The 115343-nt window shown below is 28.5% G+C and carries 108 protein-coding genes, 4 tRNA genes, 2 rRNA genes and 1 pseudogene (2 of these 115 running past the window's edge); 65 read left to right on the plus strand and 50 right to left on the minus strand.

Annotated features, from left to right (window positions below; all coding sequences use genetic code 4):
* The 3 genes in view from ACR82Z_RS04070 to ACR82Z_RS04080 are tightly spaced (at most 20 nt apart) and all read left to right on the plus strand, a layout consistent with a single transcriptional unit that may run on beyond the window.
* Positions 1 to 365 carry the 3' end of a hypothetical protein gene (locus ACR82Z_RS04070; protein WP_435129141.1) on the plus strand. It extends 388 nt beyond the left edge of the window, so the window shows 365 of its 753 coding nt (coding positions 389-753); its start codon lies beyond the left edge, outside the window; the stop codon is at positions 363 to 365.
* Positions 365 to 589, plus strand: a complete 225-nt coding sequence (locus ACR82Z_RS04075) for a hypothetical protein (protein WP_435129143.1) — start codon at positions 365 to 367, stop codon at positions 587 to 589. The genes ACR82Z_RS04070 and ACR82Z_RS04075 overlap by 1 nt, the downstream gene beginning before the upstream one ends.
* Positions 590 to 609: 20 nt before the next feature.
* Positions 610 to 930 (plus strand): hypothetical protein, encoded by a 321-nt coding sequence (locus ACR82Z_RS04080; protein WP_435129146.1) that lies wholly within the window; start codon positions 610 to 612, stop codon positions 928 to 930.
* A gap of 21 nt (positions 931 to 951) precedes the next feature.
* On the opposite strand, the gene ACR82Z_RS04085 is transcribed toward ACR82Z_RS04080, so the two are convergent.
* Positions 952 to 1377 carry a hypothetical protein gene (locus tag ACR82Z_RS04085; RefSeq protein ID WP_435129148.1) on the minus strand — a complete coding sequence of 142 codons (426 nt, stop codon included), beginning with the start codon at positions 1375 to 1377 and terminating at the stop codon, positions 952 to 954.
* A 99-nt stretch (positions 1378 to 1476) separates the two neighbouring features.
* Here ACR82Z_RS04085 and ACR82Z_RS04090 point away from each other — a divergent pair, with 99 nt between their 5' ends.
* Positions 1477 to 1893, plus strand: coding sequence for a Dps family protein (locus ACR82Z_RS04090; protein WP_435129151.1), 417 nt, complete (start codon positions 1477 to 1479; stop codon positions 1891 to 1893).
* Between the two features lie 37 nt (positions 1894 to 1930).
* Here ACR82Z_RS04090 and gap read toward each other — a convergent pair whose 3' ends face one another.
* From gap to plsY, 11 genes are all read right to left on the minus strand, one after another.
* Positions 1931 to 2926 carry a type I glyceraldehyde-3-phosphate dehydrogenase gene (gap, locus tag ACR82Z_RS04095; protein WP_435129154.1) on the minus strand — a complete coding sequence of 332 codons (996 nt, stop codon included), beginning with the start codon at positions 2924 to 2926 and terminating at the stop codon, positions 1931 to 1933.
* Between the two features lie 213 nt (positions 2927 to 3139).
* Positions 3140 to 4129: a hypothetical protein gene (locus ACR82Z_RS04100; protein WP_435129156.1), complete on the minus strand. Its 990-nt coding sequence runs from the start codon at positions 4127 to 4129 to the stop codon at positions 3140 to 3142.
* 946 nt (positions 4130 to 5075) lie between these two features.
* Positions 5076 to 5432: a hypothetical protein gene (locus ACR82Z_RS04105; RefSeq protein ID WP_435129158.1), complete on the minus strand. Its 357-nt coding sequence runs from the start codon at positions 5430 to 5432 to the stop codon at positions 5076 to 5078.
* A gap of 208 nt (positions 5433 to 5640) precedes the next feature.
* Complete coding sequence (locus ACR82Z_RS04110; protein ID WP_435129161.1) at positions 5641 to 6819, minus strand: IS256 family transposase; 1179 nt, start codon at positions 6817 to 6819, stop codon at positions 5641 to 5643.
* 251 nt (positions 6820 to 7070) lie between these two features.
* Positions 7071 to 9518, minus strand: coding sequence for a DEAD/DEAH box helicase family protein (locus ACR82Z_RS04115; protein ID WP_435129163.1), 2448 nt, complete (start codon positions 9516 to 9518; stop codon positions 7071 to 7073).
* Positions 9519 to 9612: 94 nt separating this feature from the next.
* Positions 9613 to 9741 (minus strand): hypothetical protein, encoded by a 129-nt coding sequence (locus ACR82Z_RS04120; protein ID WP_435129165.1) that lies wholly within the window; start codon positions 9739 to 9741, stop codon positions 9613 to 9615.
* Between the two features lie 26 nt (positions 9742 to 9767).
* Positions 9768 to 11402, minus strand: coding sequence for a DNA methyltransferase (locus ACR82Z_RS04125; RefSeq protein ID WP_435129167.1), 1635 nt, complete (start codon positions 11400 to 11402; stop codon positions 9768 to 9770).
* A gap of 55 nt (positions 11403 to 11457) precedes the next feature.
* Positions 11458 to 11928 carry a hypothetical protein gene (locus ACR82Z_RS04130; protein WP_435129169.1) on the minus strand — a complete coding sequence of 157 codons (471 nt, stop codon included), beginning with the start codon at positions 11926 to 11928 and terminating at the stop codon, positions 11458 to 11460.
* A 100-nt stretch (positions 11929 to 12028) separates the two neighbouring features.
* A complete protein-coding gene (locus ACR82Z_RS04135; RefSeq protein WP_435129172.1) occupies positions 12029 to 12628 on the minus strand; it encodes a hypothetical protein in 600 nt (199 codons plus the stop codon).
* Between the two features lie 186 nt (positions 12629 to 12814).
* The gene (locus ACR82Z_RS04140) at positions 12815 to 14002 is read right to left on the minus strand and encodes a phosphoglycerate kinase (RefSeq protein WP_435129175.1); all 1188 of its coding nucleotides are present in this window, start codon (positions 14000 to 14002) and stop codon (positions 12815 to 12817) included.
* Positions 14003 to 14091: 89 nt separating this feature from the next.
* Entirely contained in the window at positions 14092 to 14835 is a 744-nt protein-coding gene (gene plsY, locus ACR82Z_RS04145; protein ID WP_435129178.1) for a glycerol-3-phosphate 1-O-acyltransferase PlsY, read from the minus strand.
* A gap of 62 nt (positions 14836 to 14897) precedes the next feature.
* On the opposite strand from plsY, the gene def reads away from it, so the two are divergent.
* Genes def through ACR82Z_RS04170 form a run of 5 tightly spaced genes read left to right on the plus strand, consistent with a single transcriptional unit; the run spans position 14898 to position 18902 of the window.
* Positions 14898 to 15461: a peptide deformylase gene (def, locus tag ACR82Z_RS04150; protein WP_435129181.1), complete on the plus strand. Its 564-nt coding sequence runs from the start codon at positions 14898 to 14900 to the stop codon at positions 15459 to 15461.
* An 8-nt stretch (positions 15462 to 15469) separates the two neighbouring features.
* Positions 15470 to 16669 (plus strand): hypothetical protein, encoded by a 1200-nt coding sequence (locus ACR82Z_RS04155; protein WP_435129184.1) that lies wholly within the window; start codon positions 15470 to 15472, stop codon positions 16667 to 16669.
* Between the two features lie 2 nt (positions 16670 to 16671).
* The gene (locus tag ACR82Z_RS04160; RefSeq protein WP_435129186.1) at positions 16672 to 17583 is read left to right on the plus strand and encodes an MSC_0882 family membrane protein; all 912 of its coding nucleotides are present in this window, start codon (positions 16672 to 16674) and stop codon (positions 17581 to 17583) included.
* Positions 17583 to 18170, plus strand: coding sequence for a DJ-1/PfpI family protein (locus ACR82Z_RS04165; RefSeq protein WP_435129189.1), 588 nt, complete (start codon positions 17583 to 17585; stop codon positions 18168 to 18170). The genes ACR82Z_RS04160 and ACR82Z_RS04165 overlap by 1 nt, the downstream gene beginning before the upstream one ends.
* 24 nt (positions 18171 to 18194) lie before the next feature.
* Positions 18195 to 18902, plus strand: a complete 708-nt coding sequence (locus ACR82Z_RS04170) for a PQ-loop domain-containing transporter (RefSeq protein ID WP_435129192.1) — start codon at positions 18195 to 18197, stop codon at positions 18900 to 18902.
* 21 nt (positions 18903 to 18923) lie between these two features.
* On the opposite strand, the gene ACR82Z_RS04175 is transcribed toward ACR82Z_RS04170, so the two are convergent.
* Entirely contained in the window at positions 18924 to 19772 is an 849-nt protein-coding gene (locus ACR82Z_RS04175; RefSeq protein ID WP_435129195.1) for an HAD-IIB family hydrolase, read from the minus strand.
* Positions 19756 to 21033, minus strand: a complete 1278-nt coding sequence (gene serS, locus ACR82Z_RS04180; protein ID WP_435129198.1) for a serine--tRNA ligase — start codon at positions 21031 to 21033, stop codon at positions 19756 to 19758. Before serS ends, ACR82Z_RS04175 begins: the two co-directional genes overlap by 17 nt.
* A 174-nt stretch (positions 21034 to 21207) precedes the next feature.
* On the opposite strand from serS, the gene rpmH reads away from it, so the two are divergent.
* The 3 genes from rpmH to yidC are packed head-to-tail and all read left to right on the plus strand — an operon-like array spanning position 21208 to position 23859.
* The gene (rpmH, locus tag ACR82Z_RS04185) at positions 21208 to 21354 is read left to right on the plus strand and encodes a 50S ribosomal protein L34 (protein ID WP_004794083.1); all 147 of its coding nucleotides are present in this window, start codon (positions 21208 to 21210) and stop codon (positions 21352 to 21354) included.
* A gap of 8 nt (positions 21355 to 21362) precedes the next feature.
* Positions 21363 to 21704: a ribonuclease P protein component gene (gene rnpA, locus ACR82Z_RS04190; protein ID WP_435129202.1), complete on the plus strand. Its 342-nt coding sequence runs from the start codon at positions 21363 to 21365 to the stop codon at positions 21702 to 21704.
* A complete protein-coding gene (gene yidC, locus ACR82Z_RS04195; protein ID WP_435129204.1) occupies positions 21682 to 23859 on the plus strand; it encodes a membrane protein insertase YidC in 2178 nt (725 codons plus the stop codon). The genes rnpA and yidC overlap by 23 nt, the downstream gene beginning before the upstream one ends.
* A gap of 1270 nt (positions 23860 to 25129) precedes the next feature.
* Here the strand turns inward: yidC and ACR82Z_RS04200 are convergent.
* From ACR82Z_RS04200 to ACR82Z_RS04220, 5 genes are all read right to left on the minus strand, one after another.
* A complete protein-coding gene (locus tag ACR82Z_RS04200) occupies positions 25130 to 26125 on the minus strand; it encodes an NAD(P)H-dependent glycerol-3-phosphate dehydrogenase (RefSeq protein ID WP_435129207.1) in 996 nt (331 codons plus the stop codon).
* Positions 26126 to 26727: 602 nt separating this feature from the next.
* Positions 26728 to 27222 (minus strand): hypothetical protein, encoded by a 495-nt coding sequence (locus ACR82Z_RS04205; RefSeq protein ID WP_435129210.1) that lies wholly within the window; start codon positions 27220 to 27222, stop codon positions 26728 to 26730.
* A complete protein-coding gene (locus ACR82Z_RS04210; RefSeq protein WP_435129213.1) occupies positions 27158 to 27439 on the minus strand; it encodes a hypothetical protein in 282 nt (93 codons plus the stop codon). Before ACR82Z_RS04210 ends, ACR82Z_RS04205 begins: the two co-directional genes overlap by 65 nt.
* A 526-nt stretch (positions 27440 to 27965) precedes the next feature.
* Positions 27966 to 28088, minus strand: coding sequence for a hypothetical protein (locus ACR82Z_RS04215; RefSeq protein ID WP_435129216.1), 123 nt, complete (start codon positions 28086 to 28088; stop codon positions 27966 to 27968).
* Positions 28089 to 28171: 83 nt separating this feature from the next.
* A tRNA-Trp gene (locus tag ACR82Z_RS04220) sits at positions 28172 to 28246 on the minus strand.
* Positions 28247 to 28372: 126 nt separating this feature from the next.
* Between ACR82Z_RS04220 and ACR82Z_RS04225 the strand changes: the two genes are divergently transcribed.
* Entirely contained in the window at positions 28373 to 29569 is a 1197-nt protein-coding gene (locus tag ACR82Z_RS04225; RefSeq protein ID WP_435129219.1) for an MspI family type II restriction endonuclease, read from the plus strand.
* Between the two features lies 1 nt (position 29570).
* Here the strand turns inward: ACR82Z_RS04225 and dcm are convergent, their stop codons facing one another.
* The 14 genes and pseudogenes from dcm to gmk all read right to left on the minus strand — a co-directional run bounded on the left by dcm (position 29571) and on the right by gmk (position 38658).
* Complete coding sequence (gene dcm / locus ACR82Z_RS04230) at positions 29571 to 30500, minus strand: DNA (cytosine-5-)-methyltransferase (protein WP_435129222.1); 930 nt, start codon at positions 30498 to 30500, stop codon at positions 29571 to 29573.
* A gap of 295 nt (positions 30501 to 30795) precedes the next feature.
* The gene (locus ACR82Z_RS04235) at positions 30796 to 30930 is read right to left on the minus strand and encodes a hypothetical protein (RefSeq protein ID WP_435129225.1); all 135 of its coding nucleotides are present in this window, start codon (positions 30928 to 30930) and stop codon (positions 30796 to 30798) included.
* Positions 30893 to 31060 carry a transposase gene (locus ACR82Z_RS04240; protein WP_435130644.1) on the minus strand — a complete coding sequence of 56 codons (168 nt, stop codon included), beginning with the start codon at positions 31058 to 31060 and terminating at the stop codon, positions 30893 to 30895. Before ACR82Z_RS04240 ends, ACR82Z_RS04235 begins: the two co-directional genes overlap by 38 nt.
* Before the next feature lie 109 nt (positions 31061 to 31169).
* Positions 31170 to 31433: pseudogene (locus ACR82Z_RS04245) on the minus strand (transposase); the annotation flags it as partial.
* Positions 31415 to 31780 carry a transposase gene (locus tag ACR82Z_RS04250; protein ID WP_435129228.1) on the minus strand — a complete coding sequence of 122 codons (366 nt, stop codon included), beginning with the start codon at positions 31778 to 31780 and terminating at the stop codon, positions 31415 to 31417. The gene ACR82Z_RS04250 and the pseudogene ACR82Z_RS04245, both read right to left, overlap by 19 nt.
* Positions 31713 to 31976, minus strand: a complete 264-nt coding sequence (locus ACR82Z_RS04255) for a transposase (protein WP_435128564.1) — start codon at positions 31974 to 31976, stop codon at positions 31713 to 31715. The genes ACR82Z_RS04250 and ACR82Z_RS04255 overlap by 68 nt, the downstream gene beginning before the upstream one ends.
* A 114-nt stretch (positions 31977 to 32090) precedes the next feature.
* Entirely contained in the window at positions 32091 to 34163 is a 2073-nt protein-coding gene (locus tag ACR82Z_RS04260) for a heavy metal translocating P-type ATPase (RefSeq protein WP_435129231.1), read from the minus strand.
* Complete coding sequence (locus ACR82Z_RS04265; protein WP_435129234.1) at positions 34147 to 34350, minus strand: cation transporter; 204 nt, start codon at positions 34348 to 34350, stop codon at positions 34147 to 34149. Before ACR82Z_RS04265 ends, ACR82Z_RS04260 begins: the two co-directional genes overlap by 17 nt.
* Positions 34351 to 34561: 211 nt before the next feature.
* On the minus strand, positions 34562 to 34792 hold the full coding sequence (locus ACR82Z_RS04270; protein WP_435129237.1) for a phosphopantetheine-binding protein: 231 nt from the start codon (positions 34790 to 34792) through the stop codon (positions 34562 to 34564).
* 17 nt (positions 34793 to 34809) lie between these two features.
* On the minus strand, positions 34810 to 35466 hold the full coding sequence (locus tag ACR82Z_RS04275) for a ribulose-phosphate 3-epimerase (protein WP_435129240.1): 657 nt from the start codon (positions 35464 to 35466) through the stop codon (positions 34810 to 34812).
* On the minus strand, positions 35466 to 36314 hold the full coding sequence (gene rsgA / locus ACR82Z_RS04280; RefSeq protein WP_435129242.1) for a ribosome small subunit-dependent GTPase A: 849 nt from the start codon (positions 36312 to 36314) through the stop codon (positions 35466 to 35468). The genes ACR82Z_RS04275 and rsgA overlap by 1 nt, the downstream gene beginning before the upstream one ends.
* A 2-nt stretch (positions 36315 to 36316) precedes the next feature.
* Complete coding sequence (locus ACR82Z_RS04285) at positions 36317 to 37318, minus strand: serine/threonine protein kinase (protein ID WP_435129245.1); 1002 nt, start codon at positions 37316 to 37318, stop codon at positions 36317 to 36319.
* Positions 37308 to 38063, minus strand: coding sequence for a PP2C family protein-serine/threonine phosphatase (locus ACR82Z_RS04290; RefSeq protein ID WP_435129248.1), 756 nt, complete (start codon positions 38061 to 38063; stop codon positions 37308 to 37310). Before ACR82Z_RS04290 ends, ACR82Z_RS04285 begins: the two co-directional genes overlap by 11 nt.
* Entirely contained in the window at positions 38056 to 38658 is a 603-nt protein-coding gene (gmk, locus tag ACR82Z_RS04295; protein WP_435129251.1) for a guanylate kinase, read from the minus strand. Before gmk ends, ACR82Z_RS04290 begins: the two co-directional genes overlap by 8 nt.
* A 139-nt stretch (positions 38659 to 38797) precedes the next feature.
* Here gmk and truB point away from each other — a divergent pair, with 139 nt between their 5' ends.
* The 5 genes from truB to rpmB all read left to right on the plus strand — a co-directional run bounded on the left by truB (position 38798) and on the right by rpmB (position 41864).
* Entirely contained in the window at positions 38798 to 39643 is an 846-nt protein-coding gene (gene truB / locus ACR82Z_RS04300) for a tRNA pseudouridine(55) synthase TruB (RefSeq protein WP_435129254.1), read from the plus strand.
* Entirely contained in the window at positions 39631 to 40446 is an 816-nt protein-coding gene (locus ACR82Z_RS04305; RefSeq protein ID WP_435129257.1) for a YcsE-related riboflavin metabolism phosphatase, read from the plus strand. The genes truB and ACR82Z_RS04305 overlap by 13 nt, the downstream gene beginning before the upstream one ends.
* Positions 40446 to 41285: an FAD synthase gene (locus ACR82Z_RS04310; protein WP_435129260.1), complete on the plus strand. Its 840-nt coding sequence runs from the start codon at positions 40446 to 40448 to the stop codon at positions 41283 to 41285. Before ACR82Z_RS04305 ends, ACR82Z_RS04310 begins: the two co-directional genes overlap by 1 nt.
* A 102-nt stretch (positions 41286 to 41387) precedes the next feature.
* Positions 41388 to 41654 (plus strand): 30S ribosomal protein S15, encoded by a 267-nt coding sequence (rpsO, locus tag ACR82Z_RS04315; RefSeq protein WP_435129263.1) that lies wholly within the window; start codon positions 41388 to 41390, stop codon positions 41652 to 41654.
* An 18-nt stretch (positions 41655 to 41672) separates the two neighbouring features.
* A complete protein-coding gene (gene rpmB / locus ACR82Z_RS04320; protein ID WP_435129266.1) occupies positions 41673 to 41864 on the plus strand; it encodes a 50S ribosomal protein L28 in 192 nt (63 codons plus the stop codon).
* 38 nt (positions 41865 to 41902) lie between these two features.
* Here the strand turns inward: rpmB and ACR82Z_RS04325 are convergent, their stop codons facing one another.
* Complete coding sequence (locus tag ACR82Z_RS04325; RefSeq protein WP_435129269.1) at positions 41903 to 43648, minus strand: hypothetical protein; 1746 nt, start codon at positions 43646 to 43648, stop codon at positions 41903 to 41905.
* Positions 43649 to 43697: 49 nt separating this feature from the next.
* Here ACR82Z_RS04325 and ACR82Z_RS04330 point away from each other — a divergent pair, with 49 nt between their 5' ends.
* The 10 genes from ACR82Z_RS04330 to scpB all read left to right on the plus strand — a co-directional run bounded on the left by ACR82Z_RS04330 (position 43698) and on the right by scpB (position 55483).
* Positions 43698 to 44384, plus strand: a complete 687-nt coding sequence (locus ACR82Z_RS04330) for a hypothetical protein (protein WP_435129272.1) — start codon at positions 43698 to 43700, stop codon at positions 44382 to 44384.
* A gap of 153 nt (positions 44385 to 44537) precedes the next feature.
* Positions 44538 to 46043: ribosomal RNA gene (locus ACR82Z_RS04335) — 16S ribosomal RNA — on the plus strand.
* Positions 46044 to 46312: 269 nt separating this feature from the next.
* A 23S ribosomal RNA gene (locus ACR82Z_RS04340) occupies positions 46313 to 49218 on the plus strand.
* Together the 16S and 23S rRNA genes form the textbook arrangement of a ribosomal RNA operon.
* Positions 49219 to 49412: 194 nt before the next feature.
* Positions 49413 to 51362 (plus strand): S8 family serine peptidase, encoded by a 1950-nt coding sequence (locus ACR82Z_RS04345; RefSeq protein ID WP_435129274.1) that lies wholly within the window; start codon positions 49413 to 49415, stop codon positions 51360 to 51362.
* A gap of 191 nt (positions 51363 to 51553) precedes the next feature.
* Positions 51554 to 52162, plus strand: coding sequence for a hypothetical protein (locus ACR82Z_RS04350; protein WP_435129277.1), 609 nt, complete (start codon positions 51554 to 51556; stop codon positions 52160 to 52162).
* A complete protein-coding gene (locus tag ACR82Z_RS04355) occupies positions 52163 to 52948 on the plus strand; it encodes a hypothetical protein (protein ID WP_435129280.1) in 786 nt (261 codons plus the stop codon).
* A 127-nt stretch (positions 52949 to 53075) separates the two neighbouring features.
* On the plus strand, positions 53076 to 53393 hold the full coding sequence (locus tag ACR82Z_RS04360; RefSeq protein WP_435129283.1) for a 4'-phosphopantetheinyl transferase superfamily protein: 318 nt from the start codon (positions 53076 to 53078) through the stop codon (positions 53391 to 53393).
* On the plus strand, positions 53394 to 54167 hold the full coding sequence (locus ACR82Z_RS04365; RefSeq protein ID WP_435129286.1) for a lysophospholipid acyltransferase family protein: 774 nt from the start codon (positions 53394 to 53396) through the stop codon (positions 54165 to 54167). It begins immediately after the preceding gene.
* A complete protein-coding gene (locus ACR82Z_RS04370; RefSeq protein WP_435129289.1) occupies positions 54151 to 54918 on the plus strand; it encodes a segregation/condensation protein A in 768 nt (255 codons plus the stop codon). Before ACR82Z_RS04365 ends, ACR82Z_RS04370 begins: the two co-directional genes overlap by 17 nt.
* Entirely contained in the window at positions 54908 to 55483 is a 576-nt protein-coding gene (scpB, locus tag ACR82Z_RS04375; protein WP_435129292.1) for an SMC-Scp complex subunit ScpB, read from the plus strand. Before ACR82Z_RS04370 ends, scpB begins: the two co-directional genes overlap by 11 nt.
* 54 nt (positions 55484 to 55537) lie before the next feature.
* On the opposite strand, the gene ACR82Z_RS04380 is transcribed toward scpB, so the two are convergent.
* On the minus strand, positions 55538 to 56578 hold the full coding sequence (locus ACR82Z_RS04380) for an IS3 family transposase (protein ID WP_435129295.1): 1041 nt from the start codon (positions 56576 to 56578) through the stop codon (positions 55538 to 55540).
* A gap of 61 nt (positions 56579 to 56639) precedes the next feature.
* Between ACR82Z_RS04380 and ACR82Z_RS04385 the strand changes: the two genes are divergently transcribed.
* Positions 56640 to 61298, plus strand: coding sequence for a DUF4011 domain-containing protein (locus ACR82Z_RS04385; RefSeq protein ID WP_435129298.1), 4659 nt, complete (start codon positions 56640 to 56642; stop codon positions 61296 to 61298).
* Between the two features lie 588 nt (positions 61299 to 61886).
* Positions 61887 to 62717, plus strand: a complete 831-nt coding sequence (locus ACR82Z_RS04390; protein ID WP_435129301.1) for a hypothetical protein — start codon at positions 61887 to 61889, stop codon at positions 62715 to 62717.
* A gap of 70 nt (positions 62718 to 62787) precedes the next feature.
* Here ACR82Z_RS04390 and ACR82Z_RS04395 read toward each other — a convergent pair.
* Both ACR82Z_RS04395 and ACR82Z_RS04400 read right to left on the minus strand, forming a co-directional pair.
* Positions 62788 to 62863, minus strand: a tRNA-Lys gene (locus tag ACR82Z_RS04395).
* Between the two features lie 7 nt (positions 62864 to 62870).
* Positions 62871 to 62956: transfer RNA gene (locus ACR82Z_RS04400), tRNA-Leu, on the minus strand.
* A gap of 186 nt (positions 62957 to 63142) precedes the next feature.
* Between ACR82Z_RS04400 and ACR82Z_RS04405 the strand changes: the two genes are divergently transcribed.
* The 4 genes from ACR82Z_RS04405 (at position 63143) to ACR82Z_RS04420 (ending at position 71932) form a co-directional block, all read left to right on the plus strand.
* Complete coding sequence (locus tag ACR82Z_RS04405) at positions 63143 to 64069, plus strand: ROK family protein (RefSeq protein ID WP_435129304.1); 927 nt, start codon at positions 63143 to 63145, stop codon at positions 64067 to 64069.
* Positions 64070 to 64126: 57 nt separating this feature from the next.
* Positions 64127 to 65695: an endonuclease gene (locus tag ACR82Z_RS04410; protein ID WP_435129307.1), complete on the plus strand. Its 1569-nt coding sequence runs from the start codon at positions 64127 to 64129 to the stop codon at positions 65693 to 65695.
* A gap of 9 nt (positions 65696 to 65704) precedes the next feature.
* Positions 65705 to 66781: an endonuclease gene (locus tag ACR82Z_RS04415; protein ID WP_435129310.1), complete on the plus strand. Its 1077-nt coding sequence runs from the start codon at positions 65705 to 65707 to the stop codon at positions 66779 to 66781.
* A gap of 204 nt (positions 66782 to 66985) precedes the next feature.
* A complete protein-coding gene (locus tag ACR82Z_RS04420) occupies positions 66986 to 71932 on the plus strand; it encodes a hypothetical protein (protein WP_435129313.1) in 4947 nt (1648 codons plus the stop codon).
* 32 nt (positions 71933 to 71964) lie between these two features.
* On the opposite strand, the gene ACR82Z_RS04425 is transcribed toward ACR82Z_RS04420, so the two are convergent.
* On the minus strand, positions 71965 to 72651 hold the full coding sequence (locus ACR82Z_RS04425) for a pseudouridine synthase (protein ID WP_435129316.1): 687 nt from the start codon (positions 72649 to 72651) through the stop codon (positions 71965 to 71967).
* Between the two features lie 95 nt (positions 72652 to 72746).
* Here ACR82Z_RS04425 and ACR82Z_RS04430 point away from each other — a divergent pair, with 95 nt between their 5' ends.
* Genes ACR82Z_RS04430 through atpC form a run of 9 tightly spaced genes read left to right on the plus strand, consistent with a single transcriptional unit; the run spans position 72747 to position 79697 of the window.
* Positions 72747 to 73178, plus strand: a complete 432-nt coding sequence (locus ACR82Z_RS04430) for a hypothetical protein (RefSeq protein WP_435129318.1) — start codon at positions 72747 to 72749, stop codon at positions 73176 to 73178.
* Positions 73165 to 73938 carry a F0F1 ATP synthase subunit A gene (locus ACR82Z_RS04435; protein WP_435129321.1) on the plus strand — a complete coding sequence of 258 codons (774 nt, stop codon included), beginning with the start codon at positions 73165 to 73167 and terminating at the stop codon, positions 73936 to 73938. Before ACR82Z_RS04430 ends, ACR82Z_RS04435 begins: the two co-directional genes overlap by 14 nt.
* A gap of 12 nt (positions 73939 to 73950) precedes the next feature.
* On the plus strand, positions 73951 to 74325 hold the full coding sequence (gene atpE / locus ACR82Z_RS04440; RefSeq protein WP_435129324.1) for an ATP synthase F0 subunit C: 375 nt from the start codon (positions 73951 to 73953) through the stop codon (positions 74323 to 74325).
* Between the two features lie 3 nt (positions 74326 to 74328).
* Positions 74329 to 74904, plus strand: coding sequence for a F0F1 ATP synthase subunit B (atpF, locus tag ACR82Z_RS04445; RefSeq protein ID WP_435129327.1), 576 nt, complete (start codon positions 74329 to 74331; stop codon positions 74902 to 74904).
* Positions 74904 to 75452: an ATP synthase F1 subunit delta gene (gene atpH, locus ACR82Z_RS04450; protein ID WP_435129330.1), complete on the plus strand. Its 549-nt coding sequence runs from the start codon at positions 74904 to 74906 to the stop codon at positions 75450 to 75452. Before atpF ends, atpH begins: the two co-directional genes overlap by 1 nt.
* Entirely contained in the window at positions 75453 to 77027 is a 1575-nt protein-coding gene (gene atpA, locus ACR82Z_RS04455) for a F0F1 ATP synthase subunit alpha (RefSeq protein WP_435129333.1), read from the plus strand.
* Entirely contained in the window at positions 77027 to 77878 is an 852-nt protein-coding gene (gene atpG / locus ACR82Z_RS04460) for an ATP synthase F1 subunit gamma (protein WP_435129336.1), read from the plus strand. Before atpA ends, atpG begins: the two co-directional genes overlap by 1 nt.
* 12 nt (positions 77879 to 77890) lie before the next feature.
* Entirely contained in the window at positions 77891 to 79291 is a 1401-nt protein-coding gene (atpD, locus tag ACR82Z_RS04465; RefSeq protein ID WP_435129339.1) for a F0F1 ATP synthase subunit beta, read from the plus strand.
* Entirely contained in the window at positions 79284 to 79697 is a 414-nt protein-coding gene (gene atpC / locus ACR82Z_RS04470) for an ATP synthase F1 subunit epsilon (protein WP_435129342.1), read from the plus strand. The genes atpD and atpC overlap by 8 nt, the downstream gene beginning before the upstream one ends.
* A gap of 79 nt (positions 79698 to 79776) precedes the next feature.
* Here the strand turns inward: atpC and ACR82Z_RS04475 are convergent.
* Positions 79777 to 79852, minus strand: a tRNA-Lys gene (locus tag ACR82Z_RS04475).
* A gap of 126 nt (positions 79853 to 79978) precedes the next feature.
* Here ACR82Z_RS04475 and ACR82Z_RS04480 point away from each other — a divergent pair.
* From ACR82Z_RS04480 to ACR82Z_RS04490, 3 genes are all read left to right on the plus strand, one after another.
* Positions 79979 to 80428, plus strand: a complete 450-nt coding sequence (locus ACR82Z_RS04480; protein WP_435129345.1) for a hypothetical protein — start codon at positions 79979 to 79981, stop codon at positions 80426 to 80428.
* 22 nt (positions 80429 to 80450) lie between these two features.
* Positions 80451 to 81677 (plus strand): hypothetical protein, encoded by a 1227-nt coding sequence (locus ACR82Z_RS04485; RefSeq protein WP_435129348.1) that lies wholly within the window; start codon positions 80451 to 80453, stop codon positions 81675 to 81677.
* Positions 81678 to 81775: 98 nt separating this feature from the next.
* Entirely contained in the window at positions 81776 to 84208 is a 2433-nt protein-coding gene (locus tag ACR82Z_RS04490) for a glucose PTS transporter subunit IIA (RefSeq protein WP_435129351.1), read from the plus strand.
* Between the two features lie 33 nt (positions 84209 to 84241).
* Here ACR82Z_RS04490 and ACR82Z_RS04495 read toward each other — a convergent pair whose 3' ends face one another.
* From ACR82Z_RS04495 to ACR82Z_RS04505, 3 genes are read right to left on the minus strand one after another with little or no spacing between them, the layout of a single operon-like run.
* Positions 84242 to 84739 carry a dihydrofolate reductase gene (locus ACR82Z_RS04495; RefSeq protein ID WP_435129354.1) on the minus strand — a complete coding sequence of 166 codons (498 nt, stop codon included), beginning with the start codon at positions 84737 to 84739 and terminating at the stop codon, positions 84242 to 84244.
* On the minus strand, positions 84732 to 85580 hold the full coding sequence (locus ACR82Z_RS04500) for an MAGa7180 family putative nuclease (protein WP_435129357.1): 849 nt from the start codon (positions 85578 to 85580) through the stop codon (positions 84732 to 84734). Before ACR82Z_RS04500 ends, ACR82Z_RS04495 begins: the two co-directional genes overlap by 8 nt.
* On the minus strand, positions 85581 to 86222 hold the full coding sequence (locus ACR82Z_RS04505; RefSeq protein WP_435129359.1) for a hypothetical protein: 642 nt from the start codon (positions 86220 to 86222) through the stop codon (positions 85581 to 85583).
* Between the two features lie 445 nt (positions 86223 to 86667).
* On the opposite strand from ACR82Z_RS04505, the gene argS reads away from it, so the two are divergent.
* The 3 genes from argS (at position 86668) to fba (ending at position 89538) form a co-directional block, all read left to right on the plus strand.
* Complete coding sequence (argS, locus tag ACR82Z_RS04510) at positions 86668 to 88323, plus strand: arginine--tRNA ligase (protein WP_435129362.1); 1656 nt, start codon at positions 86668 to 86670, stop codon at positions 88321 to 88323.
* An 82-nt stretch (positions 88324 to 88405) separates the two neighbouring features.
* On the plus strand, positions 88406 to 88663 hold the full coding sequence (gene rpoE, locus ACR82Z_RS04515) for a DNA-directed RNA polymerase subunit delta (RefSeq protein WP_435129364.1): 258 nt from the start codon (positions 88406 to 88408) through the stop codon (positions 88661 to 88663).
* Positions 88664 to 88671: 8 nt separating this feature from the next.
* Complete coding sequence (fba, locus tag ACR82Z_RS04520; RefSeq protein ID WP_435129366.1) at positions 88672 to 89538, plus strand: class II fructose-1,6-bisphosphate aldolase; 867 nt, start codon at positions 88672 to 88674, stop codon at positions 89536 to 89538.
* Between the two features lie 53 nt (positions 89539 to 89591).
* On the opposite strand, the gene topA is transcribed toward fba, so the two are convergent.
* A complete protein-coding gene (gene topA, locus ACR82Z_RS04525; RefSeq protein WP_435129369.1) occupies positions 89592 to 91430 on the minus strand; it encodes a type I DNA topoisomerase in 1839 nt (612 codons plus the stop codon).
* A gap of 359 nt (positions 91431 to 91789) precedes the next feature.
* Between topA and rpsF the strand changes: the two genes are divergently transcribed.
* From rpsF to ACR82Z_RS04565, 8 genes are all read left to right on the plus strand, one after another.
* Positions 91790 to 92206, plus strand: coding sequence for a 30S ribosomal protein S6 (gene rpsF, locus ACR82Z_RS04530; RefSeq protein WP_435129372.1), 417 nt, complete (start codon positions 91790 to 91792; stop codon positions 92204 to 92206).
* Between the two features lie 9 nt (positions 92207 to 92215).
* Complete coding sequence (locus ACR82Z_RS04535; RefSeq protein ID WP_435129375.1) at positions 92216 to 92773, plus strand: single-stranded DNA-binding protein; 558 nt, start codon at positions 92216 to 92218, stop codon at positions 92771 to 92773.
* 17 nt (positions 92774 to 92790) lie between these two features.
* Positions 92791 to 93051, plus strand: a complete 261-nt coding sequence (rpsR, locus tag ACR82Z_RS04540; protein WP_435129378.1) for a 30S ribosomal protein S18 — start codon at positions 92791 to 92793, stop codon at positions 93049 to 93051.
* A gap of 88 nt (positions 93052 to 93139) precedes the next feature.
* Entirely contained in the window at positions 93140 to 94426 is a 1287-nt protein-coding gene (locus ACR82Z_RS04545) for an HAD family acid phosphatase (RefSeq protein WP_435129381.1), read from the plus strand.
* A gap of 220 nt (positions 94427 to 94646) precedes the next feature.
* Positions 94647 to 95150: a 50S ribosomal protein L10 gene (gene rplJ, locus ACR82Z_RS04550; protein WP_435129389.1), complete on the plus strand. Its 504-nt coding sequence runs from the start codon at positions 94647 to 94649 to the stop codon at positions 95148 to 95150.
* A 35-nt stretch (positions 95151 to 95185) separates the two neighbouring features.
* On the plus strand, positions 95186 to 95557 hold the full coding sequence (gene rplL, locus ACR82Z_RS04555; protein ID WP_435129392.1) for a 50S ribosomal protein L7/L12: 372 nt from the start codon (positions 95186 to 95188) through the stop codon (positions 95555 to 95557).
* 125 nt (positions 95558 to 95682) lie between these two features.
* On the plus strand, positions 95683 to 95880 hold the full coding sequence (locus ACR82Z_RS04560; RefSeq protein ID WP_435129395.1) for a hypothetical protein: 198 nt from the start codon (positions 95683 to 95685) through the stop codon (positions 95878 to 95880).
* Positions 95881 to 96085: 205 nt separating this feature from the next.
* Entirely contained in the window at positions 96086 to 97153 is a 1068-nt protein-coding gene (locus ACR82Z_RS04565) for a DNA-methyltransferase (RefSeq protein WP_435129398.1), read from the plus strand.
* On the opposite strand, the gene ACR82Z_RS04570 is transcribed toward ACR82Z_RS04565, so the two are convergent.
* Positions 97150 to 97857 carry a hypothetical protein gene (locus ACR82Z_RS04570; RefSeq protein ID WP_435129401.1) on the minus strand — a complete coding sequence of 236 codons (708 nt, stop codon included), beginning with the start codon at positions 97855 to 97857 and terminating at the stop codon, positions 97150 to 97152. The genes ACR82Z_RS04565 and ACR82Z_RS04570 overlap by 4 nt on opposite strands.
* A 178-nt stretch (positions 97858 to 98035) precedes the next feature.
* Here ACR82Z_RS04570 and ACR82Z_RS04575 point away from each other — a divergent pair, with 178 nt between their 5' ends.
* The 8 genes from ACR82Z_RS04575 (at position 98036) to ACR82Z_RS04610 (ending at position 106971) form a co-directional block, all read left to right on the plus strand.
* Positions 98036 to 99034, plus strand: a complete 999-nt coding sequence (locus ACR82Z_RS04575; protein WP_435129404.1) for an IS256 family transposase — start codon at positions 98036 to 98038, stop codon at positions 99032 to 99034.
* Positions 98949 to 99212 carry a transposase gene (locus ACR82Z_RS04580; RefSeq protein ID WP_435130646.1) on the plus strand — a complete coding sequence of 88 codons (264 nt, stop codon included), beginning with the start codon at positions 98949 to 98951 and terminating at the stop codon, positions 99210 to 99212. The genes ACR82Z_RS04575 and ACR82Z_RS04580 overlap by 86 nt, the downstream gene beginning before the upstream one ends.
* Positions 99213 to 99507: 295 nt before the next feature.
* Entirely contained in the window at positions 99508 to 100941 is a 1434-nt protein-coding gene (gene pyk, locus ACR82Z_RS04585) for a pyruvate kinase (protein WP_435129407.1), read from the plus strand.
* Positions 100942 to 101106: 165 nt separating this feature from the next.
* The gene (locus ACR82Z_RS04590; protein WP_435129410.1) at positions 101107 to 102534 is read left to right on the plus strand and encodes an Eco57I restriction-modification methylase domain-containing protein; all 1428 of its coding nucleotides are present in this window, start codon (positions 101107 to 101109) and stop codon (positions 102532 to 102534) included.
* The gene (locus ACR82Z_RS04595) at positions 102527 to 103267 is read left to right on the plus strand and encodes a hypothetical protein (protein ID WP_435129413.1); all 741 of its coding nucleotides are present in this window, start codon (positions 102527 to 102529) and stop codon (positions 103265 to 103267) included. Before ACR82Z_RS04590 ends, ACR82Z_RS04595 begins: the two co-directional genes overlap by 8 nt.
* Positions 103268 to 103623: 356 nt before the next feature.
* Positions 103624 to 104628: an IS3 family transposase gene (locus ACR82Z_RS04600; RefSeq protein ID WP_435129416.1), complete on the plus strand. Its 1005-nt coding sequence runs from the start codon at positions 103624 to 103626 to the stop codon at positions 104626 to 104628.
* Positions 104629 to 104915: 287 nt separating this feature from the next.
* On the plus strand, positions 104916 to 105869 hold the full coding sequence (locus ACR82Z_RS04605) for an adenine-specific methyltransferase EcoRI family protein (protein WP_435130647.1): 954 nt from the start codon (positions 104916 to 104918) through the stop codon (positions 105867 to 105869).
* Positions 105850 to 106971 carry an HNH endonuclease family protein gene (locus tag ACR82Z_RS04610; protein ID WP_435129418.1) on the plus strand — a complete coding sequence of 374 codons (1122 nt, stop codon included), beginning with the start codon at positions 105850 to 105852 and terminating at the stop codon, positions 106969 to 106971. Before ACR82Z_RS04605 ends, ACR82Z_RS04610 begins: the two co-directional genes overlap by 20 nt.
* 11 nt (positions 106972 to 106982) lie before the next feature.
* Here ACR82Z_RS04610 and ACR82Z_RS04615 read toward each other — a convergent pair whose 3' ends face one another.
* The 6 genes from ACR82Z_RS04615 to ACR82Z_RS04640 form a co-directional block, all read right to left on the minus strand.
* Complete coding sequence (locus ACR82Z_RS04615; RefSeq protein WP_435129421.1) at positions 106983 to 108569, minus strand: APC family permease; 1587 nt, start codon at positions 108567 to 108569, stop codon at positions 106983 to 106985.
* Positions 108559 to 109350 carry a Nif3-like dinuclear metal center hexameric protein gene (locus tag ACR82Z_RS04620; RefSeq protein ID WP_435129424.1) on the minus strand — a complete coding sequence of 264 codons (792 nt, stop codon included), beginning with the start codon at positions 109348 to 109350 and terminating at the stop codon, positions 108559 to 108561. The genes ACR82Z_RS04615 and ACR82Z_RS04620 overlap by 11 nt, the downstream gene beginning before the upstream one ends.
* Positions 109350 to 110768: an RNA polymerase sigma factor gene (locus tag ACR82Z_RS04625; protein ID WP_435129426.1), complete on the minus strand. Its 1419-nt coding sequence runs from the start codon at positions 110766 to 110768 to the stop codon at positions 109350 to 109352. The genes ACR82Z_RS04620 and ACR82Z_RS04625 overlap by 1 nt, the downstream gene beginning before the upstream one ends.
* Position 110769: 1 nt before the next feature.
* The gene (gene dnaG / locus ACR82Z_RS04630) at positions 110770 to 112689 is read right to left on the minus strand and encodes a DNA primase (RefSeq protein WP_435129429.1); all 1920 of its coding nucleotides are present in this window, start codon (positions 112687 to 112689) and stop codon (positions 110770 to 110772) included.
* A gap of 11 nt (positions 112690 to 112700) precedes the next feature.
* Complete coding sequence (locus ACR82Z_RS04635) at positions 112701 to 114068, minus strand: glycine--tRNA ligase (RefSeq protein ID WP_435129432.1); 1368 nt, start codon at positions 114066 to 114068, stop codon at positions 112701 to 112703.
* A gap of 100 nt (positions 114069 to 114168) precedes the next feature.
* Positions 114169 to 115343, minus strand: the 3' portion of a protein-coding gene (locus tag ACR82Z_RS04640) for an MAG3090 family protein (protein WP_435129435.1). It continues 349 nt past the right edge of the window; 1175 of the gene's 1524 nt are visible here — the last part of the coding sequence; the start codon falls outside the window, past its right edge; its stop codon occupies positions 114169 to 114171.

Here is a 115343-nt window from a genome sequence, read left to right on the forward strand (position 1 = left end):
ATTGGTATTCATTAGGTAAAAAGAACCCTTTTAGTAAGTATTTAGATATATATATAGTATCTACTGCTAAAAATCGCGAATGTGGTAAGCGCTGGATTTTTGAAGAGAAAGCTGATTTTTATCTTGCATCGACATTTTTTAAGAGAAATTCAGTTGTATATGACTTTAATGATGTTAAATATGGTAGTGGGGTAGCAATTAAGATAAAAACATCTGATGCAAAAATAGCAGATAATCTTAAAAACATTTTAATCAATGCAGACTGAAATAAATATAGTTCGCTTGCTACAAATTCATGTAGACATATTGGTAAAAGCCATATTTATGATTTACTGTTAGATAATGGCTTTGAAATGGAGTTTTAATGGATATAAATAATTTATTACTAAAAATTATTGAAGATAAATATCATCGATTAGGTTTGGATAAAAAGAATACAGAAAATATTTTTTGAAAGATTATTGAGTTCGAAGGAAATGCAATTGGTAGCATTGGTGAAGAGTTTGTTAAACAAATTCTTAAAAAACTTAATATAGATTTTGATGCATCAAAAAATGAAAAAGCATTCATAATGAATATGATATTGTAATTGAAAAACCAAGAAAAATCTTGCTGGAAATTAAATCGGCAAGATTAGGTAGTAAAAATCAGACCTTTCAATTCAGTGTATTAAATCCGAATTATAATTATGATTATTTAATATGCATCGGGTTTTCTTTAACCAATGCTTATTATCGTATTATCCCAAAGACTAGTTTTAAATACATCCATCAAAAAGAACAACGTGATCACTGAATAAATATCGATGGTAAATTAAAAAAATTAGTAGAAATGAATCCTGATAATAAGGTTAATTACAAATTAACCTTATCTATTTCAAAGATGAAAGATATTTCGAATTTTAGTAATGAACTTGTATCAATTTTATAAAAACATCTAGAAACTAGATGTTTAATTTTCATTGTCTAAAATGATATCTTCTGCTTTCTGCATCATTTCTTTTAAAAGATTTAAAACATCCTTGTACGAACTAGCATCACCTACTTTAAAACTCTTAGTATAATCAAATGAACCTGAATTTATTTCAGTATTAATTACAGGAAGCAATTTATAGGTATTTATCATCAATTTGTTTACTTTTTGTAATAACTGAGAATCCTGATTTAAAATAATTTTATCAACAGCTTTTTCAATTTCAAACTGAGTTTTTGTTTTTACTGATTTATTTTTAACTTCTTGTCATTGATTGATATAAAGTTTTGTAAATGAAGTAGCTAGAGTTTGCTTATTTTCGCTGCTGCAAGATGCAACAATTGCTACAGGAGTAATTGATGCAACCAGTCCACTAGTAACAAAAAAATTTGCTTTAAATTTCACTTTTTTTCCTTTTTTAAATTATACCATCTTCTATGGTATGTTGTAATAGTAAAGATTTGTATATCATATGAATATGGTAAAATAAATCAAGGAGGAAATATGAATGAAATACAAAAATTAAAAGAAATGCAAGCAAGCTTACAAGTGTTTTATCAAAAAATTAATAACATCCACTGAAACATTAAAGGATTAGAATTCTTTGAAATTCATGCACAAAGTGATAAATTAAAAGATGATGTTTTAAATTTTGTAGATGAGATTGCTGAAAAAGTTGTTATGAAAGGTGAAGTCGCTTTAGGAAGTTATACAGAAGTGCTAGAAGCTTCTAAAATCACTGAATTAACTTCACAAATCTTTGATTATAAACAAGTTCTTAAAGTGCTTGTGAATGATTTAAAAATACTTTTACAACTTGCTGAAAGTTTTGAATGAAGTGCTAGAGTTCAACCTATTTTTGATGAAGTGCTATTATCATTAGATAAATGATTATGACAATTTGATGCGATGTCAAAATAGTATAAAAAATCCGGGGAACCGGATTTTATTATGCTTATTATAAGTTAGCAAAGTAAATAACTGTTCTAACAAGTTGTGATACATATGACATTTCATTGTCATATCATGAGAAGAGTTTATATAAGTTACCTTCTGGCGATTCTTTGATTGAAGTTAATTTTGAATCAAATACTGATCCATGTGTTTCTTTAATAATATCAGAAGAAACAATTTCATCGGTTTCATATCTGAAACTTTCTGATTCTGCTGCTTTCATTGCTGCATTAATTTCTTCAACTGTAGGTTGTTTTTCTAATAAAACAGTTAAGTCTACTAATGAACCTGTAATTAATGGTACACGAATTGCTGAACCGTCTAATTTCCCTGCTGCTTCTTTAACTACTAAACCAATTGCTTTTGCTGCTCCTGTTGAAGTAGGAACCATATTTGCTGCTGCTGCACGAGCTCTACGTAAGTCTCTATGTGGAGCATCTTGAAGTCTTTGATCTCCTGTGTATGCATGGATAGTTGTCATAAATCCAGATTTAATACCAAAGTTATCGACTAAAACTTTAACCATAGGTGCTAATGAGTTTGTTGTACATGATGCTGCAGAGATAAGTGTATCATCACTTGTTAATTCATTGTGGTTTACATTAAATACAATAGTTTTAACATCTTTTTCTGATGGTGCAGAAACAACAACTTTTTTAGCACCTGCTTTTAAGTGTTTTGAAGCACCATCTCTTTTAGTAAAGAATCCAGTTGATTCAATAACTACATCAATTCCAAGTTCACCTCATGGAAGGTTTTCTGGATCTTTTTCTGCGAATACTTTAATTTCTTTCCCATCGATAACGATAGCACCATCTTTAGCTACTACTTCAACACCTAATTTACCAAATGCTGTATCGTATTTTAATAAGTGTGCTAGGGTTTTTGAATCTGTAAGATCGTTAACTGCAACAACTTCTAAGTTTGAATTTTGTTCTAATAATCTACGGAAAAATAATCTACCAATTCTTCCGAATCCGTTAATTGCTACTTTTTTCATATTTTACCTTTCTGTTAATTAAAATGTATATCTTGCATATTATAAACTTTTTTTAAAATAAAAAATATAAATATATAGATATGATGGATTGATGAGGATGGTGGGAAATAGTTGTTATTGTTGCCATTTTATTATATTTAGATAATTTAGATAACTTGTTAAATTTTCTTACAAATATTTTTATAGAAGTGAATTGAATTTCAAAGATTTAGATTACGATTTTGTCTTATATTCTTTATTTAAATAATTTTGTGTGTATGAAAGTAAAATAATTACGACAACAAGTAATATGATTATTCATAAATTTGTAAAATATATTGGTGTTTCTTTAGGTACATCGAAACTATTGATACTTCAATTTGGGTAACTTTCTCGGTGTCAATATGAAAAGGCACGAATATTCATTAGTAGATTTAAATTAAACGGAGATAATACTGATACAAAAAGAATCATTAATACCACTAATAAAAAGAAAGATTTAAGTTTTTTTGTTAATTCAAATTTATTTATTATTGTAATTTTAACAAATAAAAATATGCTAATAAGAAATGCAGTTATAATAAAAACATAATTTAATACATTAAATGAATATTTCACCACATACACATTATATAAATAAGGAAAAGAAAGAAAAGTATCAATTAATAAATTAATAATTAAAATTACTAAATACAATGTTACAAAAAATAATGCAGATATATTTAAGGATTTAATGACTTTTAAATTAGATGTTTCTTTCTTGTCATTTGAAATTATATTAGAAACCAATGCACTTTCTATCTTAGGTTGTTGTAAAACTTTTTCCTCTTTTATAATTTCTTGTGTTTGTGCTTTCACTTTTGCTGGTTTTAATTTAACCATTGATATAGCTAATAAAACTGTAATAGCAACTTGAATAACTAATCCGATAATTGATATACCTGGTAATCAAGACACAGGTTGTGCAATAAGAATCAAAGCAAAATTTGATATAGCAAAAGCTCTTGTTTTTGCTATTGTTTCATCTTTTTTAGCATCTTGCAATGTAATTGCAAAAATTGATATCAACATTGCTATAACTGATAAATATATAAAGATGTTCATAATTGTAAATACTTCATATGGTATGCTGCTTGTAAAGACATATTCAGGGTTATATGAAACTCTACCATATGCATTTACTGGGGTAAAAATTAAAATAGTTGTTATTAATCAAAATAACATGGCTATTTATGTTTTAAATGTGTGTTTTTAAATAATTTTAAATGTTTTTGTTAAAAAACTAAAAAACAACTTATTATTTAATTTAAATTCTTATTTTTTGTTATATTTTAAGAATCCAAAAAATCTTTTTGTCTTATTTTTACCTGCTTGTTAAAAATTTATTTAAAGTTTATCATCATTGAATAATGATTTCCTTTGTTTATTCTTGTTCACTTTACCCAATTTATATACTTATCTAAATTTTTACTTGAAACTCCGTTATATACATTTTCAATTAATTCTTTAATCTTGCGATGAAAATTATTAACATTTTGTATATGTAATTTTTCCCTTACACTTTTTGTTTTATCTGAATTTTCTTTATAAACAAAAGATTTTTTCTTAGAAACATCAACAATATAATGAGATGCACCTATCTTATTTATAAAAGGTTTATATGATGTTTCCCCATCAGTTATAAATTTTGCAGATTCAGGATTTTTAACTTTGTATTTAAAAGCAAAATATAGTTTTTCTGCAGAAGGTTTACCTTTTCCTAAATAAGAAATTGCGATTCCCCATTTCTATCAACCATAGTAGAAACACAATCTAAATCACTATTTATACCTCTTTTTGAGTTATAGTATAAAGATTTTCCACGTTTTCTTGCTGCTCTACCTATTCCGTTCTTGTGTCTACCTTTTTTACATCAAGAAAATATATTTCGTCAAGTTCGATTATTCCACTACTGACATCTGATTCTTTTTGCTTAGATTTAATAAAATCTAATAATTTATGTCTTCAAACAAAAGTCTGTTTTTAAATTAATTCCACAAATCGCTGCAGTTTCTTTAAGTGTTAATTTCTTTAAATGACACTCAAGAAACATTTGATATTTAAACTTGATGTGTTTTTCTTAGTCTTTCAAAAACTGTTCCAGTGCAATTACTAAAAGTTTTCTTACAATCTAAACATCTCATAACGAGGCGATGTTGTTTGTTGAACCGTGCTTGTGTATCTTTACAGATCCACATCTATGACAATATTTAGGTTTTTCTATTGTTATATCTTTACTATTATTTCATGAAGTAATATAAGATGCTAATACTTCTTTAACATCATTCGGAAGGTCAGTAAATGACTTTATTCATGAATTTATTATTAATTTTAGTTGTTTGAGTTTTTCATCTTTTGTTGACATTACTAAATTATACATTATTTTCAAATAAAACACATTTAAAACATATATAGCTAATAACATAGTTACTGAACTTAACACCAAAGTTGATAAGTTCATTTTAAACAGGGTTAATTTTCTTGACATAGGCCCTTTCTTTCGACATTATAAAAATTCTTGTGTATTTTAATAAAATCTAAGTTATATCCTATAAAAAGGTAAGTAGTATATATAATAGCATCTTATCAGAAAAATTTAAAAATTTTTTTGAAAAACCCGCAAAATAAAGCGAACAAAAGTAATCTTTTGTTCTTTTGCTTTATATTTTGCAGGTTTTTCAATACCAAATCGAAGTTTAACCAATATTTCTAAATCCGTTTGTTGCTCTAAAACTTCTGTCAATATTTCAGTTATCAAAAATATGTGCTAAAAAGCAGTGATAAACTTTCCGTACTAGGAAATGAAACTTTTTCTTTTTAAAATCAATTTCATATTCGAGTTTAAGGATCTGATTGGATTTTTGTATAAATAGATTTACGCTTTTCAGGTGGAAAATCAAAAATGTTAATAAATTTTGCATTTGCAAAAGATATGAGACTTCTTTTTGTAACCTTTTATAGTTCATTTTGATACAAAGTTTTCTAGTTCTTTTTGTGCTTCAAATTATATTACTTCGTTTTGCAATCAACATAAAATCATTAGAAATTTCTTTACGATCAGAAACCCTTACTTTAGACACAATATTTCTTTGAATGTATACAAGACATCTTTGAGTCTTAGATTTTGGAAAAATTTCATTTACAACATTTTCTAAACCAGGTAAACCGTCAAAGACAAAAATTTCAACTTCTTCTACACCTTGTTCCTTGATTTTTAGTAATAATTCTCTAAAAATTCCTTTGTTTTCATTTGGACAAATTTCAAAGTTTAGCACTTGCTTATAACCATTTTCGTCAATTCCCATAACGATATTTATAACTTCCTTTGCATAACTTCCTCGTTTGATGGAAAAGTAAGTAGAATCAAGAAAAATTGCTTGAAATTTCTTTGGTAGCTTTCTATTTTGGAATTCATCTACCTTTTCCTTTGTAGTAGTAAAGATATTAGAAATTGTTTGTCTTGACATTTTTATGTCTGTAGAATTCTCAATGAAATCAGTGATTTCTTTATAAGAACCACCTAGTTTGCAAAAGGACATTATCATCTGAGTAAGATCATCACTTCTTCGACTATATCTGGTAAATAATTTACTTTTAATTCTTCCTGCTCTATCTCTTGGAACATTTAGCAATGCTTTTTTCCAATAGGTGTATCTAGTGCTTCTTGTATAATAACCATTTCGTGTATTTTTCTTTTCATATTTAGAATTTTCAAATTCAAATTTTAAGTTCTCATCAAACTCTTCTTTTAAGATTGCATTCATTATATTAGTAATGATATCTCTTGAAAATTCTGCTACGAATTTAAACCCATTTTCTTTTATTTCATTAATCTTTTCTGAAATTAACAAATTTTTTGATATAATATCTGTCATGTGTTCTCCTTTGTTTTATTTCACATACAATTTTAAAGGAGTTTCACTCTTTTTTAATATTTTTTAAAAAATTTTTTTTGTGAAGATAACTCAGTTATGAATACACAACTTTTTTTAAGGTCCCTTTCTTTCCTAATGATAGAACAAAAAAAAAAAAAAACAGAAAGCCAAAAATGTGAGCAATTTTCTGTTTATTTGTGAAGTAAAATTTGTATATTTTCATATTCTAATGAAAAAGAGATAAAAATACATTATGCAGCTTGATTATTATGCTGTGTATTATTCACAACATCTCGTTCATTTAAATCAGCAGGTCATTCTAAAAGTGTGTCTAAAACTATCGGAATACCTTTTGGATCTTTTGATTCATTAAGTTTTTTATTTAATGAATAAATATCACTGTGACCTTTGAAATAAATAGGATTCTTAGGATCTGTTGATACATAAGCAATAATTAAACTAAAGTGCTTATTGTTTTCTTTAGTCTTTTGTTTTTGGTATGCTTCTACATATTCTTTATAAGCATTTTTGATGTATTCTGTTTTTGCTGGAGCATTTGTTGTGCTGTTATTTTGATTTAATGCTTTTACTTCAATATGTATTTCGTGATTGTTGTATTTAATGATAAAATCAACAAAAGATGTTCTTAGTTCCTGATCTGCGATGTATTCAAAACCAATTCCTTTAAAAGGAATGTTTTTAGTAAACATAATTTCTACATTATTTTTATCATCAGATTTTGCTTTAGAGTGTTTATTATCTCAAGCATTTAACTTCTCGATAAAAATTTTCTCAGGTACTGAATCATAAACAAGTTCTAATTTATTTGAATCCTTTTGATTTGGATCAAGTTTTTCTTTTTTATATGCATAATTATTATTAAAAATCTCTTGGGTTCGCTCTTCTTGTAAGATTTGGATGCGCTCTTCTAATGTTGATTTGTCATCAACAGCAAAAACTAAGTTATTTTGTTCATTTTTTTGTTTCTTTAAACTTTTATTTAAATTAACAAAAACTGGTAATTTAATTTGAATAAATAGATATCACAGCATTGTGTGATTGATTTGCTGATTAAGTTTATTTTCAGTAAAGAAATTATTGATGTGTTTTTTTATGTTTTCATTTAAGTAGTCTTTATGTTTTTTAAGTTCTTTTAGGTTAAAAATTTTAATTTCAATTAAATTTTTAACCTTATATGTAACAAAGTGCCCATCACCATAATCTCTTTTTTCAGCTACAATAAATTTATTTTGTTTAAATTCATTTAGTATATTTTGATATTCTTTTGTAAAATCATCAACTAAAAACTTATTTATCTCATCGATAGCTTGTTTTTGATATTCATTTTCATCAACTTCATTTCATTTAACAAAGTTTTCTATATGCCCAGAGATAAAGGTTTTGTTTTTATATTTATCCTTAAGAACAAGTTTTTGGTATTGTTGATCTTTAATGTCTACATTACTATAAATATAGTATTCTAATGCAGCACTGTTTGCTGGTAAGTTGTCAACAGGAACTGGATTTCTTTTAATTCTTCCTAATGTTTGTGTATTTAGTGTCCCTGAATACACATTACGCAGTTGCACTAACATACAAGCTCTAGGAATATTCCATCCTGTTGCGGGTCCAATTTTGAAAATGATAACATCAACTGGTGAATTATTTCTAGAGATATCAAAAAGTGTATCACCACCTGCTAATCTAATATTAGAATCTATTACAGTAGAACAATCAGATTTAGTGTTATCAAAATATTTAACTCATTTTAAGTTATTTTCTTCTAATACTTTGATAATCATATCGATGTTTTGGTTAAATTTTGCACTTTTTTCTTTGTCTTTGCTATCGTTATTAACTTGAATTAGCATTGCTGCATTGATTCCGATGAGGTGAGGTTGATTGATGTTATCATTGTATTTTTGTTTGATTTCTTTAAACTTTTCACATGCTTTTCTTAAAATGATTTCATCATCTAAAACATCTAAACTACCAATACCGACATTATAGTTCTTTTTAGTTTTTAAAAGTTGTATATTATCATTTTGCAAACTTTGATGCTTAAGTTCTACTAAGTTTTCACCACTTTTAGGTGAAGCGCTCATTTTTACCACAAATGCAGCAGCTGATTGCATTTTTGCTTCATAATTCTTTTCTTCTTCAGATTCACGGATTTTAATATCCGCATCACCTCCGTGGTGTGCTTCATCGCGGATGTAGATAAGTTTGTATTTATTGTTTCTAATTTGATCTAAAAACTTATCTACTGCTCCGTAGATGGTATAAAGACTTTTGGCTGTAAATGATGAACTACCAGCAATAAAAACATTGTTTTCTTCAGCAAAAAACTCAAATGTTTGTTCGGTCTTTTTAGTTTTTGCTTTAGCAGAAGGGGATTCAAGTCGTTTGATCACCAAGTCTTTGTTTTTGATGTATTGTTTGTAATTATTAAAACTCTTTTCAAGTTGTTGAGGTAAACAAGCAGTTGAGAGAGTATTTATATAAAATACTAATTTTTCTTCAGGGTTATCTTTTGATCATTCAACAAGATGATCGATAAAATTTAAAATCATAAAAGTTTTACCAGAACCTGTTGGTGCTTTAAAAATTTGATAATCAACTGTATTGCTTTCTAAACTTGAAATAACATAAGAAGTTAGTTCGCTAACAACTTCTGTTTGTGAATTAGTTAGTTCCATTATTCTCCTTTAATTTTCTTTGGTTTTTGTAATTTGTTGATATTCTTCTTCATTTAAAGGGATAATTTATTATCTTGTATTAACAAATATTCAGTTAACTTACCATTTTTTCTAAATTAGAATATTCATATGCTAATCAAAACATTTCACTATCGATTCCGTTAGTTAATAATTCTTTATCTAAAATATTTTTTAGTTCGGTTGTTTTGTATGCTTTAATCATTTTTGACTCCTTGTATTGTTTATGCTTTATCTTTCTTGTGGATTTAAAGAAAGTAAATTATTTAATAAATTCTTTATATGATTTTGATTATTTATATCTAAATTAGGTATACCAAAATCTTTTAGTAATTGTATAAGTTTTTTAATTATGTTATCTGTCTCATCTTTAGTATCAGGTGAAACATCTATATATTCAATGTCGTAGACATTTAAATTCGTTTTATAAGGTTTGTTTTTGTTGATTCATTCAAAAGTTTGATTATCTGTAGAATTACCTTTGTTTATTCTATACAAACGTTCATAATTAACACTTTTTGCTATTTCATTTTGATTATTAGTTACAAGTGTATATGTTCTATTACCACCATCTTCTCTGTTTAAATCTAAAACAGCATGACCTGTGGTTCCGGAACCAGCAAAGAAGTCTAGAATGCGAGCATTTTGATTTGGATGAATATTAGTCAAGTATTTTATAAGTTTGCTTGGTTTTGGATAATTAAATTCAATACCGATATCTTTAACTTCGTTATTACTGAAAATATTAGTTCCTGTTTTATCTTTTTCAAGTAATTTAGGGATAACATAGGTTGAATGTTGCTCGTAATAACGTATAGCTAAACTTTTCTTTTGTTTAACCATAAAAGTAGTTCCACATGCAACACGTTTATCGAGTTCATTTTGACTCCATTTTGATTTTCCTATCAATGTAAATTTGTTAGTATTATAATAATTTGAAACAAAGATATCATTAATAAGTTCGAAATTATTGTATTTGCCTTTTTTAATAATTCCATCTTTTAAATCTTTAAAATTGACTAAAATAACAGGGAATTCATTACTTTTTACTGGAACATCTTTTGAGTAAAGAGCGCTATCGGATTCGTTTGGATTTGAAGTTTTTTCATTAAACAAAAAACGATATATATTTTTTACATAACTAAGAACATATTCTGCGTTTTTTCTTATCTTTCCACTATTTGAACCTGTTTTAGCAAAAATGAAATTTTCTACAAAATTCTCTTCTCCAAATATCTCATCCATCAAAACTTTTAAATATGCCTGCTCATTATCATCGATTGAAACAAAAATTACTCCATCATCTTTGAGAAGTTTTTTAGCTAATTTCAATCTTTCATTCATCATATTTAATCACCCGTTTCGGGTGTATTTATCACGGTAAATAAATCTTTTTGCAGCGACATTTTCTTTATCATTTGCTAATTTATTACCATCATTTAAAGAACTTTCAGTGTTATAAGGAGGATCGATATAAATTACATCGTAATTATATGTAAGTCCCGCTTCTCTCTCAATTACTATTAAATTCTTTAAAGCATCATAGTTTTCGCCAATGATCAAACAATTATCTGTTGATTTAGAATCTTTAAATTTAAAAGATAATTTTTCGTTCTTTTTAAGCAAAGCAATGCTTTGGTTGTTGCTCTCGGGAGCAACATCGAAACGAAACCCGATTTTTATTCTTTGAGCGATAAATTGAAAAATGTATTCTAATTCATTATCATTAAATCTTTTGATTATCTGCGCTGCCCATCTTTTTTGATCAGTGTTTAATTCCTTAGAAGAAATTCTATCTATTTCCTTTAAATATTTTTCTTGCAACTGTGTTAAAGTTTCATCAGATGTATTTATTTCTTTGTTCATAATTCTCCTTATAAAATATATGTAAATATTTTACTACATATTGATTGGTAATTGTTTAATAAATAACATTTCTATTACTTTCTATTTTTACCTTTACAAATATTACAACTAATAACACTGTTATTACAACATGAATTGCTAAGGAAAAAGTGCTTATCACAGGAACTCAAGCAAAGGGTAAGGCTAGTATTATTAAAGAAAATATACTCATACAAAGTCTTAAAATTGATTTACTTATCATTTGCTTTTTAAATAACTTCATTGATATTACAAGCATTATAATAATCATTATTGTTATACTGATATATATTAATGATGCAAGAATTTCTGGTAAACTAAAAATCATAATAGCATAGAAATTTGAAGAAATCAGCAAAGATGAAAAATTAAACTCTATTGATCCGTTATATGGTACAAAATTTCATGATAATGTGAAATAAGATGTAAATGCTCACAATACCATACATACTAAGCTTAAAACAAATGATGCAATTGCTAAATTAAATAATAATTTTTTTTGTCTCATATATTCCTAACTTTACATATTATAAATGAATATATGTAAATATAATAACACTAGGATTAAATCCTAGTGTTATATTTAAATGGTATTATTGGAAATTTTATTAATCTTTCTTTTGAATGAATTTATCAAAATTAACACTATTCTTGGAATATGAATTATTACTATCAAATGATGTGTTATAACTTTGGTCAAATGATGTGTTATTAGCATAGCTGGAAAATCTGTTGTCTGTATAACTATATTGTTGGAATTTTGTATTTATTGAACCTTCATTATTCTTCAATCTTGCAATAGATATCGCTAATAAAACAGTAATAACAATTTGGATAATTAATCCAATTAACGATACAACAGGTATTCACGAAACAAGCTGAGCACCAAGAATTAAAGCAAAATTTGAAATAGCAAAGTTTTTAGTTCTTGCTATGGCTTCATCCTTTTCGCTTTCTTGTAAGGTTATTGCAAAAATAGATATCAACAAACTAATAATTGTTAAATATACAAATAAATTTAATATCGTAAATATAGTATATGTTATAGATGAACCAAGTAAAGTAATCCAATTAAATCCAAATCAACCATAGTTTATAATTAATAATAACACTGATGCAGTTGTTATAATCCAAAATAGCATTGTAATTGAGGTTAATATTAAGGTAGCAAGGTTTAATCTAAATAATAATCTTGTTTTTTCTGTCATTTTTCCTTCTTGTTTGATTTTTAATTTAACTTTATATATGATAAAGCAAAAAAAAAAAAAAAAAACAGAAACCACAAAAAACTTGGGGATTTTTGTTTATTTATGGAATATGAATTTAATATTTTCACATTATTAAGAATATATAAAAAATCGTTTATACAGAGATGTATAAACGAAACCAAATTTCTATTTTTTATCTTGGATAGCAGTAACTCCAGGAAGTTCAAGTCCTTGCAATAATTCTAAACTTGCTCCACCACCAGTTGATACATGTGAGAATTTATCTGACATTCCAAGTTTTTCAACAGCAGCTACTGAATCACCACCACCTACAACTGAGTAGCAATCTTTTAGTTCTGCTATTGCTTTACATACGGTAAATGTCCCATTACGGAAGTTTTCAAATTCAGCAACACCAACAGGGCCGTTTCATACAACAGTCTTCGCTCCCTGAAGAGTTTGTTTAACTAATTCTAAAGATTTAGGACCGATATCTAATCCCATATATCCATCTTTGATTCCCCCAGCATGGAATTCTGGTGTAACATCTTTAAATTCCTTCGCAACTGCATGATCAACAGGTAAAACAATTTTATCTTTGTATTTAACTAAGAAATCCTTAGCAAGAGCAACAAAATCGTTTTCTACTAATGATTCACCAATTGCATAACCAGTAGCCTTTAAAAATGTATATGCCATACCACCAGCAATAACCATTTTGTCAACTCTTTGAATTAAGTTTTCAAGAACTTGGATTTTATCTGATACTTTAGCACCACCTATAATAGCAACAAATGGATGTTCTGGATTGTTCAATACTTTTTTAAGGGATGTTACTTCTTTTTCCATTAAATATCCTAAAGCAGATTCGCTGATATTTTTAGATATCCCAACATTTGATGCATGCGATCTATGTGCAGTTCCGAATGCATCATTAATGAATACATCTCCTAATGATGCTCAGTATTTACCAAGATCTGGATTGTTTTTGCTTTCTGCTTTATCATTTAAATCTTCAAAACGGGTGTTTTCAACCATCAAAACATCACCTGGTTTCATTTGATTAATAGCTTTTTCTAATACTTCACCTTTGGTATAAGGGACAAAGATAACACCTTTGTTTAATAAACGAGATAATTCAGCAGATACTGGTCTAAGTGATTTTTCTCTTAATTCATCTTTTGACTTAATTCTTCCGAGATGAGAGAATAATATGGTTTTACCACCATCGCTGATAATTTTTTGAATAGTAGGTAGTGCTGCTGTAATTCTTTTAGTAGAATAAATAATACTGTCTTTTAATGGAACATTAAAATCCACTCTAACTAAGACTTTTTTGTCTTTTAAAACAACATCATTGATTGTTTTTTTCATATATACTCCTATATCTAAGTTATTATTTATTTAATTATAATAAAATTCTGTTGTAATTGAATCTATCATATAGATTAAGAAAGTTTTTCTTACTTACTGTTATTTTTCTTAAAAGAAACTTTGCGCTCAGTTTTATTATGAATTCTTAAAAAGTTATCATAATGAGCATATATAACAAATAATAATGCAACAAAATAAATAATATAAACTATAAAGAATAAAGAATCACTAGTAGCATTTAAGGTTCCTAAAATACCAGTTGAAATTCAAGGGATTAGTGCAAAAAAGCCTGTAATGCTTGCAGATAATACACTACCTAATGAAACATATTTTCATATATAAATTACTAAAAAATATAATATTACAAATATAGGTAGTAAAATAATGTTTATTGATGTTGCTAAACCTAAAATTGTAGCAACCCCTTTTCCACCACGAAAACCAAAGAAAATAGGTCAAATATGACCGATTACTGTTCCTAAACCAGCGAACGAAGGAAAGATGTATAAAGTTTCTATTATATAACTTACATCTGCAAAATTACTTTGATGACCTAATCTAAAAGTGATATCATGATTTATAGCATAGGTTATCCCATATGCAATTGCAACAATTGCTAAGGTTTTTAATCCATCGATTCATAAAATAATTTGAGCTGCTTTTTTACCCAAAACCCTTTTTGCATTTGTTGAACCTGCATTACCCGAGTGATAATCGCGAACATCGACTTTATAGAATTTTTTACCGATAATAATTGTTGTATTTAATGAACCAACAAGATAACCTAAAATAAAAAAGACTATATTTGTTAAGATACTTAAAAATGCTACCATTATTCCCTTTCATAGCAATATAAATATTTTCAAATAATTATAAATAATTATATAATATAAAAATGAAAGAAAAAAAACAATTTCAGATAAATATAGTGCAACTTCCAGATCCTATTTTGCGTAAAAAATCACATAATGTTCCGATCCCATTAACAGATGAGGATATTAAACTTGCCGAATCAATGATTTATCATATCGATGATAGCCAAAGTCCGGATACTAAATTCCGTCCTGGAGTAGGTGTAGCAGCAGTACAATATGGGATATTAAAAAATGTTTTTTATGTACATGTAAAAGATGGTGAAGAAAAAACAGTATTTAAGGATGTGTTGTTTAATCCTAAGGCACTGGTAAAAAGTGATAAAAAAATTGCTATAGAATCAGGTGAAGGTTGCTTAAGTGTTGATGAAAGTATTCCAAATCAAGATGGATTAGTACATCGGAGCAACAAAGTTGTTGTAGAAGCATATAGTTATTTTCAACGAAAGCAATTAAGATATGAAGTATCAGGTTATTTAGCAATTGTTTTTCAACACGAACTAGATCATCTTAATGGGATGCTATTTATTGATCGAATTGATAAGAAACAACCACACAAAAAGAAGAATAAAGCAATATATATTTAAAGGATAAGATGCTGCAAACAAATTTAATTTTACATTTTCAAGAACAAAATAATGCAAAAGAACAAATCCCTGATTTTTTAAGAAAAATATCAGATGCATTAAAATCAGTCGATGGTAGTGTATGAATCCCAGTTATGGTTGCTGCTCTAATTATTATTTCATTTGGTTTTGGTTTTTTATATAACTGAAAATATATTCCTGTTAAAATAACTGCGATTATTTTATCGATAATTGCTTCTATAGTTAGTGTAACTGTTGCTACAAAAAAAATAGATGATTCAGATATTCGCAGATTTATTCCACTGCTTGCTACTCTTGTTGCATTGATAACATATTGAGTTGTAAGGTTCTTAGGAGTTGTTATTATCTTCTTTATTCATATTTTTTATTCACGTAAAAAATATAAAGTAATTAAACAAGAAAAACCAAAAAAACATTTTTTAATTCGTTTTTTAGCAGGTGGATTAGGAAATATGATAGTTGGGATACCAGGAACCTTATTATTTGCTAATGTGCTTTCTTTATCTACTCCTGAAAATTCATCAGTATCTAAAGCATCGAGATTTTCCGTTTCTTTGATGACCGGTGGAAAAGGAGAAAGTTACGGTGGTTTAGTTCCAAAAATTATTAATATCTTAGACCTTGCATCAGAATTTAGCAGCCAAGGAGATATTCAAAAAATCTTAGAAAAAGCACCAAATCAAATTACACCAAAAGATCAAGAGAAAATTAAAGAAGTTGCAAATAAATTAGTTCCAATTATAAATGATGAAAGACTTAGAAAAACATTTTTGAATAAGGCTAGAGAAAATAATTCACTTGATTTTCTAACCAAAAATTTTGATAAAAAGTTAACTGATGATATCATAAAAGCAGTTAAGACTAAACAGGTTGAATATAATATAGCAAATGATCAAAAGAAAAAAGAAATTGCTACAAACTATATAACAAACGAAGAGAATTTAAAAAATATTTATGAACAATATGTTTCACCTAATTTAGATAAAGCGGCCCAGACACAACTAGCATTTGCTCAAAAGATAATTGATAAAATAAATTCGGATGCCAAAAAAGATTTAAATGCATTTATCTCAAGTGCATATGAAAAAGTTGATCCAAATAGTAGCAATAAATTTGATGTTAGAAAAACAGTAGATGCACTAACTAACTTTATCGCAACATATGATTTTTCTAAAAATAAAGGTTAATTATGTTTAAACCTAAAAATAATTCCGATGAATTAGTTGCTAAAACTGTACAACTTCAAATGGATTCGAAAAGTGAAATTAAAGAAGAAGTTAAATATCGTGATCCAAAAGGTTTGCTAAATCCAGCAACTCAGAAAATCATAAAAAAAGAAATTTTTATTCGTAGAATTAGTGCAATTTTTTGAGGTGTTATTTGGGGTTTATCTGTCTTGGCAATTATTTTGGTTGTTGTTTTGAAATCTTTAGATGATCCTTATTCCGGGATTGCTTTATATGTAGTATTTTCATTTTTATTTTTATTATCAGCTTTTTTAACTATAAAAGGATTGATAAGGATTTCGGGTTGAAAAAAGACTGAAAATAGTTTTCGACAATCATATGCAAAAGGTGACGCAGCTTCAAGCAGCATGTTTGTTGAAACATTTAAAAATTTATCTTTAAAAGCCTTACGCATAAAGTGAATTTATTTCTTTTTTACAACTTATTTTGTCTTATTTAATTTAATTATCTTTGGTTTATGGTCAGCAAAAACATTAGAAATAGGCACACCACCTTCACAAGCATCAGGAATTCATACTAATTTTTATCTTGCTATAAACTTCCAAGAACCTTTGGATAAAGCTTTTGGAAATGTAAAAACTATGTTAATTATTGACTTGGTTGTGCAACTAGGATTAACAGGTTTATTAATAGCAGTACTTTTATATGATAAAAAACGCATTCAAGATATTGATTTGCAACTTGGAAGCGATGATGCAACAGCAAAATTAAAAGAATTAATTCAAAATCGCAAGAAATCTGAAAATAAAGCATGATTAATTTTGTATATTATCATTTTTATCTTAGTTGTTTTAATTCCGCTTGCTTGAATGTTATACTTAGTATATCGCAAGATGATTAGGAGAAAAAAATAATGAATTTATTAGTTTTTATTGAAGATAATTTTAATGATATTGAACTTGTGATTCCGTTATCAATTTGAAAAAAGTCCAATATGTTTGATAAAATAACTTTTTATCACAAGTTTTTAACTCAGGCAAGCGGACAATTTGGTTTTACTAAAATTGAAAATATAGACAAAACCATAGATTTAGATGAATATGATTTTGTTTTTATTCCAGGTGGACGTGGAGCACAAGCTCTTAGAGAAAACAAGGATGCATTAGATAAAATACAAGAATGAATTAATAAAGATAAAAATATGGCGGCTATTTGTGATGCACCTAATGTTTTAGCAGAACATCAAATAATTAAAAAGAAAGATTTCACTGGATACCCATCGCAATGAAGTCGGGAATTTCGAAAAGGCATCAATTATCAGGATGAAAGTATCGTAATTGATAAAAATATTATTACAGGTAAATCTGCATTTGCTGCTGAAAAACTTGCATATAAAGTGTTGCAGGTGCTGTTTGGAGACGATGTAGCAATTAATACATACCAACAAATTTCAGGTAACAGTGATACAGAAAAAATATTAGAAATTTTAAACACACATTAGTGTGTTTTATTATATAATAGCACTATGAATCCATTAGAAATATCAATTCATACATTTAGTTGAATTGCAGCCGTAGTGGTTGCATCACTAGGTGTCCCGCAACTAATTAACCAAATCAAAACCCGTAAAACCGGAAATGTAAACTTCTTTTCATTTTGAGTCTTTCAGATTGGAATTTTACTTTGATTGATATGATCATCGCTTGGAAATGAAAAATTATTAAGCACTTTTGTAGCTAATACAGTCGGGGTATTTTTATACGGAACTATGATTATCTTACTTTATAAATATAAAGATGAGTTTGATAGTCGTATAAAATATTTTGGAATGGGTGCAATAGTAATTACTTGAATTATTGCTCTTATCTTTATTGCCCTAAAAATAATAAATTCATTTAAAACTCCTGTTTATTTATGAGATCCAAAAACCGAATCAGTTATGGGATTTATTTTCCCTGCTTTTACAACCTTAGCATTTATCCCACAGATGATTTTCTCAATTAAAACAAATTCATGAGAAGGAGTTTCACCGTATATGTTTTTAGTTTATGAATTAAATAATACTGTATGAATTATTTTCTGAGCTTTAAACATCTCTAATCCAGCAACTGCTATGCATAAATATGCATTTGTTGGGGGTATTGTGTGACAAATTATTTCATTTATTTTATTTGGTATTCAATTTATCTTTAGTTTTATGGATTATCAAAGAAGAAAAAAGCTAGCAGAATAAAAACAAGGAAGTACCTTGTTTTTATTCTGCTAAAAATGAAGTAATAAATTCACCAATTGTTGCACTGTTATGGTCATTAATGATGTGTGCTGCAACATCTTTCAAATCTGCTGTAGCATTACCCATAGCTATTCCTAAAGAAGCATGTTTCGTCATATCAATATCATTTCCACTATCACCAAAGGTGACAAGGTTTTTAGTTGTAAGATTTAGTAAATTAAGCAAATATTCTAATCCGATTAACTTGGAGGTGTTAATCGGATTTACATCTGTATATATTGAGTTGGTAAGATATATATTGCATTCAAAATCTTTAAGCAATTTCTTAGTCAAATCCGTAATCTCCTTAGCGCTTTTAAGTGGATTACGCAGTGCTATTTGTACAATTTGGACATCTTTATTTTCAATAACTTCTTGCATTTTTTCGATGCTGATTTGATTTATGATGTTCATATCCATTATATTTGCATCTGTAATTCAGTGAGGTTTTTGATTATTAGGTAATGCGGTAGCATTGTAATTATGTGTATCAACAGTTATGATAAGTTGATGCTTGCTAGCAATATCTCTCATTATATAAAAGATATCTTTATCTAAACTATTTAAAATATAGGCTTTTTGATTTTTTATATCATATACAGCAGTTCCGTTAGAACAAACTAAATAATCAATATGATCAACTGCTTTTGAATCTAAAAGAGGTAATGTCTTAGTGATTCCGCGCCCTGTAGCAATTACATTTATGTGACCGTGTTCTTTTGATTTTTTAAGTGCCTTGATTGTATCAATGTGTGCTTTATTATTGCTTTGTAGTAAGGTTCCATCTAAATCAAAAGCAAATACATAAGGTTTTTTAACTCTGTTTTTCAATCTTTTCTACTCCACTCATATAAGGGATTAAAACTTTTGGAACCGAAACACTCCCATCAGGATTTTGGTATTGTTCTAAAATAGCAGCAATAAGACGGTCTACAGCGACACCAGAACCATTGATTGTATGAGCATAATTTGTTTTACCATCATTATCTTTATAACGAATCATCGCACGTCGAGCTTGAAAATCACCAAAATAACTTATGCTAGATACTTCTCTAAATCTTTGTTCTGATGGCAGTCAAAGTTCTAAATCAATTGTGGTTTTTGCTGAAAAACCTAAATCACCAGTGCATAAGCGAACTTTTTGATAAGGAATTTCGAGTTTTTCTAGTACATCTGCTGCATCTAAAACGGTTTGATTATATTCATTTCAAGCAGATTCAGCATTAACGACTTTAACTAATTCAATTTTCTTAAATTGATGTTGTCTTATGATTCCTTTGGTGTCCTTTCCAGAACTACCTGCTTCAGATCGAAAACATTCAGTATATGCTGTCGCCTTAAAAGGTTTGTCAAGATTAATTATTTCATTATTATAAATATTAGTTAATGTAACTTCAGCAGTAGGGATTAGATATTCGTTAACACCCTCAATTTTGTATAAATCTTCTTGGAATTTTGGTAACTGTCCTGTTCCATATAACGCAGTTTCTTTAACAATCACTGGTGTGTTAAACTCTGTATATCCTTTGGATAAGTGTAAATCAAGCATAAAATTAATTAATGCACGAACTAACTTTGCTCCTTGATTTTTATAAATAACATATCTTGAACCAGATAACTTAACTGCTCTTTCAATATCGATGATATCTAAATTTTTCGCAATTTCATAGTGTGGCAACACATCTGAAACAAGTCCTCTACCAAGGTTTTCAAATTTCTCAATAACTACATTATCATTTTCATCTCTACCTATAGGGACATCATTCGTAGGTAAATTAGGGATTTGTAGCAGCATATTTGTAATTTTTGCGATAAGTTCATTACTTTGTTCGTCTAATAAACTTTGGTGTTGTTTAATTTTTTGAATCTCTTTTTTAATTTGAGCAAGTTTCTCGGGGTTGTTTTTATATAAACCAAATTCCTTAGAAATTGCTGCTAATTTACTTTTAGCACTTTGTGCTTCATACATAATATGCCCGCGTTTTTTTGCTAAAGTTAAAAAAGCATCTAAAAAATGCATATCAAATCTACGATTTTTTAGGTGTTTTTTAACTTCATTTTCATTACTAATTATATATTTTATATCTAACATAAAACCTCATACATTCTTGTAAATTATACACTGTTAATTGATTTTAATAATATGATAAATACCATTTTTACTGCTATATTATAGTTGTTTTTGTTATTTAATAAGCTACTTTGATAAAAAAAAATTTGTTATATAATTTATACACGCTTATTATATATTTATAAAGGAGGACGAATGAGCAAACGTACATATCAACCAAATAAACGTAAACATGCCAAAGTTCATGGTTTTAGAGCTAGAATGAAAACAGCAAATGGAAGAAAAGTTTTAGCAGCAAGAAGAGCTAAAGGTAGAAAAAGATTAACAGTTTCAGATAAATAATAATTTGTATGAAAAAACAATATCGACTAAGAAAAAACTGAGATTTTCAAAGAATAATTGACAATAATAAATATGTCTCTAATAAATATTTAGTTATCTATTATGCAGAAAGTTCTTCATTTCATGCAGGTATTACAGTACCAAAGAAATTTGAAAATGCAGTCGGTCGTAATTATAATAAAAGACAACTTAAAGCAATTATTCATGAAATTAAGATTTATGATTTAAATTATGATTTTGTGTTAATTGTTCGCAAAGATTTTATTGCAAATGATTATGCAACTAAAAAGCAGTCAATTGCTAAACTCTTTGAGAAATTTAGGAAAAATGAAAAAAATAAATCATTTTAATTATTTCAACCAAGAAGGTAAGGAACAACAAAAAAAACAAGATACACTAAAGAAAGTTTGAAAATGAATTAAGATTGTTTTATATACTTTGTTATTTGGTTTAACAGTAACAGGTTGCGTGCAATCATTCGTTCTTAAAAATTCATCGAGTGTAGGAAATAGTATTGAATTTTACTCAAGCAAGGATGAAGTTTCCCCACGTGTAAATACTTTTGTTGTAAAAGACACAAAAGAACAAAAGATAAACATCAAAGATAATGACAACAAAGATGTTACAAAAGATGGAAAAATACAAACCGTTCCTTATGAACTTGCAACTCTTTCTATAAATCCTGATATAAACACTCTAGTAAACAATCCAGATATTCTTGAAAAACTAAAAAAACAAACATCTGATTCTTGATCAAAAGATGATACATACACTGTTAAAGAACCGCAAAAGGATGGAAGTATTAAAGAAGCACAGAAAGAATATCCTAAACCTGAATATGGAGAAATAAAAAAATATTATACAACTTTTGCTATCGCTGATCCGAAAGTGATAAAAAACTTAGGATATGATTATGATGATAAAAATAAAAACGTTGTTGCAAATCCTGATAAAAATAATATTAGTTTAATAGCAAAAAACGGAAGATTCTTATTTCAAGCAAGTAACTCAACTAGATATAAATATACTAATGATATTACTAATATATACCTATTGACTTTTGCATCAAAAAAAGATGAGCAACTTGTTCAGGTAATTACACATCCAGAAACAAAGGATTCTAAAAAACAAATACCTACTGTTGAAAATGGAAATTATATTTTAGTAGGGTTATCAGGTTTACAATCCGTTCCAAAATATACAGGTTTACTAACAGAAAATACTATTAATTTAGCATTTGCTCGTGATGTTCTCCAAACCTTATACAATTTTTCTTTTGGTCCAAACAGTACATTTATCGCAAATTTTAATAAATATGCTGTTTTACCAGAAAACAAACAAAAAGACAAGGATGTTTTGAAAGATTACCAGTCATTTAGTGATTATTTAGAATTCTTAGCAAAAAAATTACAAGGACAAAGTAATCCAAGAATACCAATTTCACAAGCAGAAAAATTCTATATTGATGTTTATCAAGCAACAATGACTCAATATCTTACACAATTAGGTTTTTTACATGCTGATGATTTTAAAAGTTTTAATAAAGATACAGGGAAAAGTACTGTTTTTACAGAACCTACTGCAGCTACTAAGTATAACCCTGAGCAAAATATTTTATATGATTTAGGACAACGTCAGAATAAAGATAATAAATCAGAAAAAAGAAGAGATATTGATATACCTTTTAAAGGTGATTATCCAAGTCAAGCAATAACTAATTGAGGTGAAGCTTGAGCATATGGTCCATTTTACGGATTTATAGTATATCCACTTTCTGCAATTACACAAGGAATAAGCAAAGGTATTCCTGATTTAAAAGGTTGAGGATCTATCATTGTTATCATTTTAGCTTTAATTATTACTCGTTTAACTATGTTTGGTATCACCTTTAGATCTAAAATGATGCAAAGTGTTCAAGATAGTCTTCGTCCTAAAAAAGCAGCAATTGAAGCAAAATATGTTGGTTTTGAAAAAAACAAAGCAATGAAAATGAAGAAAAACCAAGAAATTCAAGCATTATATTCTAAATATAATATAAGTCCACTTGACCAATTTGGTAGCATCTTATTAACTATACCGGTTTTCCTTGCGATGTGGCGTGTAATTCAAGCAATTCCACAAATAAAACAAACTACTTGATTAGGATTAAATTTTGCTTCTGTTTCATGAACTAAGATTTTAAGTGGAGAATTCATATATTCTTGAATTCTGATTCTAACAATTGCTATTCAAGTGTTATCACAGTTGCTTCCAAAACTATTGAATCGCAAGGGTGTTAAGCAAAGAAATACCATAGCAGAAGCACAAGCATTAAAGAAATCAGAACGTACCCAAAAGATTATGGTGATTGTATTTGCTGTAATTACAGTCCTATTTTCGGTAGGTGTGCAAGTCTACTGATTATTTGGTGGATTATGACAAATTGGAGAAGTTCTTCTTCTCCATCGTTTAAAAAAGACAACTTGATATAAACAAAAATATGAAAGTCGTCTTAAAAAATCATAGGCTATATATGTTTTAAATGTGTTTTATTTGAAAATAATGTATAATTTAGTAATGTCAACAAAAGATGAAAAACTCAAACAACTAAAATTAATTACAAATTCATGAATAAAGTCATTTACTGACGCTTCCGAATGATGTTAAAGAAGTATTAGCATCTTATATTACTTCATGAAATAATAGTAAAGATATAACAATAGAAAAACCTAAATATTGTCATAGATAGTGGATACTGTAAAGATACACAAGCACGGTTCAACAAACAACATCGCCTCGTTATAGATGTTTAGATTGTAAGAAAACTTTTAGTAATTGCACTGGAACAGTTTTTGAAAGACTAAGAAAAACACATCAAGTTTAAATATCAAATGTTTCTTGAGTGTCATTTAAAGAAATTAACACTTAAAGAAACTGCAGCGATTTGTGGAATTAATTTAAAAACAAACTTTTGTTTGAAGACATAAATTATTAGATTTTATTAAATCTAAGCAAAAAGAATCAGATGTCAGTAGTGGAATAATCGAGACTTGACGAAATATATTTTCTTGATGTAAAAAAGGTAGACACAAGAACGGAATAGGTAGAGCAGCAAGAAAACGTGGAAAATCTTTATACTATAACTCAAAAAGAGGTATAAATAGTGATTTAGATTGTGTTTCTACTATGGTTGATAGAAATGGGGAATCGCAATTTCTTATTTAGGAAAAGGTAAAACCTTCTGCAGAAAAACTATATTTTGCTTTTAAATACAAAGTTAAAAATCCTGAATCTGCAAAATTTATAACTGATGGGGAAACATCATATAAACCTTTTATAAATAAGATAGGTGCATCTCATTATATTGTTGGTGCTTCTAAGAAAAAATCTTTTGTTTATAAAGAAAATTCAGATAAAACAAAAAGTGTAAGGGAAAAATTACATATACAAAATGTTAATAATTTTCATCGCAAGATTAAAGAATTAATTGAAAATGTATATAACGGAGTTTCAAGTAAAAATTTAGATAAGTATATAAATTGGGTAAAGTGAACAAGAATAAACAAAGGAAATCATTATTCAATGATGATAGCTTTAAATAAATTTTTAACAAGCAGGTAAAAATAAGACAAAAAGATTTTTTGGATTCTTAAAATATAACAAAAAATAAGAATTTAAATTAAATAATAAGTTGTTTTTTAGTTTTTTAACAAAAACATTTAAAATTATTTAAAAACACACATTTAAAACATAAATAGCCAAATCATAAATTAAACACCAGAAATATCTGGTGTTTTTAATTAACAAGAAAATCAGTTAATAATATAGGTTCTTTTTTGTTAAAGAGAATATCAATAATACTTTGAAATAATTTGGTTTCAATTTGCTTTTCTTTAAGCATCTTAGCAAGTATTTTAGCAGTTTGATATCCTTCGATGGTTTTTGAATTATTTTCAAGTGCTTTGCTGATACCAAATTCGGAAATTTGATTACCGAACATATAATTACGACTCTTAGAAGAATTACAGGTTAAGAAAACATCACCAATACCAGCAAAATCAAATCCCATTTTAACATCATCATTTCCTGAGATAACCTTATATATATCTAATATTTCATTCACCCCGATTGTTATAATCGCAGCAACAGTATTGTTGCTATTAGTGTGGTTTGATAAAATTCCCAAACCGATAGCTAAAACATTTTTCAAAGCACTGAATAACTCGCTTCCAAGGACGTTTTTTTGATGACGAAGTTGAAAATACCGATTATTAAAATAACTCATAATTTCTTGACAATAATCACTGTTAGTTCCTAAGATGTTAATAATAGTTACTTCCTTTTGAAATACTTCAATAGCAAACGAAGGTCCTACTAAAGAAACTAAGTTCTTAAGATTTCTCTTAAAACGATGTTGGATAAAGTCACTAAAAAACATTTCTGAAACACTTTCAATTCCTTTTGACAGATTAACAATATTTACTTTACGGTTTTTTAAACTATGATGCATTTGTTTTAAAATCCCTTTTAAAGTGTTAGCCGGAACTGCTAAAACAATATTTTCACTGTTTAATACTACTTCATCAAAATCAAGTGTCGCTTTAATCTTATCTGGTGCATAAAAAGGTAAAGATCAAAAATATTTTTGATTATATCCGTTATTAATATCATCCACTTCAACTTTATCAATACCATACATAATTACATTATGTCCATTTTCTGAAAGCACATTTGCTAAAGCACTACCCCAAGCACCAGTCCCGATAAAACCAAATTTGTATAATTTCTTCATATGCTTATTATACAAGTTTTGCAATAATTTCAAGATATAAAAAAATGGCTCTGAAATATTATTCAAAACTTTACATAGTTACAATGTATAAAAATTATATAGCATAAAGCAGGATTAATCACTTTTTACCAGTTTTTTTAATACCATAAAAAGTCTAATTTAAGATTTTTCTGTTTTACTTTTTATAATAAAACACCTTTATATAAAAATATAAAAAACAAAATCTGAAAAAGTGAACTTGTAGCAAATAAAATATTTGCGTAACTGCCACAGATATAAAGTTTTTTGTTTCTTTTTTTCAAAAAGAAAATTCCCCACTATTTTGCTATGTAGGCGGGGTTAGGGGTGGTAAAAGTGAGAAACCCTTAAAAACATTTGTATGTGTATGTTTTAAACGATTTTCCTGTAAAGGAAAATCCTAGAACTGCTTTGGTAAAATATTCATAAATTTTGTTTGTTTGATTTTATAAATTTGTGATGTTATCGAGTTTTTTACGAGCATCTTCTGAGTTCATCTAGTATTTGTTGCAATATTTTTATTTCATCAGCCTGTATATTTATCAGATGAAGCAATTTTTCTAATTTTTAAATCAAGTAATTTATTAAAGGAGAAACCACTCGAAAGAAGTCTTGATATGATTTGTACTTCTTTTACCCCTAATGGCGAGCGTTTTTCAGAATGCTATTTTCTCATAATGAGTCATATCTTTTGTAGATATCGGTTTTGCTTCATATCTTTTATTTTTGGTTCTAAAATATAATTTTTCGTCTGTTCCTATGACAAATTTTATATCTGTGCTGCTATTAATTTTAATTCTTTTGTCATTTTCATAGGGTGCATAATTTACATTATTATAAGTTACTGCAGCAGCATTAATTTTTCTTTTTATCTCTAAATCAAAGTAATTTTCTAGGTATTCTTTATGTGGTTGTCTAAAGAAATTACTTTGTGGATTTTGTATAACACTTTTTCTTGTAATATTTAAATAATTCATTAATTCACCTATATTTTGGTTCAATTCTTCAATTGTTTTATAATTGTGGTCTTTTATTCAACTTGGAATTCTCTTTTGTGCAAAAATCTCAAAAACGTTCAATATGTGGTTTTCCGTTTGATTCAGAAGTGGTTATAAATTCTATTCCTAAATCTCTTACGGCATTATATGTAGAAGCATTTGATTCAGCAGAATTATAAAAATTCTTTCTGTTATCTGTAATAATCATTTGTGGAATTCCATAATTATTTATCATTTTTTCAATATTTGATTGATGTCCATTTAATGATTCTGCTTTTTTCTCAAAATGTAATGACAAAATTAAACCTGTTGCTACATCAATGGAACCAATTAATGTTATTTCTTTATTATTTAAGAATTTGTGTGAGCATCCATCTATTTCTACCCTTTGACCAAATGAGAAATTTCGTCTTTGTTCGGTTCTAATTACTTCTTTTTCTTAGGTTTTTTAAAAACCATATTATCAAAAAGATATTCCTTATTCGTTAATTTTGCATACTTTACATATTTTTTTGCAGAATTTTTGCTACTTTTATAAGCAAAAGCAGATGTAACACCTAATTTTATTAGTCTTTTATGAAATTGAGAGTAAGATATATTCTGAGTTTATTTTTTCATTATATAAAAACAAACTCAAATATGAATCTGTTGAACTCTTCCCGTCGCTAAGTGAGGAGTTTTTTATTATTATAATCTTCTGCTAATTTCTTTATCTCTTCATTTGAGTATTTTCAGGCATGAATGTTATCTCTATTCTTATGAAGAACAAATTTTTTAATAAACTTCTTCTCCCTTTTATATAATTTTCTTATATTTAATAACAGTTACGAGAGATTTTCCGATTTTTTTGCTAAACTCTGTATTGTTAAATCACTAAATTGCATTACTGTTTGTAAATTTATCAGTCTTGTTTTTCTGAAATTAGATAATTCAAAGTTATTGTTCATTATTAAATCCTTACAAAATTATATACTATAGTAATTAGTAAAATTTTGTTTAATAATTCACGTAATTTCAAGATATAAAAAAATGGCAGGAGTAGCAGGATTCGAACCCACAACACACGGGGTTGAAGCCCGTTGTTCTACCGTTGAACTATACTCCTAATATTTTTTATTATACCATAAATAAGCAAAATATAAATTAGTTATTTTAGATTTTTCTATCTATATTTATTCAAATTGATATAATAAAACAAAGAAATTTGAATCTTTATAAAAGAGGTTGTTATATGTCGTTTTCAAATAAAGATAAGAGTAAACATGGTCATAATGCTCAGAAGAGCATAATTGATTTGTTAAATTTTTGTAAAAATAATAATTATATAAAGAGTTTTCGTGTAAATTATAGAATCGGTAAAGAAGGCTATATTAATAACGAACAGTTTTATGCACCGTTTATTATAAAATTTCTTGATGACAAAGAATGGATAATATTTTCTACAACATCAATGAGAAGTGATAGAATAAAGGGTCAACAATGAGATGCATTTAATATAAAAGAAATAAATAAACAAGTTGAAAAAGCATTTTTAATATATTCAGACGATGTAGATGAGAAAGAAAGTTTTCTCTTTGCTCGACAAAACAACAAATATATTCTCAAAGAAGAAGTGACAGCTATTAACGAAATATTGAATCAAAGCAATCTTTATAAACAGATAGAACAAAAAGCATTATTTGATTATAATGATGGTTTTAAAAAGAATATGCAAGGATTAACATTTGAAAAAATTATTTCATTAATATTAAGTAATTCAGATAATTTAAAGAAATATAAAGAAAAAGATAAAACAATTACAGGACTAAATTATCCATATTTTTATAAGATTATTAGCAAGATAGATATCAAACCAGAAGAAATCAAATTTATAGATGCAACATCTAACGAATCTGAAATAGGTAAATTACCATCTGGTGGAAAACCTAAAACTGACATTATTCTGAAGATAAACAAATTAAATAATGAGTCTATAATTTTAACTATAAACTGCAAAAGAACTAGTGCAAAAAATGTTACTGTACATGAATATAAAGCAGAATCGTTCGTGAGTGTGCTAAGTCCACAAAATAAAGAGTTAAAGAATCTATTACAGATATTTCAAGAAAATCCAACATTGTCTAGCTTTGGCGAAGATAATAAAAGAAGATTAACATCAATATTAAAACCATTGAAAGAAAAATTAGCAAAATGAGTAATAGGTGGGGTTTGTGGTAATGGGTTTCTAAATAAACAATGATCAAGTCATATTTTAACTTTTGATAATAATACATCTATGATTTATTTTTATACAATCGATGAATATATAGATTTACTAGATAAACACAATATTTGTGGACATTTTGGCACACATTTTTTATGAACATATCCATCTAAGAAGAAAGGTAAAGCAATACAATTAAAATGTAAAATTATTTCAGAAATATAAATTACCTTTTTATAACTTTCTTCATTGCATCAGCAACTGCTTTAATCATTGGAATTGCTACAGAATTACCAAATTGTCTATACATTTGTGTCCTTGATACAGGGACAATAAAATTATCAGGAAACCCCATTAATCTCTTTAATTCTAATTCGCTATACATTCTAAGACCAGTTTTTCCATCTTTTATAAATGTATTTGTAAGCCTTTGGATTTTATGATAACTTGCACATAATGTATTAACTTGGATATTGCTATCAAAGTCTACTATCTGCGGTTTTCCATCATCTACTTTAAATAAATAATTTTTCTGTAGGTGTTCTGTGACTGAATAACCATTCGGGCTTCTCTCAAGAATATCACTAATCGGTATTCTAACTTCTTTGTCTCCTTCTGGAATCTCAAAATTATTAACATTTAAATCTTTTCTAAAACCTACAATAATTATTCTCTCACGTCTTTGTGGTAAACCAAAATTTTGTGCATCAAGTATCTTATAAAAAGTCTTGTATTCAAGATCGTTTAAACTTTGCAAAATTATCTTAAAGGTTCTACCTTTATCATTTGTTAATAATCCTTTGACATTTTCAAGTAAAAACATCTTAGGTTTTGAGTGTTTTAAAATTCTAAGAATATCAAAAAATAATGTTCCTTGACTTTGATGTGTAAAACCTTGTCTTTTTCCGATGTGACTAAAAGGTTGACAAGGAAAACCTGCTAAAAGAATATCGTGATTTGGAATATTTTTTTCGTTTATTTTTCTAATATCACCAAATGGAATTTCATTATAGTTAGCAAAATATGTCTTAGCAGCAAATTTATCTCACTCGCAACTAAATACGCATTTGGTATCATCATCTTCAAATGCTTTTCTGATGCCACCTATTCCAGCAAACAAATCGATAAATGTAAGTGTTTTATCTATAGATTTCATATCTTCCTTTGATATTTGGAATATTATTATAACTTAATTTTTAAACAAACTAATGAAATGAATCGAATCAAAAAAACTAACAAATGTTAGTCTTTTGATTCGACATTATAAAAATTCTTGTGTATTTTAATAAAATCTAAGTTATATCCTATAAAAAGGTAAGTAGTATATATAATAGCATCTTATCAGAAAAATTTAAAAATTTTTTTGAAAAACCCGCAAAATAAAGCGAACAAAAGTAATCTTTTGTTCTTTTGCTTTATATTTTGCAGGTTTTTCAATACCAAATCGAAGTTTAACCAATATTTCTAAATCCGTTTGTTGCTCTAAAACTTCTGTCAATATTTCAGTTATCAAAAATATGTGCTAAAAGCAGTGATAAACTTTCCGTATTAGGAAATGAAACTTTTCTTTTTAAAATCAATTTCATATCTCGAGTTTAAGGATCTGATTGGATTTGTTGTATAAATAGATTTACGCTTTTCAGGTGGAAAATCAAAAAATGTTAATAAATTTTGCATTTGCAAAAGATATGAGACTTCTTTTTTGTAACCTTTTATAGTTCATTTTGATACAAAGTTTTCTAGTTCTTTTTGTGCTTCAAATTATATTACTTCGTTTTGCAATCAACATAAAATCATTAGAAATTTCTTTACGATCAGAAACCCTTACTTTAGACACAATATTTCTTTGAATGTATACAAGACATCTTTGAGTCTTAGATTTTGGAAAAATTTCATTTACAACATTTTCTAAACCAGGTAAACCGTCAAAGACAAAAATTTCAACTTCTTCTACACCTTGTTCCTTGATTTTTAGTAATAATTCTCTAAAAATTCCTTTGTTTTCATTTGGACAAATTTCAAAGTTTAGCACTTGCTTATAACCATTTTCGTCAATTCCCATAACGATATTTATAGACTTCCTTTGCATAACTTCCTCGTTTGATGGAAAAGTAAGTAGAATCAAGAAAAATTGCTTGAAATTTCTTTGGTAGACTTTCTATTTTGGAATTCATCTACCTTTTCCTTTGTAGTAGTAAAGATATTAGAAATTGTTTGTCTTGACATTTTTATGTCTGTAGAATTCTCAATGAAATCAGTGATTTCTTTATAAGAACCACCTAGTTTGCAAAAGGACATTATCATCTGAGTAAGATCATCACTTCTTCGACTATATCTGGTAAATAATTTACTTTTAATTCTTCCTGCTCTATCTCTTGGAACATTTAGCAATGCTTTTCCAATAGGTGTATCTAGTGCTTCTTGTATAATAACCATTTCGTGTATTTTTCTTTTCATATTTAGAATTTTCAAATTCAAATTTTAAGTTCTCATCAAACTCTTCTTTTAAGATTGCATTCATTATATTAGTAATGATATCTCTTGAAAATTCTGCTACGAATTTAAACCCATTTTCTTTTATTTCATTAATCTTTTCTGAAATTAACAAATTTTTTGATATAATATCTGTCATGTGTTCTCCTTTGTTTTATTTCACTTACAATTTTAAAGGAGTTTCACTCTTTTTTAATATTTTTTAAAAAATTTTTTTTGTGAAGATAACTCAGTTATGAATACACAACTTTTTTTAAGGTCCCTTTGATTCGATAGATAAATTATTAGCAGACATTTCTTTTAATTTCTTTGCAGTCCTATTTTTAAAATACAAGGTATTTGAAAGCAATAAAATGTTTGATATAATCATAATTATAGCAGCTAATCAAGGGAATAAAATTCCACTAATAGCAACTGGTATAGCCAATAAATTAAAGAAGAAAGCTCATAAGAAGTTAAATTTAATAACTTTTAAAGTTTTCTTCGCTAAATAGATTGCTTGATAAACAGCTTGCAGTTCATTAGTCATTAAAGATATATCAGCAGCAGAGTTCACTAGATCAGAACCAGATGCAAAAGCAATTCCTAATGACGCTGTTTTTATCGCAAGAATATCATTTAAACCATCACCTACAAAGATTGTTTCACCTTTTTTCTTAAATTCTTCAATTAATTCTAATTTTTGTTCTGGTTCTAATTGTCCATAAAAAGTATGAATTCCTAAATCAGATGCAAATTTTTTAACAACTTCTTGGTTATCACCAGAAGCTATAACAACATGCAAACCTAATTCGTGGAATTTAGCAATCATATCTTTTGCATCAGCTTTTAAAGTATCACCAAGAACAAAAATCATAACAATTTTAGAATCTTCTGCTAATGCAACATATGAAAAAGGTTCAAAATTTTCGATGTTTACTAAATCGTTAAAGTTCTTTTCTAACATCTTTTTGTATGAACCAAGTTCATATTGTTTTCCGTTGCTATTTGCTACGATACCATAACCTGGAATTTCTTGTTCATTGGTTATTTCAACTGCATTAAAACTTTGATAGTTAGCAATAACTTGCGAAAGTGGGTGATGTGATTTAGAAGCTAATGATTGAGCAATGTTTTGATAACTTTGATCACCTAAAATTTTTTGGATAGTTGGTTTTCCTTGTGTCAAGGTTCCAGTTTTATCAAAAATAATATATTTTGCATTCTTGAGTTTTTCATAAACATCTGCCGAAGCAAAAAGGATTTTATTCTTGCTTGCCAAACCACTTGCTGCATAGATAGCTGCTGGAGCGGCAATCCCAAATGCACACGGACAAGCAATAACTACAACTGTAACACCAATTTTGATTCCGTAATATATACCCGAATTATTTGCTCCATCAACTTTTGCTAAATAACTAGGGAAATTATTAATAGAGTAAAGTGTTGCTGTTCAAATGATAAAACTAATTAGTGCAATTGATAAAATAGCAGGGATAAAATATCTAACAATCCGATCCGCAAGACGCTGAATCTTTGAAGATGAATCTACAATGTTTTCAAGTTTATCAATAATCTTTGTTAAGGTTGATTCACCCATAGTTTTTTGAACTTGTAATTTTAATGATGTAGTAATATTATTAGCACCTGAAACAACATAATCACCAGGTTCAACTGTTTTTGGAAGTGGTTCCCCGTTGATAAACGCCATATCTAATTCAGATGTATTTTCTAAAACAACTGCATCAACTGGAATATTTTGTCCTTTAGGAACAATAATTTGATCACCAATTTTTAAAGAACGAGTGCTTACTTTTTTAGTACTTCCATCAGGTTGCACAAGTAAAGCAAAACGATTTTGTAGTTGTAATAATTCTTTAATCCCAATACTAGACTTGCGTTTTAATTTATCTTCTAAATAATGACCAATTCCTATAAAGGTCAATAATGCACTCGGTACATCTCAAAAGTACATTTCTAAGACATTATAACCTTTTCTTGGTGTAGCAAGTGTAATAATGGTTAAAATAAGTGAATAAAAGTATGATAAATGAACCCCGATGGCTATTAACAAGTCCATTCCAACATCACCTTTAAACAAACGGTAATAGTTTGTAAAATACTTTATAGATACTACAAAAACTAAGAATGTTGCTAAAATACCTAAAACTAAATAAACTCAGGTTTGTTTAGCCTGCACAATTAAATCATGACCTACACCTTGGGAGATACCAATAATATGTAAAATAATTATTATTAAGAAAGGAATGAATATAACTGCTTGGACTCATAGATTTGTTTTAGGCAACCATAATCAATTTAAAAATTTTTTAATTTGGTTCAGCATCGTATCCTGCTTGTTTTGCTAATTTAACAATTAACTCATCTGGATATTTTTCTTCATCAGCATCGATTTTAATCATTTTTTCCATAATATTAACAGAATATTTAATTTCTGGGTATTCTTTGAATACTTTATCAATATGTGACTTACATGACGCACATGAAACATTAATTGTAAAATAACGTGTCATAAAAACTCCTTAATATAATATTGAAGTAGTTAGATTTAATAACTAACTACGATAAGAATTATAATATTAAAAAAAAGTTTTCAAGCAAAAAATTAAATTTTCGCAATTTTTTTAAGGAAATATATTCTTTTTGCTTTTTCAAAAGAGATAAAAATATTCTCTATGTCTTAAAATTCATATATAAAAATACAAAATAAGCAATTTTAAACCTTTACTTATTTTGTATTTTGGATGTTATTAAATTTGTGATATCGCTAACAAATTTAATATTCAATATCTCCTCATCTGAAATAGAAATACCAAATTCATCTTCAGCATCAATGATAAGTTCGGCTAAATCTAACGAATCAATTTCCAATGATTTGATTTCATCGTTTTCATTAACTTTCTTTTTTGATAAACGTTTTAAATTTTCTAATATTTTTGTTTTGATTTCATTCATATTCATATTATATTACATTATCCTTTGATGATACTGTGTATTTTTTCTTTTGTAGGTTCATTTACTAAATATGTTCCGGCAACACAGGCATCTGCACCAGATTTAAATGATTTAGGTCCAGTTATGTTATTTATTCCGCCATCAACTTGGATAAGAAAATCTAAACAGTCTTTTTGACGATATAGTTTTAATTTTATAATTTTATCCAAAGAAGTTTCAATGAACTTTTGTCCGCCTTTTCCTGGCTCAACTGACATAATTAAAACAAGTGCTAAACGATCTATATATGGAAGCAAAACATCCACAGGTGTGCTCGGTTTTATAGCCAAACCAATTTTTATTTCATGAAAATTTCTTTCTAAAAAATCCTCAAATTTATCTAAATCATCTATTATACTTTCATAATGAAAAGTAATGATATCAACGAAGTTTTTTACTTTTTCAACATAATCATAGGGATTTTCAACCATTAAATGAACATCCTTAAGATGTTTTTTACCATTCTTAGCAATATTTTCAATTTCATCAATCTCTATAGCGGTATTTTCAACAAATTTTCCATCCATTACATCGTAATGGATTCATTTAATTCCTGCATCTACAAGTTTATTAACTAATTCAAGTCTGTTTTTAGCATCAACATTTAATAAACTTGGTGTGACATATTTATTCATTATTTCCCCTCATTTAATTGTGATAACAATTTTAAGTAATTTTTATATCTAAATTCTGGTAGTACCCCATCACGAAGTTTTTGTTTTATTGCACAATCATTTATTGCTTCATTTTGATGTAAACAACTGCGAAATTTACATAATTTTGATCAGTTATAAAAACATTTATAACTGTGAGCAAGTTGAATTTGTGTTAGATTTAAATCCAATGAAGAAAAACCTGGAGTATCAATCAATCAGCCTTTTTTTATTTTGATTATGCTTACAGTTCTAGTTGTGTGTTTACCTCTACCTAATGCCTTGGAAATTTCCTGGGTTTGATAATTAAAATTTCCGATATTATTTAATGTAGTAGTTTTACCAACTCCACTTTGACCCATAAATAAATTATACTTATTTGCTGTAATTTCTTCGATTTTGTTTAAATAATTTGGACTATTGTTGTTTATTAAAATAACATGATAACCTAGGTTTTGATATTTATTTGCTCATTTTCTAGCATTTTCTTCATCTAAATCAATTTTACTAATACATAAAACTGGTTCAATTTGTTTTTCTTCAATAATCGCCATATATTTATCAACCAAAAAACTTGAAAATTTAGGTTGTTTTATCGACATAAAAATAAAAATTTGATCAACATTAGCAACCTTAGGACGAATAAAAAAGTTTTGACGATCTAAAATTTCAACAATCTGATTATTTTCCATTATTACATTATCACCGACAACAGGAGTTTTTTGTAAAAACCGCAACTTACCTGCAGCAGGAACTTTTATAACTTGTTGCTTGTTTACAAGTTTATAAATACCTGAAACTGCTTCAAAAATTTTATAGATTTGTTTCATAATTAAATAAAGTTATTTACCTTAAAAACAACAGCAAAAATAACTAGCACAACTATTAAAAATAATATACTAGTACCTAAAAAAAGCGGAGATCTAACAACTTCTGCAACTGTTTTTCTGGGTTTCATTGTTTTTGGTGAAATAAGTTGTTCGATTTTATTTTCATTCCTTGTAGACTTAATTATCGCCTTTTTAAACTCATTCATTGTCTTGTATCTGCCTTTTGGATCTTTTGCTGTTGATTTAGTGATAATATTTACAATTGAATTTGGGACATCATGCTTAAAGCGACGTATATCAGGGAAAGCATCTTTTTGATGCATCATTATTGTATTTACAGCATTCTCGCCACGAAATGGTAGTTGTCCAGTAAGCATTTGAAAGTATAAAACACCAAGAGCATATATGTCAACTGCAGGAGTAATGTTTTTACTACCATTTGATAACTCAGGTGCTGCATAATAAGGTGAACAAATTAACGAATGCGCTTTTGTCAAATTTTGTGTTTCGTTGGTAACTGATATACCAAAATCCAATATTTTTAGATGGTGTGAAGAAGAAATGATGATATTTTCTGGTTTGATATCGCGATGGATAATATTATGTGCATGTAATTCTTCAATTGTTTCAGCAAGTTGTTTCATATAATTATTAGCTCTCTTGATAACAAAAACATGTGAATCTTTAAGAAGTTTTGCTAATGTTTCACCTTCCATATATTCCATTACATAATATTGCTCGGTATCATTATATTCATAATCATAAATTTTTGGAATATTTTTATGCTTTATCTTTTGAAGTAAGTTAATTTCGTTTCAAAAGCGTTTTTTATTAGTATCATTATCGTCAACTTTACGGTATTTGAGTGCATATTTATTAATATCGGAAGTTTTTTTAGAATGAACTAAAAAAACCGTACCCATACCACCTTCACCGATAATTTTATCTATTATATAACTGCGATGTACCTTAGAATTTTGTGGAATTTCGAATTTATTTTTCATTATCTAACTCCAATAAAGCAATAGTCATATTATCATTTGATGAATTTAAAATTGCCTGATCTAATATAGCATTTGCTATATTCGATATACTATCATCCTTTGATAAACAAGCTTCCAAATCAATATGTTCAACAAACTCATGGATCCCATCAGATGTGAGCATTATTTTATTGATCAAATCATATTCATTATCTTTAATTTCTGTTATATCAATTGTAGTAGGAATATTAGGCCCTATTGCACTTGTTAAATAACGAGCATATTTCTCGTTCTTATTATTATGGTAGTCATATCCATTTTCTTTTCATTGTGATGCAAGGTTTTGATCTATTGTTACTTTTATAAGTTTTTTGGTATTCAAATAAAAATAGCATCGAGAATCACCTACATTAAAAATAAAAATTTTTCTATGTTCAGGAATTCCGATGCAGCCTACTAAAGTGGTACCCATATTTTCCATTTCTTTGTTTTTTGCAGCAATCTTTTTCATTTCTTTTTTAGCAGTTGCAATAGAGTATTCAATAAATTTTTTAGTTTGAATCGATGATGTATAAACAAAGTTTCTACCAAAATTAGAACTTAAATAGTTAATAACTATATTAGATGCTACATCACCATACTTATGACCACCCATACCATCAGAAAGTAATGCGAAAAAATAGTTATCTTTTGCAAATATTTTTGCACAATCTTCATTATTTTCTCTAACCGTACCCTTATCACTTATATATATAAATTTAATCAAGCATAAGCTCCCTATGTAAAATTGATCGAATTTCTTCTGCTGCCCTTTCAGGAATGTCGTTTATTACTTTGTATCTAAAGATGTGTGATTCTGCAAGTTCGAGTTCTGATTTTGCAAGGCGTTCCTTTAAAGTCTGTGAATTTTCAGTTCCACGACCTAAAATTCTTTTTCTTAAATCACTAATAGATGGTGGGGATACAAAGATGGTAATTAAGTTATATTTTTTTGCTAATTCACCTGAAGAAAATTTAGATATTATTTGCTTTGCACCCGTAGTTTCTATCTCTAGGAAAGGAACTTTATTTTTTTTGTGTATTTTATCAAGTTCAGAATATAAAGTTCCATAATAGTTGTTTAAATGATATGAAAATTCAACAAATTTACGACTTCGTATGTGATTACGAAATGTTTCAACATCCAAAAAATAATAGTGTATTCCATTTAGTTCACCATTACGTGGCATCCGCGTAGTAGCCGAACAAGAAAGTGAAAGATTAAGTTCATCAAAATCAAATAACAATCGCTCAATTGTTCCTTTTCCTACTCCGCTTGGCCCTGAAAAAATAATAATTGATTGTTTTTGTTGCTGCTTCATATCCATATTGTGTTATATTATAGCACTTTTGAGCAATTTTTACTGTAAATAAGATTATAAAATACCAAATTTTAAAAAAATCGAAAATGTAAATATATGAGTTTAAATATAGTAAAATATCCAAATACAAAAGGGGAAAATGTTTTATAAATTTTTTAAAGAATCAGGTGTTTATTCAAATCGTGAAATTAGAGCTTTAGGGAAGAAATTAGGTGTCAAGAAAATAGGACATAGTGGAATTTTAGATCAATTAGCAAGTGGCTTAATGATTGTTGCTACTGATTCAGATACTAAACTTTTAGATTATATTTCTAACAAAAATAAAGCATATATTGCTAAAGCAAAATTTGGTTATAGTTCTGATACATTAGATTCAAATGGTGATATCCAAAAAGAGAATGTAAAACAAGTTAATTTAGATAACTTACAGCAAGCAGTTTATATAATATGTACACAAGAATTTCAAATTCCACCTAAATATAGTGCAAAAAGAATCCAAGGACGCAGAGCATACGACTTAGCAAGACAAGGTATAGATATTGAATTGAAGCCTCATAAAATTAAAGTAATTGATTATAAAATACTTGACTTTGATTATGAAAATCAAGAATACACAATTTATTTTTTGGTTTCAAATGGTACATATATTCGGGTTTTATTAGAAGATATAGCAAAACAACTTAATAATAGCAGCATAATGACAGAGTTAAAACGAATTAAAGTAGGTAATATAGATATTGATGATTTGAAACCAACAGAGCATCAGAAAATATCCATATTTGATTTATTTGATTTTAATATACTTAAATATACAGAAAATGAGTATAAATATTTAATTAATGGTAGAGAGTTTGAATGTGATTATGATGATGGGATTTTAATGTGATCTGATGCACAAAACCAAATTGTATCAGTAGGACTAGTAAGAAACAAAATATTTTTTCCTAAAAAAGTATTTTTAGAAAGGCTGAAATGAAAAATTTAAAGGATATAATAAAAATAGCAGTTTTCGATGTAGATGGAACAATTTTACCTAATGGAAATACAAAATTTTCAAAAAACATCAAAACAATGTTTAAAAAACTTAAAGAAAATAATATTATAAGTGTTTTAGCAACTGCTCGTGAGTTTGCTACAATTGGAGATTTTTTTGAACAACTAAAATATGTTGATTATTTTATTGGTGCGAATGGTGCATTTATTTGAGATGTAAAAAAACAAGAATTTTTATACAAAAGTACCCTTAAAAAAGTAGATGTAGTTAAGTTATACGATGCATTCGGAACACAAATAAAAGGATTTTTAATTACTGATTTTGATAAAGTTTATAAGTCTCCACAAACTCCAACTGATTCATGATTTATTCGTCCTTTTCAAGAAAATTATTTAAACTATGAAGAAGCATTATTAAGTAATAGTGATTTATATGTTATAACTATCAACACAGATAAACCATATGAATTATCGCAGAAAATGGAACAATTTATTAAAGATGCAAAAATGGAAGTTGAAATTTCATCAAGGTGATCAAGAGGTTTTTTTATCAATCCAATTGATATAACCAAAAGCACAACATTAAAAAAATTAACTAAGCATTTAGGTTATTCAATGGATAATGTTATTGCTTTTGGTGATAGTGCAAATGATTTTGAGATGCTTCGGGATGTGTATTATGGTGTAGCAATGGAACGAGCAAGTGATAAAATTAAAACTGTAGCTTCAGATATAGCAGCAGACTGTGAATTTGATGGGGCTTATTTAAAACTTAAAGAATTACATTTAATCTAATGGACAAACTTATTATTTATACACTAGATGATTTTAAAGCTGAAGATGGTGATAGTTTTATTATCGGTTCCTTTCAAAGTTTTCACCTAGGACACTATCAGTTATATAAGCAAATAGCAAATAATCCAGGTAGAAAAATTATTGTGACTTTTAGTTGTAACGATATTTATAAATATCGCAACGAAAAACTTTATCAAAATGATAACGATCGATATTTAATGATGTCAAAAATGAATGTTGATGCGATTATTGTGCTTCATTTTAATGATGTAAGACACTTAAGTGGACCAGAATTCCTACATAAATTAGCATCTGATAAAAAAGTTAATATTGCAATTGGTCAAGACTTTAAATTTGGTTATCAAGCACAGTGAAAAGCAGACGATATAGCAAATATTTTACCTAATGCAAATGTTTGTGTTGTTGAAATATATAAAATTAAAAATGTAAAAATAAGCACAAAACTTTTAAGAGAAGGTTTAGCATACGGTAAGTTTCGTTTTCTTAATATGGTTTCTCCGTTTGGTTATCTTGTTTCAGGTGAATTAAATAACAAAGGTTTTCATTATCCGGAAAATGTTATTGTGATTCCAGCAGGTTTGTATATTGCGATTTTATATGCAAATGGTTTTGGTTTTCATATTATTATGCACAAAACAAAAGATAATTGAATATTTTTAAAATTAGTTGAAAAACAAAGTATGTATTCAATTGAAAGAATAGTTGGTAATGTTGTCCTAGAAATAATTTCAGAACTAAGATTTATAGTTTCAAATGATGAAGACCAGATTACCGAAGAAGACTATGTTAATGCGAAAAACATTTTTTTAAAATCATAGGATATGTTATAATAAATAAGCAATTTTATTGCGAACATAAATTTTACTCTGGGTTATAAAGAAGTTTTAGCTCGGATAAAACATAATATAAAGGAGTTTATTATGGTTTCTAAAGCAAGAAAAGCTGAATTAATCAAAAAATTTGGTAAGAATGCTAAAGACACAGGAAATGCATCTGTGCAAATAGCAATTTTAACCGAGGATATTGAATCACTTAAACCACACTTTTTAAAAAACCCTAAAGACAACCATTCAAGAAGAGGATTCTTAGCAAAAATTTCACAACGTAAAGTATTATTAAAACACCTAAAAGAAAATGATTTTAATGAATACAAAAAAATAACTGAAGCATTAAAAATACGTAAATAATTTGATTGAAAGGTTATTATGTCAAGAAGATGTCAAATTTCTGGTGTAGGTCCAATGGCAGGAAATACACGTTCACATGCTATGAATGCTTCAAAAAGAAAATTCAATGTTAACTTACAAAAAGTAAGAGTAACAATTGGTGGTCAAAAAATGCAACTACGGGTAAGTGCAAAAACCTTAAAAACCTTGAAGAACAAAGGTTTAGTATAACAAAAATCATTTAAGTCTGTTTTATGGACTTAAATGATTTATTTTAACTGATTAAAAACACGAGTATCCTTGAAATTTTCATATATTTTCGAAATACTGCTGTTAGTTCAAACAAAAATTCTTACTGTTACTGGATATTTAAATGTAATTGATTTTTTTGAGCGATCAAAATTTATGATTTTAATATCTTTTAATGCAGGAACTACAAATAAAGAGTTATCATTACTTGAAAAGATAAAGTCACTGGGTTTTAGTTGGTCAATTGGGGTATTTATTGCTTCTGTTTTGATGTCGATTTTGTAGTTTTCTGTTGCAATAGAAGAAATCAATTTATCTAATTGCAATTTGAACATATTTCTAATTTTACTGTTATTAGAATCTGATGAAATATAAACATTATCAACATTAAAATAACCGATAAAATCACTAAATTCATTACGTTTGTTGTTAATTAGTTTTAAATTATCATCATCTTCTTTAAAACTTATATATTTATTAAATCAAAAACCATCTGTTTGGTTTGCATGATATTTAATTAAGTCTTCATAACTTAAAAAGTTATCAATTGTTCTTACGATAGTGTTTTGTGAAATTGTATATTCTTGTTTTTGTGTTGTTACAACATTATTTATATAAGTATTTTGTGTATATGAAATTTTATTACCTGGATGAAGCAATAAATCGATATCTTTATAAACTGCATCAGCACCCGGATCTGATTTATAATATATATTATAATCGTTTGCGTATTTTGCTACAACAGTTATTAAATCATTAAAATCGCTTTTGCTTCCACGACCTAAAACTAATAAGGGTTTCTTTTTATTTTTATAAATATCACTTTCAATTATATCTCTAGTTTTTTGTCAATTATTTCCAATAATATTAGTAAAATAAGTTATTAAGTATTTATTATCAGAACTTTTTGTTTTAGTAAGCAAATTATTCAAAGTTTCATTATCATCATTAAAATAAGCAAAATTATTTTTTAGATAATTTTCATTAAATCTGCTAGCTATTTCAGATGTGCTTCAATAATAATTAATATGATTAAAGTTTATTGATAAAAGATACTGATTATATGAATTTAAGAATTTTCCTTTATACAAATTTCAAACCTTGTTTGTTGAATCAAAATATTCACTGCGAAATTTTGGATCAAAACCTTTATATAAAATACTAAAACCAATTGATGTATCTTGATTTAATCCGTTAATTTGCACATTTTTGTAAGTCGATAAATTAGCATAATCAACAGAACGTTCAAAATTATTAGAATTAGTTCAAATGTTGATTCTTTTGTATGGATTTGAATTAATTATATGTTCAACTTGTGATAAAACTGCTTCATCTTCACCTTTTTTAATCTTAATTACTTTAGAATTTTTATTTTTTACATCAACTCTTTGGCTGTTATAAAAATCCTCTAATAATTTAGCGTCCGTTCTACTTTGAACAAGCGAATTATTAGGTAAAACAAAAAAATAATTTTCACTCTTAGATAGCATTGATAGTCGAATTAAATCATAATACACATCTGTTCCACGGGTTGTGAAATAAATATTAATATCTGCTCGATTCTGCTTATTAAGCAAATCAAGTTTTGAATTTGTGTCGATATCAAAATTAACAAAATTTTGCTTTTGATTTTTTGAATCATTTAATTTGTCGGTGCTTTTGTTTGCAAAAATACCTATATCACTAAATAAAACTACCCCAATCACAGTTGCAGCAGCAGCAATAAGCGATGAATGAATCAACATATATTTTTTTAATTTTTTCATAATTTACCTAAATAGTTTTATTTTGTTATTAATATTTTATAATTTTTAAATGAAAAAGAAAACTAAAAAGTGAATCGAATTAATGGTACCGATTACAAGTTGGATATTAATTATAATGATGACTATTTTAATTTTAGGATTATTACTATCAATTTTTATCCTTAGTAAACTATCACATGAACTAACTAATGAATTGAATATTAATTTTTACATCTTTCAAACAAACATTATTGAATATTTGATAATTATTTTAATTTTGATTATATCTTATGTAATGAGAGCGATACTTCTAACAAAGTTAATGTATAAGGTAAAATTCAATAACAAGGTAAAAAGAGCAATATTCATCTTTGTTCCATTAATTTATGATGACATCTTATTAGATTCATATCGATTAAGCTGTAATCTCAATGATTATAATAAATACATAAATTGCAAATATTCGTTAAGATTAATGCGATTGACATTTTCGATGATTACTTTTTATATAATTTATCTTATTGTTTTTATCTCTTTGATGTTTTTATTAAAATATTTACAAAATGAATTTTATGAAAAATTCATAGATATTCTCCTTTATTGTTTCTTTGTAATCTTCTTTTTTATTTCTTTTTCGTTTAATGTTTGATACTTTAAAAGTTTTATAAAACTAAAAGATATGAATATTGATTATAAAGGATTTGAATTAATAAAGTTAAAAAATTTAGAGTTAATATATTCAGAAAATATAAAATAAAATTTTTATTTTTTATTTTTTATCATATAATAGTTAAGCATTCAAAAAATAAAATAATTTTGTTTATTTTTGTTTGCAATATAATAATTATTGCTTATATTTTACTATAAGTAAAAGTTCTTTGAAAACTAGATATAAAACATGACAGTCAATTTTTTCGAGAGTTTGATCCTGGCTCAGGATGAACGCTGGCTGTGTGCCTAATACATGCATGTCGTGCGAAGTTATTTATAACTTAGCGGCGAATGGGTGAGTAACACGTACTTAACGTACCTTTTAGATTAGGATAACGATGAGAAATTATCGCTAATACTGGATACCTTTAACTTTTGCATAAAAGTTAAATTAAAGGAGCATTTGCTCCACTAAGAGATCGGGGTGCGGAGCATTAGTTAGTTGGTAGGGTAAAGGCCTACCAAGACGATGATGTTTAGCGGGGTTGAGAGACTGATCCGCCACACTGGGACTGAGATACGGCCCAGACTCCTACGGGAGGCAGCAGTAGGGAATTTTCCACAATGGACGAAAGTCTGATGGAGCAACACAGCGTGCAGGATGACAGCCTTCGGGTTGTAAACTGCTGTTATAAGGGAAGAAAAAGTATTAAAGGAAATGTTAATACCTTGACGGTACCTTGTCAGAAAGCAACGGCTAACTATGTGCCAGCAGCCGCGGTAATACATAGGTTGCAAGCGTTATCCGAAATTATTGGGCGTAAAGCGTCTGTAGGTTGTATGTTAAGTCTGGCGTCAAAATTTGGGGCTCAACCCCAAATCGCGTTGGATACTGGCATGCTAGAATTGTATAGAGGTTAGCGGAATTCCTAGTGAAGCGGTGAAATGCGTAGATATTAGGAAGAACACCAACTTGGCGAAGGCAGCTAACTGGGTACATATTGACACTGAGAGACGAAAGCGTGGGGAGCAAACAGGATTAGATACCCTGGTAGTCCACGCTGTAAACGATGATGATTAGTTGATAGATACTATCGACGCAGCCTAACGCATTAAATCATCCGCCTGAGTAGTATGCTCGCAAGAGTGAAACTTAAAGGAATTGACGGGGATCCGCACAAGCAGTGGAGCATGTGGTTTAATTTGAAGATACGCGTAGAACCTTACCCACTCTTGACATCTTCTGCAAAACTATAGAGATATAGTGGAGGCTAACAGAATGACAGATGGTGCATGGTTGTCGTCAGCCTCGTGTCGTGAGATGTTCGGTTAAGTCCTGCAACGAGCGCAACCCTTATTCTTAGTTAATTATCTAAGAAGACTGCCCGAGTAATTGGGAGGAAGGTGGGGACGACGTCAAATCATCATGCCTCTTACGAGTGGGGCAACACACGTGCTACAATGGATAGTACAAAGAGAAGCAAAATAGTGATGTGAAGCAAATCTCAAAAAACTATTCTCAGTTCGGATTGTAGTCTGCAACTCGACTACATGAAGTCGGAATTGCTAGTAATCGTAGATCAGCTACGCTACGGTGAATACGTTCTCGGGTCTTGTACACACCGCCCGTCACACCATGGGAGCTGGTAATGCCCGAAGTCGGTTTAGTTAACTACGGAGACAACCGCCTAAGGCAGGGCCGGTGACTGGGGTGAAGTCGTAACAAGGTATCCCTACGAGAACGTGGGGATGGATTACCTCCTTTCTACGGAGTACATTGTTATTTATATAACAAATATTAACGACTATTTTATTTATGTTATGTGCTTTTGTTAATAGTCCAAAAGTTATATCTAGTTTTGAGAGAACTTTTCTCTCTTTTGTTCTTTGAAAACTGAATAGTAAAGATAAATTAATATGACAACGACATCAAAAAAAATGAGTCAATTTGTTTGATGATACCGAGTAATTATTTATAAAATAATTTATTAAAATGTCTTTGAATACATCAAATCAATAGGTTATATTGTCAACTTTTAAATAAGAAAGAGTGAGTTGTGGATGCTTGTGGGTCTGGAAGTCGAAGAAGGACGTGATTACCTGCGATAGTCCTCGTAGAGCCTGGATATAGTCTGCGACACGGGGATTTCCGAATGGGGAAACCTAATTAGAATAATATCTAATTGCATTGAAATGAATCTATAGTTTCAACTGACGAGACACGTTGTGAACTGAAACATCTTAGTAGCAACAGGAACAGAAAATAAACAATGATTCCATAAGTAGCATGAGCGAAATTGGAAGAGTCTCAAACCAACTTATGTTGGGGTTGTAGGACTATCTACACGAAGTTACAAATTGCACTGATAGCAAAAGAAGTTGGGAAGCTTCAGCATAGAGGGTGATACTCCCGTATGTAAAATTATTGCAACTTCTGATAGTATCCTGAGTAGGGCGAGGCACGTGAAACCTTGTCTGAATCCACCGGGACCATCCGGTAAGGCTAAATACTAACCAGACACCGATAGCGAACTAGTACCGTGAGGGAAAGGTGAAAAGAACCCCGGGAGGGGAGTGAAATAGAATCTGAAACAACTTACTTACAATTAGTCAAAGGCCGTTAATGGCTGATGGCGTACATCTTGCAGTATGGACCGGCGAGTTATATTAACATGCAAGGTTAAGCAGAAAAAAGCGGAGCCGTAGAGAAATCGAGTCTGAATAGGGCGTTTAGTATGTTGATATATACCCGAAACCATGTGATCTATTCATGAGCAGGTTGAAGTTTGGGTAACACCAAATGGAAGACCGAACCGTAGTACGCTGAAAAGTGCCCGGATGACTTGTGAATAGTGGAGAAATTCCAATCGAACTTGGAGATAGCTGGTTCTCCTCGAAATAGCTTTAGGGCTAGCGTGTGATGTTAAGAATTGGTGGTAGAGCACTGAATATGGAATGGCCGCGCCTAGTGGTACTGACTATAATCAAACTCCGAATACCATTTTGTATTATCATGCAGTCGGAACCGGGGTGCTAACGTCCCGGCTCGCGAGGGTAACAACCCAGATCGTCGGCTAAGGTCCCAAAATTGTGTTAAGTCAGAAAGGTTGTGAGATTTCATAAACAACTAGGAGGTTGGCTTAGAAGCAGCCACCCTTTAAAGAGTGCGTAATAGCTCACTAGTCAAGAGATCTTGCGCCAATAATTTAACGGGAGTAAAACACAATACCGAAGCCACGGGTACATTATGTACGTTAGAGGAGCGTTCTTAAGACAGTGAAGTTACACCGTAAGGAGTAATGGAGACTTAAGAAGTGAGAATGCCGGTATGAGTAACGATTTGTGGTGAGAATCCACAACGCCTATTGGGAAAGGTTTCCTGGGGAAGGTTCGTCCACCCAGGGTTAGTCAGGGCCTAAGGAAAGGCAGAAATGCGTATCCGATGGATAACAGGTTAATATTCCTGTACCACCTTAATATGTGATGGAGTGACGGAGAAGGATAGCACTACCTATAAATGGATTTTTTAGGGGTAAATAACAACTGGGGAAGATTAGTTAAATGCGTCTTCTAAAAGAAATTGCAACCGGAAGTTATGATGCATAGATTCTTTGAATCAAATTGTGTGATTTCATACTTCCTAGAAAAGCTTCTAAACTTTAAATATTTTGGTGCCTGTACCGAGAACGGACACACGTTCCCAAGATGAGTATTCTAAGGCGAGCGAGAAAACCAATGTTAAGGAACTCTGCAAATTAACCCCGTAAGTTCGCAAGAAGGGGTACCAGCTTGTAAAAGTTGGTCACAGTAAATTGTGAGGGGCAACTGTTTATCAAAAACACAGCTCTCTGCTAAACCGTAAGGTGATGTATAGGGGGTGAAGCCTGCCCAGTGCCCGAAGGTTAAGTGGATGCGTTAGCTTTATGCGAAGCGTTGAAATGAAGCCCGGGTGAACGGCGGCCGTAACTATAACGGTCCTAAGGTAGCGAAATTCCTTGTCGGCTAAATACTGACCTGCACGAAAGGCGCAATGATCTCTCAACTGTCTCAACATTGGACTCGGTGAAATTATGGTCCCAGTGAAAACGCTGGGTACCCGCATCAAGACGAAAAGACCCCATGGAGCTTTACTACAACTTCGTATTGGAACTTGGCCTAACATGTGTAGGATAGGTGGGAGACATTGATACTGAAACGCTAGTTTCAGAGGAGTCACCGTTGAAATACCACCCTTGGTATGTTGAGTTTCTAACCTACCACCGTGATCCGGTGGGGAGACAGTGCGTGGTGGGTAGTTTGACTGGGGCGGTCGCCTCCTAAAAGGTAACGGAGGCGTTCAAAGGTACACTCAATACGGTCAGAAACCGTATGTAGAGCGCAAAGGTAGAAGTGTGCTTAACTGCGAGACTTACAAGTCGAGCAGGTGCGAAAGCAGGACTTAGTGATCCGGCTGTACATCATGGAATGGCAGTCGCTCAACGGATAAAAGTTACCCTGGGGATAACAGGCTTATCTTGCCCAAGAGATCACATCGACGGCAAGGTTTGGCACCTCGATGTCGGCTCATCGCATCCTGGAGCTGGAGTCGGTTCCAAGGGTTTGGCTGTTCGCCAATTAAAGCGGTACGCGAGCTGGGTTCAGAACGTCGTGAGACAGTTCGGTCCCTATCTGATGTGGGCGTTGGAATATTGATGAGAGCTGCTCTTAGTACGAGAGGACCGGAGTGGACGTACCACTGGTGTTCCAGTTGTTCCGCCAGGAGCATAGCTGGGTAGCTAAGTATGGAAGGGATAACCGCTGAAAGCATCTAAGTGGGAAGCCTCCTCAAAGATAAGTATTCCCTTGAAATTCCTTGTAGACTACGAGGTTGATAGGATGGAAGTGTAAGTGTAGTAATACATTCAGCTGACCATTACTAATAAATTGATAGGTTTAAAAGTAAATGTATTCAAGACATTTTAATGAATTATAATTACTATTCAGTTTTCAAAGGACTATGCCTAAGGGGCATTTTTTTATTCAATTTACGAATATTTCTACAAAAATATGCTTTTATGTTAAAATAATGATAGATATTATATTTAGAACATTATAAATATATTGTTTTAATAATAAAAACTAAAAGGAATTGATAATGAAAAGATTTAGTAAATTAAAGATGTTATGATGAGCTTTACCTACGACTGCATTAGTTTTAGCATCTACAGTGATTTTTTCAGTTAAAGAAAAAGGAAAATCTGATATTAAATGATTTGAAAATTATCATAATAATAAATTTCAAGTGAGGAATTTTAGAATAAAGACAAGTTCTTCTGATCCGACTATAATTAATTCACTTAAAAATTTCGAGTTGAAAATTATTTTAAAACATGAATTAGACAAAAATAGCGAAAATGATTTGGAGGATTTGTTAAAAAACAAGAACCAAGATTTCATTGAAAAAATCAAAAAATCAAATCTAATTTTTAAAGATGTTAAAACTTCTTCGTTAGCACCGTTTGTTTGATTTTATTTTGAAAACGAAGAACAACGAAAAAATTTTGTTGAAAAAATACAAAAACTTGATTCAATATTAGGAATTGTTCTTTTTGATCAAAGTGTTGTACAACTAAGCAATAGTAATCAATATGATCCATATTATAAACTTTATAGAAAAATAAATAATAATAATGATTTGTTTATGGATTTTATTAAACAAAAAGAGCAAGAAAATCATAGAAGTTATATACCCACATCTAAAATTGGAATTTTAGAAGTTGGTGGAAAATTTGATGAAACTATGGATAATGACTTTTTAAACAGAGGTTATGAGATTCTAATAACAAATAAAAATCTTGAATTAAACCATCATTCTCAAGAGGTTCCATTGATTGCAGCTGGTAGTCAGGGATTCGACAGATACGCTAAAATGTATTTTAGTAGTTTTAAAACTGATAAAGAATGAGAAGGTGCCCTTGAATGGTTTGTTAAAAATGGTGTAAAAGTTATAAATCATAGTTATGGATCGATTTATGATTTATTAGGTAGCGAATATAATGAAAATAACTTACTTTTGGATAGTATTTCAAGAAAATATGGAATTATAAATGTATTTGCATCCGGTAATGATAATGATAACCGTGACAAAGGAAATGAATGAATAAATTCAAAATCATTATCAATTAACAATATTGTAGTCGGAGCATTAGAATATGATTCATATCGTGGAATATCATCTGATAATATTGCCCGATATTCAAATTATCTATTATTTGATAAATATAAAAACTTAGTAAAACCTAATGTTGTTGCACCAGGTTATTTATATAAAAGAAAAATATTGGGTTATGGTGATATTCAATATAATAAAATCGGTACAAGTTATGCAGCACCAATTATTTCAGGGTTGATATCTACATTGTTAAGAGAGAAAAGTTTAATTAATAATGATAATTATAGAATTCAAGCAATTAAAGCAATTTTAGCTGTGGCATCTTGAATACCGAATAATAATGATATAGCTTATAAAAGTAATGGGTACTCACTAAAATATGGAGCTGGTATTCCTAATTTTGAAAAGATGCTTAAAGCGTTTGATAATCTAACAATTGCTAATATTGATAAAAAAACAAACGGAACTGTGTTAGCAACAAAAGAATTTTATGCTTATAAAGGACAAAACATAAGAGTAGCTAGTTCGTGATTATTCAATGCTGGATTGCTTAAAAATAAAGAAAATAAACCAAGTTCGAATTTTAGTTGATATCTATATTTAATTCCGTTTTTTGCAATCGGAACAGGAATTGCAGATTTAGTGTGAAGTGGTACACATAAAAACGACAGCCAACTTAAATTACATGAAACCCTAAAAAGACAAGAACAAAAATTATATTCTGATTATGATTTAATTTTAGAATATAAAGATAAAAATGGGAATTGAAAGCAAATTAAAAAAATAATTACAGAAGATTCAACAGATGAACTTATAATCCATAATGCAAATATATCAGGTTTATATCGAGCAAGGGTAGTAAAATATAAAGATTCATTATTTGAAAATTCTATTGATGATAATATTGCAATGACATATTTGGTATCTTGATAAATGAAAAGAACATTTAAAACTATATTAGCATCTTCTGTTTTATCAACTTCTTTAATAGTTTTGTCATGCTCTAGTAACAAAGTTTCTATAAATTACGACGATGAAAATATTGATTATCGTTTAAGATTTGCTGAATTACTTGATCTTTACCAAACCCAAACTAATATAAAAAGAAATCCATATGATTTTTTATGTTAAAATGAGAATCTGGTGAAAATAATGGTGGGTATGGTGTTGAAACCTTATTAAAGAATAATTTTACAATATTTACAAGTTCCAATCAAGTTCGGAATGATTATTTAAGTAGGTTTTCACTAGATTTTTATAAGAAAATATACAATATGTTTTTAAGGTTAAATGAAAAAGAGAGGGATTTTAATATCAATGATTATTGAAAAATTAATCCTAATAATATGACACAAGAGCAAATAAATAAGTATAATGAACAAAAATTCGAAGAACAATATTTATATAATCAAAAAATAGATGAATTTTTTAAGACAAAAAACTTGGTTCTTTCTACATCTTGACATGCTCGCTATCGTATTGACTATTCCCAAATAGATTACTTGATATATAATCCTAGAAGTAATCCTGATGAAATCTCGTTTATTAAAGTACATACTGGACAATTGCAACCTGCGAGGTATTACCAACCTGCAAGTGGAGGTGCATCATTTATGGATTCTGCTGTAATAAATAAAAATATTAAAATTAATCCGATTGTAAATGATCACTTAACTAAGCAAGAAGTTATAGATCTCTTTGAATTTCTTGAAAAAAAATATGAGGTAAAATAAATGAAGCATCATAAGTGATTGATATTATTTGTTTCTGTATCAATGATTGCACCTATTTTAATTGCTTGCTCAAATGTTGAAACAAAAAAACCGACGGAAAATAAAGCAGAGATTAATGCCACAAATGAATTTAATAATTTACTCGAGTGATATCAAAAGCAAAATAAAATAGTATCTAACCAAGATCGCTTTGGTAAGCATTGAAGTTATCTTTGAAACAAAGATAAGATACCTTTATTTAAGCAGCCATACCTTATTATTGAGACACTAGATGACCTAAAGGAAAAAATACTTAATAAATTTGATCGTAAATTATTTGTGGAACTATATAATAGTAAAAAATATAGTTTAGATTTCGATATTCGAAAATTAGATGAAAAAGATATTCTTGAACTTAATTTACAAAAATTTTCTAATATTTTTTTAAATAACCAAAACCTTGAAACTTTCTTTAAAGAAAATAACTTACTTATAGCTCAATATTGACTCGATCCAAACGATAAAAACAAATACAATCAAAAATATCTTATACCAGATCCTACACACCAATCAGATACTCATTTAATATTTGATGTAGTTAGTCCAAATGACTTATATTATGTTGAAGATTTTTGGTTATATCAAAGTTCACCACAATATGAAAAAGACTTTTTATACAAAGATGTAAAATTAACTGTAATTACTTTTAATAAAGGAAAAAAGATTTTTATAGATGAAAATTTAACAAAAACTCAAACTAAAAATATTTACAAAACACTTTTAACAAAATATGGTGATCGAGTATAAAATATACACAACAATATTAATATTGTTGTGTTTTAATAACAAAACACATAAATTTAAAAGCAAAAAATATTAAAATTAGCTTATTTTTATACACTAAAAAACCTAATTTTATAATATAATTTAAGATATGAATAAATTGAAAATAGGTGTTGATATAACACATATTTCCAGGTTTGTAAACAAAAGTAATTCTTTTATTGATAGGTTGCTTTCTGCAGATGAATTAGTTAAATTTGATAAACTTAAACAAAAACAAAAGCAATTATTTTTAGCACGAAGTTGAGCAATAAAGGAAGCTATTTTCAAAGCAGATAATCAATATTATAAATTTAAAGAAATTGATATAAAAAAAATAAATAATAGATGAATCTTTAAAGATTTTATTATTACAATTTCGCATGAAAAAGATATATTGATTGCTTTTGTAATTAATATGGGGGAATAAATGAAATTTACAATAGATACTAGAATTAAGTTTCTTGCTACATGTTTAGCATGATTGCGTCGTTGATTGAAACTTGGTTCAATGCTGCGTAAGTATAAAAAAACACCTGAATTAGTTTCTCGTGAACAACGCTATAAGTTTATTCTAAAAATTGCTAAGAAATTAATTAAAATTTATAATATTGATTTAGCTATTGAAGGCATTGAAAATATTCCAAATAATGGTGGAATTATTTTAACTCCTAACCATAAATCATATATTGATGCCTTAGTTTTGATTGCTGCATTAGAACAAACAAATCAAGAATTTATTGATAAGCCTCGTGTCCCTACATTTATTGGTAAAGAAGGATTGAAAAAAAGTAAAACTATTTATAAATCAATGCAACTACTTGATTCATTTTTTATAGATAACAAAAATATCCGCGATAGTCTTCGTACATTAGATGAATTTACTGATTTTGTCAAAAATCAAAAAACTTTTGGAATTGTCTTTCCGGAAGGAACCCGCATTAAAGAAGAGAAATTAGGTGATTTTAAATCAGGTATCTATAAAATGGCCAATAATACATATATGGATGTGATTCCTGTTGCTATCTCAAATACATTAGATGCTTTTAGTCTCAAACGTCATGGCAGAATCAAAGTTACAGTTTCATTTTTAACTACTTTAAAAGCCAAAACTAATATTACTAAGGAACCAGCAATAATTGCAACTAAAGCAAAAGATATGATTGCTGCAAAGTTAGGATATACTGATGAAATTAAAAAATAAAAATCTTAACTATTCTTATGAGCATAATTTCAAATTAGCTGATTTTGATGGACCACTTGATTTGTTGTTAGAGTTAATTAAAGCGAAGAAAATAAGCATCATGGAAGTTAATTTAATCGAATTAGCAACTCAATATATTCAAATCATTAATCATTTAAAAGAAGCAGAAATTGATATTGCTGGCGATTATTTAGTAATGGCTACAACCTTAATTAACCTAAAAGCAAAGATGATCCTACAAGGTCCAGACGAAGTCGATGAAGAAATAGAACAAGAAAAGAAATTGTTTATTCAAGACTTAGTTGAATATGAGCAGTTTCGTCAGGTTCGTGAAGCTTTAAAAACATTTCAAAGTCAGCGCGCTGATATTTATATTAAAAAAGCAAGTAATATTGATGAATACATTCAAGACAGTGATTCAGCAAAACTTGATGGACATTCAAATCCGATAAAATTAATTAATGTTCTGCGTAAGATGTTTGAAAGAGTTTATGCACAGCATTTGAGACAAACCAAACTTGAAAAGTTTAATTTAACACCATCCGATCAATTTCCGTTTATTAAGAATTTATTAAGACAACACCAAACCTTAACTTTTGAAATGGTATTTAATCAACCATCCTTAAATCACTTTGTTATTACCTTAATTGCAGTTTTAGATTTAGCAAGACAACAGTATTTACTAATCAAACAAGATAATCAATTTGATGTAATTTCAATAACCAGAGGAGAAAAATTCAATGAAGAATAAAATATTAGAGGCACTTTTATATATTCAAGGTGATGATGGACTTACTTTAGAACAAGTTAAAGAAATATTTAACTTAAATACCTTACACGAAGCAAAAAAAGTAATGGCAGATTTTCATAAGGATTTCAACTCTGAAGATCGTGGTTTAAAAGTTGTAGTATTCAATGAAATATATAAATTAGCTACCCGTGAAAGTGTTAAAGAATATATAACTAAGATGGTATCAGTTGTGCGTCCACATCGTTTATCAAATGCTGCTATTGAAGTAGCAGGAATTGTAGCTTATAAACAACCAATAACCCGCAGTCAAATTAACAAAGTGCGAGGAACCGGTTCTGATCAGGTAATTAATACTTTATTAGTTAATGGTGTGATTGAAGAGGTTGGTATTTCGCCTACTCCTGGTAGACCAATATTATATGGGATAACAAATAAATTCTATGATCACTTTAAAATTTCTACCTTACGGGATTTACCAAAACTAGATGATTTTAATTATGTTGATGGTGTTGAAAATGAGGTAAATGATTTTGATTTATTTACCAGCCAAAGAGAAAATAAATAACCTATCATTTAGATAGGTTATTTTTTAAACAAGGACATAAAAATTAACAGAAAATTAACATTGTATCATCTCAGCATATTGCTGAGGTGATTTTCAATCTAAAACAGATTGAATTCGTTTTGTATTATATCAAATTATGTATTGGTGTATTAGTTTTTTTAATTCATCGAAAGTAATTTTTGAATAATCTACCTTTTTTAGTCATTCAGATTTTAAGCATGAAAATCAATACTCTATTTCTCTATTATCCAAAGAATTACCAACTCTTGAAAATGAAACTTTTCCATTCTTTCTTTCTATCATATCAATATAGTATTTTGAAGTATATTGATATCCATGATCCGAATGGATTATAAAAGAATCACGATTAAAATCTTTAATGTTTTTAAAGTTATCGATAACAAGTTTTAAATCATTTTTGGTGGATATTGAATATCCTAAAATTCTTTTAGTTTTATGTTCAATAATTGCAGATAAGAATATATGGTTTTGGAAAGGTTTTAGGTCGGCAGGAGCAGGGATATATGTTACATCAGTAGCGATGATTCCTCCAGAATCTTTATCATTAAAATCTCTTTTAACTAGATCTTCTTTTTGAAAATTTGTATTCTTCTTTTCACGAACTTTTTTCTTATTACGAACAAAAGATTTTATATTTAAATATTTCATTATTCTTCCTAAAGTCCTGTAATTTATGTATATTCCGTATTTTTCTCTTAATACTATAGACATTTTTACACGACCATAAACTTGCTTGTTTTCGTAAAAAACTTTCAGGATTATTTCTCTGTACTGCTCGTATTTTTCTTCCTTTTTGCTTATTGAATTTGTTTTTCATTTTGAGATAGTTTGTCTAGTTGCATCTAATATTTCTGCTGTCTTAGTTTGTGATAAGTCTTCTAATTCATGAGACTCATTTTTCTTTTGATTCTTATCCATTTTTTCTGCGATTTCATAGTATCGAGTCGCGATAATTATTAGATCTTGTCTGGTAAATTTTTCAAAATTTGGAACCTTAGATTTCTTGTCTTTCTTCGGTCTTCCAGAACCTGGTTTTCTTTGTGAACCACTTTTGGTTAATAATTGATTTTCCATATTTCAGACCTACTTTATTTTTCATTTCACAAAAAAAAAAAAAAAAACTATAATAATATTTATGAAAAATCAAGCAGATATTGATGTTAATCTTAAGAAATGAAAACAAAAATTATTGGATTTATCGAACAGAAATAATGCAATAACTTTTAAAGTTGATCCACTAGGTGAAAGCACAAATTTTAAAACTAAAAATAAACAACAAATTCAAATTGTTATTCCATCCTTGCAAGAGATTTTATCCATTTTTGAAGACACAGAAAATAAAGTGTTCAAAATAAAAACAATTGATGAATCTTCACAAACACAAAATAACACTAAGTCGAATATTTTTTATACAAATTCTGAAACCGAAGAAATTGAGCTAAGGTTAAAAAAAATTAAGATAAAAGTCGATACATTTAAAGAAGAATATTCTATTGATATTCTTTATTTTACTATTGGGTTATTAAAATGATATGAAGATTCAAACTCTGATGTATTTCATTATTCACCACTTTTATTTATTCCGATTACATTAAAAAGACAAGAAAACATCTGAAAGATTGAATTTACAGACACAAGTAATGTAATAATAAATGAATCACTTTTTTTAAAATTGAAAGAAGATTTTGGTATCTTTGTGGAGTGAAATCGTGATGAGAATTTAGATTTATATACCCAATACCAAGAACTTAGCTCTAAAATATTGAATTCATATCCGAACGATACAAGATGAAAAATTATTGATTATTGCTATATTTCGACATTTGATTTCACTAAGATTGCTATATATGAAGATATCCAAAATAATAGTCAAAAAATTACTGAAAGTAATTTTTACCAAGGATTTCAAGGTAAAGGAGATTTAAGTAATTATGATATTAGTTCCATTAATTCTGATAATATTAATTCACATATTGATGTTAATACAGAATATCGTGGACTAGATGCTGATTCATCTCAAGAAGTAGCGATTCAAAATGCTATTAAAGGTAAATCATTTGTTTTACAAGGACCTCCTGGGACAGGAAAATCACAAACAATTACTAACATTATTACTGAGTTAATTGCAAGAAATAAAAAAGTACTATTTGTAGCAGAAAAAAATACAGCATTGCAAGTTGTATTTAATAATCTTAAAAAAATAGGTTTAGAAAAATATACAGTTGCAATTCACGATGGTGATCTTGATAAAAGGAAAATACTTAATGATATAATAACATCGATAGAAAATTCAAAATTTTATGAATTAGATAGCGAAAAAACTGATGCATTATTAGTAAAACATAATAATAGCAAAGACATTTTAGATGCATATGGTGAAATACTCATTAAAAAAAGAAAACCACAAAACTTAAATTTATATGAATATATTTCTGAATATTATAAGTTAGAAAACTATCCTGATATAGAATTTTATACAGGAAATTTCTCAGAATTGTCACTTTATGAACATGAGAATATTCTTGAAAAAATAGATAGTTTTTATAAAGCATATAAAGAATTAAATTTTGATATGCAAGCATCGGTATGAAATGGTTTAAATATAAATCAAAAAAACCAACAAATATATCAATCATTAAAAGAGAGTATTTGAAACCTTATTAACAATTTTGCTAATATTAATGAATATTTTAATAATATTTTATTAAAACCTTCAAATATTTTTATTAACAATTTTCAAAAAATATTTATTCAACTTAATTTATATACAAAATATAACATTGAATTATATAAATTTGCAAACTATGCAGAATTTATACAAATTAAGGATAATTTAAAAACCATATTTAATAAGAAAAGTGAAAATAACAAGTTATTAGATGAATTTATTGAGCATTTTGTTGATGTTAATGTAATACAACAAATTAAGATACAAGAAATTAATAGTAAAATACCTAGCATAGAAAACTCATGAACTAGAATATTTTCATCAACTTGAAAATATGCTAAAAAACAACTTAAAAAATCATCGTTTAAAGTTTTATCTAAGCAAGATAAAGGGATTTCAAATTTATACAAAAAGGTTGCACAATATTTAAAAAATAAATTAGATATAAAAGAAATTTGAAATAAGTTAGGTGTATCTGATATAGATGATGTTGATAAACTAAATGAATTAATTGATGTCTTTGATAAAATTATTGAATTTAATGATACAGAAAGTAATGGTTTTATTTCTTTTTTGACTAACCTATCATATATTAATCAGATGATAGATGATTTTGAAAAATTTTATTCAAATTGAAACACCTTTATCTCATTTTTTGATAAAAAACAAATTGATTATGCAAATTATGATTACCAACAATTAATATCAAAAATACAAACATTACAAAAAAATTTTTATGATACATTGGAGCCATATATCGAATTAAATTGAACTATAAGTGAACTTAAATATATAAACTTAGAATCATTTGTCAATGCAATTATTAAAAACAGAATAACTAATTATTTTCAAGAAATTTATTTACGCAAAAATTATCAAATATTGATTCAAAATATATTATGAAATGAAGTTAAAACAAATCAAGCACAATTTCTATCTACACACCTTGATATATTACGCGAAAAAGAAATTGAATACCTTTCATTTTCGAAGCAAAAAGTTAAACAAAAAATTGATGAATATTTAAGTTATAAAGTCATTTTATCTAAAAATAGCTCCGAATATAGAATAATTAAAGCAGAAAGTCAAAAGAAGAGAAATTTTTTACCTTTTAAGAAAATCTTTGAAAAAGCGTATAACTTTATATTAGATGTAAAACCCTGTTTATTATTATCACCCTTAATGGTATCAAATTTATTCAAAGATATTGATTTTGAATTTGATACAGTGATTTTTGATGAAGCTTCTCAAATAAAACCTGAAAAAGCAATTTGTTCACTTTTTCGTGCTAAACAAGCTATAATAGTTGGTGATCAAGAACAAATGCCTGCTTCTGACTTCTTTGAAAAACAACTCATATCCGAAACTTATATTGATGAAGAAAGTGAAGATATTTCATCTGGTTACGACTCGTTGCTTGATTTTGTTGCTTCTAGATATGATTCGATAAGACTAAAATGACATTACCGTTCAAAATTCGAAGAACTAATTCATACATCAAATCAAATGATTTATAGAGATTTAATAACCTTTCCTAACTCAAGAAACCCTAAAAAATTTGAGGGATTAAACTTTATTTATGCAGAGAATGATACTTTTAATAAAAAAGAAGATATTTTTGTATTAATTGAAGAAACTAAAAAACTTCTTAAAGATATTATTGAAACTCATAGAGATAAGTATTCTGTAGGTATTGTTGTATTTAATGTTAATATCTTAGATAAAGTTGAAAGAGAAATTGAAAAATTTAGAGAAAGCAATCCTGAATTAGCTTATTTCTTTGAAAAAAATAAAGATGAACCATTTTTTGTTAAAAACATTGATGGAGTCCAAGGAGATGAAAGAGATATTATTATCTTCATAATTGAAGCAAAAAGAATTTCAAACGATCGTTTTGGAGCAAGTTTTGGTGCAATAAATCGCAGTAATTCAGGTTATAAGCGTTTAAATGTTGCAATAACTCGTTCTAAAATAGGAATGCATATAATTTCTAATTTTAAAAGTTCGCAAATAGACTGATTCCGTAGTGAAAGTCGTGGGATAAAAATCTTAGAGCAATTTATTAAAAATGCAGAATTTGGTATTTCTAATCTAAGTGATAACAATGGTAATAATGGTAATCTAAGTATAAATTTTGATTCAGGTTTTGAAAAACAAGTATATGATAAACTAATAATGCAAGGCTTACAGGTTCGCACCCAAGTTGGTGTTTCAGGGTATCGAATTGATTTAGGAATTGTAAATCCTAAAACAAACAAGTTTATTTTAGGTATAGAATGTGATGGAGCTTTATATCATTCTTCTAAATCAACTCGTGATAGAGATCGCTTAAGACAACAAGTCTTAGAAAGACGTGGTTGAACAATCCATCGCATCTGGTCTACTGATTGGTTTAATAATTCGGACCGTGAAGTTCAAAAAATATTAAATAAATTAGAAGAATTAAAAATGTCTAATAAAAATCAATCGCAGCAAGTAACAGGTATACCTAAAATAGCAAATAATACCCATCAAGAATCAACAGTAAATACATATTTAAAAGAAAATAAATGTCCTAAAGATGAAATTTTTGAACAATATTGACCAATACAAAAAAGCGCACGACACTATCAAGTAGAATTTAATTTACATTCTAACTTGAGAAATACATTCAAATGTAAAGAAATATTGCTCAAAATTTTTGAAAAATCAGGAGCATTAGCATTCAATAAATTTCTTACCTTAATAAAAATTTTATTAGAAGAAAATTCTGTAACAAATAAAGTAAAGGATTTTGCTCAGTCTGTAATAAATAGATATAAATTGGTTTTGGATTCTGATGAATTTGTTTATCCTGATTCAGAAAATTTTAAATTCATCTTTAGACAATCAGATGAAGATGATGAACGCAGACCGATAAATGAAATTCATAATAATGAACTTCAATATTTAATTTTAACACTATTTAAATATGCTCAGGTGTTTGATTTGAAAGGTATTTGCACTGAAATTCTTTTACGAACTAACAATAAAGCATTAACTGTGAACACTAAAAATAAAATAAAATCAGTAATCGATAAAATGATTGATAACCAACTACTTGAAGAAATATCGAATGAGCATTATAAACTGGTAAAAGCAAATTAACTTGCTTTTATTTATACAACTTTTTAAAACTATTATAATTTTATTATGTTAAAAAGTCATTTATGAATCATTTTGCTTTTTTATCCAATTATAGTGTTTTTAATCATATATAATATCACATTAAAACGAATACAAATCTATAAAAATAGTTATGAATTAACTATTTTAATAATTTATGCTCTAAGTAGTATCATTTATCTTTTAGCACTATATAATAGTGCTAAAAGGAATATTTTATCGTTTATATACTTTATTATTTATTTTGTTATTAATTGTATTTTCCATTTAATTTATAAAAATTATATTAACTTATTTACTACTTTAATAACTTTTATTATTCTAACTTTATCAATCTTAAAACAATTAATAAGATGGCATAAAACTAATAAAGGAAATAAATTTATATATTATCGGTTAAATATTATTTCTATTTTATTTTTAATAATTTTATTTATTCTTATTTTTAATTTAACTTATTTTTTAGGTTTTTGGTTTAAAAATACTTTAAAAAATTACTTTTTTACCTATGATACAGAATCGAAAGTAATTTTTAGTATATCAGAAAGCATTTATATTATCTTTATTTTGATGTTAATTTTTGGAATCAGATTTTCATATATATTAACATTTTTATCTAGTATTTTTGCAATTATTTTTTATTCTTTAAAAATAGTAGATATATCAAAAATACTTTTAATTTTAATATATCAAATTATTTATTTATATTTATTTTTTATCAGTAAAAACAAGCAACTTTCAATAGCATTTATCGGTATGGGAGCCTCAGGAAAATCAACATTAATAGCAAAATTAGATGATTTTTGAATTCCTAATAATTTTATAATTCTAAATGATCGCAGTAAAATAATAAAACCATATAATGAGTGTTTAAAAGATTTAAAAAATAATGCTTTTAAATATCAATGAACTTTTTTTACTGATCGCCTTAGACAACAGCAGATGATGCAAAAATATGATTGTTCTGTAATTGATCGACATTTAATTGAAGAATTTATTGCTCATAATGTGCTTGAAAAAATGCAGTTTTTTAACCAAAAACAAAAATTTTTATGATACATATGGTATAAACCACTGATGAATTTTATTCTAAATTCACAACCCAAAACAACTTTAGCTTTTATTATTCTTAAAAATCCAGAATTTATTAAAAATAACCGTTTGAATGTTATTAATAGTAAAGATATACAGCAAAGTCAAAAAAGACAAAACGAACTAATAAATACTGAATTTATAAACTTAATAAATAAAAATTATTTAGATCAGCAAAAGGTTGGTAAACCTTTAAAATGTCTTTTAAAACATATTAAATATTCATATATATTCATTGATGAACAATGATTTGGAAGTATACCTAAAATTAAAAAAATAATATTATCGCATCTAAATAAATATGTTTAAGTCTAGAATATAGGTTTAGACATATTTTTGTATAAAAAAAGACCAAAGGCCTTTGGTCAATTACTTGAAATGGTACGTCCTAGAGGATTCGAACCTCTGACCCAATGGTTAAAAGCCATTTGCTCTACCTGCTGAGCTAAGGACGCACAATCCTGGTGCCCAAGACTGGACTTGAACCAGCACGGTCTTGCGACCGAGGGATTTTAAGTCCCTTGCGTCTACCATTCCGCCACCTGGGCAATTCGTTAATTGCTTATAAATTATAGCACAAAAGAATAATAACATAATTTTTATTTTATTTATTTTTCTTATGAACACTATTAATTTACAATGCAGTTTTTCACATATTTTTAAGCAAATAAAGAATTTTATGATATTTAAAAGAAACTTTTAAATATCTAAAATAAATGAAGTAAAATTAAAATATGAAAGAACATTTACAAAATTCTAAATATGCTGCTGTTGATATTGGCGGAACCAATACTCGCTTTGCTGTATTTGATAAATATGGAAACATTATCAAAAAGAGCAAAACACAAACTGATTATCTATCAGCAGAAAAAACTTGTGATTGAATAATCGAACAAATTAAAAAATATGAAATTAAATATCTTGCTTTATGCATTCCGGGACCATCTGATTATCAAAAAGGTATTGTTTTAAAGAGTCCTAACTTAGCAGGTAGTTGAGTAAATTTTGATGTAAGAAGTTATCTTATGCAAACAAGCACACTTTCTGATATTGTTTTTGAAAATGATGCAAATGTTATGGCCTTAGCAAATCATGTAAAAGCAAATGGATTTAATTCAGATAAAATAAGTCAATTTTTTACTATCAGTACAGGTTTTGGTGCAGGACTGATTATAGATAATAAAATTTATCATGGACGTGATTATTATGCACAAGAAATTGCCCAACTACCTGCAAGCAAAATCGGTTTTTATCAAGAACATCGTCTTAAAAATCCTTATGCATTAGAGTTACATTGTTCAGGTAGTGGTATTGAAACCAAGGCAAAAGCATTATCATTAGCAAATTCAGCAAAAGAGGTGTTTGAATTAGCTAAAAATAACGATGCTAAAGCCATGAATTTAATTAAAGAAGCGTCTGATGTATTAACAAATATTTTTGCTACTTGTGCTGCTTTGTTATCTCCACATAATTTTTATATTGGCGGAAGTTTAGCACTTGCTCAAAAATATTTTGTAATTGATGCATTTGAAAAAGCAAAATTAATTAGTGATCCTAATCATTTTAAAGATGTCAAACTTATCTTTGATCAACACGGTGATGATTCTGCATTAATCGGTCTATATTATTTAACTAAAATGCGAAATAATATGGATAATTAATCAAAACAATCACATCTGCTTATAAAAGTTTATAATTAAGATGTAATAAGGAGAATTATGAAGAAATTTTTATTACCTTTTTTAACTATTGCGTCAGTTGCTACCCTAATAGCAACAAGTTGCAATAGTCAAAGCAATTCTACACAAGAAAAAACAGACAAAAATTCACAAAAACCATCTGAAATAAGCATCCCTAAGGAATCAGGTGGTCAAAAACAACAAGCCCCACAAAATCCTGTGAATAAACAGCAACCAAAGACAGAAAATAAGATTCCTAAGGTCCAATCTGAATCAGGAAATTTTAGTGGAAATGAATTAGATAACTTTGTTTCAAGTCATTTAGATATGGTTTCATTGCTTAAGCAAGATTTATTAAATGAAGTTGCTACGAGTGATTTAAAAATTGTTTATGATTGGAAAAATAAGAAAATTATCAAACTTAATAAAGATGAGTCATTAAACTGAAAAAACCTTGGGGATCGTAGTTTAAGGAATATTTTTGATGTCAATATAGATAAAACATATAATATGGTAAATGATCAACAACCAAAGCAAGAAAATAACGAAAAACCAAATGATTATTTAAGATATACAGCTGAAAATAATCAATTTAAATTATTTTTTAAAGTTGCTAAAATTTCCAAAGGAAAAGTTACATTACTTTCAGATAATACTTTTTCTATAGTTTTTGAAGTGCAAAAACAAACTACTCAAACAAATTCATCACCAGTTCAGATACAACCAAAACAAGAATTTAATATCCAAATCCCAAATCCAGTTGAGACATCAAATTTAAAATATAAATCAGATAATTATTATCAAGCAGCAAATGGAAAAAGTGGAAAAGCACTTTGAGAAGCCCTAAGCAAGCTGCAAAAAACACATTTAAATGAATTAAAAAATAAAGATTCATATAAGAAATTACCTGAATTTTATAAGGATTCAAAAGCATTCATAGATTTATATTATGAAAAAGATAATTCTTTATTGGATATTTATTCAGAAAATCCAAACGGTAAAGATCCTTATGAATATAAAAGTTATCAAGGTGGAGACTCTGCTAATACCGAAGGAAAAGGTACAAATCGTGAGCATTTAATACCACAAAGCTGGTTTAATAAAAATCTACCAATGCGTTCTGATCCGAATTTTGTATGACCAACTGATATCAAAGTAAATTCAGAGCGTGCTGATTTTCCACATGATAATGTAAAGAATGTAGAATTAACAACTGAAAATGGTTCAAAATTAGGGACAAACATTCTAGGTCAAAAAGTTTTTGAAGTAATTGATACTTTTAAAGGTGATGTAGCACGAAGTTATTTATATTTTATTACAATTTACCATGATAACAGTATTTATCATAAAGAAACTAATATATTCACTCAAACATTTCCAAATATTAAAGCACACTTTTTGAAAACTTATTTAAATTGAGATACTAAAGACCCTGTCGATGCTTTTGATATCAATCGAAATAACGAAACATATCGAGTTTATGGATTAAGAAATCCTTTTATCGATTATCCCAACCTTTTTGAAAATTTATTTTCAAAAAATCCTAAACCATTTATAAACAAAGGAATTTTAGTATCAAATGGTTCATCCGAGATACTAAATTCATAAAGGAAGTATATGAAATTTAATAAGAAATTATTATCATTATCATTTTTTATCCCTGCTGCAGCTGCAATAGCAACCAGTTGTGCATCACATCCGAGTAAGGTGGATAAAAAGTCTGGTGATAAAGACGATAATCAAACTACTACATCAGGACAATCTGCTGATAAAACAACAAATCCAGGTTCTAAAACAAACCCAGCGACAACAGAAGAAGATAGAAGTCCAATTAATTTGACGGATACAAGTAATTTAGTTTATAAACCATCTAATTATTATGCATCTGCAGATGGTAAAAAAGGTATGGATTTATGAAGAGCATTAGAAATGCATCATCACGGAATCCGAGCTGGTATTTTACACGGTTCAGTTATATATGAAACATTAAAAACTTTTTACAATGAATCTAGGGCATATAAAGATTTATATTATAAAAAAGATGGATGTATTTTAGATATTTTTACAGCTCAACCAGATAAAACTAATTTTGCTTCAAAACAAACTTTTGTAGAAAATGCTAATTCATCATCTGAAAATACTGCACAAATGCGTGGACATTTAATACCAGAAAAATGATACTCAAGCGATGATCCGATGCAACCCGATCCATTTGTAACTTGACCATTAGATACATTTGTAAACTCTAAAAGGGGTAATTTTCCTTTTGGAGAAGTAAAAAATGTAACTTTTACCTTTAAGAACGGGTCAAAACTTGGAACAAATAACAAAGGACAAATGGTGTTTGAAGTGATTGATAAATTTAAAGGTGATGTGGCTCGTAGTGTGTTATATTTTATTTTAATGTATTATGAAAAAAATATTTATTCAGATGCATCTAATAATTTATTTATAAGTAATTTTCCTTATATCAAAGATGATTTTTTACATACACTTTTAAAGTGAGATATGCAAGATCCAGTTGATGCTGTAGATATTAACCGAAATAATGAAATTTTCAAAAAATACCAATTTAGAAATCCATTTATAGATTATCCAAACCTTCCCGCAAATCTTTTTGGTGCAATGCCAGACACATTTAATGATAAAGGTATTTTAGTTTCAAACGGCGATAATGCTGTAATCAAAGAGTAGTAGTTGTATTTTTTTGGTATTTTTATAAATTTACTAATTGCAAATTTATAAAAATCATATTTTCGCAAAAAATATAAATACAAAAACAGATAAAACACAACATTTAAAAACACAGATTATTTATTGAATTTTTTTACATATAATAATATAATTAAGACATTAAAATATTAAATATACCTTATTGGTAGTTATATAGGAGTTTATATGAGTGAAAAAAATACTCACAGTGAAAAAGAAAGAAAGCACCGTGTAGGAAAACAAGCATTTATAGTTGCTTTTGCTGTTGCAACTGCTACTGCAGCATTAACAATTGCTGTTGCTACATCAGGTGTTAAAACTAACAAGGAAGCACAAGCGAAGTATGAAAAAGCAGTTAATGATTTTTTAGCGGTAGTACCAAGGATCCAAACTGTTGCTAATCGTAATTTATTAGTTGAAGAATTTCATAAAATCCCATTACAATATTCTGATGCTTCATATCGTAAAGTATTAGATTTATTTAAGCAAGCTAACGATTTTATTCAGGCTGAATTTGATGCTAAAATTAAGGTTCAATTAGATAATATTAACTCACAAATTGGTGCTGTTAAAAATCAGGATGCACAAGAAACTAAGGCAGTTGTTGATAAATTATACCAGTTAGTTGAGAGTTCTAAAACCCCAAGCGATAGTTTGTTACAAAAAGATGGAATTTATAATGAAGGTAAATTATTAGGACTTTACTCTTCTGATTTTATTCCTAAATTCAACCAACCACTTAATTTATTGGATAAATTGTTTTACAGTGAAAACTTTACCAAACAAGCCGATGATAAAAAGTTGAATATCGAAGGAAAAACAACTTTATTAGATGCATTGTTACAGACTATCAATTTAGATGTACTTAAGTTTAAACCTACAAATGAAAACAATTTAACAAAAGTAAAAGATCAAACTATTGCTGCTTTAACTGCATCTTCATCTGCGTTAGATGATGTATTATCGCGTATTAATATCGCAATTGATACACAGTTTGCTAACTTTAAATTCAACCTTGATAAATCAAGTGAATATTTAAATAATAAAAAATATGCTAATCAAGCATACTTTAATCAAAAAGTTATTGAATTTAAACTAGATTTACAAAAATTACAACCTAAATTGCAACAAAAAGATGCTTTAACCAAATCTAATGTAACTGATCCAGAAGTTTTATATTGAAAATCTAGATATTTACTTGAAGCAACTGAGATGACTGAAAGTCTTTTTGATCAAGCAAGTAAGAATACTGCTCGTGCGATGATTTTAAATTCTGAATCAATCAATGATTTTCTTAATGTATTAAAATACATCGAAGAAAAACGCAAATCAGAAGCGTCTATGAATCAACAAAAACTTGACTTAATTTTAAGTGTAGTTAAACAAATTAAAGATAGTGCAAAAAACAAAGAATATCAAAATAAATATAATGCACTTGTGCAACCATTGAGTGAATCAATGATTAATCCATTATTATCATATGCACATGCATTATTAACTGAAGCAACTACTTTTACCAGCGATCAAAAGAGTTCATATCAATCACAAATTACAGATTTTGAAAGTAAATTAGGATCAGATTTTGATGAAAAAACAGGTTCTTCATACTTACAAGAACTCAATTCTATCGTAGCACATATGGAAAATGATTTAAGATCATTACCACTTGCTGACTTTGAAGCAAAAAGATTAGCTGCTAAAAAAGCAGGTTTAACCAACTTCATTAAAAAATACTTACCTTCACTTTCATTAGATTCATTGAATATTCCAACAATCAGCAACGATGATGATTACAATACTTTATACAATAATGTAATGTCTAAATACATTGATTTATTTGTAGCGACTCATACAGGATTGATCGCTTCACGTTTAGCAAACTTTGATGAAGCAGATTTAGTTGCATACCGTCGTACAGATTTAGTTGATGCAACATATAAAATGTATGACGGAGATGCATATGAACCAAGTTTTGTAAGAACCCAATTTAATGCTCTTTATGCAAATACCTTAGCAAAACAACAAGCATTATTTACTACTTTACAAAACAGTTTTGATGCACAAAAGCAATCCTTAACCGACGATATTAATAAAATTACAGATGAAAAAGTTAAAAACTTATATACAACTGAATTAAACCAACTTACATCAACTGATTCAAAGACAACTATAAATGACTTTAAAAACTTACATCAAAAAGTAATATATCATTTATCATTGCAAACTTATCAAGACCAAATTATTAAAGAAGCAAATGATTCAGGTTTATCAAATGATTTTAAAACCAATTTTGCTAATGCGATAAAATTACCAGAGAATTTTACTTATGTTAATCTAACAAAATATCAATCAGTTTTAAGACTAAAAGAAACTGAAAGCAAAATTAGGACACAATTACAAGAATCTATTAATAAACTACCCGATGTAGATAAAACAAAGATGCAAGTTGAGTTTGATAGAATCAAGCAAATTAGCACTGATAATTTATCTAGCATCCAAGCAGCTGTAAGTAGATTGACTCAAATTGCAACAATTTATGAAGCATCATTATCACAAAATAATGCTCCAAAAGCAAGTACAAACGATTTAACCATAGTAAATTTTGGTTCTTATGCTAAATTACAATATCAAATTGCACAAGCAACCGAATCGACTTCACAAACAGCAGCCTTAAAAACACTCTTAAATTCACAAAAAGAATACCTTTTAAAATTAGCACAACTTTTTGGTCAAGCAGCAATTGATGAAGTTAATAAAGTTGATAAGAAAACAGTCGATGGAAAATTAGAAGACGAACCCGATTTATACACAATTCGTCATAATATTGATAAAGTTCAATATATGCTATTTTATAATAAATTAGGCACACCTGGATTTATTACAAAAGATGAACATAATGATTCAGAAGATAAAACTAATAATAAAACAACTGAAAACAAAACTGATGCAACTAAAAATACAAAAGATCAAGCAGCAGGTTCAAATGCTGCATCTGGTTCAACAGATAAAAAAGATGCAGCAAAAGAAACAACTAGTGATAATTCACAAAAACAAACAAACGTAGACAAAACTCAAACAGAAAATGCAAAACAGCCATCAGACAAGACTGAATCTGATGCAGCAAGTACCGAAACTAGGGATAAACAAGGTGCTACAAGTACACCTGCTACAAATAATGCTGGGGCAGGACAAGGTAATAATAATGAACAGCAAGGTTCTCAAACCCCTGCATCACCTGCAACAAGTACTACTTCTGAAAACACACAAAATCAAAAACAAAACCAAGCAACACAGTCAGCAGATGAAAGTCAAACTAATGCATCAGCAAATACAGATGTTATAGCAAACAAAGTTAAATATGTAGAAATTATCTTAAATGAAATTAATGATAGACTTACTGTTTTAGCATCTACTCAAGATGCAACTACTAAGAATTGAGCAACAATTCTTAAAAACACATATACTACTCTTAGTGATACAAATAGTACAAATAAATATAAAAATGCTTTAGCATCAGATAAAACAGAAGATAAAGTCTTTGTTAATTCATATTTAGATAATGTAATGACATTAAAATTCCAAGTTGATAAACTTGCATATGATAATATGTATCGTAGTAGTGTATGAGCATATTTAAAACCACAAATAGTCCAATTGCAATTTGCTTCTGATCGCAGCAAGATTATGGCATTAATTCGTGATAAAAATGTAGATAATTTATTAACACTTGATAGTATTAAATCTCTTATCGATTCATATGCTTCATTAGTTAATCGAAATAATTTCTCAAAAGTATTCTTAATTGCAGCATTATCAGTTGTTTCAGATACTTTAAAAGATGATAGTCAACTTAAATTAGATTACTACCAAAGTATTTCAAAATACTTTGATGCAGATAAAGATAATTTAGTGCATTCTAACTTAGGATATAACCAAGTTTTTGAAATGTTGCTTTCAAACTTTGACTTAGCAAAACAAACAGCAAAATTACTGGAATTAGGTAAATCATTACAACCAACTGGTTATGCAAATTATGAAACAAACAAAAAAGAACTTGATCAAATGCAAAAATCAAGAAATTTTGATCAAAGTAAGTTGATGCAAATTAATTCAGATGTGCAAAGTGCATTAAACGAGCAAAAAAATTCTGCTTTGGATGAATTGTTAACTTGAAACGGCCAAAATCCTAATAAAGAAAAATTCCTTAGTCAACTTAATACCCAAACTGCACAAAATCTTTTTGATGTAGTTCAAGAAATCAAATTTACTACATTATTGCAAACACTAATTGCACAAGTTAAAGATGATAACAAAAAAACAGAATTTACCAATGAACTAAATTCTGCTACTAATTTAACTAAATTGACAGAATTAAAAACAAAGGTAGATGTTCAAATAGAATCACAGAAACCAAAAGAACAAACACCTCCTGCAAACACAGCACCAAGTGATCAACCTAGTTTACCAGCAGAAAATAACCAAAGTGCAAAAACACCAGATAATGCTAGTGGACAAGGTGAGCAAACAAAGTCACCACAAACCACAACCACTGATAACACCGGAAATAACCCTGAAACTTCGACTGAATCAAAAAACACACTTTCTGGTAATGGCGAATCAGGAGGTCAACAACAAACCCAAACTGCACCAAAATCTAGTAAAGATAGTGTGTCTGGTTCAACAGGGGGGGACAACAGTCATAATACCACTGCACAAGTTCCAAACTCAGGTGGTTCAACTGCTTCAAACAACCAAACAAGTAATACTCCTGCTGCACAACCTGGACAAAGTGAATCAAGTGGATCAGCACAAACTGCAACAAATCCATCATCAACAGCTAGTTCATCGACTACTGGAACTACAACTTCTCAAGGACAAACAGATGCATCTAGTTCTGGTAGTTCACAAACATCATCAGGACAAACTGCTTCAGCCACTCATACAGAAAATAGTAGTTCTGAACAACATACAGATCAAGGAGCTTCTACAATAACCCAAACTTCAGAAGCATCAGAATCAAGTCCACAAGGAGCAACTTCAACTGATTCACGGGCAGCAACACCACAAGCATCTGCACAATCACAAGGACAATCATCCGAAGCTTCAAGTACACCTGCTAAACAAGCAGCTTAATTTACTAAAAATAACCCAAGAATGGGTTATTTTTAAATTATTTGATCTTTATTAATGCTTATGTATTCTCCTGGTGATAAATCATCTGGCAATATAAACATACCAAAAGCAACTCTTTTTAAATCGATTACCTTATAACCAAGTTTATTAAACATCCTTTTGACTTGATGGTATTTACCCTCATTTATAGTTAAATAGCAGTTATATCGATCAATAATCTCTAGTTTAGCACTTTGACATACCTTTGCTTCACCAATATCGATACCTTGCTTAAAAACTTCTATCATATATACATCAAGTTCTTTATCAACTTGCACTAAATAAACTTTTTGAATATGGTTTTTTGGTGATAACACCCGATGAGTAAAAGCACCATCATTTGTAATAATTAGCAAACCGTGTGTATCTACATCAAGTCTACCTACGGTATGGATATTTTTGGCAAACCTATATAAATCTGAAATAAGATGCAAAACACTTGGATACTTAGCATCCGCATTTGCACAAATATATCCTTTAGGCTTATTCAGTGCTAAATAAAACAACTTTGTATTAATGTTCTGATTATCAACTGTGATGATATCATCAACATTTACATAACAACTTTTATAGACAACTATATCATTTACCTTTATTTTACCTTTTTTAAGCATTTTATTTATCATCAAACGAGAATAATTAGTATTATTAGCAACCATTTTTTCAATACGATGTTTCATATAATTATTTTATCTATTTAAAATTAAAAATAAAAAATTTTTTGTTTTTATTTTAAAAAAGGTATAAAATAACTAACAGCAAAACAAGGAGAAAAATGCATAAATTCCAAAGAGATTATGAAATAGTATTTTGAAGTCTTTTTGGGTTTTTATCAGTTATTTTTAGTATCTTATCAATATGATTTAAAGGTAGTTTTTTTGGTTTTGCGATTGGAGCGCTAAGCTCATATTTGCTTTTTATGATCACAAGAATTTTCGGGATGATACCATTAAAAAAACGAAAATCACTAATATTTTTAAATATTTTAAAGATGTTTGTCTTTTTTATTTATTTAACTGCAGTAATTTTAAGCATATATCATATTAATTTAAAAATATATGCATTAAAAAAATATACTTGATTATCTGAATTTACTCTACCAATTAATATGTTTGTGTTTTTTGGGAGCGTAGGATTTAATTTTTTTGTGATTATAGCAACATTTATTTATTCAAAATACAAAGGAGGCAAAATTGGACGAAATTAAACAAAGACTTTGAAAATTTGATTTACCTCAGTTATTTTCACTGATTGTAACAGTGATAATTATCGTGATATTCTCGTTAATTATCTTTTTCAAAGTTCGCAAACAACGTGCTGATCAAGCTCCTAAAGGTATCACTCAGCTTGCTGAAGGATATTTAGGATATATAGATAATTCGTATCAAGAAACAGTTGGTGATCAACTACCAGGTTCGCGTTTTTATATTTTTACCTTAGCAACTTTTTTACTTGTTGGTAACTGAGTTTCAATTATCGGTTTAGAACCAATTGGAACTGCATTTAGTGTTCCAATTACCTTAGCAGTTGCTACTTGATTAGGAATTATTCTTTCAGGGACTATATACCGTCGCTGAAGATATTATTGATCCATTATTAAAGCACCTTGAGATATTTTTGGTAAGTTTTCCCCACTTATTTCCTTAAGTGCTCGTATGTATGGGAATTTAGTTGGTGGATCAACCATTATTGTTTTAATTTATGCAATGTTTGGATATATATTTAAGGTTGCTTTAGGCACAGATAATAGTGCATTTCAAAATATTTTTGCCATATATTTCACACCATTGCTACATATGTACTTTGATTTATTTGATGGAATATTGCAGGCATTAATTTTCACAATGCTGACTGCTGTATATTGAACAATAGAATCGCAATCTACAGAACCAGCTAAAAAAACAAAGAATTCTGAAAGTAGATTCTTTAAGAAATTTACCAAAAGAAAGATACAATCGATTTATTAATAAGGAGATAAAATGATTTTAGATTTACTTACAAAATTAGCCGATGGAACAACCACTACTACAGCACCTGCTTCAAATGCTGCAGCTGCAGCAAAAACAGCCATATCAAATTCTGCCAGTGATATGGGATCTAAGGCAGGAACACACATTGGTTTAGGTTTAGTAGCAGTTGGTGCTGGATTAGCAGCAATCGGGGTTCTTGGTACTGGAGTTGGACAAGGATATGCTGCTGGTAAAGCAGCTGAAGCAGTTGGACGTAATCCGGAGGCTGAAAGCAAAATAAGAACTATGCTAATTATCGGTGTTGGTATTGCTGAAACAGCTGCGATTTATGCTTTCGTTACTGCGATTATTATCTTATTCGTTTTCGCAAGTAAAGTAGTCTAGAAAATGATTACTACATCAGTTGCTGCAGCAGTAAAGTTTGAGTCAAGTTCAGATGTAGGACAAGCTGTAGCAGGAAAATTTGAAGGATTATTTCCTAGCATCCCAATTATGATTGCAACTATTATTGCATTTATAATTGTTGCTATTATTCTCTGAATTTTCTTTTATAAACCCATTAAAAAAATGATGAAAGCACGCAGAGATTTTGTTCAAAACAATATCGATGAATCTGTAAGACAAAAAGAAGCAAGTATTTTAGCTCTTAATAAAGCAAATGAAAATCTTAAAAATGCCCACACACAAGCAGATAACATCATTACAAATGCTAAAATAAAAGCTGAAAAAGTTGCTGAATTTTATACCATAAAAGCACAAACCGAAGCAAAAAGGCTTTTATCTGAAACTGCTTTGGATATCAATGCACAACAAAAAGAATTTCAACAAAATGCTAAAAAATACATTGTTGAAGTAGCTACAGACCTTTCGCAAAAGATTCTTAGACGTGAAATTAGTCAACAAACACAAGATGAAATTGTAAATCAATTTTTAAATACAGATAAAGAAGTAGAAGACTTATAATGCAAATTAAAAAGAACATTCAAGCTTATTCTGTAGCAATATTTGACTTAGTTCATGAGGCAGATAAATTTCAACAATTACATACCCAATTTGAAGCAGTCAAAGAAATTTTTAGCAAACATCCTGAGTTTGTTGATTTCTTTAAAGATGAGTTTGTTCCTGAAGAAGAACGTTTGAAAACTGTTGATTTAGCATTCAAGGACTTTGATTGAATTATTATTAATGCATTAAAGGTTATAATAATGCGAAAGGTTGCCAAATATATTCGTAAAATCATTATCGAATATCTAAAACTTTCAAACCGTGAATTAAGAATTCGTTTTATTGATGTTATTTCAGCTTTTCCACTAACAAATGAGCAACTTGAAAAAATAAAAACTAAAATTCAAAATAAAACTCGTCGTACCATTGAGATGACCAATCATGTTGATCCATCTTTAATTGCAGGGATAAAAATTGTGTCACGTAGTGAAACAGTTGAAATGAATATCAAAAACAACTTAGAAAAACTAAAACATGAACTTATAAAATACGAAAAGGAGGTGTAAATGGCAATTAAATTAGATGATATTTCAGCAATTATTAAAGATCGCATTCAAAATATGGGATCTAAAGTAGATTATTCTGAAATAGGACGTGTAATTTCAGTAGGTGATGGAATTGCTGTTGTCACCGGATTAGATAAGGTTAAAAATAGCGAGATAGTTATTTTTAACAAAAGTGTCTATGGTTTAGCATTAAACTTAGAAGAAGAAACCGTCGGGGTAGCACTATTTGGTAATGCTAACTCAGTTTCTGAAGGTGATTATGTTGAACGTACCGGAAAAGTTATCTCTGTTGAAGTAGGAGATGCTCTTTTGGGTCGTGTAGTCGATGCTTTAGGAAATCCAATTGATGGAAAAGGTAAGATCGCTGGAACTCACCGTTCAGAAATTTTTAAAAGAGCATCAGGTGTAATGTCACGTCAAGAAGTTAATCAACCACTTGAAACAGGTATTTTAGCAATCGATACAATGATACCAATTGGTAAAGGACAACGTGAATTAATTATTGGAGATCGTCAAACCGGAAAAACAGCTATTGCGATTGATACTATTATTAATCAAAAAGGTAAAAATGTTAAATGTGTTTATGTTGCAATTGGACAAAAAAATTCTACCGTTGCTCAAATAGTTCAAAAACTTTCTGATTCACAGGCACTTGAATATACCACAATTGTGGTTGCAGGGGCCTCAGAACTTGCACCACAACAATATATTGCTCCGTATACTGGAGTTACAATTGCTGAAGAATGAATGAGTAAAGGACAAGATGTTTTAATTATTTACGATGATTTATCAAAACATGCCATTGCATATCGTACCTTATCATTACTTTTAAGACGTCCACCTGGTCGTGAAGCTTATCCTGGTGATGTTTTCTATCTACACTCACAACTACTTGAACGTGCTGCTCGTTTAAATTCTGAATATGGTGGTGGTTCAATTACTGCATTGCCAATTATTGAAACACAACAAGGTGATATTAGTGCTTATATACCTACTAATGTAATTTCAATTACAGACGGACAAATTTTTACCAAAGAAAGTTTATTTAATGCTGGACAGCGGCCAGCAGTTGACATCGGTTTTAGTGTTTCACGGGTAGGTTCTGCAGCGCAAACTAAGGCAACAAAGCAAGTTGTAGGTTCATTAAAATTAGAACTTGCACAATACAATGAAATGCAAGCTTTTGCACAATTTGGTTCAGATTTAGATGATTCAACTAAAACTATTTTGGATCATGGAGCAAAGGTATATCAACTTTTGAAGCAAGAACAATACTTTCCTATCCAACAACAAACCCAAGCGATTATTTTGTTAGGTGTTAAAGAACGTCTTATCAACCCGCTTCCTCTTGATTATATGCATGAATACCGTGATCAAGTAATTAATTGAGTTACTAATGATAGTGAAGGAATGCAAGTATTTAAAAACATTACTGCAAGTGGAAAAATTTCAGAAACAGATTATCAAGTAATTGCTAAAAAATTAGCAAGCATCATTGAAGGTATCATTGCGACTATTCCGAACTATGATAGACGTATGTACAAAGAAATGCCATCAAAATATAAGGTTGCATAATGCCGAGTTTAAATAGCTTAAAAAATCGCATTTCAGTAGTTTCTAATACTCAAAAAATTACCAATGCGATGGAATTGGTTTCAACTTCCAAATTAAGACGTTTGCGCAATGAATACACCCGAATACAAGCATATAAAGAAACATTAGAAGATACTTTCAATGAATTAATTTCACATGTTAGTTCTCGTCAATTTTATGAAATTTTTCCTAAAAACGAAGGAATTGATGGTAGCGTATATATTGTAATCACAAGTGATTTAGGTTTATGTGGTTCATATAATTCTAATATATATAAAATGTTAAATGAAAATCTTAAACCACAAGATAAAATTGTTGTAATTGGTACCAAAGGATTTAGTATGATAAATTCTGCGACAATTAAAGCACAAATGATTAAATATTACATTAATAACGGAGATAAAATTACATATAAAATTTGCAATGATATCACTAAAATCGCATTCGAGTTATATAGTAAAAAACTAGTTTCGCAAGTGAAATTAATTTATACTAAATTTATCAATAATATTAATCAAGAACCGCGATTAAAAACACTTTTTCCACTAGATTTTAGTATTCAAAAACAACATAATGCACAAATTATTGAATTTGAACCCTCTGCTGAAGAAGTGCTTTCCGATTCAGTTCCGATGTATGTTGCAAGCATGATATATGCTTTATCAGGTGAATCAAAAATTTCAGAAATGGCATCACGTCGAAATGCAATGGAAAATGCAACCAATAATGCTGAAGATTTAATTAAAGAACTTAGATTAGAGTTCAACAGACAACGTCAAGGAAAAATTACTCAAGAAATTACCGAGATTGTTGCTGGTGCTGATGCAACTTAATAAGGAGAGAATATGAAACAACATAATGGAACAATTGTTCAAATTTTAGGACCTGTTGTTGATGTGCGTTTTAGTGAAGGAAAACTTCCAAAACTTCTTAATGCTTTAACTATAACAACTGATAATGGACAAGTTTATACATTAGAAGTAGCGCAACATATTGGTGACGATACTGCTCGAACCATTGCGATGGGTAGCACAAATGGGTTGCAACGTGGAATGACAGTTGTTGATACCAAAGCACCTATTTCGGTTCCGGTTGGAAATATTGTTTTAGGTCGTATTTTTGATGTTTTAGGTAACCCTATTGATGAGTTATCGCTTGAAGGTGAAATAATCCGTGCTCCAATTCATGCTCCTTCTCCATCATATGAAGAACAAAAAACATCTTCTGAAATTTTAGAAACCGGGATTAAAGTTATTGACTTATTAATCCCATATGCAAAAGGTGGAAAAATAGGTTTATTTGGTGGTGCAGGAGTTGGAAAAACAGTTTTAGTACAAGAGTTAATCAATAACATTGCTACCCAACATAATGGTCTTTCAGTGTTTGCTGGTGTCGGTGAACGTACCCGTGAAGGTAATGATTTATACCACGAAATGAAAGCAGCTGGTGTGCTCGATAAAACCGCCTTAGTCTTTGGGCAAATGAACGAATCCCCTGGAGCTCGTATGCGTGTTGCTCTAAGTGGTTTAACAATGGCTGAATACTTTCGTGATAAACAAAATCAAGATGTGTTATTGTTTATTGATAACATCTTCAGATTTACCCAAGCAGGTTCAGAAGTATCGGCACTTTTAGGACGTATGCCTTCTGCAGTTGGTTATCAACCTACCTTAGCAACTGAAATGGGTGCTTTACAAGAACGGATTACTTCAACACGTCGTGGATCAATTACATCAGTGCAAGCTGTTTATGTTCCTGCCGATGATTTAACTGATCCAGCTCCTGCAACAACATTTACCCACTTGGATGCTAAAACTGTTTTAGACCGTGGAATTGCATCCTTAGGAATTTATCCTGCTATCGATCCACTTAACTCCGCATCAAGATTACTTGATCCACTGGTAGTTGGAGCAGAGCATTATAATGTTGCACAAAGTGTAATTTCGATTTTACAACGCTTCAAAGAACTACAAGATATCATTGCAATTTTAGGAATGGGTGAACTTTCTGAAGAAGATAAAAAAATCGTTGCACGTGCCCGTAGAATCCGTAACTTTTTATCACAACCTTTTACTGTCGCTGAAAAATTCTCGGGAATCAAAGGACAATATGTACCACTTTCAAACACCATACGCAGTTTTAAAGCAATTTTAAATGGTGATTATGATTCATATCCTGAAGATATCTTTAGATATGCAGGAAGCATTGAAGATGTAATCGAAAGATACCAAAAGAATAATGGCTAATACATCATATCTTAAAATTACTGCACCAAATGGAATTGTTTATGAAGGTAAAGTATATATTGTTACCTTAAAAACACCTAAAGGATACATTGGATTGCAACCAAACCGATCTCCATTGTTTTCAAGTATCGAAATTGGAACCTTGAAGATTGAAACATCTAAATCTGATACTTTAACATATTATATTGGTGGTGGAATAGTTTATGCAGACCAACATAAAATCAATATTATAACCGATGATATTATTGATGTTAAAAAAATCGATATAGAACGAGCTAAAAAGGATGCTGCATCATTAACTGAGGCGATTAAAAGTAATAAAGATACAGTTGATTTAGCCTTATTAGAAACGAAACTTAAAAAAGCTTTGTTTCGAGTTGATACATATAATTTATTCAATAAATAACACCTTTGGTGTTATTTATTATCATTTGGGTAACAAAAACCTACTAAGTGTATTAGTAGGTTTGATCATAAAAATGAAATGGTACATCGTACAGGGTTCGAACCTGCGACCCGCTGGTTAAGAGCCAGCTGCTCTACCGACTGAGCTAACGATGCAGGAATATTATAAACCTTTTTAACAAAAATATAAAAATATTTTTATCCTATCCAAACTATCCAAATTATTTTTGTTCTTTTTTAGTTCTTAAATATGCATTTTCTTATATATATAACGAGGTAAGAATGAAACTAGATGAAAAATTTAAACTAACCAGTAATATCAAACTTTTTAAGTTATACAAAATGAGTGAGAAACTCAGTAAATCTATAAGTAAATTTACTGAGCAGCAAACTGAGCATTTGCTTCCGATTTTATATATAGGTGATGATATTATTTTTGGTGAAGTGCGAGCACAGGATAAAACTGAAAATATTGAGACAACTGATTTATATAACCATGAGAAAATGTGGGATGTTGCTTTATATTATAAAAATTTCTATCGGATGAACTCAAAAATCTTAAAAGAATATATTTATGAAGATGAGCAAACTATTTCATTAGGACATGTTAGCGAAGTCAATGAGTTAAATATTTTAGATAAATTAAAATACTGCTTTACAAGTTTAGATGCTGATACTAAATTAACATATATTTATCCGAAAAAAACTGAAAATAAAAGCATTGCTAATTAAGAGTTTCTGCTAGAATTTAGACATGAATATTTTAACGATAGAAAAAAAGTTATGAAGGTATTGATTTACCAATACTTTCATAAAACTATTATTTATAGGTTTGCTAATCTTTAGCATCGTTATCATTCCGAGTCTTAATCTAGTTGATATCAAAATCAAGCAAGACTCAGATCTTGCTTTTTTATTTTTAATTGATGTAATTTTGTTTATTTTAAGCATCTTTTTTGGGTATTATGAGCAATTTTACTGAAAAAAACTACTTTATAAGCATTTGGATGATAAATATCAAACAAATAGGTTTTTAAAACTATTAAACATCTCTTTTTATACATATTTATCAGGACCATTGTATCGAGCATATTTATTAATTTCATTATTTTTTGAAGATGGTAAATATCATTTTATGTTTAAATATGCCAGACGCAAAAAATATGGTTTTTCAATTCAAGATATTTCATTTTCAGGAATTTTATTTGCATTATTTTTGACATTAACTTTAATTAAAAACTTTACAGCAGCAAGAATAATCAATTTAGATTTTGAATTTGCTTTTTATATTCTCTTTGCTTATTTTTTAGGTAAATTCAAAGGTGCTTTATTATCATTTATGGCTGATTTTTTTGGATTGCTGTTTTCAGGAAGAATTGGTTTTTATCATTGAGTTTATGCCATCGTTCCGATTATTGCAACGATATTGATTGGATGATTTATTGATTTATTTAAAAAACATAAACAAACATCGATGATTGTGATGAATATTGCATTGGTTGTTATTTTTGTTATTTTGCTAGTTGTATTTTTATCACAAGTTAATAATCCTAAAGGAATAAGAATTTCTAAAACCTTTGGAGTTTCAAAAATATCACTTGCAGCTGGGATAATTTTATTAGTTTTTGCTGCTGCATTTATATTTATTATGATAGCCTTAACTATTTATTATTTAAAAACTAAAAATGATTCACAAAGCAAAAATAGAATTGGCTTTTTAGTTCTATCATTCTTTTTAACAGTTGCATTAATTGTTGTAGCCCGTTGAATTTGAGGACCATTTGCATTCATTCGTTTTGCTAACTACTTCTTAGGTCGTAAATACACATTATCACAACACTATTTAATATTTATGACACCAATTGTAATTAGATCACTGATATCAATTCCGATTTATGTTTTTATTTTATATATTATCTTGCTTCCGTTATCTATAATGAAGAAGCAATATGAAAAAAAAGAATATGGTATTACATATTAATAAGGATTCGTTTCCTTATTTTTATAAAAAAATTAAATAAATTTCCTATGTGTTATAATTTATAAGTTATAAGAAAACAAAACTATATAAGGAAAAAAATGAAATCAATTAAATTAATGTTTCAGAGATCTACACAAAAGAAGAAATTAAATAACTCTGGATCTGGTAAGGTTCGTAAAGTGTTATCAAAAATTTCTGGCGCTTTTATGTTACCAATCTCTGTTATGTCTATTGCTGGTTTATTTTTAGGAATCGGTGCAGCAATTGCAACTGGCGCACCTGAAGGAAGCACAGCAAATATAATAGGTAATTTAGTTAAACAACTAGGGGATCCGGTTTTTGGTGCATTACCATTGTTGTTTGCAACTGCCTTTGTGATTGCATTCACGGATGAAGCAGGAGTCGGAGTGTTTGCTACGATAATTGCCTTTTTAATCTTTACTGCTGTTCAGAGTGTCTTTATTTTTGATCATACAGTAAAGTATATGGGTAAGGAGTGATTTAATGGTGCATTACGAGATTCTGTAAAAACAAAAATAACTGGTTATACAATATTCTTTCAAGGAGCAGGACGTAATCCACAAAACTTAGTTAAATTAGTTGGAACTACCTTAGGGATTAAGTCAATGCAAACTTCAGTATTTGGTGGGATAACAATCGGATTATTAGTGCAATGATTATATAATCGTTTTCACACCATACAACTACCACAAGTTATCTCTTTCTTTGGTGGTAAAAGATTTGTTTCAATAGTTGCAATCCCTGCTGCATTTATTGTTGCAATCATCTTCTTAATTTTTTGACCATGGATTGGAGTTGGATTAAATGTTTTTGGAACAGCACTTGGAAAAGCTCCATATGGTATAGAATCACTTGTTTTTGGTATCATCGAAAGATCATTGATTCCATTTGGATTACACCATGTATTCTATGCTCCATTATGATATTCAAGTGTTGGGGGAGATTTAAATACATCACTTGTTAACTGACAACAAGGATTACAAAAAGAAAATATTACATTAATTCCAGGTGATACATTAACTACATTAATAAAAGCTATTACTAAGGACCCTGATAAATACCAAGGTGATTCAACTGCTGCATTATCGCTTGTTGGGATGCCAAACAATATTGATTATACCTTGCAGCAAGCAGGTAAACCTGATTTGCATATATCTAAACAATTATTTGTTTTTGTTGCAGATGAATTAGGAACAAAGATAGGACGCTTTACTGATGGTAAGTTTGGATTTATGATTATAGCACTTCCTGCAGCTGCTGCAGCTATGATTATGGCTGCTCCAAAAGAAAATCGTAAAGTTGCCTTAGGGACAGTGCTACCAGCCGGATTTACCGCAATGCTTACAGGGGTAACTGAACCAATCGAATTTACCTTCTTATTTTTAGCTCCATATCTATTCTGAGGTTTCCATGCATTTATGGCTGGATTGTCATTTATGTTTGCTAACTTAGCTGGAGTGCATATCCCACAAGCATTCTCAGGTGGATTGTTAGACTTCTTTATTTATGGAGTAATAAATGTAGCAAAAGGAACTCATTTCTGATGAACTCTTGTTATAGGTGCTGCTTATGCACCAGTATACTACTTTGTCTTCTACTTTGTAATTAAGAAATTCGATCTTGCTACTCCAGGACGTGGAGGGAATACTAAACTATTTACAAAAGCAGATTTTCAAAATAAAAATGCTCAAGTAAAGACTGAAGCAGCAAGCGAAATAGATCCTACTGCATTAGCAGTAGTTGAAGCATATGGTGGTTTAGAAAATATTACAGCTTTTAATAACTGTGCCTCTAGACTTAGATATGATGTTAAAGATGCAAGTAAAGTTGATGTTGATAAACTAAAGGCTGCTGGTGCATTTGGTGTAAAAATTGAAGGAAATAACCATGCACAAGCAATTATGGGTCCTGTTTCTGAGCAACTTAATGCTAAAATAAAATCGCAAAGAGAATTAATTGCTAAATATGAATCAGAACATAAAGGGCAAGAATTTGTTGCTCCTACAACATCACAGTCACAGCCAAAAATAATCACTTCGGCTAAATCGCTTGAATTACATACTGCTGCTCGTGGAAAAATCTTACCATTAGAAGATTTAAAAGACGGTATCTTCTCTGAAAAGATGCTTGGTAATGGTTTTGTAGTTAAATTTGATTCAACTACTGAAGGAAATGTTTATACACCTGCTGCTGGAACTATTGATTTAGTAGCAGACACTAAGCATGCATACGGAATCACAACTGATGAGGGTGTTAAATTGCTAGTTCATATTGGTCTTGATACCGTTAAATTGAATGGACAAGGATTTAAAGACTTAGTTAAAGTTGGTGATAAAGTAAACATCGGTGATAAACTTGCAAGTGTAGACTTAGAATTTATTAAATCACAAAACCTTCGCAGCGATGTTATTGTCGTTGTGCTGCATGAAGGAAGTATGTCAAACTTCGAAGTTTATAATAATTCTAAAGCTGACACCACAACTGAAATAGTTGGAATTGTCAGAAAGTAAAAAAAGATACTAACCGTATCTTTTTTTTATCTCTTATGGTTCAATATGTTCATATTTATATGTAGTAAATTCTGCTTCTTGATGGATAATATTTTCTGGTATCAATTGGCTTTTATCAATGTATTCAAAATATGTATCACATTTATAAGTACCATTAATCACCGAAACATATACTTCCTTAGTTATTTGTCAATAATCTAAATATAAAAATCTTCCACCACAAATAAAAATATCTTTATCACATTTAAGAATCGCAGCAGTTGCTGGGCCTGAATCAAAGAAAACACGATGTGGTCGTAATTTTTTGTTTTCTGGTAGCTCAAAAGGTTGATAATAGGTTAAAACTCAAATTTCCCGATTTGATGTATCAAAATCATCTGGTAATGAGAAAAAAGTTCTTGCACCAAAAACCAAAACACTATTTTGAGTTATCTTATTAAAAACTTTTAATTCGCTTTTTGTCTTTCAAGGAAGATGGTTTTTATATCCAATGCAGTTTTTTTCATCAACTGCGACAATTAATTTAATCATAAAAATCCTTATCTGCTTTCCCGATGGCTTTTCATCTTGCAATTAATTGGTTATATTGTTCATAATTTTCACATTCTAAATATTCAAGTTGATCAGCATCATTACTAAAATCAAATTGTGGAGATGTATCGGTACTGGTATATTTATAATATCATTCTTTAACCAATCGAATATCTTCTTCAACTTCAGCATTATTAACATTAAAAGTATATGATTTGATTTTACGTTTATTTAAATCTACTGCTTGTGGGTTTAAATAATCACCTTGAGCATCTATTAAAAAAGCAGCAATAATTGAATAAGTTGTTATCGGTTTATTTAACTTTTTAGACATTAAATATGCATATAATTGTGCTTGCTTGCGATATGATGCATCAACACCTTCAATTTCTCATTTATCTTTTTTACTTTCACCAGCTGTTTTAATTTCTAAAATTCTATTTAGTGATGGAATATATCCATCTGGAACACCACTTAAAACATCATCAACACCTGCAAAATAATCATAATTGAAGTTTTTTGCTTCATAGTTTTCTATATACAAATTTGGTGATTTTGCTCTTAAAAGATCAAAGATTTTAGGTTCTAAAATAGTTCCGGCATTAATGTATTTTTTACTTAATACAGGTAATTTAAGTCTTGTGATATGACAGAAAGCATTAAATTGTGATTTATATTTATTTTCAATTAAAATATCACCAACACTGCTTCCTCCAATCTTTTTATACCCTCTGAATTTATCAAAAGTTTTTAATTCTGAATAAAATTCGGGTAGCAACTTAATTACCCTATTTTCCTTATCGATAATATAATGTTGTTTGTTAAAATATTTTCTTGCCATTTATTTAAAGAAATTTTTCACAATAGTATTTGCTGAAATTTCTACTCCTTTAAAATCCGCTTCCCATTCTTCATTAATCATAGTGTTTTGTGGGACAATATGGTCAAAACATATATTTACCAATTTATCAAAACTTGTTTCTGTTGAATTATCATCAACACCCACCACAAACTTATTAGCATCCATAAACTTTTCAATTCGAATTGATATCACACGACATTCGTCATCACTTTTTTTCAAAGTTGCTTCTAAATCCTTAACATTCTTTTTAAAGAAGTCTAATTCGTTTGGAAAGCGCAAATCATCTATTATAAATAAGGTGCTTTTGTCGCCCTTAATTGATTGTTTCACAGTTGCTTTTATTTTATCAAAGACACGTGCACATCAGATGTTGCTATCGATGTTTCGACCTACTTCACCCATTGCAATTCATAACGGACGTACAATTTCTTTATTTATTCCATCTCATTTTATTTCATCTAAAATCGGTTTAGTAATACTTTTTATAGGTTCTGCAAAGGATAAAATATGTACATTGTTATCAAATTTTTTAGCTAACTTTTTAGATAATGCTTGTGTTAGCAATCCTTTTCCACTTCTTCTTTTTCCGTTAATTAAAACTATGGTATGTTTTCTCATCATTCTCCTTTTAATAAAACAGTGTTTTAATATTATATATATAAAATAAATTCTGTTATTTATTTATTTATTATATTTTTTGATTTTTGCTTAACTAGATAACTTGTTTATAAAAATGTATAAAAATTTTTATACCTATCATATAGATAAATAAGTTTTAATAATATATAATAATAAATTAAGTTAATATTCTTAAAAATGACATATTTACCTAGTATATAGCATAAAAAGAAAATACAATTAATATGGAAATTTTGCAGAACTATTTTTATTAAGGTGTACACAGTCATTAGAGTCTTTAGATAATATAAAAATCTTTTTTAATTATATAAGCAACATTATTCATGCAGAATTCATAACATCAATAATTTCTAATATCTAAATATTTTACCAAATCCATATAAAAATAATTTTATTTGTTAAAATTTAAATATATAAAGGAAAATAAATGACATTAACACAACTTATAAAAGCAGAATTAATTAATATTGTTAAAAAACTACAAGAATCACATTATTTTGATGTAGATTTTAATGCAGATGATTTAAATTTTATCTTAGGTGAACCTAATTTATCTGTAAAAACAAGTTCGGTTGCAAAAAGATATGATTTATCAACTAATTTAGCATTTGTTTTAAAAGCATATAAAAAAATAAATCCAATGAAAATAGCAGAATGTCTCGTTGAAAAGTTAGCAAATTCATTTAAATTTATTTATCAAGTTGATATAGCTCCGCCAGGTTTTTTAAATATTGTTTTAAATGATTCTGCTTTTATTTATATAATATCGAATATCTTAGAGCAAAAATCTTTGTATGCAAAAAATCAAGTAGAAGGACAAAAGATAAATGTAGAATATATCTCTGCTAATCCGACAGGTTTTTTGCATGTTGGTCATGTGCGTGGTGCGGTTTTCGGAAGTACTTTAATTAATGTTTTAAGGCATATTGGATATAATGTCGAATCTGAATATTATATAAATGATGCCGGAAATCAAATTAATATCTTAGTTAATTCATTATATGTGCGTTATGCAGCATTGTTTGGTAAAAATCTTAAAATCTCAGATGAATGCTATCAAGGTAATGATATCATATGAGTAGCACAGCAGGTTAAAGAAAGTTATAAAGATTACTTTTTGGATCTTAATACAAATAAACATAGTGAACTTAAAAACCTTGCTGTTGAGATATTGTTGAATAAAATAAAAGATGATTTAGCAAAACTTAACATTCATATTGATACTTTTACATCTGAAAATTCTCTATATGAGCAAGATATGATTAAACCAGTATTGGAAAAATTAGCTCCATATACATATTTAAAAGATGGTGCATTATTTTTAAAAACCAGTGATTTTGGTGATGATAAAGATCGTGTATTAATTAAATCGGATGCAAGTAATACTTATTTATTACCTGATATTGCATATCATTTGACTAAAATAAAAAAAGCAAGTCGTTTAATAAACATCTGAGGTGCAGATCATTCTGGTTATGTTGCTCGGATGAAAATCGCTTTTCAGTGTTTAGGATATAATCCAAAAAATCTAGAAGTACTAATTATTCAACTAGTTAGATTGATAAAAGATGGTAGTGAATTTAAAATGTCTAAAAGAGCAGGGACATCTGTCACCTTAGCAGACCTTTTAGATGTAAGTTCATCTGATGCAATTCGTTTTATGATGCTAACTAGAGAAATATCAAATAAATTTGATTTTGATATAGATTATGCTAATTCAAATAATACAAACAATCCTGTCTTTTTAGTTCAATACACTTATTCACGCATTGTTTCGTTGCTTAAGAAGATTAAAAAACCACATTTAAATAACACTGCCAAATTTACTGATAAGGCTAAAAAAATCATTATAACACTTGATTTATTTTCAGATTTAATTAAAACGATTTCTGTGACATCAAAAGTAAATTTATTAAGTCAATATTTGCTTAATTTGGTAAAATTATTTAACAGTTTTTATGAACAAACATATATTCAAACAAATGAGCAAGAAGAATCATATGCAGCAATGATTGAATCAATAAGAATTGTAATGAAAATTGCTTTAGATTTGATGGGTGTAAATGCACCTGAGCAAATGTAATTGATTCCATATTTTGTTATAATCAAAGTGATTAAATATTTAAAAAAAACAAATAAATATATAAAATAAAAAAGGAGAAATTATGAAAAATACTACAATGTTAGAAGTAGCGATTGAAAAAGTTAACTCTAATCCACTTTATTCATTCACATTCGCAGAACTTTTTGATGCAGTTGAAAAAGAATTAAAGGATAACTGATACTTTAGATTTGTTAAAGGTGAACCTAATTTACCTTATGAAAAAGTTCGTGAAACCAAAATGGGTGAGCTTTATCGTTTGTTAACAGTAGATAAAAGATTTCACAGAAACATAGATGGTAGCTGAAGAGCTGCAAATTAAGGAGAATTATGCCATTAGTAAATGCAAAGGAAATGCTACATAAAGCAAAAGAAGGAAAATATGCGATTCCACATATAAATATTAACAACCTTGAATGAGCAAAAGCTGTGCTTTTAACAGCTGAGGCTGAAAAATCACCTGTGATTATTGCAACTTCTGAAGGAGCAATTAAATATATGGGTGGATTTAATGTTGTTTCAGGGATGATGTTAGGATTGGTTCAGGATTTAAATATTAGTGTTCCAGTCGCATTACATTTAGATCATGGAACATTTGAGGGAGCAAAAAAAGCAATTGCTACCGAAGCATACACATCATTAATGTTCGATGGATCGCATCTTGATTTTGAAGAAAACTACTCAAAAACCAAGGAATTAGTTGAATTAGCAAAAGAAAAAAATATGTCATTTGAAGCTGAAGTAGGAACCATCGGTGGCGAAGAAGATGGGATTGTAGGAAACGGTGAATTTGCTGATCCTGAACAAGCTCGTAAGATGGCATCACTCGGAATCGATGTCTTAGCAGCCGGAATCGGAAATATTCACGGACCATATCCAGCAAACTGAAAATCACTTAGTTTTGAAACTTTAACTAAAATTTCATCAGCAGCAGGAATAGGAATTGTATTACATGGGGGCAGTGGAATTCCAAGTGAACAAATTAAAAAAGCTATTTCTTTAGGTGTAACTAAAATTAATGTTAATACCGAACTACAACAAGCAAATAATAAAGCAATTCGTGAATTCATCATGTCTGGAGAAGATTTAAAAGGTAAAAACTTTGATCCACGTAAATTATACAAACCAGGTTATGATGCAATGTGTCAAACAGTTCGTGATAAAATTTATGAATTTGGTTCAAACAATAAAGCATAAACTAACGAAAGTTAGTTTTTTTATCCCTTTGGTCCTGGGATAAAAAAATCACATTACTGTGATTGTTCGATAGGATTACATTCATCGGTGCAACTTTCTGCATGTTTGCATTTAGGGAAGTTTTTGCAACCAATGAATTTTTGACCTTTTTTATTATTGCGAATTAGCAAGGTTCCGCTGCAAAGTGGACAAGGACGTTTTAGTTCTTCTAATTTAAATTGCACAACATCAATTTTACCCTCTGCTTTAACAATTTCTTTTTGAAAATTATCTCAAAAAGATTGCATTAATTGATTCTTGTTTAGTTGTGATTCAGCTACCTTATCAAGATCTTCTTCAACTGCTGCGGTGTATTTTTCGTTAAAAATATCTGGAAAAGCTTTAATTAATGTATCATTGACTTTCATTCCAAAATCAGTCGGGATAAGTTGTGTTGAATTTGTTTCAACAAATCCACGATCTTTAATAATATTAACAGTTGAAGCAAATGTTGAAGGTCTCCCAACTTTGATAATATCAAGCATTTCAATTAAACTACCATCATTATATCTCGGAGCAGGCTTAGTTTCATGATCTTCAAAATTAAAACTTTCAACATTTACTTGCTGATGAAGTTTATAATCCGGATCTTTGTTATCATTTTCATAACCAGAAACTACATAATATCCATCGAAAATAACTTTTGAATAAGTTTGTCGAAATTGATATCCGTTGTTATCAAATGTATATGCTTTTGATTCACGAATTGGTTGTTTTATTAGTGCCTGCAAGGTGGTTTCGTAAATCAACTTATAAATTCTTAACTCCGATTCACTGATATTAGGATATGTTTGTTTTAGTAGTTGCGGTGTCATAAATACATCAGTTGGTCGAATCGCTTCATGAGCATCTTGGTCACCACTAAATCCTTTTATTTCGCTCGCTACATAGTCTTTGCTTCATTTTGTAGTTATATAACTTTGTGCATTTGATACAAATGAAGCAGACATACGGGTTGAATCAGTTCTTGGATAAGAAATTAATCCACCGTCACCAAAACCTTCATATAATCTTTGCACAATAGCCTGAGTAGTGGCGGCACTAAACGGACTCTTTTTATATAAAACAGATTGTTTTAGTGGGGTAATAGCACCGATTTTACGTTTGGAAACATTAATATCAGTAACCGTTAAAATTTTCTTAGTTTTTTCAATATCAGCTTTATATTGATCAATTTGACTCGGATAAATTCAATCACGATGTTCTGAATCATTTTTTGGATTGAAATAATTTGCTAAAACTTCATTATTAACAAGTTTTGCATTTAATTTATAGTATTTTTCAGGGATAAAAGCTTGTATTTCTCGCTCACGGTCTACAACTAATTTTAGAGCAATTGACTGCACACGGCCTGCTGTAGGGGTTCCGGGAGAATTTTTAAACTTATTTTTAATTAAATTAGTTACTCTAAAACCGATAATGCGATCAAGCATACGACGTGATTTTTGTGCAGCAACTAAATCATTATCAAGTGAGTTTGGTTTTTGAATCGCATGTTTTATAGCATCCTTGGTAATTTCATTATATTTTATTCTTGAATATTTGTTTTCAAGTTTAAAATAGGAAATCAAATGACTTCCGATTGCTTCTCCTTCGCGGTCTGGGTCAGTTGCAATATAAATATGTTCTGCTTGCTTAACTAACTCGTTAATATCTTTTACTACCTTTTTCTTAGTTGAATCTAATGAATATTTTGGTTCTCAATTTTCAAAATCAATCCCAAGTCCATAAATACCTTCGGTTTTCATTTTCAAAAAATGTCCAACTGAAGCAACTACTTTATATTCATCACCCAAATATTTTTGGATGGTTTGAACTTTATTAGGGGATTCGACTATTACTAAATTTTTCATATTCAATAATAATACAATATTTTGTAAGAAAAATTTAAAAAATTTATAGAAATTTATATAATCACTTTCTATAAATTTTTGTTGATTTATGCAATAATAAATATTATAATTTAATATTTTAATGACAATTATTTGTAAATTTTTTATTTGAGTAAAATTTAAATTTACAAATAACACTAAATTACAGAACTTTTATCCCTTTGATACAGGATTATAAGAATATAAAGTATAAAACAACCTGTCTATAAATTTAATTTATATTATAGTAACAACACACAAGAAAATGATAAAATTAATAATGAGTATTATATTAGATACTCCTTGGCTAATTTAGCCCAGTAAAGACCATAAGGAGAAAAATGTTTAAATACGAAATTATGATGATCGTGAATCCAAAAGCAGATGTAAAAGTTGCTTTTGACTTGCTTTCAGAAGTTTTCGGCAAGGGTATAAAAAAAGCTGAAAAACTAGAAAGACACGAATTAGCATATGAAATCAATAAATCAAAACATGCACAATATGTTTTAGCACATGTAGAGGCAGATGCCAAAGCACCTGCAGAATTTACCCGTCGGGCAAATATTATTAAAGATATTTGAAGAACATTGTTAATTAACTTAGATACTGAAAGAGGGATGCATCCAAAAAAAGAAGTAAAACAATCTAAACCAAAAAGAACATATGCAAAAAGAGAAGTTAAAGCTAACGAAGAAGGCGAAAAACCTAGAAGACGTTCAAGAGTTAGCAAACCAGTTGAAACATCTATAAATAAGTAAAAGGTAATTATGAACAGAGTAATTTTAATCGGAAGAACAACTACAAATATTGAATTAAATACTACATCATCAGGTGTTGCTTGAGTAAGATTTACACTTGCAGTAACACGCAGAAGCCAAAGTCGCAATGAAATAACTGATTTTATTCCTGTTGTTGCATTTTCACATTCAGCAATTTTGTTAAAAAATTCAGTTCCAAAAGGAACCTTAATTGCTGTAGAAGGTAATTTACAATCAAGTTCTTATCAGTCACGTACATCGAATCAAACAATCAGAAGTTTGGATGTGCATTTAGATACTTTTTACTTCTTAGAATCAAAACGTGTTACTGATGAACGTGCTAAAAATCGTTCTTCTGATGATTTTATTGGCACTAGTCCATTTACTGGTACCAGTTCATATCCAAAAAATACTTATTCACCGGAAAAAGTTGAACCAATATCATCACAGTCATTTTCACCAAATCCTGTAGTTGAAGAGTACCCAAATAAAAAACCAATTGAAGAAAAATTACACGATTTAGGTGATTTAGAATCAGATGTTAATGATGATATTGATATATTTTAGTTAAACCAAGGAGATTTATGGCTTACATTAAACGTAAAAAGAACTTCTCAAATAGAAAAAAAGTATGTGCTTTCTGTGAAGAAAAAGTTAATTATGTAGATTTTAAAAATGTTGAATTATTATTCAAATATATTTCTGGAACTGGATCAATTAAAGCAAAATCAATGACCGGAACTTGTGCAAAACACCAAAGAAAGGTTGCTAATGCAATTAAAAGAGCCAGATTTATGGCCTTAATGCCTTATACAATCGTTCGCACACGTAATTTATCAAAATAATATAATATCCCAATAAAATACAGCAAACAGCTGTGTTTTTTATAAAAAAATAATATAATTAAGAATATTAACATTAAAAGGAGATTTAATGAAATTTAAAAAAATATTCTTAAGTTTAGGAGCAGTTTCAGCATCGGTTGCATCAGTATCTGTTGCTGTTGCTTGTCATCCAGAAACTCACGAAAATGCTAAAATTGATTTTAAAAGCATCAGAGTAAATTCAAACATTTGAAATAGCATTTCGGCTGAAAAAGATGCAATGACATTAGGACAATACCGTTCAGCACAAAAACAATTTGATGCTATGGTGCAAGGACAAAAAACATTATTTGATACTGATAAAGTAAAGGTAACAGATAAATCAGTAACTGTTACTAATCCAGAAACAGGCAAAGCAATTCCGGTTGTATTTATGGATATCGATGAAACCATTTTAAATAATTTTGGATATCAAAATTATTTAACTGCTAATGGACTTTCATTTAGTCCTAAAACATGACATCAATTTGTTACTGATGAAGTATCAACAGCAATTGCTGGCGCAATTGATTTTATTAAATATGTATGAAATCACGGTGGAGTTGTAATGTATAATTCTAATCGTGACCAAGCAACTGAATTAGATGCAACTATTTCAAATCTTGAAAAAGCAGGATTAGATGCTAAATACCTACCTAAATGAGCATTCTGAATGCAAGGTGTAGACTTATCTAATGCTAAACCTTGAACAGCAATTGACAAAACTAAAGTTAAAGATTCAAATGGTAATGTTGTAAAAGAAAAAGTAACTGTTACTGAAAAACAAGCAGACGGAAGTGAAAAAACAGCTGAAAAAGAAGTTGATAAAGAAAAAGTTGTTAACTCTAATAAAGAAGCAAGAATGAACCTTGTAAATAGTAAAGGATGAGATTTATCAGGTGAAAACTCTGATAATGGTAGTTTCGGAAATAATGTTGCTTTAAAAACTGTAATGCGTATCGGGGATAACTTTGATGATTTTAACGATATTGCTAGTCATGGACTTTTAAACATCAATCAAAATAAAGAAAAAGATAAAAAACAAGATCGTAAAGGTGTTTTAGAACAAACAGATAAATTATTTGGTAACTTTGATGTAAATGTTAAAGGTGTAATGTTTACCAAAGACGACAATGGAAATCCAGTTGCATCAAATGAAGCATGATCAGAGTCATATGTTTTAATCGGTGGTAATTCATCATATGGAGGTTTTGAAAGTGGTATTATGAAAGATTACTATAAAAATGTTGCAACAAAACCAAATGATGCTCAAAAAGCTATTTATGAAGCTTTAAAACCATTTACTTGAGATCCTAATAAGAAAGCAAATGAAACAACTCAAAATAAAGCAAAATAAGTCAATTTTAAAAATCATCAATTGGGTGATTTTTAAAATATTAATTTTTTTATACTATATATAAGCAAAAAAAGAAAATAAAAAATTTACATAATTTTACTATTTTAATATAATTATTTTGCAATACATCCAGACAGTAACGGCAAAATTGCTTAATTATGTTACCGAGTGTATCCTTAAGATTGCTCTTGTATTGCTTAATTATGCGAAAGGGGGCATTATGTCAGAATCAAAATTTAAGTTAGCTAAAAGAGAAGTTGTTCTAGAAATCTCACAAAAGATTCAAGAATCACAAGCACTTGCTTTTGCTGAATACCGTGGTTTGTCAGTTTCTGAATTAGAAAATTTAAGAAATGAAGCTACTAAATTAGGTGTTGAAGTTAAAGTATATAAAAATCGCTTATTTAAACTTGCAGCAAAAGCGGCAGGTTTAGGTGATTTAGACCAATTTCTTGTAGGTCCAAACATCTTTGTTTTTTCAAAAAACGATGAAATGTCAGCAGCAAAATTACTTACAGCATTTGCTAAAAAACATAAATTAATGGTAATTAAAGCCGGAACCTTCGATGGTAAAGTTGTTGATGCTAAAGGTGTTAAAGATGTAGCGACATTACCTACATACGATGAAGCACTTGCTATTCTTGCAAGATCATTGATGTCACCATTACAACAACTAGGTATGGCACTTAAAATGTATGCAGAAAATTTACCTGCTACAGAATAATAAATAAAATATCAAATAAACGAAAGGAATATATTATGGCAAAATTAACTAAAGAAACATTTGTAGAATCATTAAAAGAAATGTCTATTAAAGAAGTAATGGAACTTGTAGAAGCAATGAAAGAAGCATTTGGAATTGATCCGATGGCCGCTATGGCAGTAGCTACTGCCCCAGCAGAAGCTGCAGTTGAAGAAAAAACAAGTTTCAAAGTTGTATTAAAATCAGATGGTGGAAAGAAAGTTCAAGTTATTAAAGCTGTTCAATCAGTTTTAGGTGTTGGACTTATGGATGCTAAAAAAGTTGTTGATGCACTTCCTGCTGTAGTTAAAGAAAATGTTAACTCAGATGAAGCTGAATCAATTAAAGCAACATTAGTTGCTGCTGGTGCAGAAGTTTCAGTAGAATAGTAAAATAATATTAATACCATTTTGGTATTTTTTTTATAAAAAACATAAGCATTAATGTTTATGTAAAATTTCATTTGAGATAAAAGAAAAAATCAATAAATTTTAGTTTTTCACTTGGTTTAGTTTTGCTAGTTAACAAAATTCTCATTGTTAAGATAATAAATATAAATAAATCAAAATATGATGATCCTCAAATGAAAGTTGAATCATATTTCATCACACCTAGTGATACTGATATAATTACTAATAATAATGAAAATATAGAAAAACCAAATATAAAACCTTTAATCCCATATTCTGTTTTTGCTTCAATATTTTTTTAGGTGGTATATAATATTTTTTAAAGAATCATTGTAAGTAAAAAAATATAAAGGAATCAAATATAAATAATATTTCTGGAAATGATTAATTCTGCTTTTCTACTATATAATTTTTATACATTGTAACTACATAAAGTTTTGAGTAATATTTCAGAACATTTAATAAGTTACTTATTTATTCATTATTTATAGTTTATAATATATAAATATGAATTCTTTAGAAAAAATTATAAATAAAATTCATCTAGGAAATAACCTTGACTTGTTTAAACAAATACCAGATAAAAGTATTGACTTAATCTTTTCTGATCCTCCTTATAATATGAATTTGCAAAAACAATTATATCGATATGATGGAAGTGTTTTTGATGGAGTTAATGATGCTTGAGATAAATATGAGTCATTAGAACATTATGATGCTGAAACTAAAAAATGACTTATAGAAAGTTTAAGGGTTTTAAAAGATAATGGTTCTCTTTGAGTTATTGGTTCATATCAAAATATTCATCGTTTAGGATACTTATTACAAGACTTAGGTGCATGAATAATTAATGAAATTGTTTGAGAAAAAAGTAATCCTGTACCAAATTTTGCTGGAACAAGGTTTGTTAATGCGCAAGAAACTTTATTATGAGTTACTAAAACTAAAAATGCTAAGTATACCTTTAATTATAAAACAATGAAACATCTAAATGGTAATTTACAGATGAAATCCATATGACGTTTTCCAATATGTAATGGTAATGAACGCTTAAAAGATGTAAATGGTAAAAAAATTCATTCGACTCAAAAACCACTTGTGTTATTAGAACGAATTATTTTAGCCACTTCTAATGTGGGTGATGTTATTTTAGATCCTTTTTCGGGAACCGGGACCACAGCACATGCTGCCAAAAAACTTGGTAGAAATTATATTGCTTTTGAGCAAGATCCAAAATATTATCAAGCAAGTGTCGATAGACTTGCATCTGTAACAGAAGATAATGATAACAATGATTTAAAATTTGCAATATATGATCATAAACCTAACAAAGTTACTTTTAAAGAGTTAATTTCAAATGGTTATCTTGATATAAAAATTCCGATAAGAATTTATAATTTCCAACAGGATTTATATTTTAATAACCAAGGACAAATTTTATATAATAATGTTTGATATACTCCGAATGCACTTTGTAGAAAGCTGTTTAATAAACCAACAAATGCATGAGAGAATATAATCTATCAAGGAGAAAAATTATCTTCACTTCGTGAAAAATATAGACAAGAAAATTAATCTTGTCTATATTTTAAAATTTTCAAAATTCTTTGATCGATTTTTTTAACTAAATCATCAGTAGTGGTAATGTGTTCAAAGATAAGTGAGTTTATATAGTTATTGCTCACTATTTCATGATTAAATTCAACAATTTGTTGCTTTAATGTACATCATTGTTTTGATAAGTTTAAATATTCAAATAATTGGTCGCCATATAAAACTTTTGCATCTTTAAGGTTTAAATGATCTTGGAGTTTATTTAGCTCATTTTTATAAAAATTATAATTTTTGTTTTGACTTGGATCTATAAAATAAAGCAAAACAACAATGTTTGAATAAGAACTTGAATAATTAGTTACTTTTGACATTAAATTTTGAATTTGTCCATGTTTTTTGGTGCTATCATGATTATCTCTGATTTTGATTTCACCGATATAAATAGTATTATTCATCTCAAAGACTAAATCAATATTTGATGTTTGATCATTTTTGTTTAAAGTTGCTCCATTTTCAAATAAGAAAAAATTGATAACATCTTCAAGAAAATACCCATATCTGATGTTTTTAGTATTACTTATACATCCATAAACATATTCATAAATATCATTTGGACAATGATAAATATCTTGTTTTATCTGATTGGTAGTTATTTTTGATGTAAAATAACTACCAATTGATTTAAAATGCTTATCAAATAAGGATTGGATTTGTTGTTTGTTCATAAGATAATGAGCAGATATAGAATGTACAATTTGTTGATATATTTAAAAACCGGGACCTTAAAAAAAGTTGTGTATTCATAACTGAGTTATCTTCACAAAAAAAGATTTTTTAAAAAAATATTAAAAAAAGAGTGAAACTCCTTTAAAATTGTATGTGAAATAAAACAAAGGAGAACACATGACAGATATTATATCAAAAAATTTGTTAATTTCAGAAAAGATTAATGAAATAAAAGAAAATGGGTTTAAATTCGTAGCAGAATTTTCAAGAGATATCATTACTAATATAATGAATGCAATCTTAAAAGAAGAGTTTGATGAGAACTTAAAATTTGAATTTGAAAATTCTAAATATGAAAAGAAAAATACACGAAATGGTTATTATACAAGAGCACTAGATACACCTATTGGAAAAGCATTGCTAAATGTTCCAAGAGATAGAGCAGGAAGAATTAAAAGTAAATTATTTACCAGATATAGTCGAAGAAGTGATGATCTTACTCAGATGATAATGTCCTTTTGCAAACTAGGTGGTTCTTATAAAGAAATCACTGATTTCATTGAGAATTCTACAGACATAAAAATGTCAAGACAAACAATTTCTAATATCTTTACTACTACAAAGGAAAAGGTAGATGAATTCCAAAATAGAAAGCTACCAAAGAAATTTCAAGCAATTTTTCTTGATTCTACTTACTTTTCCATCAAACGAGGAAGTTATGCAAAGGAAGCTATAAATATCGTTATGGGAATTGACGAAAATGGTTATAAGCAAGTGCTAAACTTTGAAATTTGTCCAAATGAAAACAAAGGAATTTTTAGAGAATTATTACTAAAAATCAAGGAACAAGGTGTAGAAGAAGTTGAAATTTTTGTCTTTGACGGTTTACCTGGTTTAGAAAATGTTGTAAATGAAATTTTTCCAAAATCTAAGACTCAAAGATGTCTTGTACACATTCAAAGAAATATTGTGTCTAAAGTAAGGGTTTCTGATCGTAAAGAAATTTCTAATGATTTTATGTTGATTGCAAAACGAAGTAATATAACTTGAAGCACAAAAAGAACTAGAAAACTTTGTATCAAAATGAACTATAAAAGGTTACAAAAAAGAAGTCTCATATCTTTTGCAAATGCAAAATTTATTAACATTTTTTGATTTTCCACCTGAAAAGCGTAAATCTATTTATACAACAAATCCAATCGAATCCTTAAACTCGAATATGAAATTGATTTTAAAAAGAAAAGTTTCATTTCCTAATACGGAAAGTTTATCACTGCTTTTAGCACATATTTTTGATAACTGAAATATTGACAGAAGTTTTAGAGCAACAAACGGATTTAGAAATATTGGTTAAACTTCGATTTGGTATTGAAAAACCTGCAAAATATAAAGCAAAAGAACAAAAGATTACTTTTGTTCGCTTTATTTTGCGGGTTTTTCAAAAAAATTTTTAAATTTTTCTGATAAGATGCTATTATATATACTACTTACCTTTTTATAGGATATAACTTAGATTTTATTAAAATACACAAGAATTTTTATAATGTCGTTCAAAAAGTTGCATAAATTTGCAATAAAGAAAAAATGCTGCTAAAAAAATATAATATTTTTGGTACAATAAATAATATATCAATAACAAGGAGAATTAAATGAAATTAACCGATAAAAGAACAAAATTAGTCGCTACAATCGGTCCTTCTAGCGATAATTTAGAAATGATGCATTCTCTTGTTTTAAATGGTGTATCAACCATTAGAGCAAACTTTAGTCATGGTTCATATGAAGAACAATTAAATAAATTTAATCTTGCAAAGCAAGTATCTAAGGAATTAAATATCCCTATCTCTTTAATGTTAGATACCAAAGGTCCTGAAATCAGAATCGGAAAAATGAAGGATGGGATGCAAGTGATAAGTGCTGGTAGTGAAGTTTTAATTCATACCACAGCAGATAAATATGCAACTTTTGAAGGGACTCCAACTGAAATAACAGTTGCATATGATATGTCGCAAGATTTATGTGTGGGTAATGAAGTTTTAATCGATGATGGAAAACTTACTACAGTTGTAATTGAGGTAGGAACTGGGTTTGTAAAAGTCCGTGCTGAAAATACTCATAAAGTTAAAACCAATAAACGTGTTAACTTACCTGGTGTAGACTTTTCACTACCTTTTTTATCAACAAAGGATATTGAAGATGTTAAATTTGGGATTAAACAAAATGTTGATTATATAGCAGCTTCATTTGTTAATACAGCAAAAAATGTAAAAGATCTAAGAAAACTTTTAGATGAAAATGGGGGCAGTCACATTCAAATTATTTCAAAAATTGAATCGCACCTTGGATGCATTAATATCGATGATATAATCAACGAATCTGATGGAATTATGGTTGCTCGTGGTGATTTAGGTCTTGAAATCCCTTACTACGATGTCCCATATTATCAAAAGAAAATTATTCGTAAGTGTCGCGAAGCAGGTAAACCAGTTATTGTAGCAACCCAAATGTTGGATTCAATGGAAAATTCACCACACCCAACTCGAGCAGAAGTTACAGATGTTTACTATGCAGTTGAATTAGGAACCGATTCAACAATGCTTTCAGGAGAAAGTGCAAACGGATCATTTCCTCTTGAAGCTGTTAAAACAATGACTAATATTTCTAAACGTGCTGAAAAAGAATTTTATTCTAGACACTACTACGGAAGACAACTTGAAAGTGTTTGAAATAACTCTAATCAACACGATAAAAGAACCCAAATTGCTTACCACATAGCAAAAAAAGTAAAAGATGGAGATTATAAATATGTTGTAGTTCTTTCAAGAACTGGACATCTCTTAAAACATGTTTCTAAGTTCCGTCCTAATACAATTACTATTGGATTGGTAGATAATGAAAAACTTATAAATGGTTTCGGTATCTACTCAGGTGTCTTTGTATCAGTAGATTCAAAGAAACTATTTAATGAAATCAAGGCGGATTATAATAAAGCTCAATTAGCCTTAGTTCCTTACGGAATTCAAAAAGGTGATAAATTCTTAGTAGTAGAAAACGAGAAATTTACCGAACATACAGTGGAATAAGAAATTTTATAATTAAGAAACATTATACTTAGATGAATTTAAACACAGTGTATCGTAATACACAGTGTTTTTGTATGACATTATCACTATACTCTGCTTTTTTATATATTTTAAATCACTTAACATTATTATATAAGAATGATCAATTAATGATAAAATAAAAATATGAGCAAAGTAAAATATTTAGGAGAAGTTTATACACCCAAGAATGTTGTTGATATGATGCTAGATAATATATCTTATAAAGATGACATTATTCTTAACAAACATATTATTGATAACTCTTGTGGTGATGGGGCATTCTTAAAAGAAATTGTTAATCGGTATTGTGATGCTTATTATCAAAAAAACGGTAGCTATGATAATATAGAAAAAGATTTATCTAAATACATACACGGTATCGAGATACAAACAGATAAAGTTGAACAATGTATAAATAATTTAGATTCTATTTTAAAAGAAAGAAGAATAAAAGAAGTTTGATGAGATATATTAAATGCAGATACAATACAAATCGATAAATATAACAATAAAATGGATTATGTTGTCGGAAATCCTCCATATGTTAGAATCCATAATCTAGCGAAAAATTATGATGCTGTTAAATCGATGAAGTTTTCGAGCAAAGGGATGACAGATTTATTTATAGTTTTTTATGAAATAGGAATTAATATGCTTAATGATACTGGAATATTAAGTTATATAACACCTACATCTATAACAAATAGTAGAGCAGGAACAAATTTCAGAAAATATATTATCGATAATTTACTTTTTGAAAGTTTTATCAACCTTAAGCATTATCAACCTTTTCAAGGTATTACTGCATATACTGGTATATTTACCTTAAATAAATCCAAAAAGAATGAAACAACTAAATATTTTCAATGATTAGGTTTGGGTAAAAAAGAATTTATATCTGAATTAAGTCCAAGTATTTATTTTATTAATAATAACTTCTATTTTTCGAACATTGAAAATCTAAACACCATTAAGAAGATAATAACATTTCCGGATAAAAAATGCAAAAACTTTTTTGTAAAAAACGGAATAGCAACTCTTGCTGATAAAATATTTATTAGTAAAAAATTTTTATTTGATTCAAAATATATTATCCCTGCATACAAAGCTTCGACAGGTAATTATGAAAGTATAATCTTTCCTTATGATATCAATGGTAATTTAAAAAATTTTTCTTCTTTTGAAAAGAATTTGCAAGATTATTTTTTATACAACAAGGATGTTCTTAATGCACGAAGTATAGAAAAAAATGGCATCTGATATGGTTTTGGAAGGACACAGGCTATAAAAGATGTATATAAGGAAAAAATATCTATAAACACCCTGATAAAAGCACAAAAAGATATTAAACTAAATATTATAGATCCTGGAACTGCAATTTACTCTGGACTTTACATTACCGGCGATATTTCTTTTAAAAAGATAAAAGAAATATTAGATGAAGATTTTATTAAATACATTGAAATTTTAGGTAAATATAAAAACGGTGGTTATTACACCTTTTCAACTAGTGATTTTAAAAAATATATATGTTATAAACTATATGCAGAATGTTTGGATAATAATGAATAATAAGATTTTAGAAATTTTAAAAGATAGTTTTGTTTCTTATATTATCAATGGTTCAAGAAGTAATAGGAAGCTAAAAATTTTGCACAGTCAGATTGCAATGGATATAATTAGCAAATTAAAACAACTTCAAGATAAAAATGATATCTACAAAGTTGTTTCATTAGATTTAAAAGATGGCAAAGAAGAGAAGATTTGTGGTAGATATATGGATAAAACAGTTGATATATTGATAAAGAAAAACGATGTAAATTTCGCTGCAGTCGGGGTAAAATTTATTATGTCTAATTTTAAACAAAATAAAAATAATTATTTTGAAAATTTATTAGGGGAAGTAGCAAACATCCGAAGTGCAAATATTCCTTATTATCAAATCTTGTTTATACCTGAAAAACTTCCTTACTTTTCTAAGAATGCTGGCATTATCAAAAAATGAGAAACAGTTACTGAAAATGACTTAATCAAATACAGAATATTAGGTAAAGATAATACAAAAATATATTTTCACTCCCCTGAAAAAATGTTTATCGGTATTATTGATTTTAATTATGATAATATAGATTTTAAAGACTATGAAACTTTTTCTACATTTTTCCTTGATATAAAACATAATAACAAATTCTCCTTCTCTAAAATACCTTCATATGATAAAAATACACAAGCAGATTCAAATTTAATAATAAACGATTATGAATTATTTATTCAAAAAGTTGTTTTTCACATCCTTTCGATTTAATAATAAAGTATCATAACCTTGTTTTTGAAACTTCTTTGGTATTTAAATGTATTTTTACTATAAATTTTCTCTTTTAGACAATGTAATAAAGTAGGACGCCGGGGTGGTACCACCCCGGCGATTTTTTTGATAAAAAAGGAGTAAAAATATAGCGAAAACACCTAACTCACGAACAATGAAAGTTTTGAATCGAAAAATATCAAAGTTGTAAATCTAAAATTGAAGTAAATATTTTTTGAATTGAATTTTGCAAAATTAGAAATACAAAATTAACAAAAGAAGTAATTAAAAATTTCAAAAATAAGATAAAAATATATAATTTAAATATGAATTTATGCAGCAAGACAGGAAAGTCTTTGAAGAAAAATAAAGGTGTCGGAAGAAAGAAAATTAAGTTAAACATTAAATACGATGAACTGAATAATTACAGCAAAGAGTTTGTGATAGAAATTTTGAAAATTTTTACTGAATCCACAAATAATGAAATCGATTTAGATGAAGCAATTTCAAAAATTAAGAAGTTAAATTCTTATGTTTCGTTAAACAAAATTCTTTACCTTTTAGGTATTTCAAGAACTAGTTATTTCAGATGAAAGAAACAAATTAATTTACCAAAACCAGAAGCTAAAAATACTTCTGATGAAGAACTTGTTATTAAATCTTTCAAAGAAAATAAAGGTTTATATGGTCGTGTAAGATTATCGATTTACATCTACAAAAAATATAAAATAAACCTAAATTACAGGAAAATAGGGAGAATAATGAACAAATTTTCTTTAAAATGTCTCGTTAGACAAAAGAAAAGAAAAAAAGAAAAAAAGGATACAAATGTAAAATTTATCGATCTTGTGCAAAGAGATTATAACGGTGAAAAGAATAACATTGTTTCTACAGATGTTTCATATATTACTGCTCCAAAAGATTCAGAATCAAATCATTTATATTTATCAGTTGCAATACATCACAAAACAAAAGCTGTTGTGTCTTGAAACCTTTCAGAAACAAATGACACAAAACTTGTTATTGAGCATATTTCAAAAATTCATTTTAAAGATAAATGAATACTTCATTCCGATCACGGATATCAATATTCTTCAAAAGAATATATAAAGTTAACACAAAAATTAAATGCTCAAATTTCAATGTCACGAATAGGAAATTCACTGGACAACAGAGAATCAGAATATTTCTTTTCTGTTATAAAATCAGAATGCTTAAATTTATACAACTTAAATAAATTAACATTTAACGAAATTTATCAATTAATTGATGAATATATAAATTTTTATAATAAAATTAGATTCCAATCAGTTTTAAATTGGAAAACTCCACAACAATGTTGGAGAGAATTCAATTTTTAACAAAACACATTTTTAGTACCACAAAAGTGTCCATGTTTATAACAGCGAAATTAGAAATTTTAGTTTATAATTTATATAAATATTTTTTATGTTAAATACAAAGTATTAAACATAAAAAATAAGAAAGGAAGTTAAAATATGAAACTTATAAGTACTGCTCATATATATATATATATATAGAAGTGTAATTAAATATTTTAACTTGCTAAAAATTCAAACAGCTTGTATTTTTAATACAAGTTGTTTTCTATATAAATTTAGCAAGTTAAAGGGGGTGTGTTATTAAAATAACAGATTCCCAAAATAAGAACAATAATCTTCATTCGGCAAAAAGAGCAAAAAACGATGAATTTTTCACTTTATATGAAGATGTAGCGAATGAAATAAAATATTATGAAAATTTTCTACAAAATAAGCACATTTTATTTCCTTGTGATTATGATTACGATACTTTAAAAGAATCGCAAAAACAAGAATATCGAGAAAAAGGTTTTGTAAATGGTATTAATGATAATTTTGCTTTTTCTCGCTTTTTCAATGCTAAAAATCAAGGAAATGATTTTAATAAAGGTTGAAATAATATATTACATTTTAGTAGTTATAATCCAGAAACAAATGAAGGAACTACTTTTCAAACAAGCATCCCAGAATTTGCTAAAAAACATCCTGATGGTGTAGTTATAACAAATCCTCCATTTTCTCTATTAAGAGAATTTATAAATTTACTAATTGAAAATAATTTGAAATTCCTTATTATTGGTAATAAAAATGGAATTTCTTATAATGACATCTTTAAATTAATAAAAGAAAATAAGGTTTGATTAGGAATTACAAGTCCCGGGGACTTTGTTACAGGTGAACAACCAACAAAAAGTCTTAAAGGTTTAACTCGTTGATTTACTAACATTGAAAACACAACAAGAGAAACTAAATTAATGTTATCTAAAAGTTGAGCAGAAAACCCCGAATATTATCAAAAATATGACAACTACAATGCAATTAATGTTAATAAAGTTATTGATATTCCATATGATTATGATGGAGCTATTGGAGTACCTATTACATTTTTAGATAAATACAATCCAGACCAATTTGAGATCATTGGTAAAATGTCTACAACAAAATTAGATGAATTTGAATTAGGTTACCCTTTTATAAATAAAAAAAGAATATATAGTAGAATAATAATCAAAAACAAAAATCCACAAAGGATGGTGAATAATGGAAACAAAAGAGTTTAACATAAAAGAATTAGTTGATAAAACTAATTCAGGTGATATTATAAGTGATATAACATTACAAAGAGAAATTATTTATAGCTCAGAAAAACAATCGTTAGTTATAGATACTTTGATGAAAAAACTTGTTCTTCCTCCTATTATTTTGTGAAAATTAAATGATAATAAGTTAGAAGTAATCGATGGAAAACAAAGAATTCATTCTATAAAGAAATATATAAATAACGAAATTACTTGAAATGGTCAAAATTTTAATGAACTTGGTAAAAGCGACAAAGCTAAGCAAGATGAATTTAGTAAAATGAAAATTAGCGCTGTAATTCATACAGGAACCGAAGAAGAAAAACGAACCGCTTTTTATCGAATAAACACTTGTGGTGTTCCTTTAAGTGAGTTTGAAGTTATAAACGGATTGGTAGATAACAAATTCATCCAAGAATTAAACCAATATGTAAAAGATAACAAAAAATTAAGAAATCTCTTTGGTGAAACAAACTCAAGAGGAAAATATCAATTTATCATTTTAAAACTTGTTTCTAAACTTTCTAATGTGGAAAATATAGCAAAATGAATGAAGAATCAAGAAAGTTTTAGCAATCATAGTATAAACATAAATAAAATACTACGATTTATCGAGAAAATTTTCCCACAGATTAACAATAAATATAAAGATATCCCTCTTCTTTTAAAACTTGCAGATAAATATAAGGATAAACAATCTCAAATTCTACAAAATGCAGTGCAAATAAAAGCACAAATAACATTGTTTTATAAAGATAAAGATTTAATGAAAATAATCGATACAAAACAAAAAGAGAAATATTTCATCGAACTTCTTGAATTAAAAACTACGGATGTAGATAAACGAAGATTCTTCAATCTAGAAGAAAAGGAAACTTTATTTAATAAAAATAAAATAAATAAACCAGATAGCAACTTAGTTGTTGCTAAGTGTGCTAAATGTTTAAATGAATTTGAAAAATCTAATTTAGAAATGGATCATATTATTCCATGGAGCTTAGGTGGCCCAACTAATTTATCAAATGCTCAATTACTTTGCAAAAGTTGTAATAGTTCTAAAGGTAACAAAGAAAACACAGTTTAACTGTGTTTTCTTTATCAAATAAGTCTATTTGAAATAACATTATATGTTTGTGAATTGGATTGTTCTTCTTTGTTTTCTGATACTTCTTGTTCTTCTTTTTCTTCTTGTGCATCTAACATAATTAAGGTGCTAAAGTTTTTAACTAAATTGTTTTTGAATACTGCTTTTTCTAATGCATAATTAATTGCTGGTAGACTAAACAATAAAATCAAGTTTAAAAAGTAATATAAAACAGGTAAGTAATTAGGTATTAATCCACCTTTATTTTGGTCGTAGAATACTCCTCATCCATTTGGATTTGTTGCATTTGAACCTAAGAATGTAAAGATAACTACTAAGTATACTATTTCAGCAACTGCTATTCCTGTGACAGCTAATGCAGCAGAAATATAAAATACTCATTTATTAATCTTATTAGTTTCACTGATTTTATGTCTTTTTATTGCGTATAATAAAATTACCAGTGCATAAATATTAAAGAAGAATAAGGTTGGATAATTTGATACTGCATCGATTAAGATATCAGTATTTAATACAATTGCAGGGATGTAAATTAAAACACCTCAAAATGCAAAAATAATTGTGATGTAAATTCAAAATGTTTTTTGTAATCCAAAACGTTTAATCAAAGCACTTGATCCAAAGTATAGTTTGGCTTTTACAGTATTATGGGTTTCATTAATAAATGCTGCACTAAGTCCGTTTAAAACCCCAAATGTTGAGATTAAAATAAAGAATCAAATAATAGGACTGATGTATGCTGCAACTGATTTAGGTAAAGTATCTGATAATAACCCACCGATGTTACCTTGATTATGTAAAATTGATGAAAGTGCAATTAAGGTGTATATTACCACCACAAAAGCCATTCCAAAGAAAATTGCCTTCGGTACATTTTTGTTCGGTTTTTTAATCTTATGTGACATTGATGCATTACCTAAGAAAGCATCGTAAGCAAATAATACAGCAGGTAAAGCAGCAACCAATCCTTTGATGCTAAATGATTTACCTATAATGGTAAATGCATTTACTCCACCAGCATTATGTACATTTGGTAGCACAATTCCGATGAATAACGCTACTAATATAGGTACAAATTTTAATATAGTAAAAAATGACTGTAATTGCCCTGATGTTCGAGTTGATGCATAGTTTAGTAGCATAAACACGATCATAAATAACAATCCAATAATAATATGAACCACACTATGAATATGTGATGTATCAAGTTTTGAAGCAGCGCCAATGAAGGTGAATCATACTTCAGAACCAAATATTCCAAGTAGTGCATTTAAAGCACCAAAGTAAAATGTTGAAAATGATATGGATGTAAAGTATCCAAGTCGTGAACCACCTACTTTAAAGGCTCAATTTGATAAACCTGTCAGTTTTGTGTTCTTAAATGAGCCAATTTCAGCAAACGATAATGCTGCTGTAAGTGAAATTAAACCTCCTACTATTCATGCTAGTAATCAAGTGACTCCATCTCCTCCTGTGGTCCTAGAAATAGAACCATTTTTGAAGAAGATACCAATTCCGACAACAGAACCGATTACTAACATTAAGGAGAAAAATAAACCAATTTTTTTATGTTTCATTACTTCCTTTTATGTTTTGATATGGTATTTTTAGTTTGTATGTATGTATTTTAAGATTCTGAAATTTTGCTTGCAAAATTTCTTGTATATGGTTTGCAAACACCTGTTCTACCAGGTGTGGGATTGCTAGAACAGCAATTTTATGTTCTTTATATGTAATTCAATCACTTCATTTAACATCTGATGTGATAAATAATGCAATAGGATATTTTTTAGTTAACTGATTGATTGTTATAATATCACCTGAACCTGCTAAAATAACACAATATGAGTATTTATATTCTAAATCAGATGCATTGCTTTGAAAGTTAGATAAATTTAAATATTCCCAAAAAAGTTTTTGCACATCTGAAATAGATATTTTTTTAGCAATTATCGCTGTGTATCTAGGACCTTCAGAAATTACATAGTTTGATAAATTTATCGCTTTTGCAATTTGATATGAAGTTCCATTTACATCAAAATCATAGTTTGTATGTATTGAATATGCACTAATTTTATTTTTAACCAACCCTTTTTTGATTTGTTTTTTATACTCTGCTTTTTGTAGCATATCGGTCTTTGTTTTTTCAAACAAAAAGGGATGGTGGGTGATAATCAAATTACACTGATTTTCTAAAGCAAAGTTATAAACATCAGATGTTAAATCGATAGCTAATACAACTGCTGTTACTTTTTTATTTTTATTTGCTTTCAAAGCATATCCAGATGGATCTCATATTTCTTTATTAGACAAAGGAAATAGATTTTCTAGATATTCTATAATAGTGTTTACGGACATTAATATCTTAAATAATCCCTTAAATTTTTACCGTATTTAGGATTTCCTTTTAATTTGCGTAAGATCTTGTTTTCAATTTGTCTAATTCTTTCTTTTGAAACATTGTTACGCATTTTTGCTAGTTCTTCTAAGGAGTGAATCCGATATCGTTGTCCGTTTTCATCATATCCTATTCCATAGCGACGGCATATAAGTTCTTTTTCTTCTTTTTCTAAATAATTATCAATCATATCAAGCAAAATAGTATGTAACTCCTCGTGGGCCGCAAAATCCACTGGATTAATTACTACTTCATCCTTAACAAAATCACTAAACGATGAATCATTTTCTTTTCCTACTTGTTTGTCAAGTGAAATAGGATCAATATTTATTTTTTTAATGTAACCAACTCTTTCAGCAGTGAAATCTCCACCAATACGCTCAGCAATTTGTGCTAAGGTAGGTTCATTACCTAACTCATGTTGTAATTCACGTTCGATTTTAGATACCTTATTAATGGTTTCTACCATATGAACTGGGACTCTAATGGTTCGTGCTTGATCAGCTACAGCACGGGTGATAGCTTGTCTAATTCACCATGTTGCATAAGTTGAAAACTTATATCCTTTATTAACATCATATTTTTGTACTGCTTTCATTATCCCTTGATTTCCCTCAGAAATCAAATCAATAAACGAAAGTCCTCGATTTTTATATTTTTTAGCATTATTAATCACAAGACGCAGGTTTCTTAAAATTAATTTATCCCGAGCTCTTTTACCACGAAAACCACCACGGTCCATTTCTTTGGATAATTGTACTTCTTCTTCTTCAGTTAATAGTTTTCCATACTTACCAATTCAACGCATATATCATTTGACTATATCATTTGTTTCAGTAAGTTTGTTAGTTAAATTACGTGCTTTTTTATTCTCGGTTTCTAGCAAAGTTGCTTGTGAACCTAAGGTTTCTAAATCAAAGTCACCAAAACTAAATTCATCATCAGAAGCATCATCAAAAAACATCGAATCTTCTTCTTCAGGTTCTTCATCTTTTTCTTCATCTTCTTCATCATCTGTTGATAATGATTCTAAATCATAATTAGGTTCTTCGGTGTCTTCTGAAAAATCTTCATCTGCATCAAATTCATCTAATGGAAAATCTACATCATCTAAATCTAGAGTATCGGATTTGAAATTAGGTTCCAATTCTTCTTCGATTTGATCTCTGCTAACTGCATCTAAATCACCTGCATCACTGTGGTTTTCTAAAATATTTGCTTGAAATAAAGCATCTAAAAAATCATCGTTTTCTTCTGCATCAACATATATATTATGATTTAATAAAATGTCAAACACTTTTTCTTGAGAAAAATGATTTGTTTTAGATTTTTTCATCTCTGTTTTTAAAAGCTTGATAACATCTTTGTAATCTGACATTTTACCTCTTTTCTATTCTTATTTTTTTGTTTTGTATATTGGCTAATTCTTTTTGATATTCACTTTTACGACGAAAGTTTTTAATTTGATTTTCAATATAAAATTGCTCATTTGCTTGTGCCGCTTCCTTAACATATGGAAGTAAATTTAACTCAACTGTATCATTTTTTGCTGCATTTTGATACTGCAAATCTATATCATTTTGACATTGCTGCATATATTCTTGAAAATATGAATAACTTTGCTGGTCGCTTTGAAATTTACTTAATTTCAAAAAGGTTTGATATAAATGTTCTTTTAGTTCTGTTAATTTTGCTTCGATGTTAATGTTTTCGATTGCTTTATCAGCACTTTCGAAGATATCTTGCTCAATTACTTCATTAATTTTTAGGTTGAACATTTTTATTTCAGTATATAAATCTCGCAGTTGTGCAGGTTGGCTAAAAATGACTTCTAAACCTTGTTCACTATAAAATAAGTTTGAAAAATCATTACGACAAAGCATAAAAATCAAAATCTTTAATCGCTTGAATTTGCTTATTTCATCAAAAAAATGTTTTTTATTCGGTTTTATTTGAAATTTTGGATTAACAGGAAATTCAAAATTCATATCAAAGGGATGTTTTTGAATTTGTCTAGGTTGATAATCAACATAAATATTATTTATATCTATATCATAGTTAAATTCACTCTTTATTTTATTTTTAAAATATGCTTTATTTTCGTTTGATAAGTATGATAAATAACTATTAAATTCAATTACAAATTCCTTGATTTTATTAAAATCAGAATTTTTTGTTATAGCAAAATTTATTTTTAATGTATCATAAACAAAATCAATTGCTCCCCGTGTGGTTTGCATCAGTTGTTTTAAGGTTTCTGCTCCTTCTTTATTTAAAATCTCATCAGCATCTTTTTGGTATGGATTTATAATAACATCAATGCGATTAATTTTATTCGATAATAATGTCTTAATAGTTTTTAATGTAGCATTTATCCCTGCTGCATCATTATCTAAAAATAATTTAATTTTATAATTATATAAGAGTGGAATATGTTGATTAGTAAGTGCTACACCCATTAAAGCAACAACATTTTTTATCCCTGCTTTATAACATGCAATCGCATCCATAAAACCTTCTACAATTACAACTTCGTTACTGCTTTGAATGTGATCTTTTGCATTAAAGTAGTTATACAAGATTTTGGATTTATTAAATAAATTACTTTCAGGTGAATTTATATACTTAGCTACTTCGTTGGTTATTGTGCGGCCACTAAAACCCACTATTTGACCATATTGATTTTTAATCCCGAAAACAACCCTATTATGAAAGTATTCTACATAGTTTTCGTTAATCAAACCACTGCTATATAATTTATCAAATCCATAACCTAATTTTTCATTTAAGTGTTTTGATAATAAATTAAAGTCAGGTGCAAATCCTATATCAAAATAACTTATAAGTTCGCTATCAAATAAATTACGTATTTTCAAGTAATTAATAGCTGCATTGTTTTTAAGTAGTTGCAATTTATAAAAAGTGTTTGCTGCTTGCAAAATTTCTAATTGTTCTTGCTCTTGTGTATTATATTCCACTAAATCGGATTTATTTAATGAACTAAAATCTAATTCTTTTCCGATGTTTTTTGCTAAATACACAATTGCATCAGTATAACTCATTTGTCTTTTTTTTGTTAAATAAGTAACTATGTTACCACTTTCTCCGCAAGAAAAACATTTATATATTTGTTTTATTGCTGACACAGAGAAACTGGGATTGCTATCATTATGAAATGGACATAGTCCTACATAATTATTACCTTTTTTATTTAATTGGACATCTTCAGAAATGATATCCACTATATTATTTGAAGAAGTTATTTCCTTAATCAATTCATATGAAATTGCTTGTGTCATTACCCTCCAAACTAAATATATTCATTAATTTGCTCAATCAAAATGCGAAATTGCTCCATTGTATCGCGATTTCTTAATGTAACAGTTGCATCTTCTAAACTTTGATGATCAACTGTTAAACATCAATATGTCCCAATTGCATCATTGCGACGATAACGTTTTCCGATTGAGCCACTTTCATCATAACTTGTCGAGATTCCTAAATCAATTAATTGGTGATAAATTTTTAATGCTTTTTCAGAAAGTTTTTTAACTAACGGAAGTACAGCAACTTTATAAGGTGCAATTTCTTTTGGAAATCTTAAAACTATTCTTTCATCACTTTCTGTCACTTTCTCAACATCATAACAATTTACAAGGATAGCAAGCATTAAACGATCTAAACCAATACTTGGTTCAATCACATAAGGAATTAATTTAGTATTTGTTTCTGGATCTAAATATTCTAAACTTTCTCCACTTGCTTGCATATGTGCTCTTAAATCAAAATCAGTTCGATTCGCTACTCCTAAAAGCTCACCTCAACCAAACGGGAATAAAAATTCTATATCAGTTGTTGCATCTGAATAATGCGCTAACTCTTCTGGGCTATGTTCTCGAATCCTAACATTTTCTTTTGTTATGCCAAGTTTTTTTATTAACTTCATACTTTTTTGGATATAATAATCAAACCATTTTGGCGCGTGCTCAGGATAACTAAAAAATTCTAATTCCATTTGCTCAAATTCACGAGTTCTAAAAATGAAATTTCCTGGAGTAACTTCATTGCGAAAACTTTTTCCTACTTGTCCGATTCCGAAAGGTAATTTAGCACGAGTTGTTCTTTGCACATTTTTAAAGTTTATAAAAATTCCTTGTGCTGTTTCTGGACGTAAATAAATTTTTGATTTATTTCCTTCAATTACTCCTTGAGCAGTTTCAAACATTAAATTAAATTGCTTAATTTCGCTTCATTGTGCTTTGCATCCATCATATTCAGGTAAATTTTGATTTAAATATTCTCGCATTTGATCATTGCTAAGTTGTTCAGGGATAATGTTGGAATTAATTTCATTGATTAATTTGTCAGCACGGTATCTTTTTCCGTTCACTTTGTTTTCAATTAGTGGATCATTAAAATTCCCGACATGTCCACTTGTTTCTCAAACTTTTGGGTTCATTAAAACTTTTGAATCGATTAAAAAATTATTAGTTTCTTTTAAAATAAATTCTGTTTTTCATATTTGTTTGATGTTATCTTTTAATAAAGAACCTAACGGACCATAATCTCAAGTATTTGAAAGACCTCCGTAAATTTCACTGCCTTGAAAAATAAACCCAGTGCTTTTAAGATGGTTAACTAAAACTTGCATAAATTCTTTACTATTTTTATTAAACATTTTATTATTATACTATTTTTATATTTTTTAAATATAAAAATTTGCTATTTTATAACTTTCTACAAAAATGCAAAATAAAAAAGTCAAAAGACTTTTAAATTTAGTTAAGCGGTGGAATTACACCTACTCATAATAAAATCACAAGAACAAATAGTATTGCAAGTGCTAAAGAAGCAAATAATACTGTTCAGAACATATATGGAATACGTTCTTCAGTTACTACAACTTCGCTTTCTTCTTTTGGTTGTGCTTTTGCTACATCTGAAAATACTACAACATTAGTTTGTGGTTTAACTTCAGCTGCGATAATAGGATAGTGATATGCTTGTTGTGGAACAAATGCTAAATGTAATCCTTCGAACACAAGATATGATAATCAGTGTACTAATAATACATTTCTACCACATTCTTTTCGATAATATACGGCTGTTTCTGGATTGAATTCGATTTCAGGTTTACCAACAATTTTTTCAGATAATGATTTTACAGATGTTGCCAATGAAGCAGCGACTAATTCGAATAATTTTTGTGCTTTTTTATCATCAGTAAATTTATTAGAAAGTTTTTTAGTAACTACTAAAACATTTTTCAGTTGTTCCTTGATTCTTGTTAAATCTTGCTCAGATGTTGTTTTTTCTTCTTTGAAAAATTCAGCAACCTTAGAAATTCTTTGTGCATAAACAGCTAGAGCCTCAAGTTGTTTAGTAGGTTGTAGATTTTCAATAAATTCGAATCTAATAGGTTCTTTTGAACCTGTAGAAACTTCCTTTACTACTTCCACAGGTACTTCTTTTACCACCTCTTTAATAACTTCGACTACTTTTTCAACTGGTACTTTTACTTCTTTGATAACTTGAACTTCGATAGGAACTTCTTTAGTAACTTCTACTTCCTTAACAACTTCTAATGGTACTTCTTTAACTACTTCAATTTCTTTTACTACCTCAAACGGTACTTCCTTAATAACCTCAACTTCTTTGATGATTTCAATCGGTACCTCTTTAATGACTTCGACTTCTTTAATAATTTCAACAGGAACTTCTTTAACAACTTCCTTTACCACTTCAACAATTTTTTCAACAACTTGAACTTCTGGCTCAGTTTGCTTTACTTCTTGAACTATTACCGGTGCTGCTTGACCTTGTTTTTGAAGTTCTTCGTTTAGTCTTTGTAGTTTTTCGATTTCTAAATCTTTAGCAGATTTTTTTCTTTCAATAATAAATTCATCATCAACAGGGAAGTATGTTTCATGTTTTCTAAGAACTTTAAAATCGT

Origin of the sequence: Mycoplasma sp. 6243, assembly GCF_051200785.1 — a bacterium.
Lineage (GTDB): Bacteria > Bacillota_I > Bacilli_A > Mycoplasmatales > Metamycoplasmataceae > Mycoplasmopsis.